Genomic DNA, 115,343 nt, shown 5'->3' with positions numbered 1-115,343 from the left:
ACAGCAATCCTGTAAATACCCAGCCTTTTTCACTATCATCAAAGGATATATCATCGTTGAAGATTATTTGCTGATTCATCTTTAACCTTCTTTTCTCAGTTTATTTAATACTGGCGCTGCTTCAGGTAATACGTTTCGCCAAATCCTGAAGCTTTCTGCCGCTTGCCCTACCAACATGCCTAAACCGTCAATAACTTTAGTTGCGCCATTTACTTTCGCCCAAGCTAAAAAGGGGGTCAGTTCTTTTCCATACACCATATCGTAGCAATGAGTATTGGTGACAAGTTCTGTTGGTATAGGTGGAATTGTCCCGGTTAGGCTTGCTGAGGTTGCATTGATAATAAGATCAAACTTTGCTTTACCTAGCGTATCAAACCCTGCAGCAAAAAGTTTATCGTTTTTAAACTTTTTAATGAGTGCTTCTGCTTTACTCACGGTTCTGTTCGCTATAACAATGACCCGTGGTGCTTGTGCTAATAACGGTAGAACTACGCCTTTAGCGGCCCCACCAGCGCCCAGTAATAATATGCGACTATTCTTTAATGAAACATTATGGTTAAGCAAGTCTTGTACAAGCCCTTCCCCATCAGTGTTATCTCCAAATATCTTTCCATTAGCAAAAGATAACGTATTCACCGCGCCGGCAAGTTCAGCACGTTCGGTTAGATGATCACATAATGCCATAGCTTGCTCTTTAAACGGTGAGGTAATGTTTGCACCTTTAGCACCACTTTTCATAAAAGCATTTATCGTTTTTTCAAATTGATCTAATGCGACATATTCACTTTGATAGTTAAGTTGCTGTTGAGTTTGTTGAGCAAAAGATTGATGAATAATCGGTGAACGTGATTGTTTAATAGGGTTACCAAAAACGCGATATTGATCCATATGAGGCACTGAGTAAGAAATCATACTTAAGATTATCGTAATAAAGCCATGATGAATATAAAAAAGGCAGTAACTTTTATATAAAAAGTGACTGCCTTAGTAAGGTTATTGAGTATTATCGCTATGGGTAATGTTAAAACTTGTAACCTAACATGATTGAATAAACCATCGGATCAACGTCTACTGATGCCGAGCCTTTAATGTCACCAATTTGGAAGGTAGCGTCGGTATTAATATCAATATAACGAGCAGAAGCATTTATATGCCATTTATCATTGATCAGGTAATCTGCGCCAACTTGTAATGAAAAGCCAAATGAACCATCGAGTTCTAAATCGTTAAATCCTAGATTTTCAGGCGTACTTTTGAAGTCTTCATCAAAAAATATTGTGTAGTTAACACCAACACCAACGTAAGGCTTAACACTTGAAGCATTATCAAAGTAATATAGTGCACTAATTGTTGGCGGTAACTGAGTTACTTCAGCTAAAGTTGCGCCGTCAACATTTGCGCCAAATAGTCCACCAGAAATACTTTGAGGATCATGAATGGTGATATCATGAGTAAATGGTGTCGCCGCTAAAACTTCTATAGCCCAATTGTTATCGTAAAAATAAACAAAATTTAAACCCAGTTGAGTATTGTCATCAACCGTCACAGATAACGGTGTATTACCACCGAGTGCTTCAACATAAACACCTGATTTGTCGCTGTCTGGGTTAACCATGGTAGCACCACCACGTACAACAAAATCTCCGGCTTTATAATCTGCAGCCATTGCAGTTATAAAAAGAGAGGATAAAACAGCTAATGTGAGTAAACTTTTTTTCATGAGAGTAGTCCCTATTTATCTTGTGATATTTAATGACGCCGATTTTATAGATACCTAAAAATAAAAACTTGACCTAGCGCAATTAAATCGCTTTGTTTTAACTTTTCCCATCACTAGACTGATTTTAAAAAGCTATGTTATGCTGTGTCCCTAGATAAAATAAGGATCTTTTAACATATTGTTCTCTCAAAAAACTGCATATAGAACTTACCTCTATAATTGGCTCACGCTATATAGCCTTTGTAATATTGTTGTCGCTTTACTCATAGGATCACGTTTTTATCAAAGCCAAACGATACCCGACAGCTTTATTGGTATTTTATTTGGTCTAACCCAAGGTATTGGCCAATTAGGTCTATTGTCTTTTATAGCTAGCCTACCTCTATACCTGTTGGCAAAGATTACGAATAAAAAACAACTTGTCATTTATAGTGCGCTACTTTTAAGTTGCATCGGATTAACAGCATTACTCGCTGATACCTTTATTTATCAATTATATCGATTTCATATCAATGCGATGGTCATAGAGTTATTTATTGCTGGGGGTAGTGAGATAATTTCATTTCCAATGTCAATGTGGCTCATTATACTTGGCTTAATCACTGTCGTTTTAATAGGACAGTACTGTATTGTAAAAGCCGTAACTTGGTATATAGACAAGGATAAAAAAAACCACAAAGCATTTCTTTATTTAATTCCCTTATGTATTTTATCTAGCCATATCATTCACATTTGGGGGGATGGAACCTATAACAGAGACATTACCAAGCAAAGTAAATTACTTCCTTTAGCTTACCCTACAACGGCTAAATCTTTGATGGCGAAGTATGGTTTACTTGATGTTAAAGCACATAAAACGCAGTCACTGCTCAAGCATAATAAAGTCAAAAGTAATCTGGATTATCCTCTCGCTGAAATTGCAGTAACAGAAACAGAATCAAAGTTTAATATTATTATGATTGTTATTGATTCATGGCGGGCAAATATGGTTTCACAGACATTGACTCCTAACATATTTGCTTTTAAGGAAAAATCTTTGCAGTACTTAAACCACTACAGTGGTAGTAACAATACTCGCCATGGCATGTTCTCGTTAATGTATGGCATACCGGGTAGTTATTGGGATAGTGTTTTAAAAGAACAACAAAGCCCAGTACTGATGGAAACGTTAATTAATCAAGGTTATCAAGCTCAAATTTTTGCCAGTGCTAAATTAACGTTACCTGAATTTGATCAAACCCTTTTTTCTAATATTCCTTCTTTAAGGCTCACATCAGAAGGTAATAAACCTTGGCAACGCGATGAAAAATTAACGAAAGACTACTTAGATTGGTCAAGTAATAATTCACAAAAAAAACCCAGTTTTAGCTTATTATTTTTCGATTCAGCTCATGGCTTTTCTTTGCCTGATGATTATAAAAAGCTTTTTAAACCGAGCCTAGATGAAGTAAATTTTCTTGCCTTAAATGATAATTACGACGCGGAACCTTTTATTAATCTGTATAAAAATTCATTGCATTATATTGATGGTAAAGTTGGTGAAGTACTTGACTCATTAACAGGGAAACTAGACAACACTATTGTTATTATTACTAGTGACCACGGTGAAGAGTTTAATGATAGCAAGTTAGGTTATTGGGGTCACAATAGTAATTATTCAAAATACCAGACTGCAGTACCCCTTATTATTCATTGGCCAAACAAAACGCCAGCTGTAATTAATTATCAAACAAGCCATTTAAATATTGTGCCAACACTGATGTCAGAAGCATTAGGGGTAACTAATCAGGCAAGTGATTACAGTAGTGGAGTATCTTTGTTCAAGCAAGAAGCCGCTTTACCTTGGCTATTTTTAGGTCGAGGTGGATATTACGCAATTAAATCGGAAAAGCACCTTTACGAACTTGATAGATTAGGAAATTTCACTATTTTTGATGATAAATACCAAGAAGATAAGCAGGCTATAATTAACATTAACTATGTTCAAGAAGCATTATTAGAAATGTCACGGTTTTATCAAAAGTAGTTGCATATACGCTCTTTGCCATCCATAGCACCGCGTTATACCGTTCATCCTGAACATAAAAAAGCGAGAGGCATTTGCTCTCGCTTTATATTTGTGTGGTTTATGTTTCGTATACTCTTTATCAGAGTAGAGTATATATTTTATAAAGCCAAACCAAAGCAAAATAACACAATGCGACAAACACAGCCGCAGAGCCAAGATCTTTTGCTCTGCCACTCAGTTCATGGCGCTCAACGCCTATACGGTCGACAACAGTTTCTATCGCTGAGTTGAGTAACTCGGCGATAAAAATAATAACAATACCCGACATCAGTAAAACGAACTCGATAAAACCATTAGCCAGCCAAATGGCCAACGGTGTGGTCGTAATAAATAAGAGCACCTCTTGACGAAATGCCATTTCATATTTGTACGCCGCTTTAAAACCAGCCCAACTATTTTTTGTTGCAGGAGCTAATCGGGAGAAAAATCCAAGAGGCTTATTTTTTTTCATATCTATGACTCTACTAACCAGTTTTGTGGCACTAGATAAGATGCTAGCTCAGCTTCTTTGCTTGTCGGGTCAGGTTGATAGTTATATTCCCAACGCGCAAGTGGTGGCATCGACATTAATATTGATTCTGTGCGACCACCTGATTGCAAACCAAATAGAGTGCCGCGGTCAAAGACCAAATTAAATTCAACATAACGACCACGACGATATAACTGAAATTGGCGTTGTTGCTCTGAAAACTCATTAAGCTTTCTTTTTTCAATAATAGGAACATAAGCATCAATAAACCCCTGGCCAACCGCTTTAATGTAGTTTAAACAGGTGTCAAAATCCCATTGATTCAAATCATCAAAAAATAAGCCACCAACACCACGTGTTTCATCTCTATGTTTTAAATAGAAATATTCATCACACCACTTTTTATGCTCATTATAAACATCTTCACCAAAAGGCTGACAAAGTGATTTTGCGGTTTGGTGCCAATGAACAACATCTTCTTTGACTGGATAAAAAGGCGTTAAATCAAAACCGCCACCAAACCACCAAACGGGCTCTTCACCTTCTTTTTCAGCAATAAAAAAACGTACGTTGGCGTGTGATGTTGGGATATGAGGATTTTTAGGGTGAATAACTAATGAAACACCACAAGCTCGCCAGGTTCTCCCGGCCAATTCAGGACGATGAGCACTTGCTGAGGGGGGTAATTTATCACCTGAAACTTCAGAGAAATTAACACCACCTTGTTCGATAATGCTTCCATCAGTTAATACTCTCGTGCGACCACCACCACCTTCAGCGCGCACCCAGTTGTCTTCAATAAATTGCCCGCTGCCATCAGCAGTTTCTAATGCTGAACAAATGTTGTCTTGCAATGATTTTAAAAATTCAATGACTGTTTCTATACTTACTTGGCTCATACGCGAATGATCTCTCCGGTCAGTGCATCAATTATTTTTGAAGGTTGAGTATAACCTAACGTATTCCCTTTTATGATGAAATCAATTTCATCTGATAGTTTTTGTTCAACCTCTTGCCAAGTTCTTGCTGGTTGCTCTCCTGATAAGTTAGCACTTGTGGAGACAATAGGTTTATTTAGCCGATTACATAACGCGACAACATCAGGTTGGCTCGTTAATCGCACCGCTATGGTAGAAAAACATCCAGTCAGTAACATATTCGTTTGAATGTTTTTGGGGACTAACTGCGTAATACCGTCAGGCCAACGAGAGAGTATGCTATAGCGCTTATCTTGCGGTATTTTGCTGTCGTCAATATAGGGCAATAATTGAGAATAGTTAGCGGCAAGTAAAATTAAGCCCTTCTCTGGTGAGCGTTTTTTAATGCTAAGTAGTTTTTCAATCGCTTGTAAATTGTCAGGATCGCAACCTAAACCAAATACGGCTTCGGTTGGGTAAGCAATAATGCCACCTTGGCAATAAGCTTCTTCGGCAGAAGTCATCATAGATAAAAATGAAATAAAGGAGTGATATAACGATTATACGGCCTTTATCTAAGAGATAAAATAAGTGTTTAATTCCAAGTAAATAAAATTATATCTGTGGAATTAAACACCTGAGCGTTTAGGAAAGGTTTTTCACTTTTTCGCGTAAAACAAACTTCTGCACTTTACCTGTAGAGGTTTTTGGTAAATCGCTAAATACAATGCTTTTAGGCGCTTTAAATGTAGCCATATGCTCTCGGCAGAAGTTAATAATATCTTCCTCTGAAACGTTTCTCCCGCGCTTTAAAGTCACGAAGGCACAAGGGGTTTCTCCCCATTTATCATCTTTTTTAGCAACCACCGCAGCCTCTAAAATATCAGGGTGTTGATATAACACACTCTCTATTTCAACAGAGGATATATTTTCTCCCCCTGAAATAATGATATCTTTCGAACGATCTCGTATCTCAATATAACCGTCGGGATGCTTAACGGCTAAATCCCCTGAATGAAACCAACCATGTTTAAATGCCTCATTGGTGGCTTTATAATTTTTTAAATAGCCTTTCATCATGGTATTACCACGAAACATTATTTCACCAATGGTTTCGGCATTACAGAGCACAGGCTGCATAGTGTTGGGGTCTAAAACATCGACTTCTTCTTGCGTTGGATAACGCACACCTTGACGTGCTTTTAACGCAGCTCGTTCATCGTCACTCTTATCATTCCACCCATCTTTCCACTCACTCACGACACAAGGGCCATACACTTCGGTTAAACCATAGCCTTGAGTAATATCAAAACCCATCGTTTCCATACCTTTGATAACTGACGGTGGTGGTGGTGCACCTGCTGTCATTATATTAATACCACGGGGTATTTCTGCTAATAGTGCTTTGTCTGCATTTAAAATCATATTCAAGACAATCGGTGCACCACAAAAGTGACTGACCTTATGCTCGATTAAACTTTCAATAATGGCCCCAACTTCCACTTGCCTTAAGCATACTTGGGTGCCACCCATAGCAACAACGGTCCACGGGAAACACCAACCATTGCAATGAAACATAGGTAATGTCCAAAGGTAAATGGCGTTATTACCTAATGGCCATATCATGTTATTACCAACAGCGTTTAAATAAGCACCTCGATGAGAATACACCACACCTTTTGGGTTACCCGTCGTTCCTGAGGTGTAATTTAGCGCCAGCGCCTGCCATTCATCATGGATTAAATTACCGATAAAATTTTCATTACCTTCAGCAAGTAAGTCTTGATATTCAATACAACCCAAGCGTTCACCCCCCTCACTCATTACATCGTCAATATCAATAATCAAAGGCTTTCTTGAACATAGTGTTAAAGCTTTTTTTACGACACTTGAAAATGCGGTATCAGTTAAAAGCACATCGCATTCGCCATGATCAAAAAGGAAGGCAATACATTCAGCATCTAAACGAATATTTATCGAATGTAATACAGCACCTGTTAGCGGTACACCATAATGAGCATCTAAAAAGGCGGGAATATTAGCTGCCATAATGGCAACAGTATTACCCGGCTTAACGCCGCGCTGCATTAAAGCAGATGCTAAACGTCGAACATTTTGACGATATTCACGATAAGTAATTTTTTGCTTACCGTGAATAATGGCAACACGCTCAGGGTGAACATCGGCCGTTCTGTTTAAAAAGTTAATAGGAGTTAAAGGTTGGCTATTAGCAGCAACTTTGTCTAAGCCTTGGCTATATATATTGTTCATCGATGTTCCTCATTATAATAACAGTGCAGGTAGCTATATATGCCACTTAATTTTTTACACACAATGAAGAATAGTTTACGCCTATTATTGGGTTTAAAAATCATCCTTTGGTCTAATGGGGTTGTATCAACATTGCCTGCATTTACTCATAGCGACCTGTAGACACAAATACGATAGTGAATTTTAGGTATAAAAAAACCAGCATGTCGCTGGCTTTTACAAGTAAAAAGTAAAAATTAAAATTAAAATTTAGCCTAACTTTGCCTGCATCGCTTCATCTTTAGCAAGTAAAGCAATCACATTAGCGGCACGCTCTTCTTTTACTTTTTCTGCAATTGATTGGTCAGCAACACCTAAAATTTGTGCGGCTAAGTAACCCGCATTTTTAGCGCCAGCTTTACCAATAGCAACCGTAGCAACCGGAATGCCGCCCGGCATCATGACCGTTGACAGTAATGCGTCGTGCCCCTGTAATGGTCCGTTGTCAATTGGCACACCAATAACTGGACGAGTTGTCATTCCAGCAACAGCACCAGCTAAATGAGCCGCTAAGCCAGCAGCACAGATAAAAACTTTACAACCGCGTTCTTCCGCATCTTTTACATAAGCCTTGGCAGCATCAGGTGTTCTATGTGCTGAGCGAACACGGACTTCGTGCTCAATACCAAATGTTTTTAAAACGCTGATAGTAGCTTGCATAACAGGTAAGTCAGAATCTGAGCCCATTAATATTGCAACAAAAGTTGATGACATTTTCTCTCTCCAGAAGTTTAGTTAAATAATTGCGCGCATTATATCTCTTTACGCTTATAGGTACATTTCTTTTCTGGGCAGACTAAAACGTTACCACTTGCCATTTTTCGCCTGACTAAAATAGACCACTGACACTCCGGACATTTTTCTGCAACCGGAGGATAGTTCACAACATACTTGCATTTGGGGTATTGTTCACAGGAATAAAATGTTTTGCCGTAGCGATTGGTACGCTCGATTAATTCAGCTTGCTTGCCCTTTTTCTGACACTGTGGGCAGGCTACACCAGCATCTTCTTGACCGCTAGTATCTTCAATATGATGACACTGGGGATAATTAGAACAACCGATAAACATACCATATCGGCCTTGTTTCACCGCAAGTTCATGTTGACACTCTGGGCATTGAGTACCTGCCAAAATTTGATCTTCAAGACGTTCATGTTCAACAATAGGACGGGTAAAATCACAAGTAGGATAGGAAGCGCAACCAAAGAATTTTCCGGACTTACTATTCTTTATAACAATTTCACTGCCACACTCAGGACATACCTCATACGCTTTTTCTAACGCGTGTTCATGTTGTGAAAATAAAGGTTTATCGGAATTAGGCATAATGCATTCACTAGAATATTGTTAATATCATTATGCCATGATTAGTAAGGTGTAAGCGAACATTACGATTGATACTTAGTGTAATGGACCTTCTTGCTCATCAAAAATGAGGTCTTCCATTTGTGAATAAGCATTTTCCTTACCTGGCACATTAAACAAGACCATAAGTACAACCCACTTTAAGTCGTCAATCGAAAAGAACTTCGTGTCTAATTCCATTACTCGGTCAATAACCATTTCCCGCGTCGTAAAATCAAGGACATTGACTTGTTCTAGGAATAACAGAAAACCTCGGCATTCTACGTCAAGTAGTTGCATTTCATCATCGGTATAAACACGAACTGAACGACGCCCTACTCGTGTTAAGTATGGGTAAGCATCAGTGTCTTGCAATGCAGCTAGTTTCTCTAGCCAACTTAACGCCTTATATATTTCGTCTTGATGAAAACCTGCTCGGGTAAGTTCATCAGTTAGTGACTCTTGATCCACCATTATTTCGGCTTCACTATGTATATAATTTTCAAAAAGATACATCAGGATATCAAACATAATTAGCCCTCATTTTACTCTTAGATAACCACCTGGAACCATAGCAACCAGACCTTTAAGCTCTAACATTGTTAACCGAGTTAATACTTCATTTATAGGTAATTTACTTCGGGAAACCACAATATCTACGGGCGTGATTTCATAACCCACACTAGCTAACAATGCATCGTTAAACAAGTGTTGTTTTTCACTTTTTTCAAACGATTGTCCTTTCGTTATATTTATCATTAAGTTTAGACCACTTTCTGGCAACAGGTCTATTTCATCTACTATATCGGCAATATCGTCGACAAGTTTAGCACCTTGTTTGATGAGCCAATGACACCCCTTAGCTTGTGGGTTATTAATGGTGCTGGGCACAGCAAAAACTTCACGATTTTGTTCAATAGCACAACGAGCAGTGACTAAGGAGCCACTTCTAATCGTAGCTTCAACCACTAATACACCTATACTCATACCACTAATTATTCGATTACGTTTAGGAAAATAGCCTGGTTTAGGGGGAGTACCCGGTAAAAACTCACTGATAATGGCACCATCATTCTCTAGAATATTTTTTGCTAATAACCGATGTCTCGTTGGGTAGACCTGATCTAACCCTGTAGCAACAACCGCAATGGTTTTACCCTTTGCGGCTAGAGTACCTTTATGAGCGGCACCATCAATACCTAGCGCTAAACCACTGGTAATAACTAAGCCTGCGTTAACTAACTGCTGAGCAAATTCGAAAGCATTATCTCGACCGTTAATACTAGCATTTCGACTCCCCACCATTGCGATTTGCTGTTGATTTAGTAAGGTAATGTTCCCTTGTACAAATAAAAGCAGTGGCGGATCATAAATTTGCTTTAGCGTTGAAGGGTATCGAATGTCAGTAAAAGGAATTATTATGCTACCACACCGTTTAGACGCATTAATAATGTTAGCAATCCTTGGCCAGTCAGGCGATCTAATCGCTGCAACTTGCTTTTGAGTCAGGCTTAATGATGATAGTTCTTGTGAGGGATAGAAAAGCTTTTCTACCCCAAAGCGTTCAACGAGGGTTAACTTTTTATGGCTAGCGAGACGTGGGATGAGTTTAAGCGCCAGCCAATAATGACTAGCGCTTTTATTGTGATGTTCATCGCGTGGTTGAACGGTAACATCTGTATTTTTTGTTATCGGCACTGCCTTCTCCTTAAGTACAGTTGCTTTTTTATCCGTTATGATGGCTTTTCTTTAACGGCTAATTAACCATTGGCGAAGTAACCGTATCTTGTAACCTAAGCGGTTTACTTGAACGTAATACCAACGCTAAACTAACTTGCTGATACACTTTAAAAATCATCATTTCACCCACCACTTCTTCTGGCATCTTATAATCAGAATCATCAACGTTTGCTATACGATTCCAACGGGATGTATCTTGGCTATACGCTGGGCCATTGCTTGTTTCAACAACACCAGGGCTGGTTCGCTTTACCGAGACAACATCTCCCTGTTCAATAGCATGTTCAGCACCACGGTTAATCATGACTACAGCTAGTTTTCCAAATTCACGTACACCACTTGCACTATTTAAAATGAGCCCTCGTAATGACTTATTAGCGGGTTTTAAAGTAAAAAAAGAAGGATATTGCTGATTTTCATTAACGGGCATAATGAAATCGCCAGAGCGTATTTCTTGTTTAGCTCCGTCGACGTACAAGGTAGCTGGGACCTTATTATCGATATCTCCTGAACGTAATACTTTTCCCGTTCCAACGACACGAATATTGTAGCCTAAAAGCGCTTCAGTTTCGGGATCGTATATCGCTTCCTCTTTTTGATATATAGCATAGCCTTTTCCTAGCGCTAACTCGCCATTAATATAAAGGTTAAAACCATCAACACTCGAGTTATATCCTTCATCGCTGCCTAAAATATAAGGGAGTTTTTCAATTTCAGCTTCAGATAAAATACTGTTGTACTTAATATAAGGCGCAATAACCTCTAAAGGTAAACTAGAAATAGCAGACTGATCTTTTAGTTGTACGCGAGCAAGAGGCGACCATTTAAGTTCAGGCTTACCACGAACTAACATCGGTTTACCTTGTTCATCAAAAACTAACCGTAACTCTTCACCGGGATATATCAAATGCGGATTATTAATGTCAGGGTTTAATCGCCACAGCTTTGGCCATAGCCAAGGCTGTTTGAGGAATATTCCCGAAATATCCCACAAAGTGTCTCCTTTTTTCACGATATAAGATTTTGGAGCATTGGTATTTAATGTTAACTCATCAGCACTAACAAATACTGAAAAAGACAAACTAAGTGTTAACAATAAACTGCGTATTAGCATGATAGTTCACCTATTAAACAGATATATGAAGCTTTTAGCTTAAACCACTATTATTAATTATATTTAATGGCTAAAATTGAAACATAACACTCAATGCGAACTTTCGCGAATTTTTTGAAGATTTATGACTATTTTAAACGTACTTAGATTCCCAGACGAGCGCTTGCGCACCAAAGCTGTACCTGTTGAAACAATTAACAGTGATGTGAAACAAATTGTCAGCGACATGTTCGATACCATGTATGACGAAAACGGGGTTGGCTTAGCTGCCACACAGGTTAATGTGCACCAACGTATTGTTGTTATTAACGTGACTGAAGATAAAGATCAGGCTTATGTCTTGATTAATCCAGAAATCATTAGTCATAGCGATAGCACAGAAATCAATGAAGAAGGCTGTTTGTCTGTACCGGGTTGTTACGCGAAAGTTGACCGCTATACCGAAGTGACTGTTAAAGCACTCGATCTTGATGGTACCGCGTTCACCTTAAACGCAACTGAATTACTGGCTGTTTGCATTCAACATGAATTAGATCATTTAGACGGTAAACTATTTGTTGATTATTTATCTCCATTGAAACGCCAGCGGATAAAAGCAAAATTAGAAAAAGAAGCACGTTTAGCCAATAGTTAATCATTATTTTTTATTAATAGAATTCGGAATAAAACCTTGTCAAAAGCTCTTAAAATTATTTTTGCTGGTACGCCAGATTTTGCTGCACAACATCTAGCGGCACTTATTAACTCTCATCATGAAGTCGTTGCTGTTTACTGTCCTCCTGACAAACGTGCAGGACGTGGTAAAAAATTAACAGCTTGTGCTACTAAGGAACTCGCATTAGCGCATGATATTGTTGTTGAGCAACCCATTAATTTTAAAGAGGCTGGCGATCAAGAAAAGCTGACCCACTATAATGCTGACATTATGGTTGTAGTGGCTTACGGCTTGTTATTACCGACGGTTATCTTAGAAGCGCCGCGTTTAGGCTGTGTTAATGTGCATGGTTCTATATTACCGAAATGGCGTGGCGCTGCACCTATTCAACGCTCATTAGAAGCGGGCGATAAAGAAACGGGTGTGACTATTATGCAAATGGATAAAGGTTTAGATACCGGTGACATGATAGCAAAAGCAACCTGTGAAATTACTCAACAAGATACTAGCGCTTCTCTCTATGATAAATTAGCCAATATTGGCCCTGCTGCTTTACTGGGCTCACTTGATTTAATGGCAGAAAATAAGCATAACGCTGTTCCTCAAGATAATAGCTTATCTACTTATGCCGCAAAACTTGATAAAAGTGAAGCAGAACTAAATTGGCAATTATCTGCAGAAGAACTTCATCGTAAGATCCGTGCTTATATTCCATGGCCTGTTGCACAATTTACCTTTACTGATGAAAAAAAAGCTGAGCACCGTATTAGGATTTGGCAAGCAAGTTATTCTAATGAAACTCACGATTATATGCCCGGCACAATAATTTCAGCGAATAAGAATGGCGTTACTGTTGCTACCACTTCAGGTTCTCTTTGCTTAGAGTCATTACAATTACCCGGTAAAAAGCCATTGCCAATACATGATATCTTAAATGGCAAGGCACTATGGTTTGCTGAAAATAGCAATATCAATAACTTAACGTCAAACAATTTGAGTGAAAAATAATGGCGACTAATATTAGAGCCCTGGCGGCAAGGTGTTGTTTTGCTGTTGTAGATAAAGGCAGAAGTCTTAGCGATGAGCTACCCAAAGCTCAAGCAAAAGTAGAAGGTAAAGATAAAGGCTTGTTACAGGAACTTTGTTACGGTGTTTTACGCTACTTACCCGCACTTGAGTATGACTTGCGCCAACTCATGGATAAGCCGTTAAAGGGTAAACAACGTGTTGGTCACTTTTTAATTTTAGTCGGTATTTATCAGGTAAAACATACCCGTATTCCTGATCACGCTGCAGTTAGTGAAACGGTAGCAGCAACTAAACCGTTAAAGTGTGATTTTTTAAGAGGTTTAATTAATGGTGTCTTACGTAATATTCAACGTAACTTAGCTAAAGAAGGTGCGGCTGAAATAGCAGCAAACTTACCTGACCCAATAAAGTATTCACACCCTAGTTGGTTCATCAAAAAACTGCAAAGTGCTTATCCTGAGCAATGGCAAGAAATTCTTACCGCGAATTTAGAACGCCCTCCTATGTGGCTAAGAGTTAATCAACAGCATCATGATGTTACTGAATATTTAGCCTTATTAAACCAAGAAGATATTCCAGTAGAGCTCGTTGATGAGAAATCATCGGCGATTAAACTTGTTAACGCAATTGATGTTAACAAACTACCTGGTTTTATTGAGGGCTGGGTTTCTGTTCAAGATGGCGCGGCCCAACAAGCCGCCATCTTACTTAATACCCAAGCAGATGATATTGTGCTTGATTGCTGTGCGGCCCCTGGTGGAAAAACTTGCCATATTATTGAGTTAACACCCGATTTAGCAAAAATGACGGCAATTGACATTGAAGAAAACCGTTTGCTCAGAGTAGAGGAAAACTTATCACGTCTTAACTTATCAGCTCAGGTTATTACCGCTGATGCTGCTTCAAAAGAATGGTGGGATGGACAGCTTTTCGACCGTATTCTTCTTGACGCTCCATGTTCAGGTACGGGGGTCATTCGCCGCCACCCTGATATTAAATGGTTAAGAAAAGCAGATGACATTGAAAAGCTTACGGTATTACAGCAAAAAATATTAGAAAACATTTGGTCTTTGCTTAAACCCGGTGGCATTTTGCTTTACGCAACGTGTAGTGTTTTGCCTGAAGAAAATACTCAGCAAATCGAAAAGTTTTTATCTGATAACAACAATGCTAGATTAGTACAGATAACAAATGAAAAAACTGACATTGGCTGGCAAATACTGCCAAATGAACAATCAATGGACGGTTTTTACTACGCTAAATTAGAAAAAGTAATAGGGTCTGTTGATCTTTCCACATTGCCTCTGTAAAGACTGAAAATTAAAGTTAACTTATGAAAATAATTATTATTGGTGCAGGTCAAGTAGGCGGAACATTAGCAGAAAACCTGGTTGGTGAACGTAACGACATCACTATTATTGATACCAATGCAGAAACCTTGCATGAATTACAAGATAAAATGGACTTGCAAGTTGTTGTTGGTAATGGCTCTCATCCTGATATATTAAAACAAGCAGGCGCTGAAGATGCTGAGTTAGTCATAGCGGTAAGTAGCGATGACGCAACCAATATGCTCGCCTGCCAGATTTGTTATTCGTTATTTAATACCGCGAATAAAATAGCGCGTATTCGCTCATCACAAATATTGCGCTACCAAAAAGAACTTTTTCAATCTAAAAACATTCCTGTCGATCATGTTATAGCTCCAGAACAATTAGTTACCCGTGATATTGCCCGGTTAATTGATTATCCTGGCGCATTACAAGTTTTAGAGTTTGCGCAAGGAAAAGTGAGCTTGGTTGCCGTAAAAGCTTATTATGGAGGGTTACTGGTAGGCCATGCCCTTTCAACTTTACGTGAACATATTCCTAATGTTGATACACGTGTTGCCGCTATTTATCGTAATGGTAAACCTATTCGACCGCTTGGTACTACGGTTATTGAAGCCGATGATGAAGTATTTTTTATTGCTGCAACCATTCATATTCGGGCAGTGATGAATGAACTGCAAAAACTCGAAGCATCTTATAAAAGAATCATGATCGCTGGCGGTGGTAATATTGGTGCTGGGCTAGCTAAAATTTTAGAAAAAAATCATCAAGTTAAGCTTATCGAACGTTCGCCAAAGCGCGCTGAATACTTAGCTTCAGAACTCAATGATACTTTAGTTTTTATTGGTGATTCTTCTGACCAAGAATTGTTACTTGAAGAACACATAGACCAATTCGACGTATTTATTGCGGTCACCAATGATGATGAAGCGAATATTATGTCATCGTTATTAGCAAAGCGCTTAGGCGTTCGTAAAGCGATGGTTCTGATTCAACGCAGTGCTTACATAGATTTAGTGCATGGCAGTGAGATTGATATTGCCGTATCTCCACAACATGCCACTATCTCTGCACTATTAACACATGTTCGCCGTGGTAGTATTGATAATGTATACAGCTTACGTGGTGGTGCTGCTGAAGCTATTGAGATTATTGCTAAAGGTGACGAAAAATCATCAAAAGTAGTCGGAAAAACAATTCAAGCCATTAAATTGCCTCCAGGGACAACCATTGGCGCTATTGTTAGACAAGATGAAGTATTAATTGCTCACTCAGATACAAAAATAATGTCAGAAGACCATGTTATTTTATTCTTAGTCAATAAACGCTACATCTATGATGTTGAAAAACTTTTCCATGTCGATGCACTGACTTTTTATTAGAGTGAGGTAGTATTGAATGTAAAAAACCAGAAATATCTGGCTTTTTTGGTTATTAAAGATGAAAAATCATAGATGACTAAGAGCGCCAAAAGCCTGGGGTAAAGAGTACCAGTAAAGTAAATATCTCTAAACGACCAAAAAGCATCGCGACAATTAATACCCATTTACTGAAGTCGGTGATCTCAGCAAAATTTGCGGCTACAGCGCCTAAACCAGGGCCTAAGTTATTTAAACAAGCAGCAACCGCAGTAAAAGCAGTGATGTCGTCCATACCCGTAGCAAGCAGTAACAACATACAAATAATAAAGACAGCGGCATAAGCTGAGAAAAACCCCCATATCGCCTCAACAACACGATCAGGTAAGGCTTTGCGGCCTAATTTTATGGTGAAGACCGCTTTAGGATGAACTAAACGGTTTAACTCTCGCAAACCTTGCAGATATAAAAGTACCACTCGCACCACTTTCATCCCCCCCCCCGTACTACCTGCACAGCCACCAATAAAACTGGCAAAGATTAATAAGATGGGTAGCAATGTTGGCCAATCGGCAAAACTTGTTGTAGCAAAACCCGCGGTAGTGCTAATAGAAACAGACTGAAATAAGGCTTGGTCGAATGCTTCAAAACCATCTTCATAGGTACCGGTTGCTAACAGAACAATTAAACAGATCAAGGTTAAAACAAACTGAATAGCAATGAAGACTTTAAACTCAGGATCGAAAAAATAATTTTTTAATGAGCGACTGTGTAATACCGCAAAATGTAGTGCGAAATTCACACCTGCAATAAGCAAGAAAAAGACACATACAAAATTAATAGCGGGACTATTAAAGTACCCCATACTATCGGTATGTGTTGAATAGCCACCAATAGCAATCGTCGAGAAAGCATGACAAATAGCATCAAAAGCAGACATACCTGCTCCCCAATAACTAATCGCACAAGCAATCGTTAAAAATAAATAGATATACCATAAATGTTTTGCGGTATCGGCAATCCGCGGTGTCATCTTTGAATCTTTTACCGGTCCAGGTGTTTCAGCACGATAAAGCTGCATACCACCAATACCTAACATGGGTAAAACTGCAACCGCTAAAACAATTATCCCCATACCGCCAAGCCATTGTAATTGCTGGCGATACCAAAGCACTGCATGTGGTAGTCCATCAATTTCTTTTAAAATGGTAGCCCCTGTAGTGGTTAGGCCAGAAAATGATTCAAAAAAAGCATCAGCAACAGATAAATTCGGGTTATCTAAGAGTAAGAGCGGAACAGCAGAGAAACTAGCAAGTACCACCCAGAATAAAACAACGATAAGAAAGCCTTCACGTGCCCGTAAATCACTTTTTTCATTTTTAAAAGGATACCAAGCAAGTAAACCTGCAATTAAACAAAACAGGAATGCAGTAAGAAAAGATACACCACCACCATCACGGTAGAGTAGTGCAATTAAAGCGGGTGGTAGCATGGTCACACTCAATAGAGCGACCAGCAAGCCAAGAATTCGAATGATATTTTTTATTTGCACGAGTTAATTTTTATTATTCAGTAAAGTCATCGACTACATGTTTTTTGATGATAAAGCATAAAGATCAACACTGCGACTTTAAATCGCGTATTTCGTCTTAATTTATTTAGCTAACGCGTTTGTTATATGATTCACGTTCCATATCAACTATTTCAACACTAATTGACACTGATTTAATTGCAAACGTATTTAGCTGACTTAACACCAGCTCAGAGAGTTTTTGTCTTTGTTCTAAATGACGACCAGATAAAATTTTACAGCACACATGCATAAATCGTTGTTTGTTGTTAGCTTCATTCTCTATTTCAGCATAGAAATCTTTATAGGAAATAGCTCTTACTTTAATATCACCCTTAGAGAATAGTGCCGATTGAGTCGCGGCTAGAAAAACACACGACATCAGTGCTTTAATATCTAGTTCTTGAGCCAGTTCTTGTGAATATTCGATAATACAATGTGGCATCGTGCTGTCCTTGTTAGCTAAGCTTTCTGATTAGCGAATAGACTTAAGAGTCAACAGTCCTGAAGAAAGCGTTTGTAGTTTCTGCTTAACGTTAATTAATTGTGCCTCAGGTAAGGCAATAACTAATGCTATTTGTGCAGTAAAGTCTTGTTTGATAATTTCACCTTTTGCTTGTTCAACTAAATACAACACATCGTTTATTTGGTGGTAATCACAAATTAACCACTGTTCTACCATAGGAACTTTGATGCTTGTGCGCAGTAATGATAGCGCTTGACGAATACTTCCCCCATAAGCACGTTGTAATCCACCAGTACCTAATTTTGTCCCTCCAAAATAACGTACAACAATTGCACACAGTTCACCTACATCACTCCCCTGTAATACCGATAACATGGGTCGGCCTGCAGTACCAGCGGGTTCGCCGTCATCAGAAAAGCCATAGCCTTGACTGTCATCTGGTCGGCCAGTAAGAAAAGCATAGCAATGATGACTTGCTTGAGGATGATATTTTTGGCATTTTTTTAACTGGTTTTTTGCTTCTTCATGACTGGTGCAGGGAGAAATATAGCAAATAAAACGACTGCGGCTAACGATTGTTTCATCAACAATATCATTAGCCGCAATTTTATAAGGTTTAGCAATAGCCATTAGTATTAAAGTTTACTTCAACTCTAATTCACGGGTCATATTTTCGTTATGTAACTGATGAACAATAACATTGTCTTCAATACGAATACCGCCAAATGGACGCATAGCTGCTATTTTTTCCCAATTAATCATATTGCCATTTTTTGAGGCTTTAAGATCGGCCAATAATGATTCAATAAAATATAAACCAGGCTCTATAGTGAACACTTGATTAGTTTCAATAATACGTGACGTACGTAAGAATGGATGTTGTTCTGGTGTATTAGCGTGTGTACCACGTTCATCGGCCATAAAACCGCCAACATCATGAGTTTGTAGACCTAGATGATGACCTAAACCATGTGGAAAAAACGTTGAAATAATACCCGTTTCAACGGCGGTATCGACATCAACATTAATAAAGCCAAATTCATGAAGTACGTTACCAATATCACGATAGGTTTCAATATGTAGATCTACATAGCTTTTCCCAGGTTTTAAGCCATCAACAGCATTGAGCATTAATTTGTTCATGCGAGCAATTAATTCAGCAAACTTGTCACGTTTAAATGAATAAGTACGCGTTATATCAGAGGCGTAACCATTAAAGCTGGCCCCTGCATCAATTAAAAAAGAACGATGTGCTTGTGGTACACCGCGGTCTAAAGCCGTGTAATGTAAAATTGAGGTGTTCGTGTTAAGTGCAACAATATTGCCATAAGGTGTTTCGTCACTAGTATGATTTGTTGCTTTTAAATAAGCTTGCTGAATATCAAATTCCGACGAGCCTTGTAAGAAAGCACTTCTTGCCGCTTTATGGCCTGTAACAGCAATAGCGTTCGACTTACGTAAACACTCTTGTTCATATTGTGTTTTATAAGCGCGGTGATAATGCATATAATTGAGTAATGGCTCAGGGTTTATGTTTTTAAATCCCAGCGCTGTTGCTACTTCAATGTGTTCGCCAATATAGGCAAAATCTGTTTTATCATAAGGTAGTAATTTCTCGACATCAGTCGCTTTAGTAAGCACTTTAATATCAAAAAAATCATTCCAGTAATTATCAGCTAAAGGTGTGACTTTATGCCAAAAATCAACAGGTTGATAATAAATAAGCGTAGGTTTATTTTCACCGTTAACAATCAACCAGCAATTTGGGATATCCACTAATGGTAACCAAGCTTTAAAATGAGGATTTACTTTAAAGGGGTAACCATAATCATCAAGAAATACTTTAATTTCTTGGCCTGAATGAATCACTAAACCTTGAAGGTTCTCACGTTTTAATGCCGCTTTAGAACGTTGTTGAAGCTCGGTAACATGGGCTGGGTAAAGCGTTGCTAGTTTGATCATTGATCGCACCTCTGAAAATTTTCCAATATCATATCACACTATCATAAAATATTAATTTACTGCGCAATACTCATCTTGAATATTTGATCAAAAAGTGATGTTTCCTGCCCCACTTTTATTTGATAAATTTCTTGATAAGCCATAACACTCTTCACATATTCACGTGTTTCTTTATAAGGAATAGTTTCAATCCAAATATCGGCTGGCATAGGCTTCAAGTCTTTTAACCAACTTCTTACACGGTATGGACCCGCATTATAAGCTGCAGTTGCTAATACTTGATTACCATCATGGCGGTCGAGTAATCGTTTTAGATATTTTGTACCGAGTTTAATATTAGCTTTCGCGTTCATTAACCGCTTGTTTGTCACTTTGCGCTTTTGTAAATGTTTAGCTGTTGCTGGCATAACCTGCATTAAGCCCTTTGCACCAGCAGGCGAGTTAGCATCTGACATAAATGAACTCTCTCTTCTAGCAATAGCAAATGTCCAAGCTGGGTTTATTTGATACCTCCCTGCTGAATCAATAATTTCATCTTCAAAAGCCAACGGAAAACGTAAATCAACATCATCTAAGTAGCCAACATTAGCTAAAGTAAAAATAGCTCTGTCAAACCACTTTTCTTCATAAGCAATTTTTGATGCTGCAAGCTTTTCCCGATCGCTCAACTGTGTTAGCCAATAATTCCATTCGCGACGGGCATCATAAAACCGCCCAATATGAAAAAATTCAAAGGCTCTTTTTGCTGCTGGGTTTTTTAGTAAGGCTAACTTTTCAGGTGCCGTTATCTCTATAGGACTGTTTTGTAGGTTTACACTTTGCTGTAGGGCACTTGCGGCAAGGAATCCGTAATAATGACGTTTCTTCGCTAATCCGCCTAAGACTTCATGGCCTAAAACAGTGTCACCTGTTTCAAGTAAGCTTCGCCCGTACCAATATAGCCATTGATTACTTTTGTGAAGCGTTTTGGGTAATGCTTTTAAGTCATTTTTAATTTCTGGCCAATCTTGTTCTCTAAGCAAATCAGCCATTCGCCATTGTACAATATTAGTAGACTGAAGATTTTTATCGACTTTTTCTAACCATTCTCCTGAATCTTTGTGGTTTTTACTGGCTAAAGCAATAGCGAATTTTAACACTATTTGCTGTTGTTGTGATTCTGAAAATGGCAAAACTTCTATCGCTTTACTATACGTGTTCAATGCTTTTTCAGGGTCACGCCAAATCAAACGTTTTAATCCGTAAGCGGCAATAGAAGCTTCTTTAACCGACTTATGGGGGAAACGATTCATATTGCTAATATAGGCAGGATCACGGCGAACTTTATGCCACAATGTACCTAAATACTTTTCTTTTTCGGGCATTAGTTTCGTTAGGTAAGGAATTAAAGTATGTTTACCACCATCTGCAGCCAGAGATATTCGCTGCCAAATAGCCTCTTCTGTTCTATAACCTGCATTTTGCCAACGAGTGAATAATGGGTCACATACTTTAGGCTGCGACTTCCCTACTATCCATAATGATGTGATTTTAGGTAATATTTGAGAGTCTGGTACACCCGATTTTAATTGATAATGGTAATACTGACAGGTTAATTCAACATTCGATGTAGGCACATAAAAGCTTTGAAATAATAATGAATTATTACGCTCCGCCAAATACTCCAGCCATTTTTTACGGAGCGGCCAATCAAGAGGTGAACCTCGATATTTTTCCAGAAATAGACTAATTGCTTTTGTATCACCCATTGTCATACCATGCATGAGTTGTTGTTGATCTAAATATGGCTGCAGTGGGTAATAATGCAATTGCTGATACAAGGTTTGATAACGAGAAGAGTTAGGTTGCCAAACATGCTTCTCAGCTTGTTGAAATATTTCACGCACGGCTGATTGATCCGCATATGTAGATGTACTAATAATATTGCAGAGAAAAACCGAGAAAAACATCAATACGGGTGAAGTCAAACGAGACATAGGTTACCTTACTTAATATGAAAACTTACTACTTACTTGTGCTGTTTACTCTATTTACCAATCCCTCTTAATTTTTCACGCATTGCTTAACAAAGCAAGTGAAATTAGTATTCTCTTGTTGTTGATTGTAATAACCATCAGATATTTAATTTTGGTTACATTTGACTGTTGTTATTGATAATATTTAAACGTTTCTTATTATTGTAATTATTATGCGCCTAGTTTCTCTTTTATTCTGTTGTTTGTTTTTAAATACTGCTCAAACTTTTGCAGCTGAACATTCGCTTGCATCACAAATGAGTTATCATGCTGATCAAGATGCTCATTTAGGTTATGGTGTATTTTATCAGTATAAATTTTTAGAAAATTTTGAATTTGAAGCAAAGTATAGTGAAAGCGGAGACTTAAAAGTCTTCGATGATAAGAACACCCTCTTAGGTGATTTCGGAAGCTTATCTTTAGGCATTAATTTTCTTAAGCAACGTAACCAGGACTTATCTTTAAAATTTGGCTTTGGCCTGAATCTAGTTACCGCTTCATCTAATCATATACTTATTGAAACTAATGCTTTAGCACCTTACTTTCAAATATCAGCTAATTATAAGCTGACCAATCAATTATCAGTGACTTTAGGTCAAACGAGTCAATTTCATCAAGATAACCTTGGTACTAACCATTCCCTATTTATGTCAGTTAATTGGCTATTTGGGCAACACCCTGCTGATATTTCTTTCAAAAAAGTCGCAACCAAACGATCGGTTAAAGACGTTAAAAATTTACCTCCACTTGCTCTTAATGACTTAAAGATAAATACCACGGTTAAACCTCGTACTCTGTGGTCTGTGCAAATTGGTGCTTATCAACAACAGAAGAACGCTGATCAAAAGTCCTCGATTTTGCAAGCAGCCCATGCGTTAGCTCTAACCACCAAATTACATAAAGGTCTTTTTCGTATACTAAGTCAGCCTTTTTCAGATAGAAAAAGCGCAGAGGAATACTTAATTTATTTAAAGCATCATTATGATATCAACGGTTTTATAAATAAATTTTAGCGCTGATATCCAGTTTTAATTTTTTTTGCTAAAATTACTCACTTTATAACCCTCACATTTACTCACTATGAATTCTAGCTCTGAAGATATTTTCAAAAATGCCGACCATGTTCTTAATGCTATAGGGTTACGTTGCCCAGAACCTGTCATGATGGTTCGAAAATCTATACGAAAAATGGCTGACCAAGAAACCTTATTAATAGAAGCGGATGACCCTTCAACAGCCCGAGATATCCCGAGTTTTTGTCGCTTTATGGACCACGAACTTATTGCCCAACAAACGAACCAAAAACCTTTCCTTTATTTGATCAAAAAAGGGAAAGCATAACGCTTTCCCTTTTTATTTTTATTTTTATTTTTTATGAACAATCACTCGCTATTGATGCTAAATCTTATCTATTGTAAAAGTGCAACATCAGCGATAGCAAAGAAACTATTTCTTATTTCATTCAATAGCGTTAAACGATTTGTTTTAACCGCTTCATCATCAGCCATAACCATTACGTTATCGAAAAAGTTATCAATTGGCGCTTTTAAACAGGCAAGCTCTGTTAATGCTGCTTGATAATCTTTAGCTAACATCATTGGCGCTATAGTCACCTTAACTTCATCGAAAGCTTTAGCTAAAGCTTTTTCTTCAGCTTCGCTCGCTAAGTCAGCTTTAAACTCAGGATAAAGTTCACCTTTGAATTTAGCTAAAATATTACCAACACGCTTATTAGCTGCAGCCAGTGTCGCCGCTTGCTCTAAAGATTTAAAGTGACTTACCGCTTTAATACGTTTTTCAAAATCTAATGGCGCCGTAGGTGCATTGGCCAAAACAGCCTGAATAACATCAACTGAGATGCCTTGCTCCTGGTAATAGGCTCTAAAACGACCTAAAACAAAATCAGTCACTTGTATATTAACGTTTTCATTGGCAAGCTTGTCGCCGTATAAAACAACACTTTCGTTAATTAACTCACTGATATCTAATGATAATTGTTTTTCTATAATAATTCGAATTAAACCGATTGCCGCTCGACGTAAAGCAAAGGGGTCTTTATCACCTTTCGGTGGCTGATTTATACCAAATATGCCAACCAAACTATCGACTTTATCTGCTATAGCTACGGCACAACCAATATTGCCTTCAGGTAAGGTATCACCCGAGTATCGGGGACGGTATTGGTCTTCTAATGCTTGAGCAACCTCAGGTGATTCACCATCATTTTGAGCATAATACTTCCCCATAGTACCTTGTACTTGAGGAAACTCTAACACCATTTCAGACATTAGATCGGTTTTACTTAATAAGCCAGCACGTGTCGCCTGTGCTGAGTTTTCACCTATTTGACCAGCAATATGACCGCTTAATGAAGCAATGCGTTCTGACTTCTCTTTTAACGTACCTAATTGTTTTTGAAACAATACCGATGATAAGCTTTCTAAGCGTGATTCTAACGTTTTACTCTTATCTGTTTTAAAGAAAAACTCAGCATCAGCCAAACGTGGACGAATAACTTTTTCATTGCCTTTAATCACTTGGCTTGGATCTTTACTTTCTATATTTGATACAAAAATAAACTTATTTAATAATTGTCCATTTTTGTCATTCACTGGAAAGTATTTTTGATGATCTTTCATTGAGTAGATAAGCGGTTCAGCAGGAACATTTAAAAAGGCTTCATCGAAACTACCAATGAGTATAACAGGCCACTCGACTAATCCAGTAACTTCTTCTAATAAGTCTGCGTCAATTAGCGCTACACCATTTAATTGGTCTGCCGCTTTATTAATTTCTGCCAAAATTAATTTTTGTCTCTGTTCATAATCAACTTGTACAAACGCTGCTGTTAACTTATCTTCGTATTCATCAGCATGCGCTAAAGACACGAACCCTTCGTGATGAAAGCGGTGCCCTGTCACTAAATTACTCGAGTTTACCTCTAACGTTTTACCATTAATAACTTTATCACCAAACATTATTGTTAACGTATGAACAGGTCGAATAAATTGTGTTCGGGTGCTTCCCCAGCGCATAGGCTTAGGAATAGGTAGTTTACTTACAGCTACATTTATCATTGCTGGAATTAAAGCTGCTACTGTTTTACCTTGTTGAGTAGCGCGGTGGAGTAACCATTCACCTTTATCCGTTTTCAAACGTTGTGCTTCTTCAACACTGATACCATTTGAACGTGCCCAACCTTGTGCTGCTTTACTTGCATTACCTTCAGCATCGAAAGCAACATCAACAGCTGGTCCACGTTTTTCAATTTCTTTATCTGCTTGTTTTTCAACGAGCTTACTTACTTTAACAGCTAAACGACGAGGTGTAGCAAACCATTTTATCTCTTCATAGGCTAGATCTGCGCTGTCTAATTGATCTTTTATTTGCTGATAAAAGGTTACCGCAAGATTTTTTAATGACTTTGGCGGTAACTCTTCAGTACCTAGTTCTATCAATAATGTTTCAGTATTCATTATGACTTATCCTCAGAGGTATTATTATTCTTACAAAGAGGAAAACCTAATTCTTCACGTTTATCATAATAAGCCTTTGCACAAGCTTTTGATAATGTTCTAACTCTAAGTATATAACGTTGACGTTCAGTCACAGAAATAGCATGACGAGCGTCTAATAAGTTAAACGCGTGAGATGCTTTCATAACTTGTTCATAAGCAGGTAGTGCTAAGCCAGCTTCAATTAACTTTTGGCTATCTTTTTCACATTGATCAAAAGTGTTAAACAATGCATCTACGTCTGCATACTCAAAGTTGTAAGTTGATTGTTCAACTTCATTTTGATGAAATACATCACCATACAGTACTTTACCCATAGGACCATCGGCCCACACAAGATCATAGATGCTGTCAACATTTTGAATATACATCGCTAAACGTTCAAGGCCGTAGGTTATTTCACCGGTTACTGGTGTGCACTCTAAGCCACCTACTTGTTGAAAGTAAGTAAATTGTGACACTTCCATGCCATTTAACCAAATTTCCCAACCTAGCCCCCAGGCGCCCAACGTTGGTGATTCCCAGTTATCTTCGACAAAGCGAATATCATGTACGAGAGGATCAATGCCTAACTCTTTTAAAGAAGTAAGGTACAACTCTTGGATATTTTTTGGCGAAGGTTTTAACATCACTTGGAATTGGTAATAGTGTTGTAAACGATTTGGGTTTTCACCGTAACGACCATCTGTAGGACGACGACAAGGCTGAACAAAAGCACTACTCATTGGTTCAGGGCCAATAGAGCGTAGAAAGGTCATGGGATGAAAGGTACCAGCACCTACTTCGAGATCAAGGGGTTGAACGATGACACAACCTTGACGCGACCAGTAGTCTTGTAACTGAAAGATTAATCCTTGAAATGTTTTTATATTGAACGTACTCATAATTTTCCGATTCATTATTCGTGTGAGTTTACCGATAACGGCTAATGATATTAAGTATACCGATTGCTTTATTATTCGCCTAGTAACAAGTTAACAAACTTTGAGTTTTTACTCAGTAATTAATTACTTTATCTATTACCGTGTTGCAGAATGTTAAAATGCCCGGATTTGATGTCCGGGCATTTATTATTTTAAAATAGCGAGTTTAACTATATATCTAAGTTTGCTACATTTAATGCGTTTGCTTCAATGAAGTTTCTACGTGGCTCAACATGATCACCCATGAGTGTCGTAAACAATAAATCTGCAGCAATAGCATCTTCAATGGTAACTTGTAACATACGACGCGTTTCAGGATCCATTGTAGTTTCCCACAACTGGCTTGGATTCATTTCACCCAATCCTTTATAACGCTGTATGTATTGTCCACGTTTAGATTCAGCCATTAACCAAGTAAGAGCTTCTTCAAATGTAGTGACAGTTTTAATTTTTTCACCACGTTTAACATAACCACCTTCTTCGATTAAGCCATTAATTGCCGTATTTAAACCAAAGATAGTTTCGAATTCTTTTGAATGAATAAATTCGTAACCACAATCATAGATATGGTCAATACCGTGCTGTCGAACATTAAAGCTAGGATAATAGATGTTTCTTTCTTGATCATGCTTTATATCAGCAGAATAGATAGAACCATTACCATCTTGGTTGTCCAATTGTGAAACTAAATCAGCGACCCAAGCTTCAACTAATACTTTATCGTTAAAATCTGTCTTAAGAATTTCTTTGCTGTAAATCATTTTCTCTAATATATCAGCAGGAATTTGACGAGATACACGTTTAATGATGTCATGTGTTTTACGATACTGTCTCACGAGTTGTTCTAGCGAAATACCTGAAATAGCAGGTGCAGATTCATTTACATAAATTTCTGCATTATCTAATGCTAACGTTGTTAGGTATTCTGTTAAACCATCATCATCTTTAATATAGCGCTCTTGCTTGCCTTTCTTCACTTTATAAAGTGGTGGTTGAGCAATAAAAATATGGCCACGTTCCATTATTTCTGGCATTTGACGATAAAAGAATGTCAATAACAAAGTACGTATGTGTGATCCATCGACATCAGCATCGGTCATGATGATGATACTGTGGTAACGTAATTTTTCAGGGTTGTATTCATCACGTCCGATACCACAACCTAGAGCAGTGATTAACGTGCCTACTTCTTGTGATGATATCATTTTATCAAAACGTGCTTTTTCAACGTTAAGAATTTTACCTTTTAGGGGTAATATTGCTTGGTTACGACGATTTCGTCCCTGCTTGGCTGAACCACCAGCAGAGTCTCCTTCCACAATATATAGTTCAGATAACGCAGGATCTTTTTCCTGACAATCTGCTAATTTACCAGGTAAACCGGCGATATCTAACGCACCTTTACGGCGTGTCATTTCACGGGCTTTACGAGCAGCTTCACGCGCTCTTGCCGCATCGACAATCTTCATAATAATAGTACGAGCAACAGCTGGTTTTTCTAATAGATATTCACCTAGCTTTTCGCCCATAGCTTGTTCAACAGCCGTTTTAACTTCCGATGAAACGAGCTTGTCTTTAGTTTGTGATGAGAATTTAGGGTCAGGTACTTTAACTGATATTACCGCCGTTAAACCTTCGCGAGCATCATCACCAGAGGCACTTGTTTCTGTACTACCGCCTTTCTTCGTTTTATTAAGACCTTCTTTTACCATATAACTATTAAGCGTACGTGTTAAAGCAGTACGGAAACCACTTAAGTGAGTACCACCATCACGCTGAGGAATATTGTTAGTAAAACAGTGAATACTTTCTTGGAAACCATCATTCCACTGCATCGCAACTTCTACAATAATGCCATCTTCACGCGCTAAATCGAAATAGAATATATCTTCATTTACCGGTGTTTTATTGGTATTTAAGTAATCAACGAATGCTTGGATACCACCATCAAATTTGAAATGGTCTTCTTTGCCTTTCTCACGCTCATCGATTAAGCGAATTGAAATACCAGAATTTAAGAAAGATAACTCACGGATACGTTTAACTAATAAGTCATAGTGAAATAAGACATCTGTAAAGGTATTTTCACTTGGCCAGAAACGTACTTCAGTACCTGTTTTATCACTTACACCGACCTCAGCTAGAGGAGCTTCAGCGACACCTTCGTGATATGTTTGCTCAAATAATTTACCTGCTCGTCGAATATTCAGTTTTAGCTTGCTACTTAAAGCATTTACCACTGAAATACCAACGCCATGAAGACCACCAGAAACTTTATAGCCGGAGTCTTCACCACCAAATTTACCACCAGCATGGAGTACTGTCATGATAACTTCAGCAGCAGAAATACCTTCTTCAGGATGTATGTCAGTTGGAATACCACGGCCATCATCTCTAACAGATACAGAGCCGTCTATATGTATTTTAACAACAATTTCAGTACAATGACCCGCTAACGCTTCATCGATAGAGTTATCTAATACTTCAAACACCATATGATGCAAACCACTGCCATCATCCGTGTCACCAATGTACATTCCTGGTCTTTTACGTACAGCGTCAAGTCCTTTTAGAACTTTAATACTGTCTGAGCCGTATTCATTTTCTACTGTCATAGCGTATAGCCTATTTACCTATTGCTGAGATTTGTCCATGTTTCACGTGAAACATCTTATAATTATTATCAGTAGGAACCAAGGGTTCTACTGCGATTTTATCAATTGCCGTGATAATAACTTGGCAGTCTAGTTTATTAATTGCGTTGCTTAGTAAAGTTCTAGAATTTAAATCTAGTTCTGCACCTACATCGTCAATTAATAAAATTGGTTTTACTCGTTTAACTTTCTCTATTAGCTTTGCTTGCGCAAAAGTTAACGCCAGTAAAAACAACTTTTGTTGACCACGAGATAATTGGTTGTCTATAACCACATTACCCGTTAAAAATTTAACATCGAACTTTTGTGCGCCGTATAGACTGAAGCCACACTTCCTTTCTCTTTCACTATTTTGTGATAACACATCATTTAACGACTTTTTACTGTTCCACCCTTGAGTGTACGATATCGATATGTCATCGGCCAAAGTAGGTAGCATTAATTCTAACCAAGGTTGAAGTTCCTCAGATAGTTCTTTAATGTACTCATCACGTAATTTTGCGACTCTAACTGATGACTCACAAAACACATGAGTCCAATAACTTAGCGTATCACTATCAGCTTTATTACGTAAACAAGCATTCCTGTGTTTCAATATTCGAGAGAACTCTTTCCAGCAATCTGAAAATGACTGTTTCACGTGAAACAATCCTAAATCTATGAAACGTCGTCTTTGTTTAGGTCCACCAAAAAACAGCTTAAAACTTTCGGGTGTAATCACTTGTACTGCAACATTTATTGCCAGTTGAGAAAGCTGACGATATTTCTCACCCGCAATTTTAATTTCGGTGAGACCGGTATCAAAATCTTTTGCAACACCTAGCTGCAACCCCTTATTGTCTTTAGCACTAACAATAAACTTTTTTTTGCTATGGGTAACTAAATTTTCAACTTGCGATGTCCTAAAGGACTTACCATGCCCTAGATAAAAAATAGCTTCTAATAAGCTACTTTTTCCACTGCCATTGTCGCCGATAATAAAATTAATATTGTCATTTAATTCAATAGGATCTGAAGCTAAATTTCTAAAATCAAAAACGGTAAGTTTTGCTATACTCATTACAAACGCATTGGCATAACAACATAAATAGCTTCATTACTTTCAGCACCTTCAATAACTACACTACTATTTGCATCAGCCAAAGTAAATTTAACTTCTGGCTCTTTAATGGCATTCAAAACATCAAGAACGTAATTAACATTAAAACCGATTTCAACTTCATCATAAGGAAAGTCAATTTCTAATACTTCTTCAGCTTGCTCTTGCTCAGGATTATTAGCGGTTATTTTTAGCTCATGCTTGGAAAAATTCAAACGTACACCTCTGAATTTATCATTTGATAAAATAGAAGCACGCGATAGAAGTTGGCGTAAATTGTCTTTACTGGTATTTAATACTTTATCACCGTTGCGTGGAAGTACTCGACGGTAATCAGGAAAGCGACCGTCAACTAATTTACTGGTAAAAGAGAATTCACTATCGATAATACGAATATGATTAGAGCCAAGAAATACTTGCACATTTTCTTCAACAGGATCAAGTAAGCGAATAATCTCTAAAATACCTTTACGGGGAACAATAACTTGTCTTGATGGTAGCGTTAATTCATTAGACGATATTTTACATATCGCAAGACGATGCCCATCAGTGGCAACAGAACGGATTTCATTACCTTCAGTTTCAATTGACATCCCATTAAGATAATACCTAACATCTTGATTAGCCATAGAAAAATGTGTACTTTCAATTAAACGAAGTAAGTCAGATTTAAAAAGCTGAAATTCGACATCGCCTTTCCATTCTTCAATATTGGGAAAATCTACAGCGGGTAATGTTGATAATGAATATTTACTTCTTCCGGTGCTAATAGTAATAGCTTCATTAGTAGATTCAAAAGATAAAATTGAATCGTCAGGTAAACTCTTACAAATATCAAGAAGCTTTCTGGCGGGGATAGTAATTTTACCATCTTCACCCTGGTTATCTATTTGGGTACTAGATACCATTTCAAGTTCTAAATCAGTGGCTGTTAACGTAAGTGACTGCCCACTTATATTTAAAAGAATATTACCAAGAATAGGTAATGTACTTTTACGTTCAACGGCACCAGAAACCAATAAAAGTGGTTTCAGTAATAATTCCCTATTTAATGAAAACTTCATTTATCTACCTATCTTTTTTGTGTACTTATTATTATAACGAAAGCTATGATGAAAGTGTTCTAGTTAAATTAGAATAATCTTCCTTGATGTCATGCGACTCTTCGCGTAACGCCTTAACCTTACGACATGCATGGAGGACGGTTGTATGATCACGCCCACCGTATGCATCACCTATTTCTGGCAAACTATGGTTAGTTAGCTCCTTAGATAATGCCATTGCAATTTGCCTAGGTCTAGCCACAGATCTATTTCTACGTTTTGAAAGTAAATCGGCAACTTTAATTTTATAATATTCTGCAACGGTTCGTTGAATATTATCGATAGTAACTAATTTGTCTTGTAAGGCAAGTAAATCTCGTAATGCTTCACGCACAAAATCTATCGTAATAGGTCTACCAGTAAAGTTAGCATTGGCGATAACTCTATTCAATGCCCCTTCGAGCTCACGAACATTAGACCGAAGACGTTTCGCAATAAAAAAGGCAACTTCATCAGCCAAGTTAATATGACTTTCTTGCGCTTTACGTTTAAGAATGGCAACACGCGTTTCTAGTTCGGGAGGCTCTATTGCAATAGTTAATCCCCAACCAAAGCGAGATTTAAGCCTATCTTCAACATCAACTTCTTTTGGATAACGATCACTGGTTAAAATAATTTGCTGATTACCTTCAAGCAAAGCATTGAAAGTATGAAAAAATTCTTCTTGCGTTCTGTCTTTACCTGCAAAAAATTGAATATCATCGATGAGTAAAGCATCAACACTACGATAATAATGTTTAAATTTTTCCATCGCATTATTTTGTAATGCGCGAACCATATCTTGAACAAATCGCTCTGAATGCATATAAGCAATTTTAGCATTGGGCTTATTTAATAAAATACCGTTACCGACCGCATGTAATAAATGGGTTTTACCTAAACCCGTTCCGCCATAAATAAATAGAGGGTTATAGGCAGAACCAGGATTATCGGCAACTTGTGAGGCAGCAGCGCGTGCTAATTGGTTTGATTTACCTTCAACAAAATTATCAAAAGTGTATTTGACCCTAACATTAGTAGTTTTAGGTAAATTACTTTGCGGCTCTTCCCTTTTTTTATTAGCACTTACAAGTTGTGGAATAGTATTGATAATATTTTGTGAGCTACTTTGATTTGGAATACTACCAACATCAAATCTAAGGAGAGGAGGATTAGTACTTTCTTGCAAAGTAACCAATTCATTTATACGACTAACATATTTGTCACGAACCCAATCAAGTACAAAACGATTAGGTGCATATAATGTCATGATATTGTCAGCGACAACACATTGTAACGGACGTATCCACATACTGAATTGCTGCGCAGGCAACTCTTCTTGTAGAACTGAAAGGCATCGCTGCCAAAGTGAATGATCCAACCAAATGCTCCTGATATTACACGACGTGCTGTTACATTAGCCTCTCGTAAAAACGACAAATAAAGCAAGCGTAGGTAAATGTGGTATTTTTATAATTGGTCTATTATCACCATAGTTATCCACAACATCAATATTGACTTTTAAATAGTTGCCCTTTTAATGAAAATAAAATAAAAAAGACTCCGCAAAAGCAATAAAAACGGTATTTTTAGACTAATTTACTGCTAAAATTTTATTTACATATTATTTAGCTATTAGCAGTAATTACTTAACGTCTTTTGGATGTAATTCAAAATAATGTTACAAAACTGTGGATATAAATAATAGATCACAAAGATCTATTAGGATCTTTTTAAAATAGATGACTATAAGCATTGACAACAGTTGCTACAAACTATAAAATTCGGCCTCTTTTTTTAGAACCAGTGTGCTCAATACGGCTGTTTGCCAGGGCAACAACAACAGACGGATTAGCGTAATGAAAAGAACATTTCAACCTAGTGTATTAAAGCGTAAACGCAACCACGGTTTCCGTGCTCGTATGGCTACAAAAAACGGTCGTGCAGTAATTTCACGTCGCCGTGCTAAAGGCCGTAAAAGCCTTAGCGCATAATCTCTTTTTTAATCTTTAATAAAGAGATATTTTAACCATCATGGTTAATTATGAATTTAATCGGGAGTCACGCTTGTTGACTCCCGGTCACTTTCAATCTGTATTTTCTAAACCTCTTCGTTTCGGCTCTAGCCACATAACTATTCTTGTTAGTCCAAATTTAGATGAACGTAATCGTTTAGGCTTAGCTATTGCTAAAAAACGCGTTAAATTAGCTGTTCAGCGAAATCGTATTAAACGTCAAATTAGAGAAAGTTTTCGACTCAATCAACATGAATTACCCAATATCGATATCGTCGTTATGGTGAAATCAGGCACAGATAAGTTAGAAAACGCAGAAATTAAAAAACAATTAGAAAAAATATGGCGAAAAGTAATTCAACGCCACAACAGCTAGCAATAGCTTTAGTTAAAGCTTACCAGCGCTGGCTTAGCCCACTACTTGGCAGTAACTGCCGATTTCATCCAACTTGCTCTTTTTATGCTATTGAGGCAATTAATCGCTTCGGTGTGATAAAAGGTTGTTGGTTAGCGGGCAAACGTATACTAAAATGCCATCCATTAAACGCGGGTGGATTAGATCCCGTGCCACCATCAAAAAAAGAGAAATAATAAATTATGGAATCTCAACGCAGTTTTCTTTTTATTGCGCTTATGGTTGTTACTTATTTGCTGTTCACAGAATATCAAAAAGATAATGCACCTGTAGTCGCTCAGCCCGCAATGACACAAACAACAAATCAAGTGAACACTAGTGATGCTGATTCTATTCCTCAGTCATCAAGTTCAGCAATGCCAATATCAACACTGGTTAAAGCAAGCGAACAAGTAATTAGTATAGATACTGATGTACTTATTGTTAAAATTGCTACACGTGGTGGCGATATTGTTGAAGCAAGATTAAAAGACTTCGATACAGAACAAGGCAACGGCATACCGTTTACCGTAATGCAAAATGGTAACCGTAAATATGTTGCACAAAGTGGACTGATTGGCGCACAAGGTTTAGATCAAGTAATACCTGGCCGTCCGGTTTATCAAACAAGCAGTAAATCATACACACAAACAGGTAATACACCGTTAGTCGTTGATTTACAATATACAGCTGAAAATGGCTTGAACGTAACAAAGCGTTTTACATTTACAAAGTCAGACTATAGCGTAGATGTTGAATATATTATAAACAACACAGCAACTACCGCTGCTACCGTTCAAATGTACGGACAACTAAAACAGTCTACTGTAGTAGAGAGTGGTAGTTCGTTAATGCCTACGTATCGTGGTGCTGCCTATTCGACAACTGAAGATCGCTATGAAAAATACGATTTTGGTGACATTGAAGAAAAAAGATTAAATGTAACGACTGCTGGTGGGTGGGTTGCAATGCTTGAACATTATTTTGTTTCCGCATGGGTACCGAGTCTAACTGCCGATAACAATATTTATTCAAGTTATTCTGCTAACAATGAAGCTGTAATTGGGTTTAAGTCACCATCGGTGACAATTCAACCAAATAGCCAAGCGACAACGTCAGCTATTTTTTATGTTGGTCCTAAGGATCAATATAAGCTTGATGAGATAGCGCCAAACTTAGGGTTGACCATAGATTACGGCTTTTTATTTATGATCAGTAAGCCACTATTTTGGTTATTACTTCAAATTCAGTCTTTGGTTACTAACTGGGGTATTGCGATTATTGTAATTACCTTAGTCGTTAAGGGTGCTATGTATCCATTAACAAAAGCACAATACACCTCAATGGCTAAGATGCGTGAACTTGCGCCTAAAATGGCACAGTTAAAAGAACGCTTTGGTGATGACCGTCAGAAAATGTCACAAGCTACCATGGAAATGTACAAGAAAGAAAAAGTGAACCCCGCTGGTGGTTGTTTACCAATGATCATTCAAATGCCAATATTCTTAGCATTGTATTGGGTATTTTTAGAAAGTGTTGAATTACGTCACGCACCATTCTTTTTCTGGATAGAAGATCTTTCTACTATGGACCCTTATTTTATATTACCGGTGTTTATGGGTGTCAGTATGTTCGTTATGCAAAAAATGCAACCGATGACGATACAAGATCCGATGCAACAGAAAATTATGCAATATATGCCCGTAGCATTTTCTGTATTCATGGCTTGGTTCCCATCAGGTCTAGTACTTTATTGGTTTGTCAGTAACATGATTTCAATTGTACAAATGAAAATTATTTTCAGTGGCATAGAAAAAGCTAAATTGGCCAAAGTAAAAGCTAAAGATTAATTATTAAAGCGTAAAATTGTTAAAGGCGACCTAATATAGGTCGCCTTTTTTATTTCTGCTCAATAAATGTTTATAATAGCCTCGCTCTCTCCTAGGAAATAATTATGACTGAAGTTTTATATCAAAAAGAAACCATTGCAGCACAAGCCACAGCACCAGGTCGTGGCGGAGTTGGCATTATCAGAATATCAGGTCCAGAAGTTAAAAATGTTGCTCAGGCTATATTAGGAAGAATACCTGAAATTAGAAAAGCAGAATATTTACCTTTTAATGATGCTAACCAAAACGCCTTAGATCAAGGAATTGCCTTATATTTTAAAGCCCCACATTCTTTTACAGGAGAAGATGTACTTGAACTACAAGGACATGGCGGCCCCGTAATATTAGATATGCTGTTAAAAGAAATTTTAGCACTACCTAAAGTACGTATGGCAAAACCCGGTGAATTTAGTGAGCAGGCATTTATTAATGACAAATTAGATCTCACGCAAGCAGAGGCTATTGCAGATTTAATCAACTCTAGTTCTGAACAAGCAGCTCGATGCGCGTTGCATTCATTACAGGGTGATTTCTCAAAATTAGTCAATGAACTCGTTGAAAGTACAATTTATCTAAGGATGTATGTCGAGGCTGCTATAGATTTTCCAGAAGAAGAAATAGATTTTCTCGCTGATGCAAAAGTGGTGGGGGATCTTAAAAAAATAATCACGCAAGTAGAAAAAGTCCAGAGCCAAGCCCATCAAGGCAGTATTATTCGTGAAGGTATGCGCGTCGTTATAGCAGGACGTCCTAATGCGGGTAAATCAAGCTTGTTAAATGCTTTAAGTGGAAGAGAGGCGGCAATTGTTACAGATATTGCTGGAACGACTCGTGATGTGCTTACAGAGCAAATACACATCGATGGTATGCCATTACATATTATAGATACTGCAGGTTTACGTGAAAGTAACGATCAAGTTGAACAAATAGGCATTGAACGCGCATGGAAAGAAATAAATCAAGCCGACAGAGTACTATTGATGGTTGATGCGACTGATCATAATAGCGAAGATCCTCAAAAATTATGGCCAGAGTTCTTTGCTCAATTACCTAAAGATATTGGTTTAAGTATTATTAAAAACAAAGCGGATATTAACGAAATGAGTACGGGATATTCAGAAGTGAATGCACTGCCCACCATTACATTATCAGCGAAAAATGGCGAAGGCATAACAGAGCTTAAAGAACACTTAAAAAGCATTATGGGTTACCAAGGAAGTACTGAAGGCGGATTTATGGCAAGAAGACGACACTTAGCCGCGCTAGAGCAAGCACATCACCATTTAATTGTCGGTTTAGACCAACTTGAATCTTATGTTGCGGGGGAGATTCTTGCTGAAGAATTACGTTTATGTCAAATCGAACTCAATAAAATAACCGGTGAGTTCACCAATGACGATCTATTAACTGAGATATTTTCGTCTTTTTGTATCGGAAAATAACGCTTAATATATAAAAGTAAAGGAACAAAATGAGCTCATTTCAAATCATTGTTGGTAGTATGTTAGGAGGAACTGAGTATGTTGCAGAGGCATGTGAAGAGACTTTATTAGCACTAAATCATCAAACGACTCTTCATTTGCAGCCTGAGTTAGCTCAAATAACAAGCGATAATCACACTTGGCTAATTTGTACGTCAACACATGGCGCAGGAGACTTCCCTGACAACATTCAGAAATTTGTTGAAGATCTTAGAAATAGTGCTATAGATCTATCCCCAAGTAAATTTATGATCATAGCAATAGGCGATTCAAATTATGATACTTTTTGCAAAGCGGGTTTTGATTTAAATAACCTACTAATATCAATGGGTTGGGTTGAAATGCTACCAATTAAAACCTTAGATATGAGAGAAGAAATAGATCCAGAGGATCTTGCTCAACAGTGGATAGAAAAAAATAAAGATCTTTTATAAAGATCTTACTCATAAGTTATCAACAAAACTATGCATATAAATAATGTGTTGTGGATAAGTCTGGGTAAAACCTATTAATTTCTTATTATTATTCAGTGTATAGAATTATTATTTATTTTGCTTGTGGATAACTAGCCCTTTTGATCATAGGTTTAAAGCCCTTTGATCAAAGTTTGATCACAGTGTTATGATCGTACTAATAAACTGTTATATATAAAGAAAAAGTACTTATCAACAGAAAATCGCTTTACTAATAAGTAATAGTAATAAGATCTCTTTAAAGATCTTATATATTATAAGAAGGATCGCACTCAGATCTTTTTAGTGATTTGATCATTCCCCTCACCGAAAAAAAGCGCTAAAATACGTTCCCTAATTTTTGAATAGCAAATATTCATTAAAAAATATTTTAACGTTTAACCAAGGTCTAAAATCTATGTGGTATCAAGAATCTTATGACGTAATCGTAGTCGGTGGTGGTCATGCCGGAACAGAAGCATGTCTTGCAGCAGCACGCATGGGTTGTAAAACATTATTGTTAACGCATAACATCGACACCTTAGGTCAAATGTCATGTAATCCAGCTATTGGCGGTATTGGCAAAGGGCATTTAGTTAAAGAAATTGATGCTTTAGGTGGATTAATGGCAACCGCTACAGACCATGCAGCGATTCAATTTAGAACGTTGAATGCAAGTAAAGGCCCTGCAGTACGTGCAACAAGAGCACAGGCTGACCGAATATTGTATAGATCTTATGTGAGAAACTATTTAGAAAATCAAAAAAATCTCACTATTTTCCAACAACCATGTGATGATCTTATTCTAGAAAACAACAAAATTGTTGGTGTTTCAACACAAATGGGCCTTAAATTTAAAGCAAAGTCGGTAGTTTTAACGGTTGGAACATTTTTAGCAGGTCAGATTCATATTGGCTTAAATAATTATCAAGGTGGTAGAGCCGGTGATCCTTCAAGTGAAAACTTAGCCAAAAACTTACGTGATATGCCATTTCGTATGGATCGTTTAAAAACTGGTACACCACCTCGCCTAGATGCAAGAAGCTTAGATTTTTCTAAAATGGAACAACAACCAGGTGATGATCCTCGGCCAGTATTTTCATTTATGGGATCGCGAGACGATCATCCCGCACAAGTACCTTGTTACATCACACATACTAACATCAAAACTCATGACATTATCAGAGATGGCCTAGATAGATCTCCTATGTACACTGGCGTAATCGAGGGTGTTGGCCCGAGATATTGCCCTTCGATAGAAGATAAAATCACCCGTTTTGCTGATAAAGATTCACATCAAATTTTTGTTGAACCTGAAGGTTTAACTACACATGAAATTTATCCTAATGGCATTTCAACCAGTTTACCTTTTGATGTACAAATGGCCTTAGTGCGATCAATTAAAGGTTTTGAAGATGCACATATCACCCGGCCAGGTTATGCCATTGAATATGACTATTTCGATCCTCGTGATTTAAAGCAAACACTTGAAAGCAAATTTGTAGAAAACTTATATTTTGCAGGCCAGATAAATGGCACTACAGGCTATGAAGAAGCAGGCGCACAAGGTCTATTAGCCGCCACCAATGCGGCGGCTCGTGTGCAGGGGAAAGAAGAACTAATTTTAGGTCGAGACCAAGCTTACATGGGAGTATTGGTCGATGACTTAGCGACCTTAGGCACTAAAGAACCTTATCGTATGTTTACTTCGCGTGCAGAATATCGTTTATTATTGCGTGAAGACAATGCTGATATTCGCTTAACTGAAAAAGGTTATAACCTTGGGCTCGTCGATGAAAATCGTTGGAGATCATTTAATGAAAAAATTGAAATGGTTGAACTTGAACGCCAACGATTGAAGTCGACATGGATCCAAAAAGATCATCAAGCAGTAGATCAAATAAATTTACTACTGAAAGCTGATATAAGTCGAGAAAATAGTTTAGAAGATCTTATTCGCCGACCTGAAGTTCGTTACGACGATTTAATGAAAATTGAAGGTATGGGTCCAGCTGTTACAAATAAGCAAGCGGCAGAACAAGTTGAAATTCAAATTAAATATGCGGGTTATATTGATCGACAACTTGACGAAATATCGAAAAAGAAACGTCATGAAAATACGTTGATCCCACTTGATTTTGATTTTACTCAAATATCAGGTTTATCGAATGAAGTTGTTGCAAAATTAAGTGATTCACGTCCAGAAACTATTGGTAAGGCATCGCGTATTTCTGGTATTACCCCAGCGGCAATATCTTTGTTATTGGTATATCTTAAAAAACATGGCTTGTTACGTAAAATAGCTTAATTAAAAATTAAAACGCGAAAAAATAAATGACACTTAAAACTGAACTGACCTCGTTAATAGATAAAAGCGAATTAACACTCGATGAAGCACAAATAGACTTATTAATTCAATATGTTGAGTTATTAAATAAATGGAACAAGGCTTATAACTTAACGTCGGTTCGTGACACCAGTGATATGTTGGTAAAACATATTATGGACAGCTTAATGGTTGGCAAAGTATTAAAAGGCCAATCATTCATTGATGTGGGTACAGGACCAGGATTACCAGGCATCCCATTAGCTATTTTATACCCCGAAAAAAACTTTGTTCTATTAGACAGTTTAGGAAAAAGAATCACTTTTTTACGTCAAGTTGTTTTTCAACTAAAACTTAAAAATGTAACACCCGTCTTATCGAGAGTTGAAAAATATCAACCTGAAGCACTATTTGATGGGGTCTTGAGTCGAGCTTTTGCATCACTTGAAGATATGGTCAATTGGTGTCAACATCTCATTGCGGATGAAACTGGGCGATTTTATGCACTAAAAGGTCAATTTCCCCGCGAAGAAATAGAACAATTGCCAGAACATATAAAGTTTGTAGACAGTAGCGAAATAATCGTGCCTAATTTGCAGGGTGAACGCCATGTTATTGAACTAAAAAAAATAATAATATAATAAATTACTTTCGAGGTTATTGTGGGAAAAATCATTGCGGTTGCTAACCAAAAAGGTGGTGTTGGTAAAACAACAACCTCTGTTAATTTAGCTGCCTCATTAGCAGCAACAAAACGAAAAATATTGCTAATCGATTTAGACCCCCAAGGCAATGCTACGATGGGCAGTGGTGTTGACAAGTATGAAGTGCATGCAACCTGCTATGAATTACTCGTTGACCAAAAGCCATTCGATGAAGTGGTTTGCCGAGAAACATCAGGTTTATATGATTTAATTGCTGCTAATACTGATGTTACCGCTGCTGAAATTAAATTAATGCAAGTATATTCTCGTGAACAACGTTTAAAAAATGCTTTAGCGCCAATACGAGATAAGTACGATTTTATTATAATCGACTGCCCTCCTTCTTTAAATATGCTAACCGTTAATGCAATGACAGCGGCTAATTCTGTTTTAGTCCCTATGCAATGTGAGTATTATGCATTAGAGGGTTTAACGGCACTAATGGATACTGTTTCCCAACTAACGTCTGTAGTCAATGCTGACTTGCATATAGAAGGAATTTTACGGACGATGTATGATCCTCGTAACCGGTTAGCTAATGATGTGTCAGAACAATTAAAACGCCATTTTGGTGATAAAGTCTACCGTACCGTTATCCCACGTAATGTTCGATTAGCCGAGGCACCAAGTTTTGGGTCGCCAGTGATGTATTATGACAAGTCATCAACCGGTGCTAAAGCTTATTTAGCACTTGCCGGTGAAATATTACGCAAAGCAGAACAAAAAAAACAAACTCTCGAAAAAAAAATTGATTAACTATTTCGTTAACTCCGAAGGAAAATTATGAGTCCAGCAAAACGTAGAGGCCTAGGTCGTGGCCTTGACGCATTATTAACATCAAATAAAGAAACAGATGATGCGGCTGAAAGTAATTTATCTTCAACTAAACAGAGTGAATTACAATATTTACCGATAGAGCAATTGCAGCAAGGTAAATATCAACCCCGTAAAGATATGTCAGCAGAAGCCTTAGAAGATTTATCCAACTCTATTCTTTCTCAAGGAATAATACAGCCAATTGTTGTTCGTAATATTGGTGAAAATAATTATGAGATAATTGCTGGTGAACGTCGATGGCGTGCCGCACAGTTAGCTAAATTAGACAGAGTACCTTGTTTAATTAAAAATGTACCCGACGAAGCCGCTATTGCTATTGCCTTGATTGAAAACATTCAACGTGAAGACCTTAATGCTATGGAAGAAGCTATTGCATTGGAACGGCTATTAACCGAGTTCGAACTAACACATCAAGAAGTGGCGAATGCGGTAGGGAAATCCAGAACAACAGTTTCTAATTTATTACGCTTAAATAATTTAAATGATGATGTCAAAACTTTGCTTGAACATGGCGATATTGAAATGGGCCATGCTCGCGCTTTATTAGCATTAGGCGATGACATACAAAGTAATACAGCAAGAATAGTGGTCGCTAAAGATCTTACCGTACGTGAAACAGAAGCACTGATTAAAAAAATACAAACACCAGAAAAGGTGGTTGAAGATAAAATCAAAGACCCAGATACTAAAAGTTTAGAACAAAATTTATCAGAGAAACTTGGCTCTCAAGTCACTATTGCTCACAATAAGAAAGGTAAAGGTAAGTTAATTATCTCCTACAGCGATCTGTCTGAACTTGATGGCATTGTTTCTCGCTTCAATTCTTATTAGTTTACGTACATATTATATTTAAGGTAGCTAAGCGGTGATAATCCAAAATGTGTTTACGCCCTAATAATCGACTATGAAAAATAAGATTAATTTAGCTATTTCATCTTTATTTCTGTCTTTCAAAGGTCAAGTTTTCATTTTCGAGTAAACCTTTCTAAATTTAGTGTCACATTTTGTATGTATTGTCAGCAATGAACGCCCTATTTTGTTGCATTAGTGCTGTAATTAAGTATACTTGCGACGGCTTTTTTAAAGTTAAAGTATTAACTTTAAAGAACACTATGACTACGAAGAATTGCGTTGGAGACAGCAGTGGCGAAAGGTTATCAAAATTTATTAACTACGCCTGGTCGAAAATTAGCGTCGAGACAAATCAGTATAATGACTATATTGGTCGTCATATGCGCTGTAATTACATATTTCAATTGGGGACTACTATACGCTTACTCTTTACTTTTAGGCGGTGCAGTGGTGATAGTTCCTAATATTATTTTCGCTTATAAAGCATTTAAGTATGCAGGTGCAAGCGCTTCAAGAAAGGTTATGGAATCTTTTTATAGTGGCGTAAAATTAAAAATGTTATATACCGCGTTATTATTCGCGCTAGTATTTAAGTTTTTAGTGATTTCACCCTTAATATTTTTAAGCACATATTGTGTAGTAGTGTTTTTAACATTACTACTGCCGGTTTTTTTAACAGAACGTTAATTCACTGGCGATAAAGATTTATAAACTTTAACTTTTGGGATAATAAAATGGCAGAAGAAGTCACCTTATCAAGCCATATCCAACACCATTTAACTAATGCAAAAATGTGTACAACCGATACTGGTTTAGCATTTAATAAAGCATGTAGTGACAGTGGGTTTTGGACATGGCATATAGATACACTAGCATGGTCAATTGGCCTAGGTATGTTGTTTTTGTGGACTTTTCGCAGAGCTGCTAAAGGAGCTACCGTAGGTGTTCCTGATAAATTTCAATGTTTTATTGAAATGGTTGTCGAGTTTGTCGGTGACAACGTTAATAAAACCTTCCAAGGAAAAAGTACATTAATTGCACCATTAGCCTTAACGATATTTGTTTGGGTCTTTTTAATGAACTTAATGGACTTAATTCCTGTTGATTTCTTACCTGCATTTGCTGGTTTTGTTGGTGAAACTGCTTTTGGTATGGATAGTCACGATGTCTATATGAAAGTTGTACCAACAACAGATATTAATTTAACAGCTGCACTAGCACTCGGCGTGTTTTTATTGATGATTTTTTATTCAGTAAAAATAAAAGGTCTTGGCGGATTTGTTAAAGAATTGACCTTGCACCCGTTCAACACCAAAAACAAATTAGCTATGGTGTTTTTGATCCCTTGTAATTTATTACTTGAAACCATTGCTCTTGTTGCAAAGCCATTTTCATTAGCACTACGTCTATTTGGTAACTTATATGCAGGTGAGTTAATATTCATCTTAATTGGCGCTGTTGGTTTGATGCAGCTTCCATTGCACTTTGTCTGGGCTGTATTCCATATATTAGTCATCGTATTGCAAGCATTTGTCTTTATGATGCTAACAATCGTTTACTTAAGTATGGCGAGTTCTGATAATCATTAATTTTTAACCTTTAACTTTAACTTTAACTTTAACTTTACAATTAAAACTTTGGAGAAAAAAATGGAACAAATATTAACAATGCCTGAAGCGATTAAGTTTATCGCAGTTGCTTTACTAATCGGTTTTGGTGCTATTGGTACTGCAATTGGCTTTGGTAACATGGGTGGTAAATTCTTGGAAGCGTGTGCACGCCAACCAGAACTAGCCCCTTCACTACAAGTGAAAATGTTTATTTTAGCGGGTTTAATCGATGCCGTTGCTATGATCGGTGTTGGTATCGCGATGGTATTATTGTTTGTACTTTAATTTCATTATTTGAACAGCTTACTATTAAGGAGGAGCGGTTGTGAATTTAAACGCCACTCTAATTGGTGAATTAATAGCATTCGTTGTTTTTGTTTGGTTCTGCATGAAATATGTATGGCCACCATTGAACGATGCTATTGAAGCTCGCCAGAAAAAGATCGCTGATGGACTTGCTGCTTCAGACCGTGCTGCAAATGATCTTGAGCTTGCTCAAGAAAAAGCTACTGCTCAACTTAGAGAAGCTAAGTCACAAGCTGCCGAAATTATTGAAGCAGCGAAAAAACGTGAAACGCAAATAGTTGAAGAAGCTGCAGTAAAAGCTCAAGCTGAGAAAGAAAAAATCTTAGCTACAGGTCACACAGAAATCGAAACTGAACGTAACCGTGTTAAAGAAGAATTGCGCAAACAATTTGCGATTCTTGCTGTCGCCGGTGCCGAGAAGATTCTTGAACGTTCTATTGATGCCGCCACACATAGTGACATCTTAGATAAATTCGTCGCTGAACTTTAAGAGGGAATAGAGCTATGTCTGAATTGACAACTGTCGCTCGTCCTTACGCTAAAGCAGCGTTCGATTTTGCTGTTGAAGCAAAGGCTATTGATAGCTGGTTATTACAGCTAACCTTTGCTGCTGAAGTTGCCAAAGATGAAACCATTAAAGGGGTTCTTTCTGGTGGTGCTTCAGTCGAGCAGGCACAAGCACTTTTTTTAAGTGTTTGTGGCGAGCAAATAGACAGTCAAGGCCAAAATTTCTTGAAAATAATGGCAGAAAACGAACGCTTGTTGGTGCTACCACATGTTTTAACGCAATTTTTAGCACTTAAAGCTGAATTTGAGCAAGAAGTTACTGTGGATGTAACCTCAGCTGTAGAAATTACAGCAGAGCAAAAAACAACACTTAGCGCCGCGCTTGTAAAGCGTTTGGCTCGAAAAGTAAAGCTTAATTGTATTGTCGATGCGACTATTATTTCAGGTTTAATTATTAAAGCTGATGACATGGTAATTGATGGCTCTATACAAGGTAAATTGAGCCGTTTAGCAACAATTTTACAATCCTAGAATAAGGGAAAAGAGCATGCAACTGAATTCCACTGAAATCGCCGAACTGATCAAAAATCGTATTGAACAGTTTGACGTTGTCAGCGAAGCTCGCAACGAAGGTACTATCGTTTCTGTAACTGATGGTATTATTCGTATACATGGCCTTGCTGATGTAATGCAAGGTGAAATGATCGAACTTCCTGGTAGCCGTTTTGCTATCGCGTTAAACCTTGACCGTGATTCGGTCGGTGCGGTAGTTATGGGTCCATACGCTGACTTAGCTGAAGGCGTAAAAGTTAAAAGTACTGGTCGTATTTTAGAAGTACCAGTAGGTCGTGGTTTATTAGGTCGAGTGGTTAACACCTTGGGTGAGCCTATTGACGGTAAAGGACCTATTGAAAATGATGGTTTTTCTCCTGTTGAAGTTTTAGCACCAGGTGTTATCGAACGTAAATCTGTTGATCAACCTGTACAAACAGGTATCAAATCAATTGATTCAATGATTCCAATTGGCCGTGGCCAACGTGAACTTATCATTGGTGACCGTCAAATTGGTAAGTCTGCCATCGCTTTAGATGCCATTATTAACCAAAAAGATACTGGTATTAAGTGTGTATACGTAGCAATAGGCCAAAAGGCTTCTACAGTTGCTAACTTAGTACGTTCTTTAGAAGAACACGGCGCGTTAGACAATACTATCGTTGTTGTTGCGGGTGCTTCTGAAGCTGCTGCACTACAGTACTTGTCAGCATATTCTGGCTGTACTATGGGTGAATACTTCCGAGATCGTGGTGAAGATGCATTAATCGTATATGATGATTTGTCTAAGCAAGCTGTTGCTTACCGTCAAATTTCATTACTTTTACGTCGTCCACCAGGTCGTGAAGCTTACCCAGGTGACGTTTTCTATCTTCATAGTCGTTTACTTGAACGTGCTGCTCGTGTAAATGAAGCATACGTAGAAAAGTTCACCAACGGTGCAGTTAAAGGTAAAACGGGTTCATTAACAGCTTTACCTATCATTGAAACGCAAGCGGGTGATGTATCGGCTTTCGTACCAACTAACGTAATATCAATTACTGATGGTCAGATTTTCTTAGAGTCTAACCTATTTAACTCAGGTATTCGTCCTGCTGTTAACGCCGGTATTTCTGTTTCTCGTGTTGGTGGTGCTGCGCAAACTAAGATCATCAAGAAATTAGGTGGTGGTATACGTTTAGCCTTAGCACAATATGCTGAATTAGCTGCATTTGCTCAATTTGCATCAGATTTAGATGACGCGACTCGTGCTCAATTAGAGCATGGACAACGTGTTACTGAATTGATGAAGCAAAAGCAATACAGTCCATTGTCAGTTGCTGAAACAGCCGTATCGTTATTTGCCGCAGAAAAAGGTTACTTGAACGATGTTGAAATCGCTAAAGTGGTTGATTTTGAAGATGCATTACGCACTTATGTAAACAATGATCACGCTAAGTTGATGGCTACTATCAATGAAAAAGGCGACTATAACAAAGATATCGAGTCTGCTTTAGCTAAAGCAATTGAAGCTTTTAAAGCTACTCAAACTTGGTAATCTAGTTAACCTTTTTGGAGAATAGTCATGGCTGGTGGTAAAGAGATTAAATCAAAGATTGGAAGTGTAAAAAACACACAGAAGATCACCAGCGCAATGGAAATGGTTGCAGCTAGTAAAATGCGCAAAGCGCAAGATAACATGGCTGCATCTCGTCCATACGCTGAAAATATGCGAGATGTGATCGGTCGCGTCGCACTTGGTAATTTAGAATTTCGTCATCCATATATGGTTGAACGTGAAGTCAAGCGTGTAGGTTATATCGTTGTCTCAACAGACCGTGGTTTGTGTGGTGGTTTAAATATCAATTTATTTAAAAAAGTACTTGTCGATGCGGGTACACACCAAACAGCGGGCGCCGATGTTGAATTTGCCATAGTGGGTTCTAAAGCTACGTCATTTTTTAACAATATTGGTGCTAAAATAGTGTCACAGAAGTCTGGATTAGGTGACAATCCTTCACTAACTGATTTAATTGGTAGTGTTAAGGTCATGTTGAATGCCTATGATAGTGGTGAGATAGATAGATTGTTCATTGTATATAACAAATTTGTTAATACTATGACGCAAAATCCAACAATCGATCAACTTTTACCTTTGCCTAAGTCAGATGATGACGCATTTAAGCATAGCTGGGATTATTTATACGAACCTGATGCTCAAGTTTTACTTGAAAAACTGCTCGTTCGTTATACGGAATCGCAAGTATATCAAGGTGTGGTTGAAAATCTCGCCTGTGAACAAGCTGCTCGTATGGTTGCAATGAAAGCTGCAACAGATAATGCGGGTGACTTAATTGATGATTTACAATTGGTATATAACAAAGCGCGTCAAGCAAGTATTACTCAAGAATTGGGTGAGATCTGTGCTGGTGCAGCAGCGGTATAAACAAAAGTTCTTTGTTTATTTTATTAGTAAATAAGAGCACAAGATTAGAGGATTAAACATGAGTACAGGTAAAGTCGTCCAAATCATTGGCGCAGTTGTGGATGTAGAATTTCCACAAAATGCTGTACCTCAGGTATATGACGCGTTAAAAATAACTGAAGGTAACCTTAGTGGCTTAGTACTTGAAGTACAACAGCAACTTGGTGGTGGCGTAGTTCGTACTATCGCCATGGGTTCATCTGACGGTTTACGTCGTGGTCTGAATGTAGAAAACACAGGTGAGAATATCCAAGTTCCAGTAGGTACTGCAACTTTGGGTCGCATCATGAACGTATTGGGTGAGCCTATCGATGAAGCTGGCCCAATCGGCGAAGAAGAAAAGTGGTCGATTCACCGTCAAGCGCCAGCTTATGCTGACCAAGCGATGTCAAATGAACTACTTGAAACTGGCATAAAAGTAATCGATTTAGTTTGCCCATTCGCCAAGGGTGGTAAAGTAGGTTTGTTCGGTGGCGCTGGTGTTGGTAAAACCGTTAACATGATGGAACTTATTCGTAACATCGCGATTGAGCATAGCGGCTACTCAGTATTTGCTGGTGTAGGTGAGCGTACTCGTGAAGGGAACGATTTCTATCATGAAATGAACGATTCAAATGTACTTGATAAAGTATCACTTGTTTACGGTCAAATGAACGAGCCTCCAGGAAACCGTCTACGTGTTGCCTTTACAGGTTTAACAATGGCTGAGAAATTCCGTGACGAAGGTCGTGACGTATTATTCTTTGTTGATAACATTTACCGTTATACTTTGGCCGGTACTGAAGTATCTGCACTTCTTGGTCGTATGCCATCAGCAGTTGGTTATCAACCAACACTTGCTGAAGAAATGGGTGTACTTCAAGAGCGCATTACTTCAACTAAGAAAGGTTCAATCACTTCAATCCAAGCGGTATACGTACCAGCAGATGATTTGACTGATCCCTCTCCAGCTACTACTTTTGCTCACTTAGATGCAACGGTTGTATTGAGTCGTGATATCGCTTCGCAAGGTATTTATCCTGCAATTGACCCACTAGATTCTACTTCTCGTCAACTTGATCCATTAGTTGTTGGCGCTGAGCATTATGAAACAGCCCGTGGTGTTCAATCAACATTACAACGTTACAAAGAACTTAAAGATATTATCGCCATCTTAGGTATGGATGAATTATCTGAAGAAGACAAATTAGCTGTGAATCGTGCACGTAAGATTCAACGCTTTTTATCTCAACCGTTCTTTGTTGCTGAAGTATTCACCGGTTCTCCTGGTAAGTATGTATCACTTAAAAACACGATTAGTGGTTTTAAAGGCTTACTTGCAGGTGAATACGATGATTTACCTGAGCAAGCTTTTTATATGGTTGGTTCTATTGATGAAGCAATTGAAAAAGCTAAAAACATGTAATTTGTTTGGGCGTGTTAGGTTAACGTAAGTCATCGACTTATTAACGATCTAACCGCCTACTTTAGGAGGTCAAAATGTCAGCAATGACGGTAAATCTAAATGTAGTAAGTGCAGAAGAGAATCTATTCTCTGGACGTATTGAATCATTACAGATCACAGGTTCAGAAGGTGAACTAGGTATTATGCCTGGTCACGCACCTTTATTGACCTCGCTAAAACCTGGTATGGCTCGTATTGTTAAATATGGTGGTTCAGTAGATGTTATATATCTTTCTGGCGGCATGTTAGAAGTTCAACCAAATAACGTAACCGTATTAGCTGATATAGCGATACGTGCAGACGATTTGGATGAAAAAGAAGTATTAGAAGCTAAGCAACGTGCAGAAAAACACATGAACGCCCATGGCGGAGATGTTGGCTTTGCTGAAGTCGCGGCTGAATTAGCGCGAGTAACTGCGCAATTACGCGTAATACAAGCGTCTAATAAGAAAGTCTAATGTAATAGGCATAACACTAAGTTTTAGTGATTAAAAAAGCGACCATTGGTCGCTTTTTTTATGACTAAAAATTACAATTAAAATTTATTATCACAAGCAATTCTTAATTCAGAAAAATAAAGAGTAGTAGAACCAGTATTGTAATAAGTGCCACTACAAAATCGGGTTGACTCGCCTACTATTGAATTACTATTCGCTGATTGAAAATAAACACGTTCAACATAATGACTAGGCGAATAAGCTGCAAAGGTTGTTGCTGTAAAAATTGTAGCCGCGGCTGCTATAATCAATTTAGATACTTTCATTTTAATTCCTTTCTTATAAGTTAATGTAAAAAAGACAAATATAAATAATTTATTTGCCTGAGTTAACGCTTACTTAACTTATATATATTTATTCGTTATGTAAATATAAATATATCTTTTTGTAAATAAAGTGTAAATTTATTTATTATGTAAGATGGCGATAAATACAATATGTTAATTTACAAGTCACGATTATTCGTTTTTAGCTCATTATCGCTATAGGCGCTAACTTTAAAAAGAAAAATTATCAGTGTGTTAGGCGACTTAAACAAAAAGGTATTTAGGTCAATACCTATAGTTAATGTGATAAAACAAGGTTACAATATTTACACTTAACTAAGAAAAACCATATATAACGGATATACTATGTCTCTTTCAGTTGTCGTTCTTGCCGCGGGTAAAGGTACTCGCATGCGGTCATCACTCCCTAAAGTACTTCACGCAATTGCTGATAAGCCAATGGTTAGCCATGTCATTGATGCAGCACGCCAGCTTAATGCTGAAAATATTTATATTGTTTATGGTTTCGGTGGTGAAGTATTAAAAGCAACAATAACTGATAATAGTAAAAGTGATGATTTAACTTTTATTGAGCAAAAAGAGCAGTTAGGTACCGGGCATGCTGTAGATATGGCCTCTCCTTTTATTAAGGATGATGAAAATGTATTGGTACTATATGGTGATGTGCCACTAACCAAAGTGAGCACGTTACAAAACCTATTAGCGGCTAAGCCAGAGAGTGGTATGGGGCTGTTAACGGTGAACTTAGCTAATCCAAATGGATATGGCCGCATTGTTCGTAAAGAAAACTCTGTCGTAGGTATTATTGAACAAAAGGATGCGTCGCCAGAACAGTTATTAATTACAGAGGCTAATACGGGGATTCTCTTAGCCAATGGTGGTGATTTAAAACGCTGGCTTGCAAACCTGTCAAGTGATAATGCACAAGGTGAGTATTACCTAACTGATATTATTGCCGCTTGTCATAAAGAAGGAAAACCTATCGCGACCGCTCACCCTGAAACAGAAGTTGAAGTAGAAGGCGCTAATAATCGTGTACAGTTAGCCTCTTTAGAAAGAGCCTTTCAGTTACGTGAAGCTGAAGCGTTAATGATAGCGGGTGCAAGTTTACGAGACCCAAACCGCATTGATATTCGTGGAAAAATTGTTATCGGTCAAGAAGTGCACATAGATATTAATTGTATTTTTGAAGGAGAGGTTATTTTAGCTAATGGTGTTCAAGTAGGTGCAAACTGTATTTTAAAAGACTGCACAATTGGTGAAAATACCATTGTTAAACCTAATAGTATTATAGAAAAAGCTGTTGTTGGCGATGATTGCTCAGTAGGACCGTTTGCTAGACTTCGTCCTGGGACGACAATGGATCGAAATTCACACGTGGGTAATTTTGTTGAAATGAAAAAAACAACATTAGGAGAAGGCAGTAAAGCGGGTCACTTAACTTACTTAGGTGATACCACAATAGGCCAAAATGTTAATATTGGCGCTGGAACCATTACTTGTAATTACGATGGTGTTAATAAGTTTCAAACCCAAATTGATGATGGTGCCTTTATCGGCTCAAATAGCTCCTTAGTCGCTCCTGTATTTATTGGGGTTAACGCGACAGTTGGCGCAGGTTCGGTTATTGCCAAAGATGTAGAAGCTGACGAATTAGCGGTAGCTAGAGGTAAACAACGCAATATACCAACGTGGAAAAGACCAACAAAACAAACGTAGACTCTTACGTTATCAAAAGAAAGAGGCGCTTATCGTGCCTCTTTTTGCTTTTTATCTATTATAAATTGAATATGAATCTTCGTTGTAATCAAATAAATAAGTAAATTAAAGTTGTCATGGAATATAGCAAAAACGATCAGCAGTTATATTGACTGAATAAAAAGATAGCAAAAACTTCATTTTTACCACAAAAATAAATAATTATTGCCATAAATGTATACTTTTGTTCTAATAGCTTAAGTTACTAAACGAAACTTATTATGTAAGATAAGTGTCGAAACAAAAGATAACCCTAATCGTATGTCAAAAAGAAATACCCAACAGCGTCGCCACAGTATTATCTCTGAGCTTAATGAGCATGGAGAAGTAAGTGTTGATAGCCTTGCAAAAAAATTTGCAACTTCAGAAGTTACTATTAGAAAGGATTTAGCAGCCCTAGAAAATAGCGGTTTATTGCTTAGACGTTACGGTGGAGCTGTGCCTTTACCTCGAGATATTATTGAGCATAAATCAGAAAAAGTTTCGAAACGAAAGGTTTCAATTGCGAGCAAAGCGGCGACATTGATTCGGGATCATAACCGTATAATTATCGACAGCGGTAGTACAACTTCAGCCTTAGTTAAAGAACTTAATAGCAAACAAGGGTTGATTGTTATGACCAACTCTTTAGCAATAGCTTCTGATCTGCATGCACTTGAAAATGAACCGACATTATTGATGACCGGTGGTACTTGGGATACACACTCAGAATCTTTTCAAGGACAGGTAGCAGAGAGTGTTCTTAGATCATATGACTTTGATCAACTCTTTATCGGTGCTGATGGCATTGATATAGAACGTGGTACTACCACCTTTAATGAGCTACTAGGACTAAGCCGAGTTATGGCCGATGTTTCTCGTGAAGTTATCGTACTTGTAGAATCAGAAAAAATTAATCGAAAAATACCTAACGTCGAAATTCCATGGAAAAATATAGACATACTGATCACTGATGCAGATTTGTCTGATGAATTAAAAGCCAAATTATTAGAACAAGACGTTAATTTACTTATTGCAAAATAAAGGAAGAACTTATGTGTGGGATCGTAGGTGCTGTAGCACAACGTGATGTAGCAGATATATTAGTAGAAGGGTTAAAACGCTTAGAATATCGCGGTTATGACTCTGCAGGTGTTGCTATTATTGATGATAATAATCAATTAAATAGAGTACGTCGCTTAGGAAAGGTACAAGAGTTAGCTGACGCTTTAGCGTTATCTCCTTTATCTGGTGGAACAGGCATCGCTCATACTCGCTGGGCTACTCATGGCGCACCAAGCGAAGTAAACGCTCACCCACATATTTCTAGTGATAATATTGCAGTGGTACATAATGGTATCATTGAAAATCATCAAGAACTTAGAGCTCGACTGCAAGGAATGGGCTACGAATTTGTTTCAGAAACAGATACCGAAGTTATTGCTCATTTAGTGCATCTCGAACTTAAAACATCTGCAACCTTGCTTGAAGCCGTACAAAAAACAGTGAAACAACTTGATGGCGCTTATGGAACCGTTGTGCTTGATACAGCAGATAAAAGCCGCGTAATTGTTGCTCGCTCTGGTAGTCCTTTGGTTATTGGCTATGGTGTTGGTGAAAATTTTATTGCTTCAGATATGATGGCTCTTTTACCGGTGACTCGTAAATTCTCGTTTCTTGAAGAAGGTGATGTTGCTGAAGTAACACGTTTTGAAGTCAATGTATTCGATCTCAATGGTGCTCCAGTAGAGCGAGAAGCAAAAGAACAAGATATCAGTCAAGAAAGTGGTGATAAAGGTGAATACCGTCACTACATGTTAAAAGAAACGTACGAACAACCCACCGCTATTCGTAATACTTTAGAAGGTCGCTTATCAGGCAATGTGCTTGATATGAACACTTTCGGTGAAGGCGCTGATGAGATATTTAAAAGTATCGAACATGTACAAATTATTGCTTGTGGTACCAGTTATCATTCAGGCATGGTGGCACGATATTGGTTAGAGTCATTAGCGGGTGTTTCTTGTAATATCGAAATTGCCAGTGAATTTCGATACCGTAAATCACATGTGCCAAAGAATGCCATGATTGTAACTATTTCTCAATCAGGTGAAACTGCAGATACATTAGCGGCTTTACGTTTAGCGAAAGAGTTAGGTTATAAAGCAAGCTTAGTGATTTGTAATGTTGCGGGTTCATCTCTGGTGCGTGAATCTGACTTAGCCTTCATGACCAAAGCAGGTGTTGAAATCGGTGTTGCTTCAACCAAAGCCTTTACCACACAATTAGTTGGCTTATTGATGATGACCTTAGCTATCGGTAAGCATCATGGTATGAGTGAGCAACTTCAAAACGAAATAGCACAATCGCTAATGTCTCTACCGAGCAAGTTAGAAGAAGTCTTAGCACTTGCAAGCTCAATTGAAGAGTTAGCAGAAGATTTTGCTGATAAACACAACGCCCTATTCTTAGGCCGAGGGGATCAATACCCTATTGCAATGGAAGGTGCACTGAAGTTAAAAGAAATCTCGTACATTCATGCTGAAGCCTATGCCGCAGGTGAACTAAAACATGGACCATTAGCGCTAATCGATGCTGATATGCCGGTGATAGTGGTTGCACCAAAAAATGATTTAATCGAAAAACTTAAATCAAATGTAGAAGAAGTTCGTGCGCGCGGTGGCTTAATGTATGTATTTGCCGATAGTGAAGCAAATTTTGCTAGTGATGAAACAATGAAAGTGATTAATGTGCCAGTATGTGATGATTTAATTGCCCCTATTGTGTATACCTTACCACTACAATTACTTTCATATTATGTTGCCATTATAAAAGGTACTGATGTTGATCAGCCGCGTAATCTAGCAAAATCAGTTACGGTTGAATAGTTAGGTTTAACGTAAACAATTTTTACACAGTCTGATATTTATGAACGCCACTACCCTTAGTGGCGTTTTTTATATTTAGTCTTAATAAATAGTTATCAATAAAACTAAAAAGTTTTATATCTCAAATATTCAGGGTACAAAGTTAAGTAATCACACCAAGTACTGAAATTACGATATTCAAAACGTTTATCATTGGTGGCGTACCATTGTGATTCCCGAAGAGCGAGTAAGCGAAATTTTATTTTAAAGCCGTCAATAGCAACATAACATGCAAGACTTTCAGTGGTGTTGTTTTTTATTTTTACTTGGGCAAAGCCGTCTAAACTACGACCATAAAAAGTTTTTGTTTTCGGTTTTGCTTGGACAATATTCGTGACTAACAATATAAATAGACTTAGAAACAGGCTGATGAGTAAATTTTTCATTATTTTCATTATTTTCATTAAAATATGAGGGAAGTATTAGCTAATTGATATTATTTGTAAAAGTATAGCTGATATATCATGTAGATTAATAAGCTATTAAGAAATTTGACAAAATTAGCATTATTTTTTTAGTTACCATTGAAAGCTCGCTTCAGCGTCACCATAACTATTTATAACATTATAAAAGCGCTAATTTTTTTAAATGAAAAGCGCATGTATTAAAGAGAATTATATTATTATGGCTAACGTCGTTCCTGTAAGAAAAGATCTACATAAAAATTTAAAAGTTGCTACTAAACGTGGCTTAGAACATATAGCAAATCAACATATTGCGCCTATTACCGCTAGAGAATATTCAAAAGCAGCTAATAGTTTTCCTATTTTTTTAGTTAAGCAACCAGAAGCGGCTCGTTACCGCAGCATCGTAATGCTAGGTCTAGAAGCGGGTGAAAATTTATATTATAAAGATGAACGCTGGAATGGAACTTATTTACCTCAAGGTGTTTCAATGGTGCCATTTGGTTTAGGTGTTGACCCAGATAAAGAAAAAACATTAACAACGTATATCGATGTAGAGAATGAATATGTAGGCGAAGATAAAGAAAATGCTTTATTTGATGCTGAAGGCAATGACACTGAGTTTTATAAAAGTGTTCAGAATTCGCTAGGTCGTTTATATGAAAACGAAACAATGACTGAAAAATTCATGGAAGAGTTAGCTGAAAATGACTTATTACAAGAATTAGAACTTCATGTTAATTTCAGTACGGGTGAAAACAAAAAACTTGTTGGTTTATTTGGTATTGATGAGAAAAAACTTCAAGATCTTAGCGATGATAAAGTTTTAGACTTTCATAAACGCGGAATATTCATTCCTATTCATGCAATGCTAGGTTCTATTGGTCAAATTAATAAATTAGCACAATTACGTAACTTGTCTGATAATGAGCAGAAAATAGCGGGTATCCAAGTACATTTTGCTAAAGAAACTGCTGAAGCATAATTACTTTGTTGTTTTAGAAAAGAGAGCCGGAAGGCTCTTTTTTTATATCTAAATAAACTGAATGTTATATTCTCGTATATAATATCTTTTTAAATTTCACTATTGAGAGTACATGTGGCTATTCAACTTCCTTTTTCTCATTTAAGTCAATGGCAACAAATTGCCTTTTCTGCTGCCTTATTAGAACGAATGATCCCTAATTACCAAATGTTTGCTGAACATGCAGAGTTTGGTGAATTCTCTGTATTACGTAATCAATTAGCGCTTATCTGGCAATGGCTTGATAAAAATAATCGTTGTAAAATTAATTATGATGCACAAATAAGTAAGCTTGAACCGCAAATACCGGACCCCGAGGAATTTGATTTTTTTGGTGTATTTCCTGCTATTGATGCGACTATGGCGACCATGTCACTTTTACAGGCTATGCAAGATAAAGATGTTCAAGGAGCCGAAATTGTTTCACGATTATCCGAAAATAGTGTGAATTATTATGTTGAGTTGATTATTGCTGACCAACGAGATCAAAAGGATGACAGTGAGATTACGGACAAAGAAATTGAGCAACACCCATTAATGGAGTGGGAGTTCGATACTCAAAATGAGCTTTATTACGCCTTAAAAGATTCCCCAGAAAATAAAGAAACATGTATTAAAATTAAAACGATGGTACTTGAAGAAGGTTTGTCAAATTTAGGACTGGAAATTAGTTAGCCCTGTCAGGGCAGAAGTATTTTCTTTATTAGTTAGCTATCGTGCTAAAAGTAGATTTTAGTAAATACGAGCCCGAACATCTATATTTAGTTAATTTGCTGGATATCATTAATATAATAAAATAAGGATGAAAATATGAAAGTACTCCACGTTGGTTTAATGGCAACAGCCTATTTATTTGTCTCGTTAGCTTTTGCTACTTCATCGAGCATGCTTGAACAAAAAAAACAAAACATTGAAAAATCAATCAACAAAGCGATGGAGACTTTTCAAGTACCTGGTATAGCGGTTGCTATTGTCAAAAATAATAAAGTTGTTATGAGTAAAGGGTTTGGTTTAACCGAATACGGTACGAATAACAAGGTGAATGGTGATACCTTGTTTGGTATTGCATCAAATACAAAAGCGATGACAGCAGCCTTACTCGCAAACTTGGTTGATCAAGGTAAATTGACATGGCAATCAAAAGTTATTGATATTATTCCTGAATTCCAAATGCCAGACGCTTATGTTACACGTCAATTCACTATTTTGGATTTGTTGTCACACAATAGTGGTTTAGGTTTAGGTGCTGGCGATCTTATGATTTGGCCGGGCACCACGTTAACGAATAAAGACATTATTAAAGGTTTAAAACATTTACCTGAGGTTTCAAGTTTCCGAAGCGAATTTGCCTACGATAATTTAATGTATGTTATAGCAGGTGAAATCATTGCCAAAATTACCAGGAAAAGTTGGCAAGAAAACATCAAAGATACTATTTTTCAACCACTTGGTATGAAAAATACCAAAGCAAAATTTTCATTGATTTCAAAAGAAAATAATAACGTAGCACGTGCACACGTACCGTTAGATGATAAGTTAAACGTTGTTGGTGGCGATTTCTTAGAGCAATTCTCTTCTGCGGGCTCTGTTGCTTCAAGTGTTAACGATATGTCTTTATGGCTTAAAGCTCAGTTAAATGAAGGGGCTTATGGCGAGGATGAAAATATTTTTAGTGAGCGTCAAAGTCACAATATGTGGCAAATGCACACAATCTTACCAGTATCTAAAGCCGCCACAGAAAATGATAAAACACATTTTTCTGGTTATGGTTTAGGCTGGTTTTTAAATGACTACCACGGCGTGAAACTTGTTCATCATAGTGGTGGCATCTTAGGCATGGTGTCTAAAGTTGTACTAGTACCAGAAGAAAATTTAGCAATGGTTATTCTAACTAATCAACAATCAGGATACGCTTTTAACGCTATTTACCATCAAATTTTAAATGAATATTTAGAATTGCCAGCAAAAGACTGGGTGAAATTCTATGATGATATGAATCAGAAACGTAAAACAGCAGAGGTAAATCGTTTAGTTGAAGCAGCGAGCAATATTGATAAAAATTCACGACACTCCCTACCTTTAAAAGCCTATGCGCAAACTTATACGGATAACTGGTATGGCGACATAGTCATTAACTATGCCAATAACGCTTTAACAATGCAGTTCGGTAATACACCCGCATTACAGGGAACGTTAGAGCATTATCAACATAATACTTTTATTGTACGTTGGGGGGATAGAACATTAGAAGCAGATGCTTTTGTTAATTTTAATTTGAATACCGACGGTTCAATTAATTATGTAACGATGAAAGCGGTATCTCGTGCCACTGATTTTAGCTTTGATTTTCATGATTTAACGCTTAGACCTAAAAAGTAACATAGGACATCCACAGATGAGAGTTATTGTTACCCATAAACTCTCACCTGCGGATGTGATCTTACATTTTTTGATATAAGCGATAAATAACTTGTCCTGCTATTTTCTCTTTCAATAATTTCCAATTTAATGGCAGTTTTTGATTATTATGTTCACTCTCCATTTCTATATAAATCAATGCATTGGCAGCCAAACTTTTTTCGTTGAGTAAAGTAGCTGTTTGCTCAATAAAGTTTTTTCGAAAAGGAGGATCTAAAAAAACCACATCAAATTTTTGCGTATTGTGCCGAATAAAACTTAAGGCGTCACTTTGCATAACTGAAATATTATTTGCTTTTAGTAACTGCTGATTTTCTTTTAATTGTTGAACGGCAAATTTGTTCAATTCGACAAAGTTAACATGGCTCGCTCCCCTAGATAATGCCTCAAAACCTAGACCACCAGATCCTGCGAAGCAATCTAAACAGGTGCTGTCTTGAATAAAGGGCATCAACCAATTAAATACAGTTTCTTTTACTCTATCAGTCGTTGGTCTTAAACCTTTAGCCACTAAAACAGGAAGCTTTCTACCTCGGTGTAAACCGGCAATAATGCGAATACTGCCCTTATTGTTTGGTTTTGCTGATTGTTTACGTTGTTTGTTCATATCTTACTCAGCTTTTGTTTTTTGTATTGTTTTTAGGTGCTACTATAGCGATGATTTTATCCTTGTTTAGTGAACTATTGCCATCAAAATGATGGTCAGAGAAGAATTTATTGTTATGTCGAAGAAAAAAGGTATGTTTTCCTGGTTAGGTTTGGGGCGTCAGCAAGAAGAAGTTACTGATGCAATTAAAAATTCAGAAGAAATACGTGATATTTCTGAAAAAATAATTGATAAAAATCAAGATGAAAGTCTTGCTATCGGTGAGGTTGGTCCTGAAAATATACTTGCAGAGCCAGAGCCAGAGCCAGAGCCAGGGCCAGAGCCAGGTACAACGGGTTTTTTCACTCGTTTAAAACAAGGTCTCACTAAAACCCGACAAAATATCGGTGGTGGAATATTTAGCTTATTCAGTGGTAAAAAGATTGATGACGAGTTATTTGAAGAACTCGAAACTCACTTGTTACTGGCGGATGTTGGCATTGAAACCACCACCAAAATTATTAAATCGTTAACAGAAAGTGCATCACGTAAACAGCTTAAAAATGCTGAAGCGTTATACGACTTACTAAAAGAAGAATTGAAGAAAATTATTGAACCCGTTAGTGTGCCGTTAGTGCTTGATAATGATGCTGGTCCTTATGTTATTTTAATGGTTGGTGTCAATGGTGTGGGTAAAACGACGACTATTGGTAAGCTAGCGAAAAAATTTCAAGCTGAAGGTAAATCAGTAATGCTAGCGGCAGGTGACACTTTTAGAGCGGCAGCTGTTGAACAATTGCAAGTATGGGGAGAGCGTAATGATATTCCAGTCATTGCTCAGCATACGGGTGCAGACAGCGCTTCTGTTATCTTTGATGCTATTAGTGCAGCTAAGGCTCGTGGTGTCGATGTACTGATTGCTGATACTGCCGGTAGATTACAGAACAAGAGTCACTTAATGGACGAATTAAAGAAAGTGGTGCGTGTCATGAAAAAAATTGATGATAAAGCCCCCCATGAAGTGATGTTGACTCTTGATGCAGGCACAGGGCAAAACGCATTGAGTCAAACTAAATTATTTAATGAAGCGGTTGGTTTAACGGGTTTAACAATAACCAAGCTTGATGGAACAGCTAAAGGTGGTGTTGTTTTTGCTGTTGCGGATAAAAATGCCATACCTATTCGCTATTTAGGTGTCGGTGAAGGTATTGATGATTTACGTCCGTTTAATGGTAATGATTTTATTGACGCCTTGTTCACTCAAGAAACATAACATTTACGGTATGGTTTTGATGTCCGATCAAACTATTAAGAATAATAACAAAAGTAAGAGTGTAACTATTTTATGATCCGCTTTAACAATGTCAGTAAAACCTACCCAGGTGGATTTTTAGCTCTTAAAAATGTCAGCTTTGAATTGTCTTCGGGTGAGATGGCATTTTTAACAGGACACTCAGGTGCAGGAAAAAGCACGCTTTTAAAGCTTATGAGCTTAATGGAAAAACCAACAAACGGTAAAATCCAAATTAATGGTAGTGAAATATCGAATATCAAGTATAAAGATATCCCCTATGCACGACGTAAAATAGGAATGATTTTTCAAAATCATAATCTGTTAATGGATAGAACTATTTTTGATAATGTGGCTTTACCTTTAGTTATTGAAGGCTACAGTCATAAAGAAACGCGAAAAAGAGTTGAAGCTGCTTTAGACAAAGTACATTTGAGTGACAAATTACGTTGTTTTCCTAATATGCTTTCAGGTGGAGAGCAGCAAAGGGTTGGAATTGCACGAGCTTTAGTGAATAAACCTTTAATTCTTCTTGCCGATGAACCTACTGGGAATTTAGATCCTAAACTTTCATTAGATATTATTCGCTTATTTGAAGAGTTTAATGATTTTGGCGTTACGGTGCTTATTGCTACGCATGATCTTGGGCTTATTGCTCGAATGAAGTACCGAACGCTAACACTTAAACAAGGCTCCATGATCACCGATGGTATTATAGAAGGTTTACAAGTTAGGAATGAAAATGATGAATGAACCTTCTCGCTTTGGTCAGCCTTCACAGAAACAGCCTTTATCAGCAAAGATAACAGCACGATTCATTCGGCACATACAACAAGCGGTAGGTAGTTTAGGTGATTTATGGCGCACTCCCTTCACTTCGATAATGACTGTTTTAGTTTTAGGTATAAGTTTGACTTTGCCTGCCACATTACATTTATTTGTTAAAAATGCTAAAGCGATTAGTGAACAGTGGGATACCGCTTCAGAAATCAGCTTATTTTTAAAGTTATCAGTGACAGATAAATCAGCACAAAACTTAATACATCGAATTGAACTTTACCCTGAGGTTTCTAAGGTAACCTATATCTCTGCCAAACAAGCGTTAAAAGAGTTTAAAGCACTCTCTGGCTTTGGGCAGGCGTTAGAATATTTAGATAAAAACCCTCTCCCGGCTACACTCCTCGTCACACCAACAAATCGAGCAAGTCAAACCCAAGCTGCAGGTGAGTTGTTATTAAAATTAGAAAAAGAGCGAGAAGTTCAGCAAGGTAAATTAGATCTTGAATGGCTCTCTCGACTAGAGGCTATCGCAAAATTAATTGAAGATATTGTTGTGGGTATTGGCGCATTACTGTGTTTATCAGTAGTTCTTATTATTGGTAATACCATACGTTTAGCTATTTTAAGTCAAAAAGATGCTATTGCAGTTATGAAGCTTGTAGGCGCAACAGATAGCTTTATCCAGCGACCTTTTCTATATGCCGGTGCCTGGTATGGAATTTTAGGCGGTGTGGTTACATGGTTTTGTGTTGCTGTATTAGCGCGATATTTATCAGGTGCACTCTCTGAGTTAACTGATTTATATCACAGTAACTTTATTATTAGTGGTTTAAATTTTTCAGAGGCGATAACACTGATATCTTTTGCCGTTGTCCTTGGCTTATCAGGAAGTTATATTTCAGTGCGCAAACACATTCGAGCAATAGAACCGACAGCAGATTAATAAAAGCTAACCACGATTTTTAAGTGGCACAAGCTAACATTTCGTCTGCCCAACAAAGTGATTTAATATAGGCTTCAAAACAAATGTTAGAGTCTACTTCTAGTTTATTGGCAATTTTTTCACTTTCTTGCCACAAACCTTGCTCAATATGCTTAACGAGTGACAGATAATTACCGAGATCACCTTGCTCGTTTCTTAATGCTGCTTTTATACCTTCATGGATAGGTAAAACACCTAGTACATACTCTAATTCATGATCTAAAATACTATCAATTAACGATAATATACCGGTTAAAAAAGCTTTAGGTGGGTTTTCACTTTCAAAGCGACAAAGTGCGATTTTTTCACAGAACTTAGCTCTTGCTAAAGATAGACGCATAATTTCTGGGTTTTTATCTGAACTCAAGTCAGATAAAGCCAACAAGGCAATAAACTTTTTCAACTCCACTTGACCAATATAAGCGAGAGCATGTTTTAACGATGTTATTTCTTGGCTACTTCCGTAGGTAGGACTATTGATAAAACGTAAGAGTTTATAGGTTAAGCCGGGGTCAACAGCAAAAATTTCACTTATTTTGTTAATATTTAAATCAATTTGGCTTGCTTGGCTAATTAGCTCAAGAATGTTTTGTTTTGCAGTGGTTATTTTTCGTTGTTTTAGCATTTCTGGCTTGGCAAAAAAGTAACCTTGAAAAAGCGTAAAACCAAGCATTTTTAATTTTTCAAATTGTTGTGATGTTTCTACTTTTTCAGCTAATAACGTTACGTCTAGTTCACTGATTTTTCTAACAAGTTTATTAATCTCTAAAATAGAAAACTGTAGTACATCAATTTTAATTATATCAATAAAAGGGTAAAAGGCCTCCCACTTTTCATCAAAATCAAAATCGTCTAAAGCTAATTTATAGCCTTTTTCATAAAGTAATTTACAGGCGGATAAAAGCTCAGGGGTAATGGGCACATCTTCTAAAATCTCTAATACAACATTTTTGGGATCGAGAAAGCTTGGGAAATTAAAAATTAATGTATCTGCATGAAAGTTAATATAAGCAGGTAGGTTAGCGGTTACTTGCTCTAAACCTAAAGCTAAATGGTTGTTGGTTAGTATATTAGATGTTGCCTGATTTGGATCGATATCAGGAAAACTGTTACTTTTTCCGTCGCGAAACAGCAACTCATACGCAACGATATTCTGTGCAAGATCCAAGATTGGCTGACGAGCGACATAGGAGTACAAATTATAACCTTCTTAAGTTTGTTTTGAAGCTAATTAAATACTTAACGTAATGTTCATACTCTTGTTAACTATAGGTTAAGTTACTGTTTTGTAACTGTTAATGTTTGTATTGTCTTTTATATTAACAAATATACACAAAAAAAGCAGATAAATTTGTTTGACTGAGTTGTTTCGTCTTGTGTTGTAAGGTAATGTGTGGTGCGTTGCTCGCCTACACGGTCGATGTATGCTATTATAGCGAGCTAGAAAGTTAAGAATTTTTTAAGAGTAATTAAAGAGCGATAAAGAGAGGTTTTTAAAATGAGTAAACCGATACAATCAATGGCGCTAACGGTTCCACGTAGCGGTAGTATTGAATCTTACATGCAGTCTGCTTATAGCATACCAATGCTTACTGCGCAGCGTGAGAATGAACTCGCCACTCGTTTATATTCAGAAAATGATTTGCAAGCGGCACAAGAGCTTATTATGTCGCATTTGCGTTTTGTTATTCATGTTGCTAAAGGTTACGCAGGTTATGGTTTACCTCAAGCTGATTTGATACAAGAAGGTAATGTTGGCTTGATGAAAGCGGTCAAACGTTTTAACCCAGAGGTTGGTGTTCGTTTAGTATCGTTTGCTGTTCACTGGATAAAAGCCGAAATTCATGAATTTGTTCTACGCAATTGGCGCATTGTCAAAGTAGCAACGACTAAGGCACAACGTAAGCTGTTTTTTAATCTTCGTAAAAATAAAAAACGTTTAGGTTGGTTTAGTAATGACGAAATTAATAATGTTGCAGAAACACTCGGTGTTACACCTAAAGATGTTTTAGAGATGGAATCTAGAATGAGTAACCAAGATCAGGCTTTTGAGTTGTCATCTGACGATGTCGATAACTCAGCGGGTGGTGGTTATTCGCCAGCATTGTACCTTGAAGATCATCAGTCAGACCTCGCTGTTCAGGTTGAAGACGAAAATCACTCGGCTCATGCTAACAAGCGTTTATCTAATGCTTTAGTCATTCTGGATGATCGTAGCCAAGATATTATAAGAACTCGCTGGTTAACTGAAGATAAAACCACTTTGCAAGATTTAGCAAATAAATACCATATTTCAGCAGAGCGTGTAAGACAATTAGAAAAAAATGCCCTTAACAAGCTTAAAGGGTCTATGGCCGCTTAGTCTTTGTTATACAACATTGCATAAAAGACCGACGAAAGTCGGTTTTTTTATGGCTGAATTTTCAATAACCTTATTTATTAAGAAGTTATATATGGCTTGTACTGGTCAATATGACTGTTTTAACTATATTATCATTGATAATAATAGTCTTAATTATGACTTAATGTGTATAAAAAACATGCACATACCAAATTGATATTAATAATTCAAATAAAGTTACTAGCCAAGTGATATTAATTTGGTAGACTAACAGCCTAAAAATAATACTAATAACTAGATATGGAATCGCCTAGATGGAATCGAAGGCAAAGGCAGATGTTCTGGCATTACGTCAGCTTCCTAAATTAAGGTCCTTACTTAAAAAGTATCGTCAGGTTAAAGTTATGCAGTCGGGTTTGTTGCAATTGTCTGAATTGGCAAGCACCGTTACCGATATGGCAGCCTTTTACGCTGAGCTTAAATCGGTCATTAAAACTTTACTAACGACTGATAGTTTTCATATTACCCTCCTTAATACAGATCATAATCTAGAACTTGCGCATTGCCATAAGCCTGAAGAAATGCGCTTACTTGATCATTTAAAAGTGACTGATTGGCGAAAGTGCTTAACAGGTATCGTTTTTAATAATGAAAAGTCAATGCATTGTTCTGCCAAAGAACGTATAGCACTGGAGAAGTCAGGTGATATTTTTTTGTATGGTTCATCGTGTGTCGATTGGTTAGGAGTACCACTTAGACGGGGTAATCAGGTTATTGGTGTTCTTGCTTTGCAAAGTTATGATGACAAACTTTATTTTGATGTACGCGATTGTCAGTTACTTGAATTTATTGCGATTCACTTGGTTACCGCTATTGATCGTGTCCGTAGTCGTGAACTATTAGAAGAAAGTATTATCCAAAGAACACATAAATTAACAGAAGCCAACAAGCAGTTACAACTTGAAATTACAGAACGTAAAAAAGTAGTAAAAATGCACAAAGCATTGTTATCAATTTCAGAAATAACGGCTAACTCACAAGATATAGACTGCTTTTATCGCGCAATACATAAAGAAATCAATACATTACTTCCTGCAAAAAATTTATATATTGCCCTGTTAGATGATAGCGACAATGAAGAGCATTCAATCGTTACTTTTCCATACTATGATGATGAAAGAGTGTCTTCCCCTCTCCCTAGAATGTTAGGTTTTGGTTTGACAGAATTAGCGATAAAGGCGGTTTCTCCAACGTTAATTTCAGAAGGCGAAGTCTTCTATTTATCCGAACAAGGTGAAATAAGGAGCGAGCTCCTGACACTAGATTATCCTAAAAATAAAATGCCACAAGCATGGCTTGCCGCACCTTTAATGGCTGATGGAAAAATCTTTGGTATTTTAGCTATTCAGCATTATCACGACTCGCAAGCTTATCAACGGAGTGATTTAAAGCTAATGCGTTTTATTAGCCAACATGTAGATACAGCCATTTTACGTAAACGCTCTCAAGCTGAAATTAAAATAAATAATGAAGTATTAGAAAAAACAGTTAATCAACGCACACAAGAACTACAGGCAAGTAATCTAAATTTACGCATGCAAATCGACGAAAGAAGAAAAGCAGAAGCGCAACTCTATTATGAGGCCCATCATGATGGGCTTACTAAACTACCAAATAGAGCTATGTTTTCAGACAGGTTGAGCTATTCACTCCGACATTTAAAACGTCACCCTGATCAACGTTTTGCCGTATTATTTATAGATTTAGATCGTTTTAAAATGATCAACGATACACTCGGACATCATGCAGGAGATAAATTCCTTATCGAAATTGCGCTTCGGTTACAGGATTGTGTAAGAGATAATGATATTTTAGCGCGTTTAGGTGGCGATGAGTTTGTTATCTTACTTGACTCTTTGCAGTTACAAGAAGATATTGAAGAAGTTGCTTCTCGTATTATCACAGCAATAGCTAAACCTTTTAGTTTAGGTGGCCATACACTTTACTCTAACGCGAGTATAGGTATTGCACAATGTAGTAGTCATTATAAAGATTCTCATGAGATTTTACGTGATGCTGATGCTGCCATGTATCAAGCTAAAAATTTAGGACGTGGTCGTTATGTCTTTTTTGATGAAAGCATGCGAGAACAACTTATTGCGAGTATGACGTTAGAACAAGAATTACGTGTTGCTATTACCAAAGGTCAGTTTGAACTTCACTACCAACAAATTTCAAATTTATCACTGACTAATACGATTGGTTTTGAAGCGTTATTACGTTGGCAGCACCCTACTAAAGGGATATTAACGCCAAGTGATTTTTTATACATGGCTGAAGAAACAGGCATGATATTAGATATTGATGCTTGGGTAATTAAAGAAGTCAGTGAGCAATTGAAAAGTTGGCAACAAAGTAAAGACTATTATAATGCTTTTATCGGTATTAATTTGTCTGGACGTCATTTGATACAAGCTAACCAGCTTAATAAATTGATCAATCAAATTAAAGACACTAACATTGAACCTCATCGATTAATTCTCGAATTTAATGAATCAGCTTTTGCTCAGCAGAGTGAACTAGCGCTGAAAAATTTACGTCGGTTAAAAGATTTTGGTGTGAAACTCGCGCTAGATGATTACGGTGCAGGGGCGTCGTCGTTAAACTTCTTACATAACTATCCTTTTGAGTTTATCAAATTAGACCGAAGTTTTGTTCGCACACTTAATACCAACGATAAAAATTTGTCTTTGGTGAAGGCGCTGCATGATTTAGGTAGCAACTTTGGTTATCACTTAGTCGCAGAAGGTATAGAGTCAGAAGAAATGTTGAAAAAATTGCAGAACGTTGGTTGTGAGTTTGGTCAAGGCTATCATATAAGTCGCCCAATAAAAATGCCACGAATAATCAATGAAAGTGAAGTTATAGTTAAAGCCAGTGCTTAGCTTTTTGTCAATGATGAGTTATTTTTTACTGAAAAAACCTTCTATGCGAAGTGCTATACCTGTTGTTGTGGTGTAGCTGTCATCTTTTGACCACTCTAAAAATGGTTCGACTTCGAAATATAACCATTTTTGTAAAGCATTAAATCGATAGCGATAACTTAACGTATATTTATCAGTGAAAAATCCATATTCACCATTGCGCTCCCCTTCAACTTGCAAGCCAGTGACTGAAGCTGTATTTTTATCTAATTGATTTAAATAATAAAAGCCATGCTTCCAACGAATGCCGCTAAACGATTGTGAACCACGAATAGTGTAATTTATTCTATACTGAGACTTTTCATCATGCTGGTAATTATATTCAAGAAATAATTTTGCGCCTAGACCATCATCTAAGAAATAATAGGTTGAAGGCTCGACTTTAACACCATGCTTTTCATTGAATGTATATAAGTGGCGTTGGCGTACTTTTGCAAAAATATCTCCACCAGAAATACCGATCCGAGTGTCTATTAAGCTGTCACTCTCTTTTTCAACAACATAACGCAGTGCTGCAGCGAAGCTTTCATCATTGATTTCAGGACGAGTACCTATTCCATCTAGTGGTAGTTGACTCTCTTCAACATCATCTTCATCTGAAAGGATCAAACTCATCTTGTCTTTAAAATGTGGTAATTTTACTTTTAATCTAAAGCGAGAATCGAATTCAGCTAAATTACGTGCTTTGGGTATCCAACCAAAACGTATTTTCGCTGTTGCTTTAGGTTCAATTTGTTGGCTATCAATATCGGTAAAAAAACTATCGAACCAAGTCGCTGATTGATAAACTGAGTTAGCGATAGTGTCGTGTACTTCTTGACTCCAATGTTCTTGCTCAAGTGTTTTTATAACAGGCCTTTTTGGCTGTCTGGAAGGTTTTTCTATTTGTCTTTCACTGTCCATGTTTTGATCTTGTGCAGCATTACTCTGAAAAGTAATGAATGTAACGCTGATCAACAAGAAGCAACTCAGGTAAACAAGGTGCTTTTTCTGCAAAGTTTGTCCTATCGCATTATTTTATCTATCAAAGGATGATTTTTCATATTAAAACTTTATAATGAATCCATTATAAATAATAGGGGTTTATCATGGGAAATATGGGTATTTGGCAATTATTAATTGTTGCGGTTATTATTGTTTTGTTATTCGGCACAAAAAAATTACGTAATTTGGGTGGTGACTTAGGTTCAGCCGTGAAAGGTTTTAAAAATGCGATGACTGATAGTACCGCTAAAAAAGAAGAAGAAACCGCAGAAAACATTGTTGATAAGTCTACCATGGCTGACGAGAACATTAAAAAAGCTGATGAGAAAATGACGACAAAAGAAAAAGATCAGGCGTAATTTATGTTTGATATTGGTTTTTGGGAACTTTCATTGATAGTGATAATTGGTTTAATCGTTTTAGGGCCGGAACGTTTACCCGTTGCTATTAGAACCGTACGAGGTTGGATAAGTGGTGTACGTAAGTTCAGTGAAAGCGTAAAAACTGAGCTTACTGAAGAATTACGTATTCAAGAGCTGCATGCTAATTTAAAAAAAGCAGAACAAGCAGATATGAAAAACTTATCGCCTGAAATTGCAGAGTCTTTAAAAACGTTACAAGAAGCCGCTGAAATGGTTAATCGTCCTTATCAACTTGATAAAAATAAAGAATCTGAAAATAGTTCTCCAGAAAATACTGTGCCAGAAAACATCGAAAAGAATGATCAGGTGACAAAAGAGACAGAAGTCACTGCTAACCTTTCATCTTTATCTTCATTAGCAAATAAAAAGTAATACGCATGAACTCTTCAGCAAGTAGCTACACTTTATTTGATCATTTACTCGAATTACGCAGCCGATTATTGAACGTTGTAGTGGGAGTATTGGTTGTTTTTTTAGGTTTGTTCTATTTCGCTAATGAAATTTATGAATATGTTTCCAAACCCTTAATGGAAACTTTACCAGAAGGTGGGCAAATGATTGCAACAGATGTTGCTTCATCGTTCTTCGCGCCTTTTAAATTGACCATGGTACTGTCTATTTTTATTGCTATGCCTTTTATTCTTTATCAAATTTGGGCTTTCATTGCCCCCGGACTATATAAGAATGAAAAACGCTTAGTTATCCCGCTGATGTTTGGCAGTACTTTATTATTTTATGGTGGAATTGCTTTTGTGTATTATGTTGTTTTTCCGATAATATTTGCATTTTTTACCTCTGTAGCACCAGAAGGGGTAAATATTGCTACCGACATTACCAGTTATCTAGATTTTGTTCTAAAATTATTTTTTGCTTTTGGCATTGTTTTTGAAATACCCATTGTTATTATTCTATTGTGTTGGACGGGTTTTACGGATCCTGACAGCCTAAGGGCAAAAAGACCCTATGTGGTTGTTGGTGCTTTTGTGGTCGGTATGTTATTAACACCACCCGATATTATTTCGCAAACTTTGTTAGCAGTACCTATGTTGTTATTGTTTGAATTAGGCGTATTCATAGCTGCGATATATCAGAAAAAAAACGACTCAGAAGAAACTTAGTTTGATGAAATTGGATAGCTAATGATAGATATTGGCGTTAATTTAACAAATGCGCGTTTTGACAAAGACCGTGATGCCTTAATTGTGCGCGCTAAGTCTGCGGGAATTAAGGCTATGTTGGTAACAGGAACAAATATTTTTGAAAGCCATAAAGCGGCGTTATTATCTGAACAGTATCCTGATTATCTTTATTCTACAGCCGGCGTTCACCCACACGATGCTGACAATGTTAGTGACACCTACCTAGAAGAAATTAGGGCCTTAGCGAAAAATAAAGCCGTAAAAGCGATTGGTGAATGTGGCTTAGACTTTAACCGTAATTTTTCTGCTCCCAAGCAACAAGAAAAAGTATTTGCTGAGCAAGTTGCTTTAGCAGCAGAGCTTCAACTTCCGCTTTTTCTTCATCAGCGCGATGCTTTTTCTGCATGGTTTCAATTACTCTCACCTTATCTAGACTCTGTTCCTGCCATGGTCTCTCATTGTTTTACTGGCAATGGTGATGAATTAAATCGATGTTTATCGGCAGGTATGTATATAGGCATTACTGGTTGGGTATGTGACGAACGTCGTGGAAAGTCATTACAAGCGCTTATTCCATCGATCCCTCTCAGTCGTTTAATGATTGAAACAGATGCGCCATATTTGACGCCTAGAACCATTAGACCTAAACCAAAAAGTAGCCGAAATGAACCAAGTTACTTACCTCATGTCATAGAAAAAGTTGCTCAATTGTACCAATGCAGTATCGACGAGGTTATTAAGGCCAGCAGTGAAAATGCTCGAAAAGTTTTCAACTTAGGCGAGCCAAAATGACTATACGACTGAATCGCTTAATAACACCTCTTTTTATTATCCCCTTTTTATCTGCTGTGTTAGCTTTGATAAACGTCGTGTTGCAATTCTCATGGATAGCCTTATCGATATTTATACTGACATTTATCACGTTGTCGCTAAACCTCCAACAGCACAAGCAAGTTACAAATCATGATATCGACAGTACTGAAAATCAGCCTGCGGAAGAACATCACGAATTAGAAAGTAAAGTACAAGAACGTACGTTAGAACTCAATATAGCGTTGCAAGAGCTTGAAGAAATGAATAAAGAACTTCAAGAAAAAAATACCCTAGATGACCTAACGGGTTTATATAATCGCCGCTTTTACGATCAAAAAATTCTTGCTGAATATCGACGAAGTCGCCGTAATTTAACCCCGTTAAGTTTAGTCGTTATTGATGTAGATCATTTCAAAAAAGTAAATGATAAATATGGTCATTTAGCGGGTGATGAATGTTTAGTAGCTGTTTCTACTTGTATTAAACAATGTTTACGACGCAGTGCAGATATTAGCTGTCGTTATGGTGGTGAAGAGTTTTGCTTAATATTACCCGAAACCGATAGTAAAGGTGCGCTAGCGTTTGCTGAGGAATTAAGAGAAAGTATTGCTAATTGTCAAATCAACTACAATAACACCATCATAAAGTTAACCATTAGTTGTGGTATTAGCACCTATTTACAACAAAAAAATGTACAACTAGAGCACTTATTTACAGCGGCTGATAAGGCCTTGTATCAAGCTAAAAATAATGGTCGCAATCAAGTAAAGCAACAAGATTTTGCAGGAATAAGTACAACGTAAATTTTTGCTAACCTACACACTTATTTAACTATTTAGGAATATGGCTATGAGTAATGCCTTTGGACAATTTCCCGCCCGTCGAATGCGTCGAATGCGCCGCGATGACTTTTCGCGTCGTTTAATGTCAGAAAACCAATTAACGGTTAACGATCTTATTTATCCAGTTTTTGTACTTGAGGGTGAAAATCAGCGAGAAACCATTGACTCTATGCCAGGCGTTGAACGTAAAAGCATTGATTTATTATTGGAAGAGGCACAAGAGCTCGTTGATTTAGGTATACCAGCTATTGCTATTTTCCCTGTCACCCCTGCTAATAAAAAGTCATTGATGGCTGAAGAATCTTATAACCCTGAGGGATTAGCTCAACGCACTGTTCGTGCTTTAAAAGCTAATTTTCCTGAATTAGGGGTAATAACCGATGTTGCTCTTGACCCATTCACGACTCATGGCCAAGACGGTATTCTTGGTAAAAAGGGTAAAGATGAAGGTTATGTATTAAATGATATGACTAAAGAAATTTTAGTGAAACAGGCATTATCACATGCACAAGCGGGTGCAGATGTTGTTGCTCCTTCAGATATGATGGACGGCCGTGTAGGTGCTATTCGTGAAGAGTTAGAAAATAAAGGTTTTGTAAATACGCGTATTTTGGCTTATTCAGCGAAATATGCCTCTAACTATTATGGTCCTTTTCGTGATGCTGTTGGCTCTGCCAGTAATATTCAAGGGGGCAACAAGTATTCATATCAAATGGACCCTGCAAACAGCGACGAAGCTTTACATGAAGTGGCTCAAGATATTGCCGAAGGTGCTGATATGGTCATGGTAAAACCGGGCATGCCTTATTTGGATATTGTCCGCCGTGTAAAAGATACCTTTCAAGTACCAACATATGCTTATCAAGTCAGTGGTGAATATGCCATGCATATGGCCGCTATTCAAAATGGCTGGTTAGCTGAAAAACCTTGTGTCATGGAAGGATTATTAGCCTTTAAACGCGCAGGTGCGGATGGTATTTTAACTTATTTTGCCAAGAAAGTGGCTTACTGGTTGAAAGAGCAATAAATTTTTGAGTAAAAATATATAGGCAAACGACTTGTTCTAATGGCTAAGTCCTTTAGCTGATAGAATAAGTCGACTTATTTTTATAAAATCGAGTATTAATGCCCAGCTACAAACAGTCATTATTTTCACTTCATAGCGCGGTCTTTCTTTTTGCTATATCGGGTCTTTTTGCCAAATGGCTTAATATGCCTGCCAGTCATATTGTTTTCGGTCGTGCGGTCTTTGCTGCAGCGGCTATTGCCCTTTTTGTTTTATTCATTAAAAAGCAGTCATTAAAAGTAGAAAACTCACTATTGCTTCCGCTCGCCTTTACCGGTTTAGTGCTCGCTTTTCATTGGGGGAGTTTTTTTTATGCTATTCAAGTCTCAAGTGTTGCAATAGGTCTGATCACTTTTGCAAGCTTCCCTGTTTTTGTTAGTTTTTTAGAACCGTTGTTTTTCAAGGAAAAATTCCATTATCAGGCGCTAATACAAGCCTTATTGACTATTGTCGGTATCTTATTTATTTTACCATTGGGTCACTTAAGTGTTGGCGATATTAATGGCGTTATATGGGGAATGGCATCCGCACTTAGCTTTGCACTGCTAACATTATTGAACCGAAAATTTGTTGCTAAAATATCGGCTAAAAAAGTTGCGTTTTATCAGAATGGCTCGGCAACAATCTGCTTATTACCCTTAATGTTTTTGTATCCGATCACTATATCCTTTCAGCAGTTATCTGTTTTAATTATTTTAGGCGTCGTTTTTACCGCTGTTGCTCACACATTATTTAATCATTCATTAAAAGTTGTTAAAGCGCAAACAGCAAGTATTGCGGTAAGTTTAGAGCCTATATATGGTTCAATAGCAGCGTATTATCTTTTAGAAGAAAAAATAACGTTAATGATGGTCATTGGCGGAGGAATAGTAATTCTTACTAATGTTTGGGCAACTAGAACTAATCGTTAAGACTTATCGAGTGTTTCACAAAATATATTCAGTGATACGTTCACCTGTTTTAAATGAACGCTTTCTTGTAGAAGTTCGTCAGCAATAAGTGGATGTTGTGCAAGCCATGTTGTTGGCAAACATAAATTAATAATTTCACCCTCTTTATTTTTAATAATAGTTGTCTGATACTCGGGTAATGCATCATCTTTACGGCGTCGACAAAGAATAATGGCTAAGCGTAATATCACCAAAAGATAGCTCGCTTGTTGAAAGCTACCCCCTGTTTGACTCCTCAGCAGTTCAAGATCAATCTCACCTTTATGCAACAAGACTAAGGCGACTAATAACTGCCGTTCAACTTGATCAAAACCGGGTAAATCAGCATTTTTTAATATATAGGCACCATGTTGTTGGTGCTGTTTAAAGGCTAATAACAACCCAATCTCATGCAAGTCACCTGCTGCATTTAATATAGCTAAACTGTTATTCTCGTCTAATTCCCAAAAAACTTTATAGGTGTGAAACAAGCTTGTCGCTAGTTTGTTTATGCGTTTGGCGTGTTGGCTATCAATATGAAATTTCTCAGTAAGAGAATTAATGGTGTTTTGCCTGATATCAACGTCAGTATTTTCAGGGAGCATGCTATAAAGAAGACCTTCACGAAGCGCGCCACTTGATAGTTGAATTTTTTCAATGGAAAAACTTTCAACAAGTGCTATTAATATAGCGACACCACTGGCTATTACAGGGGAACGATCCCGGGTAAGCCCATCAATTTTAATCTTACTCATCGTTTTACATTCAATTAATTGTTGTTGAATCGTTTGTAAAAAAAGTAAGTCAATTCCGGTTGTTTTATGGCTGTGCTGTTGAATTTCAGTAAGCGCTTGCATCGTACCTGAGCCACTTAATACTAACTTCCAGCCCGTGTTTTTAAAACGTGCAATGAAAGGTGCAATCGTTTTTTTTGCAGCAGAAATAGCGTGTGAAAAATTTTTAGTAGATAACCTATCATCAGAGAAGTAGCGGTTATTAAAGGTGACACAACCGATATTTAAGCTTTCAACTTGTTTGGTAATAAAACCGTCACCTAAAATAAGTTCAGTGCTTGCTCCACCAATATCAATAACAAAGCGTTGTTTAGCACCAAAGCTGGTATGTGCGACACCTAAATAAATATTCTCAGCTTCTTGTTTGCCACTGAGTAAGTTTATTTTATGGCCTAAGATTTTATTCGCTTGTGATAAAAAATTATCGCGATTTGCAGCAAGACGTAATGTTGCTGTAGCAACGATACGAATATTTTCTTGGGGAATATCTTGTAGGCGTTCAGCAAAGAAACTTAAGCATTCAAGCCCACGGGCAATAGCGGTTTCGCTAAGTTGATTATGTGAATTTAAACCGGAGGCTAAACGTACTTTCCGCTTAACTTTGTCGACTACCTGAATACTGTTGGCCAGTTGTCGGGTGATCAGCATATGAAAGCTGTTTGAACCTAAGTCGATCACCGCATAAAGAGGCGTTGAAATCTCAGTATGGGTGACCGTCATTTTATGCTAGTACCGACGCTGGTTGTTACCACCGGATCTGCCACGATTTTGCCCACCATTTTGAGGCTTATGGCGACGAGGACGAGGCTTAGGGGTAGGAAAGTCAGTTAATAAAGCATCTGGATTATATTTACTTACTGGTAAGGCATGTTCAATATAAGTTTCGATAGGAGGCAAGTTAAAAACATAACCTTCACACGCAAAACTAATAGCGTGTCCAGTTGCGCCTGCGCGGCCAGTTCGGCCTATACGGTGTACATAATCTTCACAATCATCAGGTAAATCATAATTAAAGACATGACTAACACTAGGAATATGTAAGCCACGAGCAGCAACATCAGTGGCAACAAGAATGTCTAATTCTCCAGCACTGAATTGCTCAAGAATTTTTAAACGTTTCTTTTGTGGCACATCGCCAGTTAATAAACCAACACGGATTTTGTCTATTTCTAAATGTGAATAGACCTTTTCACAAACATGTTTGGTATTGGCAAAGATGATTGCTTTTTCAGGCCATTCTTCTTCAATTAATGTTTGCAATAATGCCATTTTATCTTCATTGGAAGGATAAAATAATTCTTCAGAAATACGGGTGTTTGTTTTTTGTTCTGGTGCAATTTCAACACTTTCTGGCTCATTCATGTGTTCAAATGCGAGTTCTTTAACACGAAAAGATAAAGTCGCTGAGAACAACATACTTAAACGTGCTGTTGCAGCAGGCATGCGATTAAACATATATCGTATGTCTTTAATAAAACCTAAATCAAACATACGATCGGCTTCATCAAGCACAACAACTTCAATGTTATTAAGGTTATAAATGCCTTGCTTCATGTAATCAAGTAAACGACCACAGGTACCAATTAGAATGTCAACGCCAGCTTCAAGCTCTAAACGTTGGCTTTCATAGCCTTCACCACCATAAACTACGCCTAAACGTAATCCGGTGCTTTTTGCCATCTCTTTCGCATCACGATGAATTTGTACAGCTAATTCACGCGTTGGTGCCATGATCAAAGCACGGGGTTGATTATGCTTAGGATCTGGTTTTTGTAATAAGTGATGAAAGGTTGCAGCTAAAAAGGCGATTGTTTTACCTTCGCCTGTTTGTGCTTGGCCTGCAATATCAGTACCTTTCAATAAAATGGGCAACGATTGCTCTTGTATCGAAGTGCAATACTCAAAGCCCATGGCGTCAAGACCGGCGACAACTTTTGTGTCGAGGTTAAGTTCTGAGAACTTAGTTTCAGTTAAGTGTGTTTTATTCATGCGCACAGCTTAACAGGTTATATAGTTAATAAAAAACGGTATCGAGCAAATGTATTCATAAATAATAAATTAATGTTATAAATAGCTAACAGTTATAAGATCAAAGTTGGTAATTCATTATGATGGCGTTATAATCGTCAGCAATTGGCAAAATGCCACACTTTAACGGAGATACACATGAGCGATAAAATTGTTCAGTTAACAGATGACAGTTTCGATACTGACGTAATTACCGCCTCAGGCCTTATATTAGTAGACTTTTGGGCTGAGTGGTGTGGTCCTTGTAAAATGATTGCACCTTTATTGAATGACATAGCAGAAGAATATGCTGGTCAAGTAACGGTTGGTAAATTAAATATTGACCAAAACTCTGCAACACCACCTAAATACGGTATTCGTGGTATTCCTACGTTGTTATTATTTAAAGATGGTGTTGTTGCTGATACTAAAGTTGGCGCATTATCTAAAACTCAATTAAAAGAGTTTATTGATAACAATTTATAATTTAGATAAAAGGTTCGTATTTACGAACCTTTTTTGTATATTTACGTTAATAATTAAGAAGAAAGCTAACAGATCAAATTTTGATCCTTTACCTGATTAAAATTTAGTGCTAAATTTAGCTTTCTAATGAACTACATTTCAAACCAAACTCCAATTTCAATGATGCCAACAGGCAAACTCACTTCAACATAAATAGTTAAAGAACCCCACTATGAACCTGATCGAACTTAAAGAAAAACCAATAAGCGAACTTGTTGAGCTTGCCACATCCATGAAGCTTGATAATTTAGGCCGAAACCGTAAACAAGACATTATTTTTGCTATATTAAATGCCCATGCAGAAGGTGATAATGACATTTTCGGTGGCGGTGTTTTAGAAATTTTACAAGACGGCTTTGGTTTTTTACGTTCTTCAGATTCTTCGTATTTGGCAGGGCCTGATGATATCTATGTTTCACCGAGTCAAATTCGCCGTTTTAGTATGCGTACCGGTGATACTATTCATGGAAAAATCCGCCCACCTAAAAAAGGTGAGCGTTACTTTGCCTTATTAAAAGTTGCTGAAGTTAATTTTGACAAGCCTGAAAATGTTCGCAATAAAATATTATTTGAAAATTTAACCCCTATTCATCCTGATGAGCGTTTGATCATGGAACGTGGTAATGGTTCAACTGAAGATATTACCGCACGTGTTTTAGATTTAGCTTCTCCCATTGGTAAAGGGCAACGTGGTTTAATTGTTGCTCCACCAAAGGCAGGTAAAACGTTATTATTACAAAATATTGCGCAAAGTATTGCTCATAACCATCCTGATGCCGAGTTAATGGTATTACTTATTGATGAGCGTCCTGAAGAAGTAACAGAGATGCAGCGCTTGGTAAAAGGTGAAGTTATTGCATCAACCTTTGACGAACCCGCTAATCGTCATGTACAAGTAGCTGAAATGGTTATTGAGAAGGCGAAACGTTTAGTAGAACATAAAAAAGATGTTGTTATTTTACTTGATTCAATTACACGTTTAGCTCGAGCTTATAATACTGTTATTCCATCATCAGGTAAGATCCTAACGGGTGGTGTTGATGCTAATGCTTTACATCGTCCAAAACGTTTTTTTGGTGCAGCACGTAATATTGAACACGGTGGCAGCTTAACGATTATCGCAACCGCGCTAGTAGAAACAGGTTCTAAGATGGACGAAGTTATTTACGAAGAATTTAAAGGTACCGGTAACATGGAATTACACCTTTCTCGTAAAGTGTCTGAAAAACGTGTTTTCCCTGCTATCAACATTAACCGCAGTGGTACGCGTCGCGAAGAATTGATCACTAAGCCTGCAGAATTACAGAAAATGTGGATTTTACGTAAAATTGTTCATGAAATGGATGAAGTTGGTGCTATTGAGTTTCTTATCGATAAATTAGCAATGACTAAAACCAATAACGAATTTTTTGATTCTATGAAACGTAAATAGTTTATTGGTCGCTCACTCACATACGTGTGATGGCGATATATCGTACATCTTGTACATAAACGCCAGCGTTAGCAATAACTTCTGGCGTTTTTTATTAGAAAATCAAGCCAAATTATTAAGCGGGTAAGTGATTAAAGTTTATGAAATATAGTGACTTAAGAGACTTTATAAAACAGCTAGAAAAAGTAGGCCAGCTCAAACGTATTTCTCAACCTATTTCTACTGATTTAACCATGACCGAAATTAGCGATCGTACTCTACGCGCTGAAGGTCCAGCATTATTATTTGAAAATCCTGTTGATAAAAACGGTGTACCACATGGTATGCCTGTTTTAACTAATTTGTTCGGTACACCTGATCGTGTCGCACTTGCCATGGGGCAGCCAGATGTGCATGCGCTGCGTGACGTGGGTAAACTACTTGCGATGTTAAAAGAGCCTGAGCCCCCTAAAGGTTTTCGTGATGCAATTAGTAAAATTCCGGTCTATAAGCAAGTACTTAACATGCCGGTAAAAATGATTAAAAAACCGTTGTGCCAACAAGAGGTCATTTCGGGTGATGACGTAGATTTAACAAAATTACCTATTCAAAAATGTTGGCCAGGAGATGTGGCACCATTAATTACTTGGGGTTTAACGGTTACACGTGGTCCTCATAAAGAACGTCAAAATTTAGGTATTTATCGTCAGCAATTAATCAGTAAAAATAAAATCATTATGCGTTGGTTATCACATCGTGGTGGCGCATTAGATTTTCAAGAATTTAAACAAACAAACCCCGGTGAAAAATATCCTATATCTGTTGCTTTAGGGGCTGATCCCGCCACTATATTAGGCGCGGTAACGCCTGTGCCTGATACCTTGTCAGAGTATGCTTTTGCGGGTTTATTACGTGGTGCAAAAACCGAAGTAGCCAAATGTATTAGCAACGATTTAGAAGTACCAGCGACGGCTGAGATTATTTTAGAGGGCTATTTAGACCCCACAGAAGTGGCTCCAGAAGGACCATATGGGGATCACACTGGCTATTATAACGAAGTTGATAACTTCCCAGTAATGACGGTAACGCATATTACACATCGCAAAGATCCTATTTATCACAGTACTTACACGGGACGTCCGCCTGATGAACCTGCAATTCTAGGCGTGGCATTGAACGAAGTTTTTGTTCCTATTTTGCAAAAACAATTTCCTGAAATTCAAGATTTTTATTTACCACCAGAGGGTTGCTCATATCGCTTAGCCATTGTCACGATTAAAAAGCAATATGCGGGTCATGCAAAACGGGTAATGATGGGCGTTTGGTCATTCTTACGTCAATTTATGTATACTAAGTTTGTTATTGTTTGTGATGATGATATTAATGCGCGTGATTGGAAAGATGTAATTTGGGCAATGACTACACGAATGGATCCAAGTCGTGATACGGTATTAATTGAAAACACGCCAATCGACTACCTAGATTTTGCATCTCCAGTTTCTGGCTTAGGCTCAAAAATGGGACTGGATGCAACAAACAAATGGCCTGGTGAAACAAATCGGGAATGGGGTGAGCCTATTGTGATGACTGAAAAAATTAAAACTGACGTTGATAATATTTGGGATGAACTCAATATTTTTCCAACCTCCGATGAAAAAAATTAATAATGGCTATCTTGAACAAGTTTCAAGAACTAAAAAATGAAAGGTTTAAATAAATGAATAAAATTACGTGTCAGGTAGAGTCATTAACATCACTGACAGAGTTTGTTTATAAGGCGCTATTAAAGCCAAGTGAGCAAGTCGATTTTCAAGCAGGACAATATTTGAATTTTGTGTTGAGTGACGATGATAAACGTCCGTTCTCTATTGCTAGTGCGCCTGATGCCGTATTAATTGAATTACAAATCGGTGCTTCTGGCGCTGACAGTTATCCAATGCAAGTTATTGAGCATATCAAAGCAAACAATACAGTAACCATTGAAATGCCTCTAGGTAATGCACAACTTCGCAGCGAAAGTGAACGTCCGCTATTATTATTGGCCGGAGGCACAGGGTTCTCTTATATAAAATCAATGTATGAACTTTTAGCTGCGCAAAAGTCATCACGAAAAGTTGTGGTATATTGGGGCTTACGTGATCAAAGTGCTTGTTATGAGCTTGAAAAAACAGCTAAAATCATTTCAAGTTTAGAAAATGGTGCTTTTCATCCGGTTGTAGAGAATCCAGATGACAATTGGCAAGGGCAAGTTGGTATGGTTCACCACGTTGTGATGCAGGATATTCATAATTTAGGCGATTATGATATTTACCTAGCAGGTCGTTTTGACATGGTGGGAGCGGTTCGCACTGACTTTTTAGCGAAAGGCGCTTTAGTTGAACATATGTTTGCTGATGCTTTCGCCTACATTTAATGTAAAATAACATGTTCACGTAAATAAGCCCAAAAAAGCTATCACTATGATGGCTTTTATTATTTAAGAGTAAAATTAATGAGTAAAAATACCGAAGGTCAAGTATTGAAAAATATGGCGACAGATATAGGGCGAGGTCAGATTAAAGATAACTTCTTTGCTGCTATTGTTACCTCTAAAGTTTATAAACTGCAGGTGGTGCAGGCTAAAAAAGGTAAAGGGTCATTCAAACGTAGCAGCAAACATCAAGGTAGAGAACCTTATTTAATCAATGCTTAGTACGTTAGCATTGATTAAATAAGGCTTTTAAAATTTACTGGCAGTTCAGCTAAAGGGTAAACCTGAGACGAACAATAGCGAAGAAATAACGATTATTTCTTCGCTATTTTTTTTACATCTAAAGGGTCAATAAAAAAACCGTGACTCGCCAACCAACTGACTGCGTCTTCAGTATGAGTAAACACTTGCCGTTCATAAAATGCGTCGGTGTGAGGTATTAGCCTTTCCAGTTGCATTTCTTTGGCGGCACTTGGGGTATAAATATGACAATCTTTGATACAACCATTAGCCTTAAACCATTTACAATGTGCTTCAATATGTTTATCTATTTCAGGAACACCTAGTTCCCAGTCTTCAAATAAAGAAATAATAGCCCAGTTATGTCCTTTTAAAGGGGTCGTCTTAGCTTGAAATTCTTTAACATATGCAATTGCAGCTTCTTCATTCCAGCAACTAGAAAACCACTGGACAACAATGTTTTCATGAACTTCAATTTTCCATTCACCGTGTATATGAAATATAACGTACCTCTCTTATGCTTTAATATAGAATGATTAATATAAAAAACCTTTAATTAAGAGTGTTTAATATACTCTTTGGACTAGCGACAAATATTTTATAGGGCAACGGCTCTTCTAGTAGGCTTTCGTCGACATCAAATTCAATAAAACCGCTATGCGTAAAAAAGTTGACTAGTTCATCTGATGATACTTTTATATTTGGTAAATCAACAGCTTGATAATAATTTTTAATGATTTCATCTTCACATTCATCCGCATCAAGAAATTGGTGCATTGGCATGCTTAATACCGTAATAGATTGCGCTTTCTCATGGTGCTTAACAATCTCTTTAAGTAAGTATTGGCCTACTGCTTGTTTTCGGTATTGGGGAAGAACACTGATCGCTTCAAGTAATATATGTGTTTTAGCTTTTTTAGTGTCATAAATAATGCTGAGTTGGTCACATAAATCTTGTGTAAGGTTTTGGCCTTTAAAATAAAGGTTTAATGGAATTTCCCAATCAGTATCTTCATTCGCTAATAACGTATAAGTGCCTAAAGCGTCACGGTGCTTATTGATTGTTATCAGTTCAATTTCAGCTTTAGCGATAATGTCGCCATTGTCATTTTTTACATTAATTTCTTGGCAAAGCTGCCAATCAAAAGCACCTGCAATCTCAGGTTTTTTAAAGTCGATTGTTAAATTCATTTTTCTTGATTTCCATTATTTATAGCTAGGGCATTATTGTTGAGGTTGTCTGCTTGAGCGACTATCTTGTTCAATACTTGGTTGGCTTTTTTATATTCACCCTGTAGTTCTAATACGTGAGAAAAAGTCAGTAAATCAATGCTGTCGTATTGCTTATCTTCCAGATTCACTAAGCTATTAAAGGCTTTTTCTGCCATGGGAAGTTGCTGAGCTTTAGCCGCTAAATTGGCTAAGCAGCTCAACCATTTTCCACTATGGGGATCATGGTGTAAGTGTTTTTGTACGGCACTCATTAACTCATCAGTAGCAGAAATAGGTAACTGACGAATTTTTTGTAAAAACGCATCATCTACGCCCTTTTTAATAACCGGTAATAATATTTTGTTGAGTGGTTCAGTTATTTTATGCTCAGCTAATACTTGGCAATAAGCCAATAGTATTGACTCACGTTGTTTTAATTTACGTGCGAGCTTTTGCCACATTTGTGCAAGCGAGTCGTTGCTTTCTTGGCGTATTGTGTCACTAAAAGCACCATAAAAGGCAATAACTTCCCATTGTGCTATTTTTTCATCAGTAATGGTTTTTTGTTTTCGGGCTGAAACCAACTGCTCAATAACATAATTAAAACGTTGTTCATGCAAACTTAATTCAATTTCTAAACTTAATAAACGTGCGTCATGCCCAATGTGTTTATGGTGCTCATCAATAATGGTGCGTGCTTGTGTAAAATCTTCTTGTAGCATCAACAATTTAATCGTCACTAATATTGATTCTAAGCCTGAGGTTTTAACCGTGTGATCTTCTTGTGCTAATAAGCTTAAATAATGAGTAGTGTTCGAGCGTAATGATTGTTTTGATGACGCCGCGGCCGCCATTAAATAAGCAGTACGAGTAAACATCGATGGTTCAGCAGCTTTAGCTAACAAATGTTCAGCTTGCTGGTGATCATCAAGAATAAAAGCAGCAATACCGCGATTGAAATCTTTTAAGGCACGGCGACGATTAGCAAAAGCAATTTTGTTCCAGGTGTTAAAACTAAAACGAGAAATAGTACCAAATATTTTGAGTAGAAAGATGAGAGAAATAAATAAGAGCGTTAACATAATACAAGCACTAACAATCGTTAATTCTATAATTTTATCGCCCATAGAAATTAAAATGTAACCTTTTTCGCTTATTGCCGGGCTTAAAGCCATAACAACAAAAAAAGTTAACATTAAGAAGATCCATAATATTATTCGTTTCATTATACGGCCTCACTTGAACTTTTACGCTGATCTTTTAGCTTAGGATCAAGTTTGACTTCAGGTGTTCTATCTTCAGGTTCTAAAATATTATTTTCTTGGTTCAATTTATCAATAATAGGCTTTAAAGGTTTATCAGCCATCACTTGTCGAAGTGCCTTGAGAGATGAAAGAGTTGATGGGAAGTCGAAAGTTACGATTTCACTTTTTAGCTGTTCAATACCTTTAGAGAAATTTATATTTTCTATCTCATCCATGTCAAAATATTGCTCCAACCAGAGCTTTACATCGTTTAAGGTTTGATTATATATTTTTTGTTTGCCTTCACTGGCTGACCATTGTACTAATTGTAACTTTAGGCTCAGGTTTTCACGCAAATTTTGTTGGAATTGCGGTGACAAAATGGCTTCCTTTGTCCCACTTCTATCGCTTATCTTGAAAAAACTATCTGCAAAATATTGCCATGTTTTATCTAAATTTACTTTCCAGTCCACGATATCTTCTGACAAATTCAATTCGACTCGTGTTACAAAATCTTTTGGTATGCGTTCAGATTTAACCGGTAAGTTTTTAAGCTGCTTATTCATCGCCATTAAGGTCAAAACGGTATCTTCGTTATCTATAGTCGGCATTAATTTTAATTGTGCAATGTCTTCACGAATCAATTGACGAATAGGTAATAAAGAAGGGTCGTCGAGTTCTTTTAAACGCATATCCGCATCTTGCAACAAACCAATCGCTGCGCTTGTATCATGCTGAAGCCAGATAGTGCGCGTGGCAATACGAATAAGGTATTCTGCTTCGTGTAACAACCAATCACTCGGCTGATTTTGTGATAACCGTTCAACAGTCTTTTCAAGTTGAGTCATTTTAACTTGGCTGTCGGCACTTATTTTTGCGATATCCTTGGTGAAGCGATTGGAGAATTCTGCTTGTTGTTGATCGAGTAATTGCTTAAATTTCTGTTCAATACCGGCTAAGTTTTGCTGTGTTTTTTGCTCGCTATTGGCCAAGATTTGCTGGGTTTGTTTCAACACATTTTCTTTGATACCCGCTTGTTTTTGCATACCCCAATAATATAAACCACCGACACCAGCACTTGCCGCTAATGCTATGATTAAGGAAAGCACAGCGGTCTTAGATAATTTTTGTATATTTGTAGTAGAATTTTTCTTTGGTAAAGGAGTAGACACTTTTTCAGGCGATTTCATTGTTGATTTTTTCTCGTTGGCTGGCGCTTTATTTTTATTCGTTACAGATTGTTGCTTCTCATCACTCGGAGATTTTTCAGGTGTAGGGGGGAGTGAAATAGAGGTTGAAAAACCTTGCTCAGACTTTTTTTCTTCTGACGTTTTTGACTCATCTTGTTTTTTATCAGTCATTATTTTTTCCATGTAAATTGATAGCGCTAAGAATAGCTTGGTCATTAGCACCATTTGCATTAACAATGTTGAGTAAGCCTAATTGCTTTGCTCGTTCTGCAATACGTACACTCGCTACAATCCATAAACAGCTGTTCTTCCAGTCACTGTCTGAATTGTTTATTAAGTGTATTATGCTTTCTAGTAAAGCGTTACTGGTAATCACAATACAATTAATCTGCTGGTTTTTCCATTGTTCAACGGGGTCTTGTGTTAACGCAAGCCAAATTTTTTTATAACTTTCTAAATAATGAACGTTTGCTCCGCGCATACTCAGTTCCTGGGCGAGATGTTCTCGTCCACCGTCACCACGAATAATAATAACATTTTGACCATTGATGTTTTTTTTATCGAGTTCATCAAGCGTTAACAAACCCTCACTGGTATGATAATCAGGAGATATAGCGTTAACACCAAAGCGTTTTAAGGCTGCCTTTGTCGCATTACCTACCGCAATAATAGTTTTTTGTTGCCAATAAGATAAGTCAAAAGTGCGATGCGCAAACTCTACTGCAGCTACGCTCACGAAAATAAGCGTGGCATGTGGATATTGTTCAATGAGTTTTTGAATAGTCGTTTTGCTAGCAAGCGTTTGATAATCAAAAAATGGTTGGCACCAACTTTTTATGCCGATACTTTTTAGCTGTTGTGCTAAAGCACGCCCTGATTTTTCAGGGCGTGTAATCAAAACCTGTATATTACTTCTGTTCAGCATATACCTGACGCAATATTTTATCAGCGCCTTTTTCAAGTAATTGATCAGCTAGTGTATTGCCTATTTTTTCTGCATTATCAATTGAGCCACTAATTTCACTGGTTAATATTTCACTACCGTCGGTTGCGCCAACTAAGCCACGTAAATATATTTCGCCATTTTCCTTAATAATCGCGTAACTACCAATTGGCACCTGACAACCACCTTCTAAAGCGCGGTTCATTGCGCGTTCGGCTAACACCCGAATACGGGTGGTTTCACAACCTAATGGTGCGAGCAAAGCTTTAAGTGTTGAATCGTTCGTTCTACACTCAATGCCAACAGCGCCTTGTCCATTGGCAGGAAGCATGACTTCGGGTGCAATGAACTCTTGAATTCGCTCAGGCATCTCTAAACGTATTAAGCCAGCAGCCGCAAGAATAATTGCGTCATACTCACCGCTATCCAGTTTTTTCAAACGGGTATTTACGTTACCGCGCAAATCGCGAATGTCTAAATCTGGGCGCAGGGCTTTAATTTGACATTGACGACGTAAACTTGAGGTACCCACAACAGCACCTTGTGGCAGTTCAGCTAAGCTTTTTATAGTGTTCGATACAAATGCATCACGGGGATCTTCACGCGGACAAATAACTTCTAACCCTAAGCCTTCTGGGAATTCTACGGGTACATCTTTCATCGAGTGCACCGCGATGTCGGCGCGACCTTCTAATATGGCAACTTCAAGTTCCTTAACAAACAGTCCTTTGCCACCTACTTTAGCTAAAGGGGTATCTAAAATAATATCACCTTTGGTGGTCATAGGAACAAGTTCAACAGTAATACCGGGATGAAAATGCTCTAATTGTGTTTTTACATATTCTGCTTGCCATAAAGCGAGTGCGCTCTTACGTGTGGCAATGCGTACAGTTGTAGTGCTCATTCAAATTATCCTGCGCTAATGGTTATTTCGGTATCAGCCTGAATGCTAATGGCTTTTGATAAAAATTGCCAAAGCTCGCCACCACCACGTTTATCTGTCCATTGGCTATTCTCAAACTGAAAATGATGGCCATTAAATTTAGTTGCCACCCATATTTCATGCAAGGGTGCTTGTTTGTTAATGATGACTTTACTGTTATTTTTAAAGGTAAGCGTTAGCATGCCGCCAACCCCTTCATAATCAATGTCGGTACCACAATCTTCAACGGCCTCCTCTATTAGAAGAATAATTTCATCGGCAAGTAAATTGTATTGGCTGTCGTTCATTAATGCTTCCTTTTCTAGCGCAATGAAATTTATTCATCTTTGCTAGCTATTTGTTGGTCATGAGATTATAAAACGTCTATCATGAGAAAAAAATCGAATAAATCAAGTATGCGTAAACAAAATTCAATTATTTTAGCGTTTTTTATTATATCAGTGCTTTTAAGTGGATGTGGAATTAAAGGTCCACTAACGCAAAAATCTGTGCAAGAAAAAACTAACAACGCTAAAACTGAGCAGAAACAAAATTCATCAGCAGGATTATTGCAGGAAAACTAACCGTGGATTTTTTCAATTACAAAAACACTTCACTTTATGCTGAAGATTGTGCCGTAACTAAGCTTGCTAAACAACATGGTACGCCGTTATATATATATTCGCGTGCGACGATTGAACGTCATTGGCATGCCTTTGACCAAGCCGCTGGTGATAAACCCCACATAGTTTGCTATGCAGTGAAAGCCAATAGCAATATTGCTGTGTTGAATGTAATGGCACGTTTAGGCAGCGGTTTTGATATTGTATCCCAAGGTGAACTTGCTCGAGTGCTACAAGCGGGGGGCGATGCCGGTAAAGTTGTATTTTCAGGTGTTGGTAAAAAATCAAATGAGATTGCTTTTGCTTTAGAAAAGGGCATTTACTGCTTCAATGTTGAGTCAGCCGCAGAGCTCTCGCGTATTCAGCAGGTAGCAGAGCGAATGAAGCTCATTGCTCCCATTTCTTTAAGAGTTAACCCTGATGTTGATGCAGGTACCCATCCCTATATATCGACAGGCCTAAAAGAAAATAAATTTGGTATTAGTATTGATGACGCTTTTGAGTTGTATCAACACGCTAGCGGATTATCAAATATTGCTGTAAAGGGAATTGATTGCCACATTGGTTCGCAGTTAACTGAAGTACAACCTTTTTTAGATGCGCTTGACCGTGTTTTAGCGCTTGTTGATCGCCTTGTAGAAAAAAATATTATTTTATCGCATATTGATGTAGGTGGAGGTTTAGGGGTTTGTTATAACGACGAAACGCCACCACACCCAAACGAATATGCGAAAGCGATTGCAGAGAAATTAGCCGATCGTGATATTACGCTGATTTATGAACCCGGTCGTGCCATTATGGCTAATGCAGGCATATTGGTCACTGAAGTTGAATTGCTAAAAACTAATCAGGACCGACATTTTGCTATTGTTGATGCTGCGATGAATGATTTAATTCGTCCATCACTTTATCAGGCCTGGCAAGCTATTATTGAGGTTGAGCAAAACAACATTGTTGAAAAACAAACATACGATATTGTTGGTCCTATTTGTGAAACCGGTGATTTTCTTGGTAAAGCTCGTGAATTAAGTATTGTGGCAGGCGATTTATTAGCGATTCGTTCATCAGGTGCTTATGGTTTTTCGATGAGCTCAAACTATAATAGTCGACCAAAAGCGGCAGAGATTATGGTCGATGGCGAAGAAAATCATTTGATCCGTGCTCGTGAAACAACAGAGCAATTGTGGCAAGGCGAGTCTTTGTTGCCACAATAAGTATAAAAATTTAATATGGGTAGTAAATGTTAGTTAATTTTTCAAAAATGCATGGTTTAGGTAATGACTTTTTAGTACTAGACAATGTTACACAAAATGTTTATTTGTCGAATGAACAAATAAAGCATTTAGCCGACCGAAATTTTGGTGTTGGCTTTGACCAAGTCTTAGTGGTTGAGCCGCCATACGACCCCGATTTAGATTTTCATTATCGTATTTTTAATGCGGATGGTAGTGAAGTTGGCCAGTGTGGTAATGGTGCACGTTGTTTTGCTAAATTTGTGCGTTTAAAAGGATTAACGAATAAAAATAAAATTAAGGTATCAACACAATCAGGTAAAATGACCCTATTTGTTGAGCGCGACGGTAATGTTTCAGTAAACATGCCAACCCCTAAATTTGAACCCAGCCAAATTCCTTTTACTGCTCAAAAAGTAGAAGGAACTTATATTTTGCGTAGCGACGAAGAAACAGTTTTATGTGGCGTTGTTTCTTTAGGTAACCCGCATTGTGTATTGACGGTTGATTCTGTTGTTGAGGCACCTGTGACTACATTGGGTAAAGCGTTATCAAACCATGAACGATTCCCTCAACAAGTTAATGTTGGCTTTATGGAAATTGTTTCCCCTGATTATATTAAACTACGCGTTTATGAGCGAGGCACGGCTGAAACGTTAGCCTGTGGTAGTGGTGCTTGTGCAGCGGTAGTTATTGGCCAAACACAAAATAAATTAGGTCGAGATGTTACGGTAGAATTACCGGGTGGCAAGTTAAAAGTCTATTGGAAAGGCCCTGGGAATTCGGTGAAAATGACGGGTCCTGCGGTACATGTTTTTGATGGACAATTAAATTTGTAATTAGCATAAAATTAGCTTACGTGACAACAACCCAAGAAGTAGAGAATTAATTTGAACGACTCAAACCCAATACAGTTAGATGAAGTAAGCTTAACAGATGATCTCATTGTTGATTACTTACACGACAACCCTGAATTCTTTAATCGTAATCCTGAGCTGATCAACAGCTTACGCTTATCTGACATTAACCGCGGTACAGTTTCATTAGTGCAAAGACAGCAAAGCCAGCAGCGTCAAAAAATTCATAGTCTAGAAGAAGAAATTACCCAATTAATGGCGATTGCTAATCAAAATGAACAGCTTTTTGCCTTATACAGTGATTTGTATTTACGTTTATTAGATTGCAGTTCGGCAAACGAATTACTGGATTGTTTGTATCAAGCAACAACAGAATTATTATCGTTATCAGGTTTAAAAGTATGGTTAAAAGAAAATACGGTTGTTGACCATGCCAGTATTGCTAAAAATGATTGTGCTGGGGTGATGCATAACCGCTTATCCAAAGATGACTATTATTTTGGCCGCTTACAAAAAAGTGAGCAAGAACTTATTTTTTCACAACACCAAGAAGGTTCTGTTGTCTTAATTAAGTTAAATCACCTCAATGATAGTCTTGGATTTATAGCGATAAGCAGTGCTGATGCAGACCATTTTGATCCGCGTATGGACACATTATTACTCAGCCAATTTAGAAAACTTGTGGCAAAACTTCTTTTTCAACAACTGTATAAATAACACAGTAGATGAAATTTTATCGTCGCTTAGCGCCTTTTCAAGCCATCAGTTTTGACCTTGATGATACCTTGTATAGTAATTATCCAGTCATGATGGCAACCGATGCAAAAATGGTTGCTTATTTTTCGACATTTTTTTTGTCAGCGAAAGCAAATATATATTGTGCACAAAACACTGTGTTTGATTATCTTTTTTGGTCTCCTTTTCGTCAACAAGCACTCAAAGAGAATCCTCAATTAGTTCATCATGTCGGTGATATGCGCTTTGTTACTTATATACTGGGTATGAAAGCGCTAGGGTTGACTGAAGATGCCGCTAAACAGGCAGCACAAAAAGCATTAGATTATTTTGTGCTACAACGCAGTGATTTTGTTGTTCCTAGTGGCGTTCATCAATTATTAACAGGTTTACAGAAAAAGTATCCTTTGGTGGCGATCAGTAATGGCAACGTTGATATGGATAAAATAGGTATTTCGCATTACTTTCAATATCGTTTTCATGCGGGGGATTTATCAACGACGTCTTTAAATAAAAATAAACAACTTCGACAAAAACCTTACGCTGATATGTTTGATGAGGCTTGTGAAAAACTATTAATTAAACCAGCACAATTATTACATGTCGGTGATTGTGGTCGCTCTGATATTCAAGGTGCGATCAATGCGGGTTGCCAAACAGCATGGATTTCTTGCTATGATGTTGGACAACCACTGACGGTTTTACCTAATATTGAGCTAGCTGATATTAGCGAACTACGCCACTTGTGATAATTTTGCCTATACTTTGCTTTCAATATAAATTTTCCACTTTTCTAAGGTTATTTTTCCGTTATGGACGTTTCTGAACTACTTGAGTCACTCAATGAAAAACAACGCGATGTTGTTGCCGCGCCACTACAAAATATGTTGGTATTAGCCGGCGCAGGTAGTGGTAAAACTCGAGTTTTAGTCCAGCGTATTGCTTGGTTAATGCAAGTTGAAAATGCTTCTTCTCATAGTATTTTAGCGGTTACCTTTACGAATAAAGCGGCTGCAGAAATGCGGGTACGGGTTGAAAAAACCGTTGAAGGCAATGTTCATGGCATGTGGGTAGGTACGTTCCATGGCTTAGCACACCGTTTACTTCGTATGCATTTTCAGGAAGCTAAATTACCACAAAATTTTCAAGTACTCGATTCTGATGATCAATTGCGTTTAGTCAAACGTATCGTGCGCTCGTTAGGGATTGACGAAAAACGTTGGCCGCCTAAGCAAATGCAGTGGTATATCAACGGAAAAAAAGATGAAGGTATTCGCCCACAACACATTGAAGTGTATGACGATCCGACCGAACAAACGTTTGTAAAAGTTTATCAAGGATATCAAGAAGCGTGTGACCGTGCGGGTTTAGTTGATTTTGCTGAATTATTACTTCGTGCGCATGAACTTTGGCTAAATAATCCCGTACTGCTTGCCCATTATCAGCAACGCTTTAAGCATATCTTAGTTGACGAGTTTCAAGATACCAATGCGATTCAATACGCGTGGTTAAATATTTTAGGCAACGCGTCAAGCAAGGTGATGATTGTTGGCGATGACGACCAATCAATCTACGGCTGGCGTGGAGCTAAAATTGAAAATATTCAGCGCTTTCTCAATGAATTCGATAATACACAAACAATACGTTTAGAGCAGAACTACCGTTCCACAGCGAATATTCTAAATGCGGCCAATAAACTTATTGCTAATAATAATAACCGTTTAGGGAAAAAATTGTGGACAGAAGATGAGGCTGGTGAAAAAATATCAATTTACACCGCATTCAATGAAATTGATGAAGCCCGCTTTATTGCCGGCCGTATTACTGACTGGCGTCAGGAAGGCAGCTTAGATGATGTTGCGATTTTATATCGTAGTAATGCACAGTCTCGCTTACTCGAGGAAGCGCTGTTACAGAGTCGTTTACCTTATCGAATTTATGGTGGGCAACGCTTCTTTGAACGCTTAGAAATTAAAGATGCCCTTGCTTATTTACGTTTACTGAATAACCGTGATGACGATGCTGCTTTTGAGCGTATTATTAATACACCAACCCGTGGTATAGGCAACACCAGCCTTTCATTAATTCGTGATGCAGCGCGCAGCTTAGAAATGACTCTATGGGAAGCCTGTCAATTCATGCTCAAAAATGATGAATTAAAAGGTCGCAGCGCTAAAGTAATTCAGAATTTTATCAGTGTTATTGACCAGCTTGAAGATGACTCTAGTCATTTAGATCTCGACCAGCAAGCCAACTACGTTATTCAACACAGTGGTTTGAAAGCGATGTACCAAGCTGAAAAAGGTGAACGTGCTGAAGCAAGAATAGAAAACTTAAATGAGCTCGTTACCGCTTGCCAAACGTTTGAAGCTGATCCTGAATTAATAGAAGAACAAACCAAGTTAACATCATTTTTAACACATGCAGCTCTCGAAGCTGGCGAGTCGCAAGCTGATGACTATGAACCTGCTGTGCAATTGATGACTATGCATTCAGCGAAAGGGCTAGAATTTCCATTAGTGTTTATTGCTGGTTTGGAGGAGGGTATGTTTCCTTCACAAAAATCAGTAGAAGAAATAGGACGCTTAGAAGAAGAGCGCCGTTTATGCTATGTAGGCATGACACGTGCGATGAATAAGCTATACTTGTGTCATGCTGAAAGTCGTCGACTCTATGGACAAGAAAAGTTTCATAAAGCCAGTCGTTTTTTACGCGAATTACCCCCTGAATGCACAGAGGAAATAAGGTTACAAAATCAAGTAACTCGCCCTTCAACTAAAGGGAAGTTTTCATCTACATTTACACTGGAAACATTTGAAAATACAGGCTTTAGCCTAGGACAATCTGTTGTTCATGCTAAATTTGGTGAGGGTGTGGTCTTGAATTATGAAGGTTCAGGAGCCCAAAGCCGTATTCAAGTTAATTTTACTGATTTAGGCAGTAAATGGCTCGTTGTCGCTTATGCTAATTTACAAGCTACCGTTTGATGTCAGATGAAAGTGATTATTTTCAGTTGATGTCATTATAATAAGAAGGTTAAAAAATATATGTCAATGCAATTACTCGTAGTAGAAGACAGTAAGCCTATTGCTCGTGTTATTAGGCAAATTGGCGAGGCATTAAATTACCAAGTCACTGTTGCGACCACGCTTGCCGAAGTGGAAAGTATTTTACAAGGTAATAATGATTTTTTTGCTGCAACAATTGATTACGCTTTACCTGATGCTCCTAATGGCGAGGCAATAGCATGTGTACTCTCACATGGTATTCCCAGTGTGGTGATGACAGGAAAAATGGATGAAACTACTCGACAGCAAATACTTGCTCAGCCCGTTGTTGACTATATCCCTAAAGAGAATAGCCAAGCTTTCCTTTATTTAAAACGTATTTTACATTGGCAAATAACGAACAGCAGCACAGGTATTCTTGTTGTTGATGATTCTTTAGCGGCACGAAATTATGTTTCTCAGCTCTTAAAACGCCGCAACTTTAATGTTTATTTAGCCAATGATGGTGTACAAGCGCTAGAACGCTTAAAGCAGCACAAAGACATTAAATTGGTGATCACCGATCTGGAAATGCCTATAATGGACGGTATCGAATTAACCAATGAAATCCGTAAAATTTATAGTCGTGATCAACTCGCTATTATCGGTATCTCTGGAGCAGACAACGGTATGCATTCGGCACGCTTTATTAAAAATGGTGCTGATGACTTTTTACGTAAACCTTTTTGCCCAGAAGAATTTTACTGTCGAATAACCCAAAATATTGAAAATTTAAACAATATTGAACAAATCCAAAAAGCAGCAAATGTAGACTATTTGACCGACTTACCTAACAGACGGGCTTTTTTCTCTAAAGCAGAACAACTGGTGCCTCAATATATTAAAAGAGATATGCCTTATTGTGTTGCTATGCTCGACATTGATTTTTTCAAAAAAATCAATGATAACTACGGAAATGACGCTGGCGATCATGTTTTAAAAGTACTGGCATTATATATGCGTAAACATCTGGGATCAGGTTTGCTGGCCCGCTTAGGTGGTGAAGAGTTTGCTGTCTTAATGTACGGTGCCGATGAGGATCACTTTTATACTAAATTAGACGATCTTCGTCGAGATATTTCTGTTTCCCAGCTAACTTTTGAAGAGCACCATATTGCCTTTAACATCAGTATAGGCTTAGTTTGTAATAGTACAGAGACGTTTGCTAAACAACTTAATCAAGCGGAAAGTGCTCTTTACAATGCTAAAGAAAATGGCCGTAATCAACTTAGCATTTTTGGTGTTGATGACTAGTTAATTCCATGAGGTTATTGTTTGTTAAATAACCTCAAAGCCCTAATGAATTTTAGGGGTTTTTTTTACAAAAAAAGTAAGGTAACTCATTAAATCAACAATAAGGTGCATTAAATGAAGAAGAAAATAATACTCATGAGCAAATATTTGCCGGTGTTATTTTGTTTTTTTATTTGTACCTCGACTTCAATTTTTGCTCAACAACTTGATAGCGAACAAGTAAAAGCCGTTTACATTTATAATTTTGTTAAAAATGTAACTTGGCTAAATGAAAACGAAAAAGATCAATTTATAATCGGCATCTATGGTGATGATAACTTTGCTGAACAGCTTAATAAAACCCTTTCTAAACGGGTAATAAAAAATAAAACCATCAAAGTCATTACCATTAAAAATATTCAAGAAGGGAAAAAAACAGATTTGTTTTTTTCTGCTGCAAATCAAAATACAGAAATTGCCAGCATCGCTTCAATCCTTAGAAGCAGTAATACACTATTGATCACTGATAATAGTACTGATAAACATAGTGTCATGATTAACTTGGTGGATAATCCTGAAAATTCGGCCATCAGCTTTGAAGTCAATAAATCCAATATTGTTTTTGAAGGTTTGGTTATGTCAGCAGAATTACTACTGCTAGGGGGAACTGAACTTGACGTTGCAACCTTGTATCGCGAAACAGAATTGGCATTACAAGTAATTAGAAGACGAGAAATTAAGCTGAACGAGAAGCTTACTGACCAGCGAAATCAAATATCTTCAGTAAAAATAAAATTAAAAACTTTAAATAAGAACTTAACGTTGCAAGAAAAAGTTGCCGGTCAGCGTCAACAAGAACTTAACGTCTTAAAAAAAGATATTGAACAACAGCAAGGATCTATAAAAAGTAAAGAGTTGCAGCTTAAACAAGTCGCAACACAATTAAAAGTAGCTAAAGCTAATTTAGAAAATCAACAAAGCTCTGTGCATAGTAAGGAGCAAGAGAATGTTATTATGGCTGAAAAAATAGCTACTAATAGAAATATATTACAGCAGCAGCAGCAACAAATAAGCGACCAAAGTGTACAGTTAAGTCAGAAAAATGAAGAGTTGGTAGAACGCGAAGAACGTATAGACAAACAACGGTTTTATCTTATTTTAATGGCGTTTTTTATAACATTATTGGTGTTGATTTCAGGTCTAGTCGTTTTACTTTTTGTTAAAAACAGACAGACAACACGCACGTTAAGTCGCACGCTCGAAAACTTACAGAATATGCAGCAGCAATTAGTTCAATCTGAAAAGATGGCGTCGTTGGGCACGTTAACGGCTGGAGTAGCGCATGAAATAAATACCCCGCTTGGTATCGCAGTAACATCGACAAGTTCTGCTTTAGAAAGTACTCAAAAAATACGAGCAAATTTTGAAACTGGCAATTTAACACGTACCGCAATGGAAAGTTACTTCAATGGTATGGAAAAATCTTCAAACTTAAATACTAATGCTTTAGAGCGCGTTATTGAATTATTGAATAATTTTAAGCAAGTGGCAGCCGATCAAATGGTTGGCGAAGAACGAGAGATAGATTTAGTGAGTTACATTGAAGAAGTTATGTCGACGTTATCAGCAGAGATGAAACGCTTTAGGGTGAGTTATCAGTACAGCGGTGAAAGTGAATTGATAATCACCACTATCCCTGGTGCTTTAGCACAGGTACTCACCAATTTAGTGACCAATGCATTAAAGCATGCTTTTGAAAGCAAGGAATTGGGAAATATTGCGATTAACCTATCAAAAACAGAAGATAATAAGGTCGTGGTTCTATTTAAAGATAATGGTCATGGTATGAACCAACATGTTTTAGATAATATTTTCGAACCTTTTTTCACCACTAAAAGAAATTCAGGTGGTACGGGTTTAGGTATGAATATTGTTTATAATATTGTTTGTCAAAAACTTCAAGGTAACATAAAAATAGACAGTAAACTTGAACACGGTTCAAATTTTCATATTACCCTGCCAATGAAACTGAAGGCTTAGCTCTGAGTTGACCATAGGCGATATCTTTGAAGGCAGCACTAGCACCTTTGAATAGTGTTTATATTATTATTGTTTGTCAAAAACTTCAAGGCAACATAAAAATAGACAGTAAACTTGAACACGGTTCAAATTTTCATATTACCCTGCCAATGAAACTGAAGGCTTAGCTCTGAGTTGACCATAGACGATATCTTTGAAGGCAGCACTAGCACCTTTGAATATTGTTTACATTAGTATTGTTTGTTAAAAGCTTCAAGGCAACATAAAAATAGACAGTAAACTTGAGCACGGTTTAAATTTTCATATTACCCTGCCAATGAAACTGAAGGCTTAGCTCTGAGTTGACCATAGACGATATCTTTGAAGGCAGCACTAGCACCTTTGAATATTGTTTATATTATTATTGTTTGTCAAAAACTTCAAGGCAACATAAAAATAGACAGTAAACTTGAACACGGTTCAAATTTTCACATTACCCTGCCAATGAAACTGAAGGCTTAGCTCTGAGTTGACCATAGACGATATCTTTGAAGGCAGCACTATCACCTTTGAATATTTTCTACAGTACAGTTGTTATCACCCTACACACATAGTTAGTTTTTTAGCTGGTCATTTAACGCTAATTGACGTTTTTCATTTCTTGATCTTAACGAGTCAAAACTATAAATAACGAGCGCTAACCAAATGGCTGCAAAGGTAAATAATTTAGCGGGTTGTAATGCTTCTTGATAATAAAAAGTCGCTAAAAAAAACATAATACTGGGGCCGATGTATTGAAAAAATCCCAGTGTTGATAATGTTAATCTTTTTGCAGCCGCGGTAAAGCACAGTAAAGGGGCTGTGGTAACAATACCCGCAGCGATTAATAACATGTTTAAATTCAGGCTGTTTTCAAGCATATTAGCCGTGCTACTATCAACAAACAGCCACCAATAAATAAGTGCTAGTGGCAACATCAGGCTTGATTCAATTAATAAACCAACAAAAGAATCCAGGTGCATTTTTTTACGCAACAAACCGTAAATACCAAATGTTCCCGCCAGTGCTAATGAAATAACGGGTAATGAACCTAACGCAACCAGTTGAATTAAGACCCCACATAACGCAAGCATAACGGCAAACTTTTGCATTTTTCGTAAACGCTCCCCTAAAAATATCACGCCGAGAGCAACATTAAATAAAGGGTTAATAAAATAACCTAAACTGGCATCAAGTAGATGATCATTATTTATTGCCCAAATAAATAAAAACCAATTTACTAATAAAAAAGAAGCCGATAAGGCAAGTTTCATCAATAACTTTGGTTGTTTGAGCGTGCCGAGTAGTACGCGAGATCTCTTACTGATGATAACAATTAAAAATAACAGCAGGCTTGACCAAATAATACGATGAACCATAATTTCATCAGAGCTAATCATAGAAATTAATTTGAAATAAATGGGTGCTAAACCCCAAAGCAGATAAGCACTAATCGCGTTAATCACACCATTACGGTCTTTGTTATCGGTTACAGTCATTGTTTAAGTAAATTTTAGCATTAAAAATAAGGAGTCGAATTATAGCACAATGATTTTAAATTCAGCTGTTTACTTGCACTATACTCAAGCCACTTTTATTAAGAACATGGTTAATAAAAACTACCTCAAGTCCCTTGAACTTTGATTTGGGAGAGATTTAACCCACTAAGTAAGTTCCTGTACCAAAAGCAATGTGGTCACCTTTTTCATTATGTAATTCCATTCGAGCAACGGCGACTTTATTCCCACTTCGAATGATATGAGCTGTTGCAATAAACGCCTCACCGCGCCCGGGTCGCAAATAGTCGGTTCGAAGATCTATTGTGCCTAAGCAACTTAAACTTTGCTGGATAGCTGCGGGTGTTTTGTGCTCAAGCTGCTCAATCATATTTGCGGCAACGACAACACCACCAGCAAAATCTAGGGCTGATGCAGTTACACCGCCATGTAGCGTTTTTTGTAATGGGTTACCCATTAATTTATCTTGCCATAAAAAACGAATTTCCGAAGTATTACAATCAAACTTACTGATCTGAAGCCCCAATAGTGTATTGAAGGGAAGATTGTTTGACCAAAAATGTGTAAGTTGTTTAATTAATTGTTTTTGTTGTAAATTATTCGTCATAATGATCCTAATTAAATCAGTTGTTTAGTGTAACTGGTCTGATGACTTTATTTGAGCTTAGCACTTATCTTTCTAAGCATTCAAGAAATACTAAAATAGTGCTCTCGACTTTTTTGTGGCTGGGGTAAAATAACAATAATTATATTTAAATAAAGCTTATTCCGTTGCAAAAAGCTCTCCCTACAGTTTCACAATCTCAGCTTGAAGATGCGTTAAAGCATAATTTCGGATATCAAACGTTTCGAAGCGGGCAATTAGAAATTATTCAGCAACTATTTCAGGGGCGAGATAGTTTAGTGCTTATGCCAACAGGTGGTGGAAAATCAATGTGTTATCAGCTGCCTGCTGTTTTATTACCAGGAATAACGATTGTCGTTTCACCCCTAATTGCTTTAATGAAAGACCAAGTTGATGGTTTAACTCGACAAGGTATTTCAGCTGCTTTTGTGAACTCGAGTTTAGATCAAGAAACAATAAATGATATTTTACAGCGCTTATCTCTTGGTGAAATTAAGCTGTTATACATTGCACCGGAACGGTTAAAAAATTATTATTTTATGCAAGGCTTAGCGAATATGCAGATAAGCTTGTTCGCGATTGATGAAGCGCATTGTATTTCGCAATGGGGACATGACTTTCGCCCAGCGTACACGCAACTCCATACAATAAAACAACGTTTTCCATCGGTACCTGTTATGGCATTAACAGCGACTGCTGATGTTACTACCCGCAGAGATATCTTACTCCAGCTTGCATTAAATGACCCTTACATTCACCTTGATAGCTTCGACAGGCCTAACATTCGTTTTACGCTGGCCGATAAATATAAAGGAGATCATCAGGTCTTACGTTACATTCAAAAGCGCGGCGATGATTGCGGTATTGTTTATTGTAGTAGCCGTTGGCAAGTAGAAAAGTTATCTAAAATGTTAGCAAGTGCAGGTATAAATTGTTCTGCTTATCATGCTGGCATGGAAACAGACATGCGCAATATTGTCCAAGATGGTTTTGCCAAAGATAATATTCAAGTGGTTATTGCCACCGTAGCTTTTGGATTAGGTATCAATAAATCAAACATTCGCTTTGTGATCCACTTTGAACCACCGAGAACATTAGAGTCATATTATCAAGAAATTGGCCGTGCTGGGCGAGATGGTTTAGCGGCAGAAGCGTTATTTTTGTATGATGAAAAAGATGTTGAACGCATTACTAAGTATATAGCCGATGGTGATAATGAAGAAAGGGTCAATGTCGAGCAGCAGCGTTTTCAAGCGTTGAAAGGCTTTATCGAAGCGCAAACCTGTCGTCGACAAGTTGTACTCAATTACTTTGCAGAATTCACCACAAAAAAATGTGGTAATTGTGATATTTGCTTAGATCCTCCGACTCAATTTGACGCCACGGAAGCCGCGCAAAAAGTACTGTCTTGTGTTTTTCGTATTCAGCAACAGGGGGACATTGAACACGTTGTACAAGTACTCAGAGGAGAATTAACCGAAAAGGTTAGACAGCTAGAACATGAAAAAGTATCAACTTTTGCGATTGGTAAAAGCAAAACACCTGGGTATTGGTTTGCAATTATTAGGCAATTGATTCATTTAGGGTTTTTACAACAAGATATATCCCAACAATCTGCATTATTTTTAACACAAGCATCGCGTTCGGTGTTAAAAGGTGAGGAACCCTTAATGTTAGCTTCGCCGAGGTTACAAAAAGCGAGCTACTGGCAACAAGATAAAACTGATAAACGTTATGACCGTGTGTTATTTGTTAAATTAAGAAGTTTGCGTAAAACGATTGCAGATGCCGAGGATATTGCGCCATTCATTGTCTTTAACGATGCAACGTTATCAGAGCTTGCGCGTGAAAAGCCAAAAACATCACAGCAAATGCTAAATATTAATGGTATTGGTGATACTAAACTTGCCCGTTATGGCCATGAGTTTTTACAAGTTATTCAACAGCATAGTGCTTAAAACAAAAAACGCTCAATTGAGCGTTTTTTAATATGAATTATTGATGAACGAAGTTCAACAATAATTAGGGAGTTTACTTTAAACTAGCGTAATAAGCCGCAATATTTGCGATATCTTCATCACTTAAACCCATAGCCATAGGTCCCATTATGGCATTTTTACGTGTGCCAGCTTTAAAGGCCTTTAATTGGCTCGCCGTATAAGCTTCTTTTTGTCCAGCAAGATTTGGGTACATTGGAACTGCAGAGATACCTGCAACGCCATGACAAGCGGCACACATACCAGTTTTTGCTTTACCAGCAGCAACATCACCAGCAAAAACAGGAGATGCCATCATTAAAGTAGCGGCAACAGCTAAAGTAATTTTTTTCATAACTTATTTCTCTCTTAGTCGTTAGGATTTTTATACTTGCTTGAGTATATGAGAAAAGAGGTTGGCTGTCGTTGACTTTCTTAAGCTAAGTAATCGCAAAGTATAATTCTTTGATTTATAAACCAGAATAAACTTTTATTAGCTAAAGTCTGAATCGACTTATTCGTAAATTATTAAAAACTTAATACGTTATTGTCTAGGGGATAATCAGGGAGCAAGCGTCGAGCTTTTTTTAAAATATTGTTTGCATTTTCAGCGATATTAAATATTTCCACGCCAATCGATAAAGTCATTTTAGGTAATCTAACGCCAGATTTGCTGCTAACAAAGCGAAGCTTCTCAACACCTTGTGATATTTTATCAGCAATTTCTCTTGCGCTTGCTTTATCAACGTCAGGTAAGAGTATTAAAAACTCATCTCCGCCAGAACGAATAGGTAAACCGCTGTCATCAACATAGCTATTAACTTTACTGGCTATTTTTGATAGGAGAACATCGCTAATTAAATGACCAAATTGTGTATTAATTTCCGATAGTTGATTCACATTGACTAAAATCGCCGCAACCTGTCGGTTTGGATCTTGTGTTAACCATAAATCTAAATGTTTAGACATAGCTTTACGATTATAAAGTCCTGTCAGGGGATCCATATAAATCTCTTTACGTGCTTTTTTCAATTCAACTTGTAATGCCCGTGTCTTTTCACAGGTCAATGAAATATGCTCAGCAAATTTTTGTTGATTTAGTTTAAATGCTTGAGATGCATGGCGTATGCTATTTGCTGCAGAAATTGCTGTTTCTTTATCAGAAGATTGTAAGTGATCTATATTATTATCTAGGTTGGTAATAAGTGTATCAATATTTAAAGATGATTTTTGGTTATTTTTCTCGACATGAGTAACAACTTCTTCAAGTTCATCAATAATTTCGTCTCTGAAGTTACTCTGACCTAAAATGTATTGACGGTAGTTTTCTTCAATAAAGAAATTATCGAGTTTCTTACCTAAGGTAAGTTGATTTTCGATGGTTTTATTAAGTGGAATATTTTTTTTATTAATATACTCGTAGCTTACTGCGTAATTAATTGGGCTGACAGGTAAACACCACCGCTGTAATTCTTTTACGGCCATATTCATTTTTTGTTCAGCTTGTATTATGGAATCATGATATTTCATCGTTCCATCTCAATATAAGCACCCAAGTAAAATTTCGTTAGTCTATTTTCTAATAAAAACAAGTAAAGTGCCATATATTTTTTATTAACACTTGTTATTAAGTGTCTAGTGGGAGAAAAGGGTAGGAAGGCACGCAAAGTATACCGAAAGCAAACTGTTCAAAGAATAGACAAGCCCCCACTATATCTAAATTTGGCAGTTCCGCTATCTTAGGTTTCCCCTTAGACCGGTAACTTTGCGTCTCTAGCTTTCACTAGATTTGCCCTTTTCGAGTTTTAGAAACTCGAATTTCATTATAAGCGTTGAACTATGCTTGTAAACCTTTATTATGAATATTCGTTGAACTTTCACTTAAACTTATAAATAAAATATAAATTTACAGTAGATAACTACTAATTAAATAAAGGATTTTAGCTAATAATGTTTTATAAATTGCTGGTGATTCTTTGCTGTTTTATGGTTAATTCATTTTGCTTTGCTAGTGATACTCTCAATATTGAACAAAACATTAAAGATACCGAACGGTATTTTTTACAAGAATCTGAAAATCTTCCGTATGAAGAAATAATTACCCTATCAATCAATATTCTTGAATCCCGAGAGAATTATACGACGCAAACCCGTGGTAAAATCTTTATTTTACTGGCCGATGTTGCTAATAATAAAGGCGAAGATGCTGATGCTTTGCAATTTGCGCAAGACGGGCTCTCTTTGCAAGGACTTAATAATTCGATAAAATTCAATTTACTCCTTAAAGTTGCGCATGGTTATTATTTACAGGAAAACTATGCACAAACACAAGATTTCGCAACACGTGTAATTTTAATGGCAGAGTCCTCTGATGTTTTGAAATATCGATTGGTTGCACTCAGTTATCGAGCGGTTAGCTATGCTTTGCAAAGTCAAAATGATTTAGCGACGAATGATCTTAAACAAGTAGAGGTGTTAATATCAGCGAATCCTCAATATAGGGATCATCTTTACTTGTTAGAAATATTGGCAACAGCGCATTATTATTTAGGGGATTATCAAACTTCACTTACTATGCAAAATAAATTATTAACGCTAAAATTTGATTTAGATAAACTAGCAAATATTGATCAAACTTACCTACATTTAGCGCGTGCTTATTTTCAGTTAAATTTACTTGATGATGCCTATAATGCATATTGGGAAGCGCAAAAAAATAGTGAAAATAAAAATGCCCCAATTCTGGTTGCCTATGCTGAATTAGGCTTGGCAGAGGTATTACTTAAGCAAAGAGAGTTTCAAGATTCACACAGCTGGCTGTTATCGGCAAGCACCACATTTAATGAAAAAAGTTTAAATAAACCTTATTTAACTTCACTAATTTTATTGGCTGAGACCGCAAATTATTTAGGCAACAATGCTTTATATCAACATTATCTTCAATTAGCTGAATTAATGGCTAAAAATGTAAAGTTATCAGTAAAACAGAGTAAATTGTTACTTTTACTCAGTGATATGTACCAGCAAAATGGCGATTATAAAAGTGCCTTAGAACTGCACAAAAATTATCTTGAGCTTCTTCAACAGTTTCAAAAAAAGGCTGAGCCATCATTAGTGCTTAATGCTCCTCACATGTTGAGTGCCAATGAAAAAAGTCTAAAATTAATTCTCAATTTGACTGAAGAAAGTAACTTACACAATGAGTTCAGTGCCAAGTATATCGCCCAAAAAGAGATAATATATCTGTTAATTTTTATGGTTTTACTCTTGCTAATTACGTTTGCTTCTTTTTGGTTAAGACAAAGAACATTACGCTTGAAACAGGTCTATGATGAAGTTGAACAACCAATATTTTATTTAGTCACTCCCTCTCAAACCAAAAGAAGCTATCAGCTAAACTACAAGATGGCGAGAAAATATGATTACCCACTCGCAGTTGGTTATTTGTCAGTGATCAATTGGCAAGAGTTATCCTTTCACTTTAATGACAAAATTATGCTTGAGGTTTCGAAAACATTAGCGACTTTACTTAATGAGTCAAAAGGTGAGTTTGATGACGCGGGCATTATTAACGACGGCGAATATTTACTCTTAGGGCCCCATCAAACAGAAAGTGAAATAGCCGCTAAATTACATGGTCTAGCTGAGGCAATTAAGATGAGATTCTTCGCCAATTTGGGAGATTATTCAGTGAAAATTGGTTACGCTTACGGCTTGCCAACAGCTCAAGATATTGATCCTTATATCTTTTTGTCACGTTTAAGTGAAACCACTAAAGCGTAAGAGAATATTGTTGCTATATTTATAGGTTTTATATGATATTTGTATTATCTATTACAGTGCTTTGAGTGTTTAAAAGGAAAGGATAAGCTGCAACCTATCGTTAAAAAGTGTTATGAAAGTGGCGGCGATGAAAGCTTTAATAAATGAGTCTTTTATATGTCTAAACAAGATGCGAGCATCAAGCATATGTGATCAAGTAATCATTTTGTAGCTTTATTTCTTTAATTGAAGCCCGATTACTTGGTAATATAAAGGAAAAATTTTAATTAAGGCATTTATCTCAAACACCTAACTTTTGAAAATAATCGAAAATACGATCGCTTATTTTTAAGGACGAATAGTAATGCTTGGTGTTGAATTTACTTCACCTTCACCATTAATTGTGGCTGTTTTATCATTGCATTGTAATATAGCCAAACTACCGCTATGACTATTTCTGATAAAAGATAAGTCGTAACCAAACTGTGTCATGCTACTTGCGGCAAATTTCTGTGCGAGTGATAGTCTGTCCCATAAAGATGCTTCTTCAGGAGTATATTGTCTTCTCTCTAATAACACTTCTCTTTCTAATAACGCTTCCATTACAATCTCTTCGTATTTTTAGACGGTTATATCAATATAAATAGATACTACCTTGCAGCGTATGAATTTTCAACAATTTTAAAATGCCGCTAAAGATATCAATTACAAATATGTTATAGTCGAAATTTTCTATCAGTGAGTGCTAAATATTATGAGTCAAGTGTTGGATGATCTATCTTCGTTACTACAATTAGAGGTAATCGAAGAAGGAATTTATCGTGGTCAAAGTCAAGATTTAGGTTTTCGAGTGCTATTTGGCGGACAAGTCATGGGTCAAGCCGTCTCAGCCGCACAAGAAACAGTAGATTCTGCGCGTAATGTCCATTCACTTCATTCTTATTTTTTACGTCCTGGTGATGCGAGTAAACCGGTTGTTTATGAGGTAGAGAATATCCGTGATGGTAAAAGCTTTAGCACCCGCCGCGTTAAGGCTATTCAAAACGGTAAAGATATTTTTTACATGACCGCCTCTTTTCAACAACATGAAGAAGGTATTGAACATCAAGATCTTATGCCAGATGTACCCTCACCTGAAGAGTTACCTTCCTATACTGATTTTATTTTTGATAACCAAGATAAAATACCAGAAGAAATCAGAGGCAAATTTTTAGCTGAAAAACCAATAGAAATGCGTCCAGTTAAGTCTTATAACTGGCTTAAACCAGAAAAAACTGAAGCGAAATCTGAAATGTGGATAAAAGCAAACGGTAAACTGTCTGATGATTTACGTATCCACACTTATATGTTGGCTTATACTTCTGATTTCCTTTTTTTACCTACATCCTTATTCCCACACGGCTTGAGTCATTGGCAGCCAAATTTACAAATTGCCACTATTGATCATGCCATGTGGTTTCATCGCCCATTTCGTTTTGATGATTGGTTGCTTTATGTCATGGACAGTCCGTCGGCAAGTGGGGGGCGTGGTTTGGTGAAAGGACAAATATTTAATCGCCAAGGACAGCTTGTTGCCTCGACGATGCAAGAAGGTGTAGTTCGCCAGCGCTAGAGTTAACAGATCTTATTTTTTTGCCAGTCATAACCGGTAGGATGTTGAAATACACGTAAGCTGAATATCGGTGCCATGGCAAATAAATGATCAAAAATATCGGCTTGTATAGCTTCATAATTTATCCAATTTTGATCATTACTGAAACAATAAATTTCCAGCGGTAAGCCTGACTCTGTTGCCGCTAACTGTCGGACCATACATGTCATTTCATGATGTATTTTGTCATGTGCAGATAAGTAGGCGGTAATATAAGCGCGAAATGTACCAACATTGGTTAATTGTCGGCTATTAACATTATCACCAGATAAATTTTCTGTTTTTAAACTTATCGCTATATCATCAGACTTTTGCTGCAAATAATCTTTTAATAAACTAATTGTTTTAAGCTTTTCAAGTTGTTCATTTTGATAGAACAAAACACTATTGATATCTATAATAATGCTACGCTTAATTCTTCTACCGCCTGAATTGAGCATGCCTCGCCAATTCTTAAACGAGCCGTTTATTAAGGCGTACGTAGGAACAGTTGTGACCGTATTATCAAAATTTTTCACTTTAACCGTATTTAAACCAATATCAATGACATCGCCATCAGCCCCATAATTAGGAATTTCAATCCAATCACCAGGAGCAACCATTTTGTTAGCTGAAATTTGAATACTAGCGACTAAACCTTTAATGGTGTCTTGAAACACTAATAATAAAACAGCCGTTAATGCTCCTAAGCCACTGAGTAAATAAAGAGGTGACTTATCTAATACAAATGAAACGGCTAAAATAGTGGCAACTAAATAAACAAGTAATTTTATTACTTGAATCGTTGAGCTTAATGGCAAGTAACGGTCACGTGCGGTATTTTGATATAGGCTTCTAATGACGTTTAAAACAGCACTAATAGAACGGGCAATTTGAAAGCTTAAGGCTATTTTTACAAAAACCACTACAACGGTGCCAAGCAATGCATGTTTAGGAAGAAAGATAGGCGTTAAAAATAGTAGTAATAACAAAGGAATTAAAAAAGCGAAGCGAGAAAATACATTATGCTCTAATAAAAGATCATCCCATGTGTTTTTTGTTCTACTGACAATTTTGTGCACAAGTACAAGTACTTGATGTTTGGCGAGATAATACCCTAATGCTGATATGATAAAAATCAGCAAGCATCCAACAATTATTGTGCTCATTGTTAAATAGGCTTGTTCAATACCTTGGTTATTTAACCATATATTAATGTGCTCACTCATTTTAACTTCCTTTCTACCGGTTAATGTTATTTAGAATGGTTGCTGCGATTAAACTCGATAAGTTTTTTATCCTTATCAAGCCAGAGCTGATTAACCCACTTTTGAAATTTAATTTTAAAAGCACGATCGCAAACATAGTCGCCAATTAGTTCATCACCAATTTTAGAAACTTCAACATTAACATTGACCTGTCTAATTCTACCCGCTAAAAAGTCACTAAATGTAGGGATGCCCTCAGGGTAATGAATCGTAATATTAACTATTTTATGGAGGTTGCCACCCATGGCTTCCAACACAAAACCGATACCACCCGCTTTAGGTTTTAGTAAGTTTTGAAAAGGAGAATTCTGCTTATCGTGCTTTTCATTAGTGAAGCGTGTCCCTTCAATAAAGTTCATTATACTTACTGGCTTATGCTTGAACTTAGCACAAGCTTTACGAGTAGTTTCAACGTCTTTACCTTTTAAATGCGGATTTTTTTTAATAAATGATTGGCTATAGCGTTTCATAAATGGAAAGTCGAGTGCCCACCAAGCCAAACCTAAAAAAGGTACAAAGATAAGTTCTTTTTTTAAGAAAAACTTTAAAAAAGGAATTTTTTTATGCATTATTCGCTGCAAAATAACAATATCAACCCAACTTTGATGATTACAAATCACTAAATACCATTCTTTCATGGTGAGCTTTTCTAAACCAGTTACCTTGATTTCTGTTTTATTAAACAGCTTTTGAATTAACGTATTTACGGCGACCCAATTACTTGCCATTTGATCTAATAAATAACTGAATGCTTTTTGAGCAAATTTTAGGGGAATAACTGCCTTACAAAATGAAAATACAATAATGGGAATTAACCAACAAATCGTATTTATGGTGTAAAGAGTGAGTGAAAGAATGTGAATAAGCAGTCGAGGTAAAAAATTCAACATAGAATATTTGCCCAATAAACCAAAATTTAATATATAACCGATCATAAGCTGAATTGAAGTTATTTTCAGCAAAAACAGTGAAATAAATTAATAGTGACTAATGACTGTTTGAAAACAATTAATCATCAAGTTGTTGAAACGAGTAAAACTTAAGAGAAACTCATCTACTCAATCACTAGAGAATGCCATTATAGGTGTATATTGGTGACATTTTAAAATGAGGTAAAAAGCACCATTTTTTTATTTCAAGATAAGTAACTCGCCATATTGTAAGCTTTAAAGGAGATAAACAGCGAATTAATTCAATATCACAAGGCAATAGCCTGAAATGAACAAACTCTTCTATATTATGGCAAAAAGTTGATTGCAAATTAGGCGTATATCAAGGCATGCTAGTGGTTGGATTCTAGGGGCAAAACAATGAATTTTAATCGTGCGGTAATTAAAGTAGGTAGTGCTTTAGTTTCACCAGAGAATAAAGGTTGTAGTGGTAAGTATTTACTCGCTATTGCACGCTTTATAACAGAGTGCCAACAGGCAGGTAAAGAAATTATTCTTGTCTCATCAGGCAGTGTTGCTGCCGGAAGGCAGCTGATTAAGCATGGCTCTCCTATCCCCTCTATTCCCACAAAACAAGCGATGGCATCTGTCGGTCAAATGAAAATGATGGCCAACTGGCAGCGTTTTTTTGATGTACCTTGTAGCCAGTTACTCATTACGCACGGTGATTTAAAAGACCGCCAACGCTACATCAATATTAAAAATACCCTGCGTATCTTATTAGAGAATGGTGTCATACCTATTGTTAATGAAAATGACACCGTCGCAACAGATGAATTAAAAGTAGGGGATAACGATAATTTAGCTGCTTTAGTGGCATTAGTGAGCGAGGCCGATTGCTTATTTATCTTAAGTGATATCGATGGTGTTTATGATCAAGATCCTCGTGATAACCCCAAGGCAAAATTGATCCCTGAAATTAACGAAATTACTGCTGAGATTTATGCAATGGCTGGGACAACCCAAAATGTTATTGCGACGGGTGGTATGAAAACAAAAATACAAGCGGCTGAAAAAGCAGTTGAAAATGGTATCGATACTTATATTTTAAACGGTAGTCGTAGTAACATCTTTGAAAAATTACTTAAAGGTGAAAATCCTGGCACGTACTTTAAGGCTAAACAAGCGGCAAACAAAGCACGCAAACACTGGTTAAAGTACATTTTAAAAAGCAGTGGGCAAGTAAAGCTTGATGCTGGTGCGGTAAATGCGGTTATTAATAAGGGGGCGTCTGTATTACCGTCAGGCGTTAATCAGGTGGTTGGAAATTTTGTCGCAGGTGAATCCGTTGATATTATCAATGCGAATACACAACAAGTCATTGCTAAAGGTATATGCCAATACAGTAAACAAGATTTACTCCGTATTATGGGCAGTAATAGTGACGAGATAATAGCGCTACTGGGGTGTTGCCCCAGTAAAGTGATAATTCATCGTGATGATTTAGTTATTTTATAAGCCGCTCACCACCTTTACTGCTCTTACTGCTCTTAGTCGATACGCTTACAATGTTAGGTATGGGCAAATATAAGCAGGGTGAACACCCGATAAGGTATCAACGAATAAATCATTTATCGACGAAAATGACTACTTTTTGTCGGTTTTTGTTTATCTACTCTCAGTTTTAGCCGTTCAGGCCATTGGCCGCTATGTTCGCGTAAGCAAGACTCTTCACTATCTAAATGTACATTGTGACGAACGTTCTTTAAGACAATACCGACTTTGAGTAGCTGTTGCTGAATAACATCTCGCAAGCGGTCATCAACTTTTTGCGCTTTGGCTGTGATCACTTCTGCATCGATATCAAAAACACAGGTCACGATTAAACTCGCTGGAAAATTAGTGTAATTAGCGCGGTGTGTTAACCAACAAAATCCGTCAACCTCAGTAGTGAATTCTTCGCAGGCTATGGTGAGTGCTTTACAAACATTATTGTCAATCTTTTGCGTGGTTTTATTAAGTTTCATTTTTATATTTCAGCCATGATTATTATCTGTAATTTTTTCATTAAACGGTGAATATTGATAGTAAATCAGAACGTTATTAATGGTAAGAAATACTTCTCACGTGTTGTAAACAAGTGAACGAGCAATATTATGTTTTTGACAAAGGTCAAATGTTAATCTATTTTCTTTATTATGTTTCATTAAATTAACAGTATAGAGGGATTTATGAAAAAATATATTCTATTAGCTTGCCTTGCGATGAGTCAGGGAGCTTTTGCAGGAGATGTAGTTAGTCAGTTAGCATTATCAAAAAAACTCAGTCCAATTGAGTCATCGACTCAGTATTATCAACCTACACAGAGGTGGACCTCGACTGATAAAATGGAAAATGTTTATAAAAATAAAAAGTTTTCAGATATAGAGAAATCATATCGTTTTCATTATTTAACCAATAATAATGAAAGTAATGCCGTTAAAGGTGTTGTGAGAAAGTATGTAAGTGGACAAAAACAGTCAAAGCATGACATGCTAGAATTTGTTGTTTTACCCGGGAATACCGTTTATTTAGGACGATTCTTACCTAATGTTGATTTTAAAATTGGTGAAGTAACGATTGTTAAAAAAGAAGATTTATCAGCACTAGAGGCATCACAAAAATTACAGAAAGCCCGCATTTCTGATTAACGAGGCCTAACCAACAGCACATATAATATAAGAAGACATACTCGATGTATGTCTTTTATATTCAGGACGAATGGTATGTCACAGTGCTATGGATAGCAAAGAGTGCTGAAATGTATTTATTGTGCGATATAAGAACAGCAGTAATCAGCTAAACTTTTTACTTTAATGTCAAATTTAGCATCAGCGTCAACATAAAAATGCCCACCTGCAGAAATACTTTGCCACTGGGTTTTATTAGGCAATAATATTTCAACTTCGCCAGCGATAATTTCCATTAATTCTTTTTCTGCGGTAGCAAAGGTATACTCACCGGGCATCATAATGCCTAAGGTTACCACTGAGCCATCTTCGAGCGTTACTTTTCTGCTGGTTACATTGCCGTCAAAATAAACATTAGCGGCCTTGGTGAGTGTCACATTCTTTAATTCTGTCATGATGATTTTCCTCTTTAGTATAAAATAAAGCGTTGCAGCTTAGCACTTATCGGCCAGATAATATCAACAGATTATCTGGCCTAAGTGTTTACCTTTAGTGTACTACAAAGCTATTATTATCTTACTTATTGATTTGATTCTACAATGCGCTTCATATCTGTCATATAACCACGTAATTTTTTACCTACGCTTTCAACACCATGGCTGCGAATCGCTTCGTTAACTTCAATTAAGCGCACGTTATCAACGCCATTTGAGGTTTCTTTTAAGCCTTCACCCAATTCTTCAAGTGACAATTTGCTGGCGAAATCCCTAAGTAAAGGTTGTGCAGCATGGGTAAATAAGTAATTACCGTATTCAGCGGTATCTGAAATAACTACGTTCATTTCGTACAATTTGTTACGGGCAATACAGTTAGCAATTAACGGTGTTTCGTGTAATGACTCGTAATACGCTGACTCCGCAATGATACCCGCAGCAACCATCGCTTCAAAGGCTAGTTCAACACCGGCTTTTACCATAGCAACCACAAATATGCCTTTGTCGTAGTATTCTTGTTCGGTAATTTCAATGTCGCAATCAGCTGATTTTTCAAAAGATGACTCTGCGGTTTCTTCACGCCATTTTAATAAATTTTCATCATCGTTCGCCCAATCTTCCATCATAGTGGTAGAGAAGCGACCTTCAATAATGTCGTCCATATGTTTTTCAAATAACGGACGCAAGATGACTTTTAACTCTTCGGACATATCAAACGCTTTTATTTTTGCTGGGTTTGATAAGCGGTCCATCATATTGGTGATGCCGCCATGCTTTAAACCTTCAGTCGTTGTTTCAATGCCGTATTGTAATAACTTACGTGCATATGCAGCATCTATACCTTGGGCAACTAACTGCTTATGACCAAGTACCGCTGCCGTTTGTAACATGCCACATAAAATTGTTTGTTCACCCATTAAATCAGACTTAACTTCAGCAATAAATGACGACTCAAGTACACCGGCACGATCGCCACCAGTAGCTGATGCATAAGCCTTAGCAATCGCTAGACCGTTACCTTGGGGGTCGTTTTCAGGATGAACCGCAATCAAAGTAGGCACACCAAAACCACGTTTGTATTCTTCACGTACTTCAGTACCGGGACATTTAGGTGCAACCATGACTACAGTAATGTCTGAACGAATTTGCATACCTTCTTCAACAATGTTGAAACCATGAGAGTAAGCTAAAGTTGAACCTTGCTTCATGTGTGGCATAACAGCTGTAACAGCAGAAGTATGTTGTTTATCAGGTGTTAAATTCAAGACTAAATCAGCTTGTGGAATCAATTCAGCGTAAGTACCCACGGTAAAGCCGTTTTCGGTCGCCCACTGCCAAGATTGACGTTTTGACGAAATAGCGGCTTCACGTAATGCGTAAGAGATATTTAACCCTGAATCACGCATATTTAACCCTTGGTTTAACCCTTGAGCACCACAACCGACAATGACAATATTCCAGTCTTTAATAAAATTACAGCCATCGCTGAATTCTTCACGCTGCATAAAACGACATTTGCCTAATTGGCCTAATTTTTCGCGTAAACTTAAAGTGTTAAAATAATTGCTCATAGGGTTGTCCTCTCTGTCTCAAATCGACTCAGCGTTATGCTGGCGATGTGATAAATTAAATAGGGTTATCGATTATTTCGACAATGGAATCATCATAGCGCAAGATTAATGTTGCTTAAAATGATATATTCGCAAGGTTGTGTTGCGTAAATTGCAATAATTGGTTGGGAAAATAAGTCGCTATTGAATAATAAGAGTAAATAATGGATCTTAAATCGTTAAAAATGTTTGTGCATTTAACCCATAGCCTCCACTTTGGGAAAACCGCTGAAGCGCACCATGTCAGTACTTCTACGTTAAGTCGAATTATTCAGAGGTTCGAAGATCAGTTGGGTTGTTTGCTGTTACATCGTGATAATCGCTCTGTAGCACTAACAGAGGCGGGTGTATTGTTTCATAAATATGCTGAACAGCAACTTGAACAATGGCAACTATTGCAATTATCGCTTGATCAAAAGCAGGCTGAATTACAGGGCAAACTCCATATCTATTGTTCTGTTACCGCGGCTTATAGCCATTTACCGCCTTTACTGGAGCGTTTTCGTCAGCAGCATCCGTTAGTTGAAATAGTATTAACGACTGGTGATGCGGCTGATGCCTTTGACCAAGTACAGCAACAAGCAGTTGATTTTGCTTTTGGGGTTAAACCAGAGGTTTTATCAAGAATGTTTTATTTTCAGCATATTGCTAATGTACCACTCGCTGTTATTGCACCAACAATGGCTTGTCGGGTTCAACAACAATTACAAGATGAGACTATCACTTGGTCAGAAGTACCGATCATTTTAGCTGAACATGGAGCAGCGCGTAAGCGTTTTGAGCTTTGGTATCGGAAAAAACAACAAGGTAAACCCAATATTTATGCAACCGTTTCAGGTCATGAAGCGCTTGTTAGCATGGTTGCTTTAGGTTGTGGTGTCGGCATGGCACCAAAAGTTGTGGTTGAAAATAGCCCAGTAAAAGACCGGGTGCAATATTTACAAAATGTGGGTGAGATTGAACCGTTCGACCTAGGCATTTGTTGTTTAAATCAAAGTCGAGAACAAACCTTAGTGAAAGCCTTTTTTGAAGCTGTAATGGTCTAATGAAACTGTATAGGTTGATAGCTTAAAATAAGTAAAACTTAAGGTATCAAAATGACTAGTAAGCAAAAAATAACAATCAGTCCTTCGCAGAAACTTGAATATGTAAAATTAATGGTTGAAGAAGAAATATAATTAGAATAGTCAGGTCATACGCCTGAAGATATAGTGGCATTAACACCAGATCAGCAACGTATTCAATCCCTGGAAAAACAACTAAAACGAGCACAAAGGGATAACGAAATATTAAAAAAGGCCACCGCTTTCTTCATTCGCGACAATCAAAACGTGAATTAATAAAAGATATAAAGAAAGTACATATAAAATATAGTGTGACCGAGTTATGTGAAGCTTTTAACTTGAGTGTGAGTAGTTATTACTCGAAGTTAGTTCCACCAAATTTAACCGATATAAATTTTCTCACGATGATTACAAGCATCTCATATAAATTTCGTAATAGTTATGGAAAGCGTTGGATATAAGCTGAACTCAATCGGCTTGGTCATGTAATAGGACTTCATAAAACAGCCCGTTTGATGGTGCAAGCCAATATTGTCGGTTGTCCATACAAAGCGTGATGATATTGCCTTTGTGGCATAATAGAAAAGGGTCAGAGTACTTTTTAAGTGATAGTGTACTCTGACTCCATTATATTAATATTTATAGAACTAAGTTTTTACAATAAGTTACAGTTTGGACAAGGCGGCGTCGATTTACCGGGCACAAACACTGAACCCAATTGTTCACTTTTTGCGTAAGTACCATCAAATACTTGAACTCTGACCGAGTATGGGCCACCGCCAGTTGAGGGATAAACAGATACTGAAGCATTTCCATCAAGTTGTGAAAAATCAAAAGATTTAGATTCAGTTGTGCCAAATCCATCGCTCCTTGTAGTAACCATAATTCTCACGTCAGTATTTGACTCTATACTTGCTTTTGAGTAGTGATCTACAAAGTAAGATAAATCAACGTCTATACGCCCATATCCCGCATCTGCGCTAGCTGTTCTAATTGTAGGTACTTTTTGAACGTAAACTGGCTCCATAGAGCATTCCGACTGATCTCCCCGAGTGATCCAAACTACCCCCAAGCCGTGCGTGTCGGTGAATTTCATATTTAAATATGAATTACCGTCCCAGTTTGATTTATCTTTGCCTACATATCCTTCCTCCGAATTGTGAAATCTAGTGTATGCAAATCTGTCAAAAAGGTTGCCCTTAGCCCTGAACTCGCGTCCTTGGAGAACATAGTTAGGTGATTCAATTCTTATGTAGTCTAGTGAGTCGATAGAAACTTCGAGTATCTTCACTATTTTCCTCAATAGCTCCTCTTTTTCTTCGGCTTCTCTATCTTGCTCTTGCTCGTCACTTTCGTTGTACCTGAAATCAAATTCAACACGAGTTTCTCCGAGAGTCCAACTTGTTCTGTCTCTTCCATAGGAACAGCTTGTTGGTGGTTCAAAACTGTTGTCGATTGCTTTGACC

Annotated in this window: 109 protein-coding genes, 1 pseudogene and 1 riboswitch (2 of these 111 cut by a window edge); of the genes and pseudogenes, 63 read left to right on the top strand and 47 right to left on the bottom strand. The window is 37.2% G+C overall.

Annotated features, from left to right (window positions below; genetic code table 11):
• The 3 genes from H4J52_RS08690 to H4J52_RS08680 all read right to left on the bottom strand — a co-directional run.
• Window positions 1–79, bottom strand: the 5' end (the start) of a protein-coding gene (locus tag H4J52_RS08690; RefSeq protein WP_182179675.1) for a hypothetical protein. The gene continues 149 nt to the left of window position 1, outside the view; only the first 79 of its 228 coding nucleotides appear in the window; the start codon lies at window positions 77–79; its stop codon lies off the left edge, out of view.
• Window positions 80–81: 2 nt separating this feature from the next.
• Window positions 82–888, bottom strand: coding sequence for a shikimate dehydrogenase (aroE, locus tag H4J52_RS08685; RefSeq protein ID WP_182179677.1), 807 nt, complete (start codon window positions 886–888; stop codon window positions 82–84).
• Between the two features lie 133 nt (window positions 889–1,021).
• Entirely contained in the window at window positions 1,022–1,720 is a 699-nt protein-coding gene (locus H4J52_RS08680) for an OmpW family protein (RefSeq protein ID WP_182179679.1), read from the bottom strand.
• Window positions 1,721–1,898: 178 nt separating this feature from the next.
• Between H4J52_RS08680 and H4J52_RS08675 the strand changes: the two genes are divergently transcribed.
• Window positions 1,899–3,746: a DUF3413 domain-containing protein gene (locus H4J52_RS08675; protein WP_182224518.1), complete on the top strand. Its 1,848-nt coding sequence runs from the start codon at window positions 1,899–1,901 to the stop codon at window positions 3,744–3,746.
• A 121-nt stretch (window positions 3,747–3,867) separates the two neighbouring features.
• Here the strand turns inward: H4J52_RS08675 and H4J52_RS08670 are convergent, their stop codons facing one another.
• From H4J52_RS08670 to H4J52_RS08630, 9 genes are all read right to left on the bottom strand, one after another.
• Window positions 3,868–4,239 carry a diacylglycerol kinase gene (locus H4J52_RS08670; protein WP_182179683.1) on the bottom strand — a complete coding sequence of 124 codons (372 nt, stop codon included), beginning with the start codon at window positions 4,237–4,239 and terminating at the stop codon, window positions 3,868–3,870.
• Window positions 4,240–4,241: 2 nt separating this feature from the next.
• Complete coding sequence (gene hemF / locus H4J52_RS08665) at window positions 4,242–5,156, bottom strand: oxygen-dependent coproporphyrinogen oxidase (RefSeq protein WP_182179685.1); 915 nt, start codon at window positions 5,154–5,156, stop codon at window positions 4,242–4,244.
• Window positions 5,153–5,701, bottom strand: coding sequence for a Sua5/YciO/YrdC/YwlC family protein (locus H4J52_RS08660; protein WP_182224517.1), 549 nt, complete (start codon window positions 5,699–5,701; stop codon window positions 5,153–5,155). The genes hemF and H4J52_RS08660 overlap by 4 nt, the downstream gene beginning before the upstream one ends.
• Before the next feature lie 118 nt (window positions 5,702–5,819).
• Window positions 5,820–7,445 (bottom strand): acyl-CoA synthetase, encoded by a 1,626-nt coding sequence (locus H4J52_RS08655; RefSeq protein WP_182179689.1) that lies wholly within the window; start codon window positions 7,443–7,445, stop codon window positions 5,820–5,822.
• Between the two features lie 249 nt (window positions 7,446–7,694).
• A complete protein-coding gene (gene purE / locus H4J52_RS08650) occupies window positions 7,695–8,198 on the bottom strand; it encodes a 5-(carboxyamino)imidazole ribonucleotide mutase (protein ID WP_182179691.1) in 504 nt (167 codons plus the stop codon).
• Between the two features lie 38 nt (window positions 8,199–8,236).
• On the bottom strand, window positions 8,237–8,812 hold the full coding sequence (locus H4J52_RS08645; RefSeq protein ID WP_182179693.1) for a topoisomerase DNA-binding C4 zinc finger domain-containing protein: 576 nt from the start codon (window positions 8,810–8,812) through the stop codon (window positions 8,237–8,239).
• A gap of 75 nt (window positions 8,813–8,887) precedes the next feature.
• A complete protein-coding gene (locus tag H4J52_RS08640) occupies window positions 8,888–9,361 on the bottom strand; it encodes a DUF494 family protein (protein ID WP_182179695.1) in 474 nt (157 codons plus the stop codon).
• A 9-nt stretch (window positions 9,362–9,370) separates the two neighbouring features.
• Window positions 9,371–10,528: a DNA-processing protein DprA gene (dprA, locus tag H4J52_RS08635; protein ID WP_310649612.1), complete on the bottom strand. Its 1,158-nt coding sequence runs from the start codon at window positions 10,526–10,528 to the stop codon at window positions 9,371–9,373.
• A gap of 58 nt (window positions 10,529–10,586) precedes the next feature.
• Window positions 10,587–11,684, bottom strand: a complete 1,098-nt coding sequence (locus H4J52_RS08630) for a LysM peptidoglycan-binding domain-containing protein (protein ID WP_182179697.1) — start codon at window positions 11,682–11,684, stop codon at window positions 10,587–10,589.
• Between the two features lie 124 nt (window positions 11,685–11,808).
• Between H4J52_RS08630 and def the strand changes: the two genes are divergently transcribed.
• From def to trkA, 4 genes are read left to right on the top strand one after another with little or no spacing between them, the layout of a single operon-like run.
• Complete coding sequence (def, locus tag H4J52_RS08625) at window positions 11,809–12,318, top strand: peptide deformylase (RefSeq protein WP_182179699.1); 510 nt, start codon at window positions 11,809–11,811, stop codon at window positions 12,316–12,318.
• 36 nt (window positions 12,319–12,354) lie between these two features.
• The gene (fmt, locus tag H4J52_RS08620; protein WP_182179701.1) at window positions 12,355–13,347 is read left to right on the top strand and encodes a methionyl-tRNA formyltransferase; all 993 of its coding nucleotides are present in this window, start codon (window positions 12,355–12,357) and stop codon (window positions 13,345–13,347) included.
• Window positions 13,347–14,678, top strand: coding sequence for a 16S rRNA (cytosine(967)-C(5))-methyltransferase RsmB (gene rsmB / locus H4J52_RS08615; RefSeq protein WP_182179703.1), 1,332 nt, complete (start codon window positions 13,347–13,349; stop codon window positions 14,676–14,678). Before fmt ends, rsmB begins: the two co-directional genes overlap by 1 nt.
• A 23-nt stretch (window positions 14,679–14,701) precedes the next feature.
• Complete coding sequence (gene trkA, locus H4J52_RS08610) at window positions 14,702–16,081, top strand: Trk system potassium transporter TrkA (RefSeq protein ID WP_182179704.1); 1,380 nt, start codon at window positions 14,702–14,704, stop codon at window positions 16,079–16,081.
• A 76-nt stretch (window positions 16,082–16,157) separates the two neighbouring features.
• Here the strand turns inward: trkA and H4J52_RS08605 are convergent, their stop codons facing one another.
• The 5 genes from H4J52_RS08605 to H4J52_RS08585 form a co-directional block, all read right to left on the bottom strand.
• Window positions 16,158–17,609 carry a TrkH family potassium uptake protein gene (locus tag H4J52_RS08605; protein WP_182179706.1) on the bottom strand — a complete coding sequence of 484 codons (1,452 nt, stop codon included), beginning with the start codon at window positions 17,607–17,609 and terminating at the stop codon, window positions 16,158–16,160.
• 106 nt (window positions 17,610–17,715) lie between these two features.
• Complete coding sequence (locus H4J52_RS08600; protein WP_182179708.1) at window positions 17,716–18,072, bottom strand: 5-carboxymethyl-2-hydroxymuconate Delta-isomerase; 357 nt, start codon at window positions 18,070–18,072, stop codon at window positions 17,716–17,718.
• A 30-nt stretch (window positions 18,073–18,102) separates the two neighbouring features.
• The gene (locus H4J52_RS08595; protein WP_220460038.1) at window positions 18,103–18,723 is read right to left on the bottom strand and encodes a YigZ family protein; all 621 of its coding nucleotides are present in this window, start codon (window positions 18,721–18,723) and stop codon (window positions 18,103–18,105) included.
• Between the two features lie 12 nt (window positions 18,724–18,735).
• Window positions 18,736–20,055 (bottom strand): Xaa-Pro dipeptidase, encoded by a 1,320-nt coding sequence (pepQ, locus tag H4J52_RS08590; RefSeq protein WP_182224516.1) that lies wholly within the window; start codon window positions 20,053–20,055, stop codon window positions 18,736–18,738.
• A gap of 56 nt (window positions 20,056–20,111) precedes the next feature.
• Window positions 20,112–22,031, bottom strand: a complete 1,920-nt coding sequence (locus H4J52_RS08585; RefSeq protein WP_182179712.1) for a transglycosylase SLT domain-containing protein — start codon at window positions 22,029–22,031, stop codon at window positions 20,112–20,114.
• 242 nt (window positions 22,032–22,273) lie between these two features.
• Between H4J52_RS08585 and H4J52_RS08580 the strand changes: the two genes are divergently transcribed.
• Window positions 22,274–23,083 carry an SPOR domain-containing protein gene (locus H4J52_RS08580; RefSeq protein WP_182224515.1) on the top strand — a complete coding sequence of 270 codons (810 nt, stop codon included), beginning with the start codon at window positions 22,274–22,276 and terminating at the stop codon, window positions 23,081–23,083.
• Window positions 23,084–23,150: 67 nt separating this feature from the next.
• The gene (tusA, locus tag H4J52_RS08575) at window positions 23,151–23,411 is read left to right on the top strand and encodes a sulfurtransferase TusA (protein ID WP_182188787.1); all 261 of its coding nucleotides are present in this window, start codon (window positions 23,151–23,153) and stop codon (window positions 23,409–23,411) included.
• Window positions 23,412–23,479: 68 nt separating this feature from the next.
• Here the strand turns inward: tusA and glyS are convergent, their stop codons facing one another.
• From glyS to dnaA, 6 genes are all read right to left on the bottom strand, one after another.
• Window positions 23,480–25,546, bottom strand: a complete 2,067-nt coding sequence (glyS, locus tag H4J52_RS08570; protein ID WP_182178737.1) for a glycine--tRNA ligase subunit beta — start codon at window positions 25,544–25,546, stop codon at window positions 23,480–23,482.
• Window positions 25,546–26,469 (bottom strand): glycine--tRNA ligase subunit alpha, encoded by a 924-nt coding sequence (gene glyQ, locus H4J52_RS08565; protein ID WP_182224514.1) that lies wholly within the window; start codon window positions 26,467–26,469, stop codon window positions 25,546–25,548. The genes glyS and glyQ overlap by 1 nt, the downstream gene beginning before the upstream one ends.
• Window positions 26,470–26,678: 209 nt before the next feature.
• Window positions 26,679–29,123, bottom strand: coding sequence for a DNA topoisomerase (ATP-hydrolyzing) subunit B (gene gyrB, locus H4J52_RS08560; protein WP_182178733.1), 2,445 nt, complete (start codon window positions 29,121–29,123; stop codon window positions 26,679–26,681).
• Window positions 29,124–29,133: 10 nt separating this feature from the next.
• Window positions 29,134–30,222: a DNA replication/repair protein RecF gene (gene recF / locus H4J52_RS08555; protein WP_182178731.1), complete on the bottom strand. Its 1,089-nt coding sequence runs from the start codon at window positions 30,220–30,222 to the stop codon at window positions 29,134–29,136.
• A complete protein-coding gene (gene dnaN / locus H4J52_RS08550; RefSeq protein ID WP_182178729.1) occupies window positions 30,222–31,325 on the bottom strand; it encodes a DNA polymerase III subunit beta in 1,104 nt (367 codons plus the stop codon). Before dnaN ends, recF begins: the two co-directional genes overlap by 1 nt.
• A gap of 43 nt (window positions 31,326–31,368) precedes the next feature.
• Window positions 31,369–32,724 carry a chromosomal replication initiator protein DnaA gene (gene dnaA / locus H4J52_RS08545; RefSeq protein WP_182178728.1) on the bottom strand — a complete coding sequence of 452 codons (1,356 nt, stop codon included), beginning with the start codon at window positions 32,722–32,724 and terminating at the stop codon, window positions 31,369–31,371.
• A gap of 478 nt (window positions 32,725–33,202) precedes the next feature.
• Here dnaA and rpmH point away from each other — a divergent pair, with 478 nt between their 5' ends.
• From rpmH to H4J52_RS08450, 19 genes are all read left to right on the top strand, one after another.
• Window positions 33,203–33,337: a 50S ribosomal protein L34 gene (rpmH, locus tag H4J52_RS08540; RefSeq protein ID WP_070375296.1), complete on the top strand. Its 135-nt coding sequence runs from the start codon at window positions 33,203–33,205 to the stop codon at window positions 33,335–33,337.
• Window positions 33,338–33,377: 40 nt separating this feature from the next.
• Window positions 33,378–33,734, top strand: a complete 357-nt coding sequence (gene rnpA, locus H4J52_RS08535; protein ID WP_182178726.1) for a ribonuclease P protein component — start codon at window positions 33,378–33,380, stop codon at window positions 33,732–33,734.
• Window positions 33,701–33,949 (top strand): membrane protein insertion efficiency factor YidD, encoded by a 249-nt coding sequence (gene yidD, locus H4J52_RS08530; protein ID WP_182178724.1) that lies wholly within the window; start codon window positions 33,701–33,703, stop codon window positions 33,947–33,949. The genes rnpA and yidD overlap by 34 nt, the downstream gene beginning before the upstream one ends.
• A 6-nt stretch (window positions 33,950–33,955) precedes the next feature.
• Window positions 33,956–35,602, top strand: a complete 1,647-nt coding sequence (gene yidC / locus H4J52_RS08525; RefSeq protein ID WP_182224513.1) for a membrane protein insertase YidC — start codon at window positions 33,956–33,958, stop codon at window positions 35,600–35,602.
• A 104-nt stretch (window positions 35,603–35,706) separates the two neighbouring features.
• Window positions 35,707–37,083, top strand: coding sequence for a tRNA uridine-5-carboxymethylaminomethyl(34) synthesis GTPase MnmE (mnmE, locus tag H4J52_RS08520; protein ID WP_182178720.1), 1,377 nt, complete (start codon window positions 35,707–35,709; stop codon window positions 37,081–37,083).
• Window positions 37,084–37,112: 29 nt separating this feature from the next.
• A complete protein-coding gene (locus H4J52_RS08515) occupies window positions 37,113–37,556 on the top strand; it encodes a flavodoxin domain-containing protein (protein ID WP_182224512.1) in 444 nt (147 codons plus the stop codon).
• A 436-nt stretch (window positions 37,557–37,992) separates the two neighbouring features.
• Window positions 37,993–39,882, top strand: a complete 1,890-nt coding sequence (gene mnmG, locus H4J52_RS08510; RefSeq protein WP_182224511.1) for a tRNA uridine-5-carboxymethylaminomethyl(34) synthesis enzyme MnmG — start codon at window positions 37,993–37,995, stop codon at window positions 39,880–39,882.
• A gap of 26 nt (window positions 39,883–39,908) precedes the next feature.
• Window positions 39,909–40,541 (top strand): 16S rRNA (guanine(527)-N(7))-methyltransferase RsmG, encoded by a 633-nt coding sequence (gene rsmG / locus H4J52_RS08505; protein ID WP_182178714.1) that lies wholly within the window; start codon window positions 39,909–39,911, stop codon window positions 40,539–40,541.
• A gap of 21 nt (window positions 40,542–40,562) precedes the next feature.
• Complete coding sequence (locus H4J52_RS08500; RefSeq protein ID WP_182178712.1) at window positions 40,563–41,360, top strand: ParA family protein; 798 nt, start codon at window positions 40,563–40,565, stop codon at window positions 41,358–41,360.
• Window positions 41,361–41,387: 27 nt separating this feature from the next.
• On the top strand, window positions 41,388–42,272 hold the full coding sequence (locus H4J52_RS08495; protein WP_182178710.1) for a ParB/RepB/Spo0J family partition protein: 885 nt from the start codon (window positions 41,388–41,390) through the stop codon (window positions 42,270–42,272).
• A 300-nt stretch (window positions 42,273–42,572) separates the two neighbouring features.
• Window positions 42,573–42,980 (top strand): ATP synthase subunit I, encoded by a 408-nt coding sequence (locus H4J52_RS08490; RefSeq protein ID WP_259367839.1) that lies wholly within the window; start codon window positions 42,573–42,575, stop codon window positions 42,978–42,980.
• A gap of 47 nt (window positions 42,981–43,027) precedes the next feature.
• Window positions 43,028–43,882: a F0F1 ATP synthase subunit A gene (gene atpB / locus H4J52_RS08485; protein ID WP_182178708.1), complete on the top strand. Its 855-nt coding sequence runs from the start codon at window positions 43,028–43,030 to the stop codon at window positions 43,880–43,882.
• A gap of 78 nt (window positions 43,883–43,960) precedes the next feature.
• Window positions 43,961–44,188 (top strand): F0F1 ATP synthase subunit C, encoded by a 228-nt coding sequence (atpE, locus tag H4J52_RS08480; protein WP_086745850.1) that lies wholly within the window; start codon window positions 43,961–43,963, stop codon window positions 44,186–44,188.
• Window positions 44,189–44,228: 40 nt separating this feature from the next.
• Window positions 44,229–44,699, top strand: coding sequence for a F0F1 ATP synthase subunit B (gene atpF, locus H4J52_RS08475; protein ID WP_070375308.1), 471 nt, complete (start codon window positions 44,229–44,231; stop codon window positions 44,697–44,699).
• 14 nt (window positions 44,700–44,713) lie between these two features.
• On the top strand, window positions 44,714–45,247 hold the full coding sequence (gene atpH / locus H4J52_RS08470; RefSeq protein WP_182178706.1) for a F0F1 ATP synthase subunit delta: 534 nt from the start codon (window positions 44,714–44,716) through the stop codon (window positions 45,245–45,247).
• A gap of 16 nt (window positions 45,248–45,263) precedes the next feature.
• Window positions 45,264–46,805: a F0F1 ATP synthase subunit alpha gene (gene atpA / locus H4J52_RS08465; RefSeq protein WP_182178704.1), complete on the top strand. Its 1,542-nt coding sequence runs from the start codon at window positions 45,264–45,266 to the stop codon at window positions 46,803–46,805.
• Window positions 46,806–46,832: 27 nt separating this feature from the next.
• A complete protein-coding gene (atpG, locus tag H4J52_RS08460) occupies window positions 46,833–47,693 on the top strand; it encodes a F0F1 ATP synthase subunit gamma (RefSeq protein WP_182175912.1) in 861 nt (286 codons plus the stop codon).
• A gap of 58 nt (window positions 47,694–47,751) precedes the next feature.
• Complete coding sequence (gene atpD / locus H4J52_RS08455) at window positions 47,752–49,137, top strand: F0F1 ATP synthase subunit beta (protein ID WP_182178702.1); 1,386 nt, start codon at window positions 47,752–47,754, stop codon at window positions 49,135–49,137.
• Between the two features lie 74 nt (window positions 49,138–49,211).
• The gene (locus tag H4J52_RS08450) at window positions 49,212–49,634 is read left to right on the top strand and encodes a F0F1 ATP synthase subunit epsilon (RefSeq protein WP_070375313.1); all 423 of its coding nucleotides are present in this window, start codon (window positions 49,212–49,214) and stop codon (window positions 49,632–49,634) included.
• A gap of 77 nt (window positions 49,635–49,711) precedes the next feature.
• Here the strand turns inward: H4J52_RS08450 and H4J52_RS08445 are convergent, their stop codons facing one another.
• Window positions 49,712–49,939, bottom strand: a complete 228-nt coding sequence (locus tag H4J52_RS08445) for a hypothetical protein (RefSeq protein WP_182178700.1) — start codon at window positions 49,937–49,939, stop codon at window positions 49,712–49,714.
• Between the two features lie 366 nt (window positions 49,940–50,305).
• Between H4J52_RS08445 and glmU the strand changes: the two genes are divergently transcribed.
• The 3 genes from glmU to glmS all read left to right on the top strand — a co-directional run bounded on the left by glmU (window position 50,306) and on the right by glmS (window position 54,585).
• Complete coding sequence (gene glmU / locus H4J52_RS08440) at window positions 50,306–51,679, top strand: bifunctional UDP-N-acetylglucosamine diphosphorylase/glucosamine-1-phosphate N-acetyltransferase GlmU (RefSeq protein ID WP_182178699.1); 1,374 nt, start codon at window positions 50,306–50,308, stop codon at window positions 51,677–51,679.
• 300 nt (window positions 51,680–51,979) lie between these two features.
• On the top strand, window positions 51,980–52,741 hold the full coding sequence (locus tag H4J52_RS08435; protein WP_182178697.1) for a DeoR/GlpR family DNA-binding transcription regulator: 762 nt from the start codon (window positions 51,980–51,982) through the stop codon (window positions 52,739–52,741).
• Between the two features lie 11 nt (window positions 52,742–52,752).
• Window positions 52,753–54,585 (top strand): glutamine--fructose-6-phosphate transaminase (isomerizing), encoded by a 1,833-nt coding sequence (glmS, locus tag H4J52_RS08430; RefSeq protein ID WP_182178695.1) that lies wholly within the window; start codon window positions 52,753–52,755, stop codon window positions 54,583–54,585.
• 104 nt (window positions 54,586–54,689) lie between these two features.
• Here glmS and H4J52_RS08425 read toward each other — a convergent pair whose 3' ends face one another.
• Entirely contained in the window at window positions 54,690–55,010 is a 321-nt protein-coding gene (locus H4J52_RS08425; protein WP_182178693.1) for a hypothetical protein, read from the bottom strand.
• A gap of 238 nt (window positions 55,011–55,248) precedes the next feature.
• Here H4J52_RS08425 and H4J52_RS08420 point away from each other — a divergent pair, with 238 nt between their 5' ends.
• The 3 genes from H4J52_RS08420 to H4J52_RS08410 all read left to right on the top strand — a co-directional run bounded on the left by H4J52_RS08420 (window position 55,249) and on the right by H4J52_RS08410 (window position 58,431).
• The gene (locus H4J52_RS08420) at window positions 55,249–56,013 is read left to right on the top strand and encodes a SapC family protein (protein ID WP_182224510.1); all 765 of its coding nucleotides are present in this window, start codon (window positions 55,249–55,251) and stop codon (window positions 56,011–56,013) included.
• A 114-nt stretch (window positions 56,014–56,127) separates the two neighbouring features.
• On the top strand, window positions 56,128–56,727 hold the full coding sequence (locus tag H4J52_RS08415; RefSeq protein WP_182178689.1) for a YjaG family protein: 600 nt from the start codon (window positions 56,128–56,130) through the stop codon (window positions 56,725–56,727).
• A 135-nt stretch (window positions 56,728–56,862) separates the two neighbouring features.
• The gene (locus H4J52_RS08410; RefSeq protein ID WP_259366755.1) at window positions 56,863–58,431 is read left to right on the top strand and encodes a serine hydrolase; all 1,569 of its coding nucleotides are present in this window, start codon (window positions 56,863–56,865) and stop codon (window positions 58,429–58,431) included.
• A 61-nt stretch (window positions 58,432–58,492) separates the two neighbouring features.
• On the opposite strand, the gene rsmD is transcribed toward H4J52_RS08410, so the two are convergent.
• Entirely contained in the window at window positions 58,493–59,077 is a 585-nt protein-coding gene (gene rsmD, locus H4J52_RS08405; protein ID WP_182178687.1) for a 16S rRNA (guanine(966)-N(2))-methyltransferase RsmD, read from the bottom strand.
• A 295-nt stretch (window positions 59,078–59,372) separates the two neighbouring features.
• Here rsmD and ftsY point away from each other — a divergent pair.
• From ftsY to ftsX, 3 genes and pseudogenes are all read left to right on the top strand, one after another.
• A pseudogene (gene ftsY, locus H4J52_RS08400) lies at window positions 59,373–60,329 on the top strand (signal recognition particle-docking protein FtsY); the annotation flags it as partial.
• Between the two features lie 72 nt (window positions 60,330–60,401).
• The gene (gene ftsE / locus H4J52_RS08395) at window positions 60,402–61,100 is read left to right on the top strand and encodes a cell division ATP-binding protein FtsE (protein WP_182178685.1); all 699 of its coding nucleotides are present in this window, start codon (window positions 60,402–60,404) and stop codon (window positions 61,098–61,100) included.
• Window positions 61,090–62,070 (top strand): permease-like cell division protein FtsX, encoded by a 981-nt coding sequence (gene ftsX, locus H4J52_RS08390; protein ID WP_310649606.1) that lies wholly within the window; start codon window positions 61,090–61,092, stop codon window positions 62,068–62,070. The genes ftsE and ftsX overlap by 11 nt, the downstream gene beginning before the upstream one ends.
• 19 nt (window positions 62,071–62,089) lie before the next feature.
• Here the strand turns inward: ftsX and H4J52_RS08385 are convergent, their stop codons facing one another.
• Window positions 62,090–63,307: an EAL and HDOD domain-containing protein gene (locus H4J52_RS08385; protein WP_259366754.1), complete on the bottom strand. Its 1,218-nt coding sequence runs from the start codon at window positions 63,305–63,307 to the stop codon at window positions 62,090–62,092.
• Between the two features lie 300 nt (window positions 63,308–63,607).
• On the opposite strand from H4J52_RS08385, the gene rpoH reads away from it, so the two are divergent.
• On the top strand, window positions 63,608–64,471 hold the full coding sequence (rpoH, locus tag H4J52_RS08380) for an RNA polymerase sigma factor RpoH (protein WP_182224508.1): 864 nt from the start codon (window positions 63,608–63,610) through the stop codon (window positions 64,469–64,471).
• Window positions 64,472–64,764: 293 nt separating this feature from the next.
• On the top strand, window positions 64,765–67,395 hold the full coding sequence (locus H4J52_RS08375) for an EAL domain-containing protein (RefSeq protein ID WP_182178682.1): 2,631 nt from the start codon (window positions 64,765–64,767) through the stop codon (window positions 67,393–67,395).
• Window positions 67,396–67,413: 18 nt separating this feature from the next.
• Here the strand turns inward: H4J52_RS08375 and H4J52_RS08370 are convergent, their stop codons facing one another.
• Window positions 67,414–68,430, bottom strand: a complete 1,017-nt coding sequence (locus tag H4J52_RS08370; protein WP_182178681.1) for a hypothetical protein — start codon at window positions 68,428–68,430, stop codon at window positions 67,414–67,416.
• Between the two features lie 92 nt (window positions 68,431–68,522).
• Between H4J52_RS08370 and tatA the strand changes: the two genes are divergently transcribed.
• The 7 genes from tatA (at window position 68,523) to H4J52_RS08335 (ending at window position 73,611) form a co-directional block, all read left to right on the top strand.
• Window positions 68,523–68,777 (top strand): Sec-independent protein translocase subunit TatA, encoded by a 255-nt coding sequence (tatA, locus tag H4J52_RS08365; protein ID WP_182178679.1) that lies wholly within the window; start codon window positions 68,523–68,525, stop codon window positions 68,775–68,777.
• Between the two features lie 3 nt (window positions 68,778–68,780).
• Window positions 68,781–69,212, top strand: coding sequence for a Sec-independent protein translocase protein TatB (tatB, locus tag H4J52_RS08360; protein WP_182223255.1), 432 nt, complete (start codon window positions 68,781–68,783; stop codon window positions 69,210–69,212).
• 5 nt (window positions 69,213–69,217) lie between these two features.
• Window positions 69,218–69,958, top strand: coding sequence for a twin-arginine translocase subunit TatC (gene tatC / locus H4J52_RS08355; RefSeq protein WP_182178674.1), 741 nt, complete (start codon window positions 69,218–69,220; stop codon window positions 69,956–69,958).
• A gap of 21 nt (window positions 69,959–69,979) precedes the next feature.
• Window positions 69,980–70,771, top strand: a complete 792-nt coding sequence (locus H4J52_RS08350) for a TatD family hydrolase (RefSeq protein WP_182178672.1) — start codon at window positions 69,980–69,982, stop codon at window positions 70,769–70,771.
• Complete coding sequence (locus H4J52_RS08345; protein WP_182224507.1) at window positions 70,768–71,595, top strand: GGDEF domain-containing protein; 828 nt, start codon at window positions 70,768–70,770, stop codon at window positions 71,593–71,595. The genes H4J52_RS08350 and H4J52_RS08345 overlap by 4 nt, the downstream gene beginning before the upstream one ends.
• A gap of 46 nt (window positions 71,596–71,641) precedes the next feature.
• A complete protein-coding gene (gene hemB, locus H4J52_RS08340; RefSeq protein WP_182178668.1) occupies window positions 71,642–72,661 on the top strand; it encodes a porphobilinogen synthase in 1,020 nt (339 codons plus the stop codon).
• A gap of 98 nt (window positions 72,662–72,759) precedes the next feature.
• Window positions 72,760–73,611, top strand: coding sequence for a DMT family transporter (locus H4J52_RS08335; RefSeq protein WP_182178666.1), 852 nt, complete (start codon window positions 72,760–72,762; stop codon window positions 73,609–73,611).
• Here the strand turns inward: H4J52_RS08335 and H4J52_RS08330 are convergent.
• Entirely contained in the window at window positions 73,608–75,143 is a 1,536-nt protein-coding gene (locus H4J52_RS08330) for a guanosine-5'-triphosphate,3'-diphosphate pyrophosphatase (protein ID WP_182178665.1), read from the bottom strand. The two genes, H4J52_RS08335 and H4J52_RS08330, sit on opposite strands and share 4 nt — an antisense overlap.
• Before the next feature lie 6 nt (window positions 75,144–75,149).
• A complete protein-coding gene (gene rhlB / locus H4J52_RS08325; protein WP_182178663.1) occupies window positions 75,150–76,412 on the bottom strand; it encodes an ATP-dependent RNA helicase RhlB in 1,263 nt (420 codons plus the stop codon).
• A 177-nt stretch (window positions 76,413–76,589) separates the two neighbouring features.
• Between rhlB and trxA the strand changes: the two genes are divergently transcribed.
• The 5 genes from trxA (at window position 76,590) to arfA (ending at window position 81,058) form a co-directional block, all read left to right on the top strand.
• Window positions 76,590–76,916 carry a thioredoxin TrxA gene (gene trxA / locus H4J52_RS08320; RefSeq protein ID WP_182178661.1) on the top strand — a complete coding sequence of 109 codons (327 nt, stop codon included), beginning with the start codon at window positions 76,590–76,592 and terminating at the stop codon, window positions 76,914–76,916.
• Window positions 76,917–77,127: 211 nt separating this feature from the next.
• Window positions 77,128–78,387, top strand: a complete 1,260-nt coding sequence (gene rho / locus H4J52_RS08315; protein ID WP_182178659.1) for a transcription termination factor Rho — start codon at window positions 77,128–77,130, stop codon at window positions 78,385–78,387.
• 140 nt (window positions 78,388–78,527) lie between these two features.
• Window positions 78,528–80,030, top strand: a complete 1,503-nt coding sequence (gene ubiD / locus H4J52_RS08310) for a 4-hydroxy-3-polyprenylbenzoate decarboxylase (RefSeq protein ID WP_182224506.1) — start codon at window positions 78,528–78,530, stop codon at window positions 80,028–80,030.
• Window positions 80,031–80,083: 53 nt separating this feature from the next.
• Window positions 80,084–80,779: an NAD(P)H-flavin reductase gene (fre, locus tag H4J52_RS08305; protein ID WP_182224505.1), complete on the top strand. Its 696-nt coding sequence runs from the start codon at window positions 80,084–80,086 to the stop codon at window positions 80,777–80,779.
• 78 nt (window positions 80,780–80,857) lie between these two features.
• Window positions 80,858–81,058, top strand: coding sequence for an alternative ribosome rescue factor ArfA (arfA, locus tag H4J52_RS08300; protein WP_182178653.1), 201 nt, complete (start codon window positions 80,858–80,860; stop codon window positions 81,056–81,058).
• A gap of 570 nt (window positions 81,059–81,628) precedes the next feature.
• On the opposite strand, the gene H4J52_RS08295 is transcribed toward arfA, so the two are convergent.
• The 6 genes from H4J52_RS08295 to cyaY are packed head-to-tail and all read right to left on the bottom strand — an operon-like array spanning window position 81,629 to window position 86,895.
• Window positions 81,629–82,267 carry a hypothetical protein gene (locus H4J52_RS08295; protein ID WP_182178651.1) on the bottom strand — a complete coding sequence of 213 codons (639 nt, stop codon included), beginning with the start codon at window positions 82,265–82,267 and terminating at the stop codon, window positions 81,629–81,631.
• A complete protein-coding gene (locus H4J52_RS08290) occupies window positions 82,264–83,514 on the bottom strand; it encodes a heme biosynthesis HemY N-terminal domain-containing protein (RefSeq protein WP_182178649.1) in 1,251 nt (416 codons plus the stop codon). The genes H4J52_RS08295 and H4J52_RS08290 overlap by 4 nt, the downstream gene beginning before the upstream one ends.
• Window positions 83,514–84,893, bottom strand: a complete 1,380-nt coding sequence (locus H4J52_RS08285; RefSeq protein ID WP_182178647.1) for a uroporphyrinogen-III C-methyltransferase — start codon at window positions 84,891–84,893, stop codon at window positions 83,514–83,516. The genes H4J52_RS08290 and H4J52_RS08285 overlap by 1 nt, the downstream gene beginning before the upstream one ends.
• Window positions 84,886–85,620 carry a uroporphyrinogen-III synthase gene (locus H4J52_RS08280; protein WP_182178645.1) on the bottom strand — a complete coding sequence of 245 codons (735 nt, stop codon included), beginning with the start codon at window positions 85,618–85,620 and terminating at the stop codon, window positions 84,886–84,888. Before H4J52_RS08280 ends, H4J52_RS08285 begins: the two co-directional genes overlap by 8 nt.
• A gap of 10 nt (window positions 85,621–85,630) precedes the next feature.
• Entirely contained in the window at window positions 85,631–86,569 is a 939-nt protein-coding gene (gene hemC / locus H4J52_RS08275; protein ID WP_182223253.1) for a hydroxymethylbilane synthase, read from the bottom strand.
• A gap of 5 nt (window positions 86,570–86,574) precedes the next feature.
• Window positions 86,575–86,895 (bottom strand): iron donor protein CyaY, encoded by a 321-nt coding sequence (gene cyaY, locus H4J52_RS08270; RefSeq protein WP_182224504.1) that lies wholly within the window; start codon window positions 86,893–86,895, stop codon window positions 86,575–86,577.
• An 81-nt stretch (window positions 86,896–86,976) separates the two neighbouring features.
• Here cyaY and H4J52_RS08265 point away from each other — a divergent pair, with 81 nt between their 5' ends.
• The 8 genes from H4J52_RS08265 to H4J52_RS08230 all read left to right on the top strand — a co-directional run bounded on the left by H4J52_RS08265 (window position 86,977) and on the right by H4J52_RS08230 (window position 96,354).
• Window positions 86,977–87,171, top strand: a complete 195-nt coding sequence (locus H4J52_RS08265; RefSeq protein WP_182178639.1) for an LPS translocon maturation chaperone LptM — start codon at window positions 86,977–86,979, stop codon at window positions 87,169–87,171.
• Window positions 87,172–87,173: 2 nt separating this feature from the next.
• A complete protein-coding gene (lysA, locus tag H4J52_RS08260; RefSeq protein WP_182178638.1) occupies window positions 87,174–88,424 on the top strand; it encodes a diaminopimelate decarboxylase in 1,251 nt (416 codons plus the stop codon).
• 26 nt (window positions 88,425–88,450) lie between these two features.
• Complete coding sequence (gene dapF, locus H4J52_RS08255; protein WP_182178636.1) at window positions 88,451–89,281, top strand: diaminopimelate epimerase; 831 nt, start codon at window positions 88,451–88,453, stop codon at window positions 89,279–89,281.
• A 51-nt stretch (window positions 89,282–89,332) separates the two neighbouring features.
• Window positions 89,333–90,016, top strand: a complete 684-nt coding sequence (locus tag H4J52_RS08250; protein ID WP_182178634.1) for a DUF484 family protein — start codon at window positions 89,333–89,335, stop codon at window positions 90,014–90,016.
• Window positions 90,017–90,024: 8 nt separating this feature from the next.
• On the top strand, window positions 90,025–90,783 hold the full coding sequence (locus H4J52_RS08245; protein WP_182178632.1) for an HAD-IA family hydrolase: 759 nt from the start codon (window positions 90,025–90,027) through the stop codon (window positions 90,781–90,783).
• A gap of 63 nt (window positions 90,784–90,846) precedes the next feature.
• Window positions 90,847–93,021 (top strand): DNA helicase II, encoded by a 2,175-nt coding sequence (uvrD, locus tag H4J52_RS08240; protein WP_182223251.1) that lies wholly within the window; start codon window positions 90,847–90,849, stop codon window positions 93,019–93,021.
• Between the two features lie 60 nt (window positions 93,022–93,081).
• On the top strand, window positions 93,082–94,335 hold the full coding sequence (locus H4J52_RS08235) for a diguanylate cyclase (RefSeq protein ID WP_182224503.1): 1,254 nt from the start codon (window positions 93,082–93,084) through the stop codon (window positions 94,333–94,335).
• A 114-nt stretch (window positions 94,336–94,449) separates the two neighbouring features.
• On the top strand, window positions 94,450–96,354 hold the full coding sequence (locus H4J52_RS08230) for a YfiR/HmsC family protein (protein WP_182178626.1): 1,905 nt from the start codon (window positions 94,450–94,452) through the stop codon (window positions 96,352–96,354).
• 593 nt (window positions 96,355–96,947) lie between these two features.
• Here H4J52_RS08230 and rarD read toward each other — a convergent pair.
• Window positions 96,948–97,871 (bottom strand): EamA family transporter RarD, encoded by a 924-nt coding sequence (rarD, locus tag H4J52_RS08220; RefSeq protein WP_182224501.1) that lies wholly within the window; start codon window positions 97,869–97,871, stop codon window positions 96,948–96,950.
• A gap of 157 nt (window positions 97,872–98,028) precedes the next feature.
• A complete protein-coding gene (locus H4J52_RS08215; protein ID WP_182178616.1) occupies window positions 98,029–98,496 on the bottom strand; it encodes a thioesterase family protein in 468 nt (155 codons plus the stop codon).
• A gap of 164 nt (window positions 98,497–98,660) precedes the next feature.
• Here H4J52_RS08215 and recQ point away from each other — a divergent pair, with 164 nt between their 5' ends.
• Window positions 98,661–100,472 (top strand): DNA helicase RecQ, encoded by a 1,812-nt coding sequence (gene recQ / locus H4J52_RS08210; RefSeq protein WP_182178614.1) that lies wholly within the window; start codon window positions 98,661–98,663, stop codon window positions 100,470–100,472.
• Window positions 100,473–100,545: 73 nt separating this feature from the next.
• On the opposite strand, the gene H4J52_RS08205 is transcribed toward recQ, so the two are convergent.
• Together H4J52_RS08205 and H4J52_RS08200 are read right to left on the bottom strand one after the other, a co-directional pair.
• Window positions 100,546–100,845: a cytochrome c gene (locus H4J52_RS08205; protein ID WP_182178612.1), complete on the bottom strand. Its 300-nt coding sequence runs from the start codon at window positions 100,843–100,845 to the stop codon at window positions 100,546–100,548.
• A 173-nt stretch (window positions 100,846–101,018) separates the two neighbouring features.
• Window positions 101,019–102,020, bottom strand: coding sequence for a GGDEF domain-containing protein (locus H4J52_RS08200; RefSeq protein ID WP_182178609.1), 1,002 nt, complete (start codon window positions 102,018–102,020; stop codon window positions 101,019–101,021).
• 191 nt (window positions 102,021–102,211) lie between these two features.
• Window positions 102,212–102,294: riboswitch (cyclic di-GMP riboswitch) on the bottom strand.
• Window positions 102,295–102,476: 182 nt separating this feature from the next.
• On the opposite strand from H4J52_RS08200, the gene H4J52_RS08195 reads away from it, so the two are divergent.
• Window positions 102,477–104,273 (top strand): hypothetical protein, encoded by a 1,797-nt coding sequence (locus tag H4J52_RS08195; protein WP_182224500.1) that lies wholly within the window; start codon window positions 102,477–102,479, stop codon window positions 104,271–104,273.
• Window positions 104,274–104,600: 327 nt separating this feature from the next.
• Here H4J52_RS08195 and H4J52_RS08190 read toward each other — a convergent pair whose 3' ends face one another.
• Window positions 104,601–104,855 (bottom strand): hypothetical protein, encoded by a 255-nt coding sequence (locus tag H4J52_RS08190; RefSeq protein ID WP_182178605.1) that lies wholly within the window; start codon window positions 104,853–104,855, stop codon window positions 104,601–104,603.
• A gap of 151 nt (window positions 104,856–105,006) precedes the next feature.
• On the opposite strand from H4J52_RS08190, the gene tesB reads away from it, so the two are divergent.
• Window positions 105,007–105,864: an acyl-CoA thioesterase II gene (gene tesB / locus H4J52_RS08185; protein WP_182178603.1), complete on the top strand. Its 858-nt coding sequence runs from the start codon at window positions 105,007–105,009 to the stop codon at window positions 105,862–105,864.
• Between the two features lie 2 nt (window positions 105,865–105,866).
• On the opposite strand, the gene H4J52_RS08180 is transcribed toward tesB, so the two are convergent.
• The gene (locus H4J52_RS08180; protein ID WP_182178601.1) at window positions 105,867–107,111 is read right to left on the bottom strand and encodes a mechanosensitive ion channel family protein; all 1,245 of its coding nucleotides are present in this window, start codon (window positions 107,109–107,111) and stop codon (window positions 105,867–105,869) included.
• Between the two features lie 26 nt (window positions 107,112–107,137).
• On the bottom strand, window positions 107,138–108,040 hold the full coding sequence (locus tag H4J52_RS08175; RefSeq protein ID WP_182178599.1) for an acyltransferase: 903 nt from the start codon (window positions 108,038–108,040) through the stop codon (window positions 107,138–107,140).
• A gap of 420 nt (window positions 108,041–108,460) precedes the next feature.
• Between H4J52_RS08175 and proB the strand changes: the two genes are divergently transcribed.
• Window positions 108,461–109,558: a glutamate 5-kinase gene (gene proB, locus H4J52_RS08170; RefSeq protein ID WP_182224499.1), complete on the top strand. Its 1,098-nt coding sequence runs from the start codon at window positions 108,461–108,463 to the stop codon at window positions 109,556–109,558.
• Window positions 109,559–109,671: 113 nt separating this feature from the next.
• On the opposite strand, the gene H4J52_RS08165 is transcribed toward proB, so the two are convergent.
• Window positions 109,672–110,067, bottom strand: coding sequence for a Fis family transcriptional regulator (locus tag H4J52_RS08165; RefSeq protein WP_182178595.1), 396 nt, complete (start codon window positions 110,065–110,067; stop codon window positions 109,672–109,674).
• 204 nt (window positions 110,068–110,271) lie between these two features.
• Between H4J52_RS08165 and H4J52_RS08160 the strand changes: the two genes are divergently transcribed.
• The gene (locus H4J52_RS08160; RefSeq protein WP_182178594.1) at window positions 110,272–110,730 is read left to right on the top strand and encodes a hypothetical protein; all 459 of its coding nucleotides are present in this window, start codon (window positions 110,272–110,274) and stop codon (window positions 110,728–110,730) included.
• Between the two features lie 116 nt (window positions 110,731–110,846).
• Here the strand turns inward: H4J52_RS08160 and H4J52_RS08155 are convergent, their stop codons facing one another.
• Both H4J52_RS08155 and ilvC read right to left on the bottom strand, forming a co-directional pair.
• A complete protein-coding gene (locus tag H4J52_RS08155; protein WP_182178592.1) occupies window positions 110,847–111,164 on the bottom strand; it encodes a pyrimidine/purine nucleoside phosphorylase in 318 nt (105 codons plus the stop codon).
• A 125-nt stretch (window positions 111,165–111,289) separates the two neighbouring features.
• On the bottom strand, window positions 111,290–112,774 hold the full coding sequence (gene ilvC, locus H4J52_RS08150) for a ketol-acid reductoisomerase (protein ID WP_182178590.1): 1,485 nt from the start codon (window positions 112,772–112,774) through the stop codon (window positions 111,290–111,292).
• Window positions 112,775–112,977: 203 nt separating this feature from the next.
• Here ilvC and ilvY point away from each other — a divergent pair, with 203 nt between their 5' ends.
• A complete protein-coding gene (gene ilvY / locus H4J52_RS08145; RefSeq protein WP_182178588.1) occupies window positions 112,978–113,859 on the top strand; it encodes an HTH-type transcriptional activator IlvY in 882 nt (293 codons plus the stop codon).
• Window positions 113,860–114,532: 673 nt separating this feature from the next.
• On the opposite strand, the gene H4J52_RS08140 is transcribed toward ilvY, so the two are convergent.
• A protein-coding gene (locus tag H4J52_RS08140) for a hypothetical protein (RefSeq protein ID WP_182224498.1) crosses the window boundary here: on the bottom strand, window positions 114,533–115,343 show its 3' portion. 65 nt of this gene lie beyond the right edge of the window; 811 of the gene's 876 nt are visible here — the last part of the coding sequence; its start codon lies off the right edge, out of view — the gene reads right to left on this strand; the stop codon is at window positions 114,533–114,535.

This window comes from Colwellia sp. MB02u-14 (assembly GCF_014076915.1).
Classification (GTDB): Bacteria; Pseudomonadota; Gammaproteobacteria; order Enterobacterales; family Alteromonadaceae; genus Colwellia_A.
Note: the sequence above shows the minus strand (reverse complement) of the source record. Positions and strands in the feature narration are given on the sequence as shown.

What these genes read in the sequence shown, in the direction of transcription:
- aroE (WP_182179677.1), bottom strand. Translation starts at nt 888, where the DNA reads ATGGATCAATATCGCGTTTTTGGTAACCCTATTAAACAATCACGTTCA.
- H4J52_RS08680 (WP_182179679.1), bottom strand. Translation starts at nt 1,720, where the DNA reads ATGAAAAAAAGTTTACTCACATTAGCTGTTTTATCCTCTCTTTTTATA.
- H4J52_RS08670 (WP_182179683.1), bottom strand. Translation starts at nt 4,239, where the DNA reads ATGAAAAAAAATAAGCCTCTTGGATTTTTCTCCCGATTAGCTCCTGCA.
- hemF (WP_182179685.1), bottom strand. Translation starts at nt 5,156, where the DNA reads ATGAGCCAAGTAAGTATAGAAACAGTCATTGAATTTTTAAAATCATTG.
- H4J52_RS08660 (WP_182224517.1), bottom strand. Translation starts at nt 5,701, where the DNA reads ATGATGACTTCTGCCGAAGAAGCTTATTGCCAAGGTGGCATTATTGCT.
- H4J52_RS08655 (WP_182179689.1), bottom strand. Translation starts at nt 7,445, where the DNA reads ATGAACAATATATATAGCCAAGGCTTAGACAAAGTTGCTGCTAATAGC.
- purE (WP_182179691.1), bottom strand. Translation starts at nt 8,198, where the DNA reads ATGTCATCAACTTTTGTTGCAATATTAATGGGCTCAGATTCTGACTTA.
- H4J52_RS08645 (WP_182179693.1), bottom strand. Translation starts at nt 8,812, where the DNA reads ATGCCTAATTCCGATAAACCTTTATTTTCACAACATGAACACGCGTTA.
- H4J52_RS08640 (WP_182179695.1), bottom strand. Translation starts at nt 9,361, where the DNA reads ATGTTTGATATCCTGATGTATCTTTTTGAAAATTATATACATAGTGAA.
- H4J52_RS08630 (WP_182179697.1), bottom strand. Translation starts at nt 11,684, where the DNA reads ATGCTAATACGCAGTTTATTGTTAACACTTAGTTTGTCTTTTTCAGTA.
- def (WP_182179699.1), top strand. Translation starts at nt 11,809, where the DNA reads ATGACTATTTTAAACGTACTTAGATTCCCAGACGAGCGCTTGCGCACC.
- rsmB (WP_182179703.1), top strand. Translation starts at nt 13,347, where the DNA reads ATGGCGACTAATATTAGAGCCCTGGCGGCAAGGTGTTGTTTTGCTGTT.
- trkA (WP_182179704.1), top strand. Translation starts at nt 14,702, where the DNA reads ATGAAAATAATTATTATTGGTGCAGGTCAAGTAGGCGGAACATTAGCA.
- H4J52_RS08600 (WP_182179708.1), bottom strand. Translation starts at nt 18,072, where the DNA reads ATGCCACATTGTATTATCGAATATTCACAAGAACTGGCTCAAGAACTA.
- H4J52_RS08595 (WP_220460038.1), bottom strand. Translation starts at nt 18,723, where the DNA reads ATGGCTATTGCTAAACCTTATAAAATTGCGGCTAATGATATTGTTGAT.
- pepQ (WP_182224516.1), bottom strand. Translation starts at nt 20,055, where the DNA reads ATGATCAAACTAGCAACGCTTTACCCAGCCCATGTTACCGAGCTTCAA.
- H4J52_RS08585 (WP_182179712.1), bottom strand. Translation starts at nt 22,031, where the DNA reads ATGTCTCGTTTGACTTCACCCGTATTGATGTTTTTCTCGGTTTTTCTC.
- tusA (WP_182188787.1), top strand. Translation starts at nt 23,151, where the DNA reads ATGAATTCTAGCTCTGAAGATATTTTCAAAAATGCCGACCATGTTCTT.
- glyS (WP_182178737.1), bottom strand. Translation starts at nt 25,546, where the DNA reads ATGAATACTGAAACATTATTGATAGAACTAGGTACTGAAGAGTTACCG.
- glyQ (WP_182224514.1), bottom strand. Translation starts at nt 26,469, where the DNA reads ATGAGTACGTTCAATATAAAAACATTTCAAGGATTAATCTTTCAGTTA.
- gyrB (WP_182178733.1), bottom strand. Translation starts at nt 29,123, where the DNA reads ATGACAGTAGAAAATGAATACGGCTCAGACAGTATTAAAGTTCTAAAA.
- recF (WP_182178731.1), bottom strand. Translation starts at nt 30,222, where the DNA reads ATGAGTATAGCAAAACTTACCGTTTTTGATTTTAGAAATTTAGCTTCA.
- dnaN (WP_182178729.1), bottom strand. Translation starts at nt 31,325, where the DNA reads ATGAAGTTTTCATTAAATAGGGAATTATTACTGAAACCACTTTTATTG.
- rpmH (WP_070375296.1), top strand. Translation starts at nt 33,203, where the DNA reads ATGAAAAGAACATTTCAACCTAGTGTATTAAAGCGTAAACGCAACCAC.
- rnpA (WP_182178726.1), top strand. Translation starts at nt 33,378, where the DNA reads ATGGTTAATTATGAATTTAATCGGGAGTCACGCTTGTTGACTCCCGGT.
- yidD (WP_182178724.1), top strand. Translation starts at nt 33,701, where the DNA reads ATGGCGAAAAGTAATTCAACGCCACAACAGCTAGCAATAGCTTTAGTT.
- yidC (WP_182224513.1), top strand. Translation starts at nt 33,956, where the DNA reads ATGGAATCTCAACGCAGTTTTCTTTTTATTGCGCTTATGGTTGTTACT.
- mnmE (WP_182178720.1), top strand. Translation starts at nt 35,707, where the DNA reads ATGACTGAAGTTTTATATCAAAAAGAAACCATTGCAGCACAAGCCACA.
- H4J52_RS08515 (WP_182224512.1), top strand. Translation starts at nt 37,113, where the DNA reads ATGAGCTCATTTCAAATCATTGTTGGTAGTATGTTAGGAGGAACTGAG.
- mnmG (WP_182224511.1), top strand. Translation starts at nt 37,993, where the DNA reads ATGTGGTATCAAGAATCTTATGACGTAATCGTAGTCGGTGGTGGTCAT.
- rsmG (WP_182178714.1), top strand. Translation starts at nt 39,909, where the DNA reads ATGACACTTAAAACTGAACTGACCTCGTTAATAGATAAAAGCGAATTA.
- H4J52_RS08495 (WP_182178710.1), top strand. Translation starts at nt 41,388, where the DNA reads ATGAGTCCAGCAAAACGTAGAGGCCTAGGTCGTGGCCTTGACGCATTA.
- atpB (WP_182178708.1), top strand. Translation starts at nt 43,028, where the DNA reads ATGGCAGAAGAAGTCACCTTATCAAGCCATATCCAACACCATTTAACT.
- atpE (WP_086745850.1), top strand. Translation starts at nt 43,961, where the DNA reads ATGCCTGAAGCGATTAAGTTTATCGCAGTTGCTTTACTAATCGGTTTT.
- atpH (WP_182178706.1), top strand. Translation starts at nt 44,714, where the DNA reads ATGTCTGAATTGACAACTGTCGCTCGTCCTTACGCTAAAGCAGCGTTC.
- atpA (WP_182178704.1), top strand. Translation starts at nt 45,264, where the DNA reads ATGCAACTGAATTCCACTGAAATCGCCGAACTGATCAAAAATCGTATT.
- atpG (WP_182175912.1), top strand. Translation starts at nt 46,833, where the DNA reads ATGGCTGGTGGTAAAGAGATTAAATCAAAGATTGGAAGTGTAAAAAAC.
- atpD (WP_182178702.1), top strand. Translation starts at nt 47,752, where the DNA reads ATGAGTACAGGTAAAGTCGTCCAAATCATTGGCGCAGTTGTGGATGTA.
- H4J52_RS08450 (WP_070375313.1), top strand. Translation starts at nt 49,212, where the DNA reads ATGTCAGCAATGACGGTAAATCTAAATGTAGTAAGTGCAGAAGAGAAT.
- H4J52_RS08445 (WP_182178700.1), bottom strand. Translation starts at nt 49,939, where the DNA reads ATGAAAGTATCTAAATTGATTATAGCAGCCGCGGCTACAATTTTTACA.
- glmU (WP_182178699.1), top strand. Translation starts at nt 50,306, where the DNA reads ATGTCTCTTTCAGTTGTCGTTCTTGCCGCGGGTAAAGGTACTCGCATG.
- H4J52_RS08435 (WP_182178697.1), top strand. Translation starts at nt 51,980, where the DNA reads ATGTCAAAAAGAAATACCCAACAGCGTCGCCACAGTATTATCTCTGAG.
- glmS (WP_182178695.1), top strand. Translation starts at nt 52,753, where the DNA reads ATGTGTGGGATCGTAGGTGCTGTAGCACAACGTGATGTAGCAGATATA.
- H4J52_RS08425 (WP_182178693.1), bottom strand. Translation starts at nt 55,010, where the DNA reads ATGAAAAATTTACTCATCAGCCTGTTTCTAAGTCTATTTATATTGTTA.
- H4J52_RS08420 (WP_182224510.1), top strand. Translation starts at nt 55,249, where the DNA reads ATGGCTAACGTCGTTCCTGTAAGAAAAGATCTACATAAAAATTTAAAA.
- H4J52_RS08410 (WP_259366755.1), top strand. Translation starts at nt 56,863, where the DNA reads ATGAAAGTACTCCACGTTGGTTTAATGGCAACAGCCTATTTATTTGTC.
- rsmD (WP_182178687.1), bottom strand. Translation starts at nt 59,077, where the DNA reads ATGAACAAACAACGTAAACAATCAGCAAAACCAAACAATAAGGGCAGT.
- ftsE (WP_182178685.1), top strand. Translation starts at nt 60,402, where the DNA reads ATGATCCGCTTTAACAATGTCAGTAAAACCTACCCAGGTGGATTTTTA.
- ftsX (WP_310649606.1), top strand. Translation starts at nt 61,090, where the DNA reads ATGATGAATGAACCTTCTCGCTTTGGTCAGCCTTCACAGAAACAGCCT.
- rpoH (WP_182224508.1), top strand. Translation starts at nt 63,608, where the DNA reads ATGAGTAAACCGATACAATCAATGGCGCTAACGGTTCCACGTAGCGGT.
- H4J52_RS08375 (WP_182178682.1), top strand. Translation starts at nt 64,765, where the DNA reads ATGGAATCGAAGGCAAAGGCAGATGTTCTGGCATTACGTCAGCTTCCT.
- tatA (WP_182178679.1), top strand. Translation starts at nt 68,523, where the DNA reads ATGGGAAATATGGGTATTTGGCAATTATTAATTGTTGCGGTTATTATT.
- tatB (WP_182223255.1), top strand. Translation starts at nt 68,781, where the DNA reads ATGTTTGATATTGGTTTTTGGGAACTTTCATTGATAGTGATAATTGGT.
- tatC (WP_182178674.1), top strand. Translation starts at nt 69,218, where the DNA reads ATGAACTCTTCAGCAAGTAGCTACACTTTATTTGATCATTTACTCGAA.
- H4J52_RS08350 (WP_182178672.1), top strand. Translation starts at nt 69,980, where the DNA reads ATGATAGATATTGGCGTTAATTTAACAAATGCGCGTTTTGACAAAGAC.
- H4J52_RS08345 (WP_182224507.1), top strand. Translation starts at nt 70,768, where the DNA reads ATGACTATACGACTGAATCGCTTAATAACACCTCTTTTTATTATCCCC.
- hemB (WP_182178668.1), top strand. Translation starts at nt 71,642, where the DNA reads ATGAGTAATGCCTTTGGACAATTTCCCGCCCGTCGAATGCGTCGAATG.
- H4J52_RS08335 (WP_182178666.1), top strand. Translation starts at nt 72,760, where the DNA reads ATGCCCAGCTACAAACAGTCATTATTTTCACTTCATAGCGCGGTCTTT.
- H4J52_RS08330 (WP_182178665.1), bottom strand. Translation starts at nt 75,143, where the DNA reads ATGACGGTCACCCATACTGAGATTTCAACGCCTCTTTATGCGGTGATC.
- rhlB (WP_182178663.1), bottom strand. Translation starts at nt 76,412, where the DNA reads ATGAATAAAACACACTTAACTGAAACTAAGTTCTCAGAACTTAACCTC.
- trxA (WP_182178661.1), top strand. Translation starts at nt 76,590, where the DNA reads ATGAGCGATAAAATTGTTCAGTTAACAGATGACAGTTTCGATACTGAC.
- rho (WP_182178659.1), top strand. Translation starts at nt 77,128, where the DNA reads ATGAACCTGATCGAACTTAAAGAAAAACCAATAAGCGAACTTGTTGAG.
- ubiD (WP_182224506.1), top strand. Translation starts at nt 78,528, where the DNA reads ATGAAATATAGTGACTTAAGAGACTTTATAAAACAGCTAGAAAAAGTA.
- fre (WP_182224505.1), top strand. Translation starts at nt 80,084, where the DNA reads ATGAATAAAATTACGTGTCAGGTAGAGTCATTAACATCACTGACAGAG.
- arfA (WP_182178653.1), top strand. Translation starts at nt 80,858, where the DNA reads ATGAGTAAAAATACCGAAGGTCAAGTATTGAAAAATATGGCGACAGAT.
- H4J52_RS08295 (WP_182178651.1), bottom strand. Translation starts at nt 82,267, where the DNA reads ATGAATTTAACAATCGACTTTAAAAAACCTGAGATTGCAGGTGCTTTT.
- H4J52_RS08290 (WP_182178649.1), bottom strand. Translation starts at nt 83,514, where the DNA reads ATGAAACGAATAATATTATGGATCTTCTTAATGTTAACTTTTTTTGTT.
- H4J52_RS08285 (WP_182178647.1), bottom strand. Translation starts at nt 84,893, where the DNA reads ATGACTGATAAAAAACAAGATGAGTCAAAAACGTCAGAAGAAAAAAAG.
- hemC (WP_182223253.1), bottom strand. Translation starts at nt 86,569, where the DNA reads ATGAGCACTACAACTGTACGCATTGCCACACGTAAGAGCGCACTCGCT.
- cyaY (WP_182224504.1), bottom strand. Translation starts at nt 86,895, where the DNA reads ATGAACGACAGCCAATACAATTTACTTGCCGATGAAATTATTCTTCTA.
- H4J52_RS08265 (WP_182178639.1), top strand. Translation starts at nt 86,977, where the DNA reads ATGAGAAAAAAATCGAATAAATCAAGTATGCGTAAACAAAATTCAATT.
- dapF (WP_182178636.1), top strand. Translation starts at nt 88,451, where the DNA reads ATGTTAGTTAATTTTTCAAAAATGCATGGTTTAGGTAATGACTTTTTA.
- H4J52_RS08245 (WP_182178632.1), top strand. Translation starts at nt 90,025, where the DNA reads ATGAAATTTTATCGTCGCTTAGCGCCTTTTCAAGCCATCAGTTTTGAC.
- uvrD (WP_182223251.1), top strand. Translation starts at nt 90,847, where the DNA reads ATGGACGTTTCTGAACTACTTGAGTCACTCAATGAAAAACAACGCGAT.
- H4J52_RS08235 (WP_182224503.1), top strand. Translation starts at nt 93,082, where the DNA reads ATGTCAATGCAATTACTCGTAGTAGAAGACAGTAAGCCTATTGCTCGT.
- H4J52_RS08230 (WP_182178626.1), top strand. Translation starts at nt 94,450, where the DNA reads ATGAAGAAGAAAATAATACTCATGAGCAAATATTTGCCGGTGTTATTT.
- rarD (WP_182224501.1), bottom strand. Translation starts at nt 97,871, where the DNA reads ATGACTGTAACCGATAACAAAGACCGTAATGGTGTGATTAACGCGATT.
- H4J52_RS08215 (WP_182178616.1), bottom strand. Translation starts at nt 98,496, where the DNA reads ATGACGAATAATTTACAACAAAAACAATTAATTAAACAACTTACACAT.
- H4J52_RS08205 (WP_182178612.1), bottom strand. Translation starts at nt 100,845, where the DNA reads ATGAAAAAAATTACTTTAGCTGTTGCCGCTACTTTAATGATGGCATCT.
- H4J52_RS08200 (WP_182178609.1), bottom strand. Translation starts at nt 102,020, where the DNA reads ATGAAATATCATGATTCCATAATACAAGCTGAACAAAAAATGAATATG.
- H4J52_RS08195 (WP_182224500.1), top strand. Translation starts at nt 102,477, where the DNA reads ATGGTTAATTCATTTTGCTTTGCTAGTGATACTCTCAATATTGAACAA.
- H4J52_RS08190 (WP_182178605.1), bottom strand. Translation starts at nt 104,855, where the DNA reads ATGGAAGCGTTATTAGAAAGAGAAGTGTTATTAGAGAGAAGACAATAT.
- tesB (WP_182178603.1), top strand. Translation starts at nt 105,007, where the DNA reads ATGAGTCAAGTGTTGGATGATCTATCTTCGTTACTACAATTAGAGGTA.
- H4J52_RS08180 (WP_182178601.1), bottom strand. Translation starts at nt 107,111, where the DNA reads ATGAGTGAGCACATTAATATATGGTTAAATAACCAAGGTATTGAACAA.
- H4J52_RS08175 (WP_182178599.1), bottom strand. Translation starts at nt 108,040, where the DNA reads ATGTTGAATTTTTTACCTCGACTGCTTATTCACATTCTTTCACTCACT.
- proB (WP_182224499.1), top strand. Translation starts at nt 108,461, where the DNA reads ATGAATTTTAATCGTGCGGTAATTAAAGTAGGTAGTGCTTTAGTTTCA.
- H4J52_RS08165 (WP_182178595.1), bottom strand. Translation starts at nt 110,067, where the DNA reads ATGAAACTTAATAAAACCACGCAAAAGATTGACAATAATGTTTGTAAA.
- H4J52_RS08160 (WP_182178594.1), top strand. Translation starts at nt 110,272, where the DNA reads ATGAAAAAATATATTCTATTAGCTTGCCTTGCGATGAGTCAGGGAGCT.
- H4J52_RS08155 (WP_182178592.1), bottom strand. Translation starts at nt 111,164, where the DNA reads ATGACAGAATTAAAGAATGTGACACTCACCAAGGCCGCTAATGTTTAT.
- ilvC (WP_182178590.1), bottom strand. Translation starts at nt 112,774, where the DNA reads ATGAGCAATTATTTTAACACTTTAAGTTTACGCGAAAAATTAGGCCAA.
- ilvY (WP_182178588.1), top strand. Translation starts at nt 112,978, where the DNA reads ATGGATCTTAAATCGTTAAAAATGTTTGTGCATTTAACCCATAGCCTC.